The sequence below is a fragment of the Leisingera caerulea DSM 24564 genome, assembly GCF_000473325.1.
Taxonomy (GTDB): Bacteria; Pseudomonadota; Alphaproteobacteria; order Rhodobacterales; family Rhodobacteraceae; genus Leisingera; species Leisingera caerulea.
Window position 1 is genome coordinate 1 of the sequence record NZ_AXBI01000012.1, and the last position, 108530, is coordinate 108530.

Genomic DNA, 108530 nt, shown 5'->3' on the forward strand with positions numbered 1-108530 from the left:
CCTGTCTGCGGCCCGGCCGGCTTTGGGCCGGGCCATTGCTTTGCCGGTCCCGATCAGGCGACCGCCTTGCTGACGTTGTCCACCAAGGTCTTCACGGTTTTGATTGCCCCCATCAGTGTGGTTGCTTCCGAAGCAATCGACATCTTGTCCAGTTCCTTGAGTTTCTGGATCGTGGTCTGGTCGTCGATCTTCATGCCGTTGCCCTCCATCAGGGCCTGCATTTCCTCCAGAAAGGCCTCGCGGTCCTTCAGCTTGGCAGCCAGTTCACTGGCGGCGCGTTTCAGCGTCATGCATTCGGCGCCCAGCTTCACCCCCTCTTTCAGGGTCTTCGACGCGCGCACCTTCTTCATCAGCTTGTCCGCCGAAACGCCCAGGCTGTCGGTCTTGTTGCGCGTCTTGGTGGTATGCTCGCGGTAGGCTTTGCGGGCCTTCTCAGCGTCATTCACCTTGGCCGAGATCCCTTTGACCGTGGCATCCAGCAGGTTCTTGGCGATGGACTTGGCATCCTTGCCCTTGGTCACCTCATCCCCCATCGCCAGCGCCTTGGCGGTCAGCTTCTTGATCGCCTCAATCGGCTTCTTCACCGAAATGCCGGAGGTGTCGGTGATCCCCTGCCGCTCCGCCGCCTGCATCAGAACGGTGCCGCGCAGGGTGATATAGGCCTGGATCCCGGTATACAGGTCCTTGCGCAGCTTGGCCTCGTTCTTGAGCTGCTGATTAATCTCCATCCCCAGCTTCACAACCTCGACCACGATCGTTTTGTAAGAGGTCACATCCGCGCCGGAGGTCGCCACCAGCTTGGCCACGGAGCCTGCGATCTTGATCGTGCCCAGCCCCACCTTGAGCGTGGTCTTGACGCGCGCCTCCTTCAGCAGCTTGTCGCCCTGGGCTTCTTTCTTAAGCCGCGCTTCGATGGCTTTCTGGGCGGCACCTTCCGCCGAATCCATCGCGTTCTTGATCGAGGCGTTGGTCGCCTGGATCATCTTTTCCGCTTCTTTCTGCGCCGCCGCCCCGGGCGTCTCCATCAGCTTGCCGACCTTGGCGTCCAGCTTCACCGCCTCTTCGGTGATCACCTTCTCATAGCGCTCCAGCTCGGCCATGCCGGCTTCTTCCAGGCGCTTCAGTTTGGTCGACGGCGCCGGATCCGGCTTTTTCAGCGTGCCCTTGGTGGTGACTTCAAGCTCCACATCAACCCGGTATTTCGGGATCTCGATGTAATTCAGCTTGGGTTTGGACCGCACCAGATCGACGACATAAAACTTGTGCTTAACGGTTGTTGTCTTGGCCATCAGGTCTCTCCCTTGTGACTCTTTAATTTAAATACGGGTGCCGGCTGCCCGGCACCGCGTCACTCGAATGAATATGAAAACTCACCGCCGGTGACGCCGATCTCGACCTTCTTGACCTCCGTGCCCGCCATCAGGCGGCGCAGGAACTCGTTGGAGATATCCGGCAGCATCGAATTGGTAACGATGGCGTCGATCATCCGGCCGCCGGACTCCAGCTCCTGGCAGCGCTCGACAATCTTGTCGACCACAGCGTCCGAATAGGTCACCGGCACCGAATGCGCCTCCTCGACCCGCTTCTGGATGCGGCCCAGCTGCAGCTTGGTGATCTCCGCGATCATGCCGGGCGAAAGCGGGTAATAGGGGATCGTCACCAGACGCCCCAGCAGCGCCGGCGGGAACACCTTCAACAGCGGGTCGCGCAGGGCTTTCGCCATCCCCTCCGGCTCCGGCATCAGGTCGGGATCGGAGCACAGGTCCATGATCGTCTCGGTGCCCACATTCGACGTGAGCAGGATCAGCGTGTTCTTGAAGTCGATGATGCGGCCTTCGCCGTCTTCCATCACGCCCTTGTCGAACACCTGGAAAAAGATCTCATGCACATCCGGATGCGCCTTCTCAACTTCATCCAGCAGCACCACGGAATAGGGTTTGCGCCGCACCGCCTCGGTCAGCACCCCGCCCTCGCCATAGCCGACATAGCCCGGAGGCGCCCCTTTCAGCGAGCTGACGGTATGGGCCTCCTGATATTCGGACATGTTGATGGTGATGACGTTCTGTTCGCCGCCATAGAGCACCTCGGCCAGCGCCAGCGCGGTCTCGGTCTTGCCGACGCCGGAGGTGCCGGCCAGCAGGAATACCCCGATCGGCTTGTTCGGATTGTCGAGGCCTGCGCGGCTGGTCTGGATGCGCTTGGCGATCATTTTCATCGCGTGGTCCTGGCCGATCACCCGTTTCGCCAGATGCTCCTCCAGGTTCAGAATGGTTTCGATCTCATCCTTGACCATGCGGCCCACCGGAATGCCGGTCCAGTCGCCCACCACCGACGCCACCGCCTGGTGGTCCACAATCGGCAGGATCAGCGCGCTGTCGCCCTGCAGCGCCTCCAGCTCAGCGTTCTTGTCCTTCAGCTGCTGCATCAGCTTGGCGCGTTCATCCTCCGTCAGCGGGCTGCCGGCGGCGCCCTCCGCCGCGTCGTCCCCGGCATCCCCGGCAGCATCCACGGGCGCGGCCCCCTCCCGGAGCTTGGCGCGCAGGTCCAGAATGCCTTCGACCACCGCCTTTTCCTTGTCCCAGCGCTCGGTCAGCCCGGCCAGCCGTTCCTCCTCGGCGGCCTTGGCGGCCTCCACCGCCTCGCGCCGGTCGGCGACCTCATAGCCTGCGGTCTCGTCGCGGCCGATGATCTCCAGCTCGGTGGTCAGCGCCTCGATCCGGCGCTGGCTGTCATCGACCTCAGCCGGAACCGCGTGCTGGCTCACCGCCACGCGGGCGCAGGCGGTGTCCAAAAGGCTCACCGATTTGTCGGGCAGCTGCCGCGCCGGGATATAGCGGGCCGAGAGGCTGACGGCGGCCTCGATCCCCTCATCCAATACCTGCACCCGGTGGTGCTGCTCCAGCATTGAGGCGATGCCGCGCATCATCAGCACCGCCTTTGGGATATCCGGCTCATCGACCTTGACCACCTGGAAGCGGCGGGTCAGCGCCGGGTCTTTCTCGATGTATTTCTTGTACTCGGCCCAGGTGGTGGCGCCGATGGTGCGCAGGGTGCCGCGCGCCAGCGCCGGTTTCAGCAGGTTGGCCGCGTCGCCGGTGCCGGCCGCGCCCCCTGCCCCCACCAGCGTGTGGGTTTCATCGACAAACATCACAATCGGCACCGGGCTCGCCTGCACCTCGTCAATCACCTGGCGCAGGCGGTTCTCAAACTCGCCCTTCATGCTGGCCCCGGCCTGCAGCAGCCCCACGTCCAGCACCAGCAGCCGCACATCATGCAGGGCCGGCGGCACATCACCGCGCGCGATCCGCAGGGCAAAGCCTTCGACCACTGCGGTTTTGCCGACACCCGCCTCGCCGGTCAGGATCGGGTTGTTCTGCCGCCGACGCATCAGGATATCGACGATCTGGCGGATTTCCTCGTCCCGGCCCACGATCGGGTCGATCTCGCCGTTGCGGGCCTGCTCGGTCAGGTCGGTGCAGAACTGCTCCAGCGCCTCGCCCTTGCCCATCGCGCCCGGCGCCATCGAACCGGACGCCTCGCCCGGCTCCGCGCCGCCGCCGGTCACGTTGGAGCCGTCCTGCGCCCCCAGCGTTTCCTCGGGCGAGCCATCGGTGGCGTCATGGAAATTATCCGCCAGATCATCAGCGCCGATCTTCGCCAGCTCCGGCGACATGGCCGACAGGATGTTGCGCAGCGCCGGCGTCTTCAGCATCCCCAACAGCAGATGGCCGCTGCGCACCTGGCCCGAGGAATACAACAGCGAGCCCCAGACCCAGCCGCGCTCCATCGCATCCATCAGATGATCGGAGAGGTCGGAGATGGTCGAGGCCCCGCGCGGCAGCATGTCCAGCGCGCGGGTGAGTTCGGTGGCGATCTTGCCCGCATCCAGATCGTAATGCTGGATGATCCGGTGCAGGTCGCTGTCCTGCTGCGCCAGCAGCTGATGCATCCAATGCACCAGCTCGACATAGGGATTGCCCCGCATCTTGCAGAACACGGTTGCGCTTTCAACGGCCTGGTACCCCAGCTTGTTCAGCTTGCCAAACAGCGCCACGCGGCTGATCTCGGTCATCTCAAATCCCTCCCTCTACTCGCTCTTCAGCCCCGGCGCCAAATCCCGGGTACAGGTACAAATCATTCACGTCCGGCTGGTCCGCATCCGGATCGGGGCGCGAGCGGATCCAGCTGGTGTGCCCCAGCCGGGTGGTACCGCCCAAGCTTGCCCGCGGAACCTCATCGCCCGCGAGCACCAGGTTCACATCCCAGTCCAGCACATCGCCGGCATATGAGCGCACAATGGCGCGCAGCCGCTTCAATGCCTCCCCGCCTGGCAGCAGCCGCTCGTAATCTTTCAGCGTCAGCGGCCCGATGCGGATGCGGAACTTGGCGGTGCGGCTCCACACCTTGTTGCCGATGCTGGTGCTGTGCCCCAGCCCGCCATAACCCAAGCCCCAGCGGTCGTCCGGCTCCAGCTCCAGCCAGCTGCCGACAAATTCCTCCAAGGAGACCGGCACCTCGAAAAACGCCGCCAGGATCGACACCAGCCCTTCCGGGTTTTTCGCGCCGCGGGCCAGGTGGCCGGCAAAATGCAGCTTGGCCAGGTCCGGCATTTCGTCCCGGCCGGCGAACTTGAAGCCGTTATAGCCGATCAGCGACGCCACCTTGCGCGCCATCGGGTCATCGGCCCGGTCAAAACTGACCGCGGGCGAGCCCTGCGTCCAGGCGCGGTACAGCAGGCTCATCAGCCGGTGCGTCAGCATGTCGGCAAAGGCCACCATCGTCGGGTCGCGGTGGTTGCGTTTGCGGTCTCGGGCGTATTCCGTCAGGTGCAGCGGCAAGGGGCCTTGCGGCCCGAACAGGCCGAAAAAGCGGTTGGTCAGCACCGCGGGCTTGTCCCCTTCGGCAGGTTTGAAAGCGGCAATGGTCGAGGGCGGAAACGCCAGTTCCGCCTCCTGCCCCAGCCGCAGCTTGTCCTCGCGCGGGCGGCGGCTTTCGCCAAGGCGGGGGGCGTCGCCGAAATGCGCCTCCAATACCCTCAGGGCCTGAAAAACGTGGTGTTTCTCAGGCTCCATGGCCAGCTGGCCGTAGTGGCTCAGATCATCCGGCCAAGGCCCTTTTCCGGTCGCCATCTGGCAATTTCCCCGCGTTTTTCGGTTTTCAGGACGGTCTCCGTGAACGAATTGATGCTGGCATAGCCGCGGAAGAACCGCTCCAGCACGGCCCCCAGCGCATAGATGTTGCTGCCCTCGAAAAAGCTCTCGTCAAAGCCCAGCGTGATCTCCAGTCCGCGCACTGCGGTCGACAGAATCTCATCGCTCATCCGCCGCACGATGGGCCGCGCGCCGACCGACAGGATGCCCTCCAGCTGCTTTTCGGTCACCCGGTCGCCCAAAGGCGCATAAAGCCCCACCAGCTCGCGCAGCGCCTCCGCCGACTGGCCCTTGCCGGTTTCGGCAATCGACACGTAATTCAGGCTGAGGTGGGAAATCAGCCGCCAGGCGGTATCCCCCTGCGCCAGCGTCGGATGCGGGCGGGTCGGCGACACCGGCAGCGTCACCTTCTTAACCGGCCCGCCTTCGGGCAGGTGGAAGACATCGTCATTGCCGGTGGCCAGCAGCATCGGCAGGTCGCGGTTGGTGCACAGCGCAGTGACCGCCAGCTGCTCCAGCCCGGGCGAATAGGGCACCTGCGACCGGTCCACCAGCGTCAGAAACACCTCCGACCCCAGATAAGAGCTGCGCACTCCGCGCAAACGCTCCTTTTCCGAACGCTGCCGCATCCGCCGCTTGACCGTGTAATAGGCCGGGTGGCTTTCGCCCGCAGCGGTGAAATCATTGGCGGAATAGAACGGGCGGAACACCACATCGTCCTCCCCCTCGCCGCTGATCCCGACCACGCTTTGCAGGGCGTAAACCTCAAAATCCAGACCGGCGGTGCGGTTCGGGATCACGTGGTGCTCCGTATCTATCGGCGCAATCCGCACCCGGTCGCAGCGTTTTTCGAACAGGTTCACCGCGGGCACCGCGTTCAGCTGGAACACTTCCGGGACCACAATCGGGGCAACTTCGGACATGCCCTCGCGCAGCAGGATATAAAGATCCACCTCATTGCCGGCGGATTTCTCCAGCCCTGCCCGCAGCCCCTGCAGCTCAACAAAGCGGAACCGCTCCGGCATCGCGAAATATTCCTGCAGCAGGCGGTAGCCGTCATAGACCCGGCGCGGCAGCGGCAGCAGCGCCTCCTCCGGGCTGAACCCCTTCTGCACAACCTTGGCGCCGCGCAGCGGCAGCTGCCAGTCCGCCCGCCGGTCGGTGGAGCGCGCCACGATGCCCTGCACCTGGGTGCACAAAAGCTCCAGCAGCGGCCAGCTGTTGCCCGCCGCGCCGGACAGGTACAGCGACAGCTTGTCCATCTCCAGCTTGCTGATCGGGTCGCCGTCGATCCGCTTGATGCGCAGCCGGATGCCCGCCCGCGCGTCATAGCCGGTGGCCACGCCCGCCGCGACCAGCTCGCCACGCCCGTCGATATACTGCGCCTCGGTGATCCCGATCGGCCACATGGTCAGATCGGCAGCAGTGCGGAACTCGCAGGGCGTCTGCTCGCCTTCGGTCAGCCGCGACCGCAAAGTGGAGCCGCGCGGCAGCACATAGCCGCTTTTCACCGCAGAGTTCGCCGCATCCGGCTCAAACGCCGCGATCATCATCGACGGAGTCGGCGCCAGGTAATGCGGATAGATGATCTCCAACAGGTTCGAGGTGAAATTCGGATACTGCAGCTCCAGCTCCAGCTGCACCCGCGCGGTCAGAAAGGCGGCGCCCTCCAGCAGCCGCTCCACGTAAGGGTCAAGAACCTCAACCCCTTCCATCCCCAGCCGCGCGGCGATCTTGGGATAGGCGGCGGCAAATTCCGCGCCCATGTCGCGCAGATAATTCAGCTCGTTTTCGTAATGGGTCAGCAGCCGTGTATCCATCACATGGCCCTTTCCATCTCGACTTCGCCGGTGGTCAGATCGACCTTGCTGCGCAAGTACAGCTCCAGCGGCATCGGCTGCGCCCACATGTCGGCGCGGATCTCCAGCCCCACGGTCATTTCGGTGGCGTCGGTGCCCTCCTGCAGCCGCACATCGACCGACCCGTCGATGATCCGCGGCTCATACGCGGCAATCGCCTGCTTGATCGACCGCCGGATCGCCTCCGCCTTCTCAGAGGTCGAGGCCTCACCCGCCACTTCCACCAGCCCGTAGTTCAGCACCGACGCCGACACCGACGGGTATTTCTCCGCATCGAAATGGCTTTCGACATTCTGGGTGTTCAACAGCCAGGACAGATCGCGCTGAATGATTTCCCGCAGCCGCACCAGGTCGATCACCCGGCTCTCGCGGGTTTCCTTCAGATCGCCAGGTGCATTGTCGGTCAGCCGGTCCAGCAGCGACGGCTGCAGGCGCTCGGCCAGTGTCTTGTCAGCCATTTTCTACGCCGTGCCCATCCATCCGGAGTGTGCGCACATCCATGATGGCAATATCCTCTTCCCCGATTGTCAGCAGCCGCTGGCCCAGACCGGTATAGGTTTCCGCGCCGGCATCCTCCCACACGGTGGCGCGCGCCAGCATCGACAGCCCATCGGCCTTCTCGCTGCCCGGGTAGCGGGTCGGGATCATCGCCGCCACAGCGCCGCCGCCTGCCAGCGTCAGCGTGCCGGCGGTCCAGACAGCGTCGCGCAGGTCGCTTGGCTCCTCCGCCTCGAACGAGACGATCTGCGCAAACGGCAGCCAGTAGTATTTGCCGTTAACAATTGTCTCCAGCACCGGGCCCAGCCGCATGTCGGCATCCGCGATCCATTCGAACCGCTTGCCGTTGATCTCGCCCGGGCTGGCAGGTGCGGCCTCAAACGCCTTGGCGCGCAGCTCTGCGGCTTCCTTGGGATTGCCCTGCGCCAGCAGTTTCTGCGCCTCGATCAGATGCGCCAGCCATTCCTCCGGCTCGCCCAGGATCAGCGGCGACTTCTCTCCCGCAAACACCTTCTCGCGGTAGACCTCGCAGATGATTGCCTCGCGGTAGGCCTGCGCCATCACCGTGGCGCCTTCATCCAGCCCCGCCGCCGCCTTCAGCTGGGCAATTGCCCGGTTCCAGTCGCCCAGCACGCACAGCAGCTGAAACAGGAACACCCGCAGTTTCGGATTGCTGGCGTCCGCCCTGATCTTGGCCTGCAGCGCCTCCAGCGCCGCCCTGGGATCACCGGCTTTCAGATGCTCTTCGGGTGTCATGGGGCTCTACTCCGCAACTAGGACTGGATGCTGGAAATACGTCAGAAAAAACGGACCCCGGGCGCAAACACGCCCGGGGCCAGCCAAAGGAGTTACTCGACCTTGCCGGTCTGCACATTCCACTTGAAGGTGCCCTCGGTGGTGAGTTTACCGGTTTTCTGGTTGGTCGACTTGTACTCATGCTCCAGCGAGGCATAGGCCAGCGACCAGGTTTCTTCCGGAATGCCGTCTTCGCTGGCGGAGATGGAATAGCTGTCCACCACCACATCCTTGAACTTCCAGATCGAATAGACCAGCAGGCCCTGGCTGGCGCTGTCACCCGAACGGCACCAGTGCATGGTGATTTCCGGGCGCACGGTGCCATTGGCAACCGACAGCGCCAGATCGTTGGACGCCTTGCCCATCTGCGACGTCAGCTCGACTTTGCCGAAGTTGGAATTTGCGTGCATCCGCTGGGTCGAGCCCAGGTCGGTCATTTCAACAGCGCGTTCAACATTCCAGCTCGCGGACTGGACGACGATCCATTTCTTGTGCTGTTCCTCGGTCGCGTCGCCTTCGATGTCCGAGATGTGTACGAACATATTTGCAGCCATTTTTCTATCCTTTCAAAAACTAAGAACTCTACTGCAGTATGATGGGTTTGAGGCTGGGGAGTGGGAAATCAGCCTCCTTTTTCCGAGGGCAGTTTCGATACCAGCCGCAGCGAGACGGAAAGCCCCTCAAGCTGGTAATGCGGGCGCAGGAAAAATTTCGAGGAGTAATACCCCGGATTGCCCTCGACCTCTTCCACAACCACTTCGGCTGCGGCCAAAGGCTTGCGCGCCTTCTCGTTCTCCGAGGAGATATCCGCGTTGAAGTCAACATAGTTGTTGATCCAGTCCTGCAGCCAGGACTCCATGTCCTGACGGCTTTTGAACGAGCCGACCTTGTCCCGCACCATGCACTTCAGATAGTGCGCGAACCGGCATGTGGCGAACAGATACGGCAGCCGCGCGCCCAGATTGGCGTTGGCGGTGGCGTCCGGATCGTCATATTCGGCCGGCTTGTGCAGCGATTGCGCCCCCATGAAGGTGGCGACATCGGTGTTCTTGCGGTGGATCAGCGGCATCATGCCATTCTTCGCCAGCTCCGCCTCGCGCCGGTCGTCGATGGCAATCTCGGTCGGGCATTTCTGATCGACGCCGCCATCGGTGGTCGGGAAGGTATGGCTGGGCAGGTTCTCCAGCGTGCCGCCGCTTTCCACCCCGCGGATGCGCGAGCACCAGCCGTACATCTTGAACGAACGGGTGATGTTCACCGCCATGCCGTAGGCCGCGTTGACCCAGCCGTATTTCTCGCTTCCGGCTCCCGCGGTGTCTTCCTCAAAGGCAAATTCCTCAACCGGGTCGGTCTTGGAGCCATAGGGCAGACGGCCCAGGAAACGCGGCATCGCAAGACCCACGTATTTCGCGTCTTCGCTGTCCCGCAGGGACCGCCACGCGGCATATTCCGGGGTCTGGAAGATCTTGGTCAGATCGCGCGGGTTCGACAGTTCCGCCCAGCTGTCCATCTGGAACAGCGTCGGCTTGGCGCCGGTGATCAGCGGCGCATGCGCGGCGGCGGCGATCTTGGACATCTCGCCCAGCAGCTCGATATCCGGCGGCGAATGGTCGAAGTGGTAGTCGGCCACCAAGGAGCCATAGGGTTCGCCGCCCAGCTGGCTGAATTCTTCTGTATAGATCTTCTTGAAGATCGGCGACTGGTCCCATGCCGTGCCCTTGAACTTCTTCAGGGTCTTCGACATCTCCTTCTTGGTGATCGGCATCACCCGGATCTTCAGCTGTTCGTCCGTTTCGGTGTTGTTGACCAGGTAATGCAGCCCGCGCCAGGCGCTTTCCAGCTGCTGGAATTCCTCGTTGTGCAGGATCATGTTCACCTGCTCGGTCAGCTTCTTGTCGATCTCCGACACGATGCTCTCGATCGAGCGCAGCGCGTCGTCGGAAATCAGCGCAGAATTTGCCAGCGCCTGTTCAGCCAGGGTCTTGACCGCGCTTTCGACGGCGGTCTTGGCCTGGTCCGACTTGGGGCGGAATTCCTTCTGCAGCAGGTTGGCGAATTCGGCAGAGCCAAAGGCGGCTTCACCGGCAGCGGCTTCCGCCTGGAGTTCTTCTTCAGCCATCTTTGTCCTCCCCTTTTATTCTTCGCTCTCGGCGTCACCGCCGGGTTTCGGCTGCGCGGCCAGGGTTTTCAGCAGGCTCGGATCCTGAATGATCTTGGAGATCAGATCCTCGGCGCCGGTCTTACCGTCCATGTATGTCATCAGGTTCGAAAGCTGGGTGCGCGCTTCCAGCAGCTCGCGCAGCGGCTCCACCTTGGCGGCAATCGCGGCGGGCTTGAAATCGTCCATGCTCTCGAACGTGATATCAACCGCCAGGTTGCCCTCGCCGGTCAGCGTGTTGGGCACGGTGAAGGCGGCACGCGGCGCCATCGACTTCATCCGGTCATCGAAGTTGTCCACGTCGATTTCCAGGAACTTGCGGTCGGCAACCGCGGGCTGCTCCACTTCGGATTTGCCCACCAGGTCGCTCATCACCCCCATCACAAAGGGCAGCTGCACCTTCTTCTCGGCGCCATACAGCTCCACGTCGTATTCGATCTGGACCCTGGGGGCCCGGTTGCGTGCAATGAATTTCTGTGAACTTCCGGCCATCTAGGTCTCCTTACTCGTCTTGCTGTCACAGGCTCCGCGGCCGGACCGGCCGCAGCATGCCCCGTGTCCGTCAGTCGTCGTCGTCTTCGATGCCGCCAATGAGGTTGACGTTGTCCACCCCCTGCGGCGCCATGTCGTTCATGATGGTGAGGAAGTCGGCCCCCACCAGCCGCTTGGCCCGCTCCAGCAGGATCGGCAGCGGGCTGGAGGGTTCCGCCCGCCGGTAATAGCCGATGATCCGGTCCAGCGCGTTGGAGACATCCGCGGGCGAGTTGATCGCCCCCGGCGCCGCCGGCGCTGCGCGCCCGCCTGCAGCAGCCGGGGCAGCCGCCGTTCCGGCCTCCTCCGCCGCGCCGCCGCCGGCCGCGTCTTCTTCTTCGGCGCCGCCGTCCGCGGCACCCACATTGCCATAGGCGCGGATGCGCTTGGCGATCTGCTGCAGCAGCTTGATCAGCGCGCTCAGGTCCGGCCCCTGCCCCGGTGTCTGCTCGTCAAACACCGCGGAAATTGCCCGGACATTTTCCTCCGCCGTCTCAATGGCCGACAGCCGTTCCGCCAGGACCTCTTCGCCGCTGTCCTGAAAGGCGGCGCCGATGGTGGCTGTGTCCGGGATATGCTCCATGTCCGCGGGCGCCATCATCACGCCCTCGGCAATCTCGATATCCCGCAGCGAAAACCGCCCGAAGCCGCGGCTTTCGGTCAGCGGCGCCCGGCGCAAGGACCGGTACAAGGGCGACGGCCCCGCCATTCCGTCCGGCTGGCCGCACAGGTCCTGAATGGCGTTGATCCGCATTGTCGGATCACCGTCATCCTCATCCAGTTCGGGATGGCAGGTTTTCCAGAAGTCCTCCAGGCAGCCGCGGATATAGGCCGTGACACCGGCAAACCCGGTCAGCCCCTCGGAATGCAGCAGCGCATCCCCCAGAAACACTGCCGCGCGCAGGTCATGGCTGCGCTCCAGCACCTCCAGCGCTTTCTTCTGAACTTCGCGGTAATCCGGATCCGTGGCCTCGATCGTCTCATTGCCCACCACGGATTCTTCCCCGGGCTGCGCAGCCAGCTCCATCTCGGTGAAGGCCGGATCGTATTCGAGGTTCTCGCCGCTGGGAGCATCGTCCCCTTTGGACTGCAGCAATACTGCCGGATCCATCTAATCGCCCCCCCCCGCTGTTCTTCCGGTTTTGCGGCCTAATTAACGTAACGTCAAGCAGCCCCCCGCCCTTTTCAGAACTGGCGGTTAAGGATGTCCTAATCTCAAACTAAAACTTGACCCTAAGTGAGCCTTATCGGCATCTTAAAGTCAAATGTTTTGATACCTTTTTGCGGCGGGTGAATGATGAGTATTGAGCGCATTTCCGGCAAGGAAGTCAAAGCGATGGTTCGCGAGGGCGCGAAGAAGCGGATGAGCTTTGCGTTCTGCCTGGACCAAAGCAAAGACCCGCTTCTGATGATCCAGCCGGGCAAAAAACCGGAGACCCTGAAGAACCCGATGAAGAAGGAAGGCGGCGGGCCGCCGATGGCCTGGGGCACCTATGTGGTGCGCTCCGGCGCAATGGAAATGATCTGCGAAACCGCCCCGCAGCGCATGGTCACCGAGCTCAAGAAATTCCTCAAGCGCAACAAGCCCAAGGTCAACGTGCTGTTCTACGACGACGGCGGCAACCTGCTGGACAGCCTCAAACCGGAAAAACCCGAAGGCCAGGTGACAGAGGAGACCGCCACCGGCATTTCCGCTCCCGGCATCGACAAGAAGGCCGTCGCGCCGCTGAAACGCCGGCTCAAGCGCATTCAGCCGCGCATCGGCCTCGCCCCCGGCCCGCTGGAGCTGAAGCTCAAGCGCGCCTTGGCTAAATCCGTCAGCCTGATCAATCAGGGCCGCCTGCAGGAGGCGGAGACGATGATCCTGGTGATCGAACGCGCCGTCGCCCGCATCGGCAAGGACCGCGAGGATGAGGGCAAGGCGATGAAACGCGGCCAGCGCGAAATGGATCAGCGCAGCCTGGGCGCGCAGGTCAAGCGCGCCCAGTCGCTGCAGGCCAATGTCGCCCGCGCCCCCGGCGAGGTCCGCGGCCGCCTGGCCCGCGCCCTGCATGTTGCCGCCCGCCACCTGAAACGCCGCGACCTCGACTCCGCCCGCGATGCCATGGACCGCATCGAAAAGGCGCTGACAGCCCTGGTCTGACCCCGAACAACAGCCCGGCCCGCAGCGGTTGCGGGCTGGGCATCCCACCGGACCCCGGAGACAGTGATGCCCCTGACCCGCCTGCTGACTGCCCTCGCCCTGATCTGCCTGCCGCTCGCCGCCACGGCGGAACCCGGCGCCTTGCAGGTCGAGCTGAACAAGACCGAAGAGATCGAGAGCGGCGGCTGCCGCGCCTTTTTCCTGTTCCGCAACCAGACCGGCAAAAGCTTCGAAGGCTTCGAGATGTCGCTCGCCATTCTCGACGGCAACGGGGTGATCGACCGCCTCCTGTCAATCGACGCCGCGCCGCTGCCGGTCCAGCGCACCACCCTGAAACTGTTCGAGATCCCGGAAATCGCCTGCAGCAACATCTCCGAAATCCTGCTGCATGACATCACCTCCTGCCAGCCCCAGAACGAGGATCAGATGGATTGCTTCCCGATCCTGGAGCTCGGCTCCCGCGCTGCCGCGCCGCTGGTGAAGTAAGCCATGAGCGGCACCTGGGAAATGCTCGGCACCGGCGGCCCGGTGATTGCGCTTCTGGCGCTGATGTCTCTGCTGTCGGTCACCGTGATCGCGGTGAAACTGATCCAGCTCTGGCCGGTGCGCTCCGGCGCGGCGTCCCGCGAGCAGGCATTGGATCTGTGGAAGGACGGCGACCGCACACGCGCTCAGCTAAGCATCGAGACCGACAAATCCCCCGCTGGCCGGGTAATGGGTTACGCCATGCAGGCCCTGCAGGAGGGACTGCGCGGCCCGCTGCTGCAGGACGAGCTGCAGCGCCGCGGCAATGAGGAGGTCAGCCGGATGAACTCCCTGATCCGGCTTTTGGAGCTGATCGCCATGGTCGCCCCGCTGCTGGGCCTGCTCGGCACCGTGCTGGGCATGATTCAGTCCTTTCAAGAGCTGGAACTGGCACAGGGTGCGGCCAATGCCTCCGTCCTTGCCGGCGGCATCTGGCAGGCGCTGCTGACCACCGCCGCGGGCCTGATGGTCGCCATCCCTGCCGCTGTCGCCGCCGGTCTGTTTGCCGCCCGCATCGACGCCGCCGCCCAAGCCATCGAAAGCGCCGCCGGCCGCCTGCTGCTGATCGACGGGTCGCGCTGAACAATGCGCAGCCTTAGCATCATAAACCCCCAGGTCCGCCTGCCGGCTGTTTCACGCTCAGCCAGGCTATTGCACCCCGCCCCCATGGGGCGGCGCGATTGCGGCCCCCCGCGGGTCTCTGCGCCCCTTCGCGCTCCGTTGGCTCTGGATGGCGCCGCAGGATCGCCATGACCCTCAACCGCCCCATACGCCCCCGCGGCCTGATCTCGCTGGTGCCGATGATCGACGTCATGCTGATCCTCCTGGTGTTCTTCATGGTCACCTCCACCTATCTGAACCTCGACATGATCCCGGCGGTGGAACCCTCCGAAGGGGCAGCGGGACGCCCCCAATCCCCGGCAGGCACACTGATGATCCGCCTCGGTGCCGACGGCGTGCCGGTGCTGCGCGGCACCGCCCTGGATCAGGACACCCTCCGTGCCACTCTCGCTTCTGCCATTGTTGAGGAACCGCTCACCCAAGTGGTAATCCTGCCCTCCGGCGCCGCCCAAACCCAGGCACTGATCGCCGTGATGGACAGCGCCGCGCTGGTCGGCGTCACCCGCCTGCGCGTTCTGCGGCTGGAGGCGGCGCAATGAAGCTCAACCGCCCGGCCCGCAACCCGCACTCGGAAACCATCATCGCCCTGATCGACGTGGTGTTTTTCCTGCTGGTGTTCTTTATGCTGATCGGCCGGATGGACGCCACCGCCCCGTTCGACGTCCGCCCCGCCACCGCCGTCACCGGCCGCGACATGCCCGCAGGCGGCATTACCTTGGCGGTCTCCGCCCAAGGCGCCCTTGCACTCGACGGCGAGGAACTCTCCCGCGAGGCCCTCTCCTCTGCCCTCTCTGCCCGGCTGACAGAGGATCCGGAGCTGCGCCTGCGCATCAACGCCCACCGCGCGGCGGAGCTGCGCAATGTGCTGCCGCTGGTGGCTCAGGGCGAGGCGCTGGGATTCCGGGACGTGGTGCTGGTGGTCACCCCGGAAACAGACGGGTGATGCGCGCCACGGCCATATGGACGCTGGGGCTTGCGGCCTCCGCCCTGGTCCACGCTGGCGGCGCCGCCGCGCTGCTGATCTCGCTCACCCCCGATCCGCTGCCGCAGCAGCCCGCGCCGGAAAGCAGCCTCAACCTGCAAGCCCACCGCATCCCCCGGTCCGAGGCCGTTCCGCAGGCACCGCAAGGCGAGCAAGCCCCTGAAACCCAAGCACAAAGCCAGGGCCTTGCCGCAGGCAGCATCCCTCAGTCCGAGGCAGCGGTAAGAGACCCTGCAGCAGACCGCCTCGCCTCCGCGGCCCCAACGGCTGCCCACCTTGGCCCCGCTGCTGCACAGGTCCCGGCGGCACCCGCTGCGCAAGTCCTGCCGAACACGCTTGCCAGCACTACCGCACCTGCCGCAAACCTGCCTGACGTCCAACCGGCTGTTGCGCGGGCCCAGGTGGCGGAGCCGCAATCAGCCCAAGCGGCTCAGGCCCAGGCCGCCTTCCAGCAGGCAGCCCCGGCAGCGGCAGCCGTGCCCCCTGCCGCTGCCGCCACTGCTGCCCCAGTGCTGCTGGCCGCGGCGCAGAAGCCTTTAATGGCGCTGGCAAACACAGATGCTCCGCTGACCGCCGCCGCAACGGCCCAGCCAAACACGGCAGCCCTGCCGCAGACCCCTCCCGCCAGCCAGCCCGGTGCCGAGGCACAGCCCGTAGCCGCACCGCTGGCGGATACCATTCCGCCTTCCCGGCAAACGCCATCCGTCCTCCCGGACGCCCCCCGCATCAAGGCCGCGCTGGCGTTCCAGGGCGGATCGGGCGACATCGACCCGGTCTCCCTCGCCGCGTTTCAGGCCTTCATGCAGCCCGGCGATGCGGTGGCCAAAGGCGATCCCTTGCGCGATGGCGTCTCCGGCATCCTCGCCGCCGTCCCCTGCTCCCGCCTGCAGGCCGCCTTTGTCCCGGAAACCGCCACGCTGGAGATCCGCGGCCACCTGCCCGAGGACGGGCTGCGCAGCCCGGTCCTTGCGGCGCTGCAAGCCCAGATGGGCGCCGACATCACCGTCTCCGACCAGATGCGCCTGCTGCCCCGCCCGCAATGCGGCGCGCTGGCCGGGATTTCCAGCGTCGGCCTGCCGCAAAGCACCGACCAGATCACCAATCCGCTGCTGGTCGGCAACGACGCCCACGCCCGGGTGCTCGACTATTCCGGCGGTGACCGGCTGTTCTTCGACCTCACTGCGCCGGACTACCCCGCTTACGTTTATGTTGATTACTTCGACGCTGGCGGCGCGGTGCTGCACCTCAGCCCGAACGAGCTGGTGCCGCTGACAGAGGCCGCCCCCGAAAGCGCCCTGCGCGTCGGCGCCAAAGAGGCCGGAGACCCGGGTCTGCAAATCTCCGTCGGCCCGCCCTACGGCCAGGAAATCGCCGTCGCCTTCGCCGCCTCGCACCCGTTGTATGACGGCACCCGCCCGCTCAGCGAGCCCGCAGCGCCTTATCTTGATTTCCTGCGTACCCAGGTGGCAGCGGCCCGCACAGAACACCCTGATTTCAAAGGCGAATGGGTCTATTTCCTGATAACCACCCACGCGCCGTAACACCCAGTCCGCACCAGGAGTGCTCCCGCGCCCGCAGGCCCGCGGCTGGTGCCGCCGGACCTTGGCGGCCTTGGGCCCGGCGCTGCGCTGACGCGCAGCGCCCTCGCCCGCCCATTTCCGGGTCAGGGGCCGCGCCAGCAGCCGCGCGGCACGCGCGGTTCCCCCTTGACGCGGAAAAGGTCGGATCACCCTCGGAGCGGCGCCTTCAGGGCAAGCCTGACCTTAAGCGTTTCTCAGCAAACGGAAATCAAGTTCCGAGCTGGCAGTCCGGCAGCTCCTGGAACGCCCCGCGCTGTGCGCAGCACAGCGCCACGCCCAACCGGGACGGTGCATTTTTCAAATGCTCCTGCACGGGCGGGAGCTCTCCCCTGCCCGGCTGGATCAAACCCCGCAAATCTACTGGCAGCCGCCCGCGGCCCAGCTCTTCAGCGCCTGTTTCAGCGCGCCGCCAAAGGGGTGCTGCTTGCCCAGCGAGCGCTGCATGTTGAGGCTCAGGTAGGTGTTTCCCTGCGTGCACAACCGCTCCCGCGTCCATTGGTGGCAGCTGCTGCAGGACTGGTCCTTCCAATAGCTTTCCGGCAGGCCTTCCACCGGCGGGAACGAAGGCGACCGGGTCACTGCCTCGGCCAGGGTCAGGCCGGAAATCGCCGCCGCGTCGGTGTCCAGCGGGCTGGCATAGGTGATTGGCCCGCTTTCCGCCAGCGCCACCGCAGCCGGCGCGGGTTCGGCGGCAGCCGCCGGAGCCTCCGCGCCCGCCTGCGGGTCCTGGCCTGCGCCGGCGGCCAGAGCCGCAACCTCAGCGGCGGCCATCTCGGCAAACCGGCCCTCAGGGTACGCCATCAGATAGGCCTCATAGGCGGCCTTGCTGCCGTCGCCTTGTGCGGCCTGGAACATGGCCGTCTCGGGATCCGCCGCTGCGGCCGCAGGTGCAGGCGCAGGCTCCGCCGGAGCAACCGCAACCGCGGCCCCCGTGCCGCCGTGCAGCTCTTCCTCCATCAGGCTGGCCAGCAGCGCACGCGCCTCGCCGGCGTATTTGCCGTCGCCATAGCCGCGCAGGAACAGCATAATCTGCATTGCATCGCGCGACGCCTTGACCGAGCGCCAGATCTGCGCCTCCTCGATCTCCGCCGCGCTCATCACCGCCTCCGGCTCCGCCGCGGCAAAGGTGAAGTCACTCACCAGCGAGGACGTGTCCCAGGGCGTCTGGCTGCCGCCGCTCTGCTCCAGCACCGCCCGGCGCACCTGTTTGAAGACTTGCTCCACCGGCGCCCCCGGCACCACGATCTCGCGCGCCAGCGCCTCGGTGAACGGGCTGTTCTCGCCCTCCCCGTCCAGCGCCACATCGCCCGGCGCGGTGGCATAGGCCAGGAAGGTTCCGGTCGGCGCCTTCATCTCCGCCAGGCCGCTTTCGTTCAGATCGGCAACCGCCTTGAACGGGTTGTTGCGGCAGGCATCCAGGATCACGATATTGGTGCGGTTGCGGGCCGACGCCATCTGCCGCAGAACCGACTGCGCCTCCACCGCCATCAGGTCGAGATCGGCAGCATCCGCCAGCGCCACATCGACCGGCAGCAGGTAGTTGCTGCCAAAGCTCTGCACCCCGTGGCCGGCATAGTAGAACAGGCCGGTCGCGTCCTCCCCTGCCCCGCGCAGCTTGCGCCCGAACCGGCCGATGGCGCGCTTCATCTCGATCTGCCGCGCATCCACCGCCAGGGTGACGTCAAAGCCCAGCCGCTCCAGCGTCTGCGCCATCAGCCGGGCATCGCGCCCCGGGTTGTCCAGCGGCTGCACCGACCCATAGGCCGAATTGCCGATCACCAGCGCCAGCCGCTCCTCCGCCCAGGCAGCCCTGGCGAGGCCCAGCACCGCGGCGGCCAGCACAGCCAGCCGGATCCACATCCCGAAAATTCGCACGCTCCTGCTCCACTTCTTTGCCCCCGGCGACCGCGGCCGGGGCAGCTTCCCAATTATTAAGGGTATTTGGTTACCAAACTATCGCGTCCCTTGCGCCCGGCAGCAACCCTGCTGTTAGACTGGAAGGGTACCGTCCGTCCCCGCCCGCGGGCCGGGAAATCATGTCCGTCAACTCGAATGGATCGCGCATGCTCCGCTTAACCATCTCTATCTTAACAGTTTTATTTCTTTTTCTCCGCCCGGCTCTGGCCGCTGGCCCGTTTGAGCACGGCTGGCAGCTGAACGCCGGATCCTCCGCTATCCGGTTTATATCGATTAAAAAGGGCAGCATTGCGGAATCGAGCCGCTTTGCCGCCTTCTCCGGCAGCATTTCTGAACAGGGCGATGCCAAAATCCACATCGCGCTGGATTCCGTCGATACCTCCATCGACCTGCGCAACGTGCGGATGCGGTTCCTGTTCTTTGAGACCTTCACCTATCCCGAGGCCACCATCACCGCCCGCATCGACCCGGATCAGATCGCCGACCTCGCTGCAGTGCAGCGTAAGCAGGTCGAGCTGCCGGTCACCCTGTCGCTGCACGGGGTCGAGGCCCAGCTGACCGCGCCGGTAGCGGTAACACTGCTGGGCAAAGACCGGGTCGCCGTGGCCACCGTGCAGCCGATTATCCTCAAGCTGGAGGATTTCGCGCTGAACCCCGGCCGCGAAAAGCTGGAGGAAGCCGCAGGTGTCACCATCACCCCTGTCGGCCTGGTGAGCCTGGATCTTCTGTTTGACCGCACTGCCCCCGGCAGCGCCGCTGTCCCCGCGGGGACAGTGACCGCTGGCGCCGCCGCCGCGCTGGAGGCCAGCGGCGATTTCAGCCGGGAGGCCTGCACCGGCCGTTTCGAAATCCTGTCGCGCAGCCGCAGCGTCAACTTCGCCCCCTCCACCGCCCGGCTGGATGCCAATTCCCGCGGCTTTCTTGACAGCCTGTCGGACATCATCCGCCGCTGCCCCGGCATGATCGTCGAGGTCGGCGGCCATACCGACAGCCAGGGCAAGGCGGCCTGGAACATGGCACTAAGCGAAAAGCGTGCGGCGGCGGTCAACAGCTATCTGCGCGAAACGGGCATCCCGGCAGAGCGCCTGGTGTCCGTCGGCTATGGCGAGACCACGCCGCTGGTGCCGAACAACACGGTGCAGAACCGGGCCAAAAACCGGCGGATCGAGTTCAAGGTTCTGAACTGACCGGCGCGCAATCCCCGGACCACCGCGCGCTGTCCCCGCGGGGACAGCAGCTGAAAACACATCCGGACCCGGCCATCGCGCCGGGTCTTTTCCTGCGGATCGCTCCCCTCCGGCAGGTGATGTTGTCTCCTGTCCCCGCGGGGACAGGCTGATGTTTTTCACACTCTTTGACGGTTAAAGGCTGGTGTTCCCGCGGAGGCACGCAGGCCTGCCGGGAATGTGCGGAGGTAAAACTGCCTTCCATGCCGGGGCACTGCCAAACCTGGGGCCGGCGGTTCCGCCCGCTGTCAGCGGAAACCACTCTCTGTCCCCGCGGGGACAGGCTGATGAAACCACAGACGGCGCGTACCGGCACCGCGGCCCGGGAGCACGTCTCCCGATGCGGAGGGGGTTAGCGGCAAGGACACTGGGCACAGCGTCGATCCACTTTGGTCTGCCGTGTTGTCCCCGCGGGGACAGGTGTTTCAACCAGCTCGCCAAGGTGGAAGACACGCCGCAGTGCTGGGACCGGCGCCCGGCCTTTGGGTATTTGATTGTACCCATCATCTCCGGAAACGGACTGGGTGTCCCCGCGGGGACACCTGCAAAAAGCGGACCCAAACCCGCCTGTCAGGCAAGAAAAAGGCCCGGCATTCCTGCCGGGCCCTTGCTGTTTTCTGCTCCTGTCCCCGCGGGGACAGCGGGTCAGTCTTGTTCTTCCAAGGCGGCAAAGAAAGCCGCAATGGCGTCTTCCAGCTTGTGCCGGTCGATCTCCGAGAAGTCGCGCTCCATCGCCATCTCGATCTTGCCGTCGCGCGCCTGGCAGCGGACTGTCCCCGCGGGGACAGTGCAGCGCAGGGTGGTCTTGGCGATGCCTGCGCGCGGTGCTGCGGCGCTGCGGGGCGCGGGCTTGCGCTTGCCCTCAGCGAAACCGCGCAGCACGGTCAGCTCCGCCTCTTCCGTTTCGGCGCGCGCCTGCGTCAGCGCCTCCCGCAGCTCCGGAATGCTGGCCGCGTCAGTCTCCAGCCGTTTCCGCAGCTCCAGACCCAGCGCGCGCGGGATCGCCTCCGGGAACTTCAGCAGATCACCCACCGCGCCCAGCAGCTGGGCGAAATGGCGGATATAGATCTTCTTCTGACGGCCCGCAGAGGCGTAAAGGTCGCTGACCGCATCCTCCAGTGACTTCGCCCCGGTGCCCTCGTCCTGCGTATAGCTCAGCGCCAGCTGGGCCATTTCGGCGAATGAAATGTCGCGGCGCACCAGGTTCTCGTCCACCATCCGGCGGTACAGGCTCTGCAGCGAGTCGCCCTTGGCCACCAGCCCCGCGGGGATATGCTCATAAGCCTCATCCTCTGTTTCCCGGAGCAACTCCACATAGGCGCGCAGACGGCGGTAGCCCTGGATCAGCTCATAGGTGCCGTCTTCGTTTTCCTCGACCCGGATCGGGTTCGACAGGCCGATGGATTTGATCGAGGCCTTCAGTTCGTCCAGGTCCGGATCACGCCCCTCGCGCCGGTCGCGGATCAGCTTGGTCGCGCCAATCCGTCCAACGGGGATCCGGTCGACCACCAGGCCCAGCTTCTTCAGCCGCACGAATTCATGCGCCAGCCGGTCGTTTTCATCGCGGATTTTCTTCTCGGCCTCAGCCCGGCTGCGCAACGCATCGGCGTTCTCGGAGATCGCGGTGGCCATCGGCCCGCGGCGCGCTTCAGACGGTTTGCGCATCCGTTGGTCCGGCTTCTGGACGGCGGTCTCCGCGAGGGGCATCTTTGGTTCGGAGGGGTCGTTTGGTTCAGTCGGGAAGTCGATGTCGAAGACTCTGCGTTTGCTCATGCCTCATCCTCCAGATTTTCCCAGGCTTCCAGCGCGTATGCCTTGAATTCATCATAGGCCTGATCAAACGACGCCCGCGCACGGCGCCAGGTTTCGCGTGTCATGTCCCGGTAATCGATTTCATAGATAGAACTCAGGAAGCGGCCCGATTGCTCGACTGCGCGGGTCATCTCGATCGGGTGCTCGGTCATTCTACCCTCGAACACCTTCATAAATGCCGAACGCATCGCACGGTGCAAATCGTTACCGCTTTCGTAACGGGTCAGGAGGAAGCGGACGTCCTGGAACACCTTGGGCAGGGCAAATGTCCCCGCGGGGACAACGCCGTTAAAGGCCGACAAATCTTCCAGCGCCTCAGACAGCTGGCCGATGAAGGACGTAGTGGAGTCATATTCCCAGTAGCCGGGGCCGGAAGGGATATAGAGCATGTCGGCGGCAAACACCGCGTTCATCGACTGGTAGCCAATGGCGGGCGGGCAGTCGAAAATCATCAGGTCGTAGTCCTCGGCCGGCAGCTGGTCGAGATAGCGGGACACGGCGGCGAAGAACGACCATTCCGGGTTCAGGTGCCGGTATTGGGCGGAGGCGAATTCCACAAAGGCCGCGTTGGCGCAGGAAGGAATGATGTCGATGGTCGGCCAGCTGGTCGGCTTGACGAAATCGCTGACCCGCAGATCCTGGAGCCCCATGCCGGTGATCGCGTCGGGCAGCTGGCGCTGGGGCAGGGCGGTGCCGGACTCGGCGCCCTGCGTGACCGCGTTCATCCGCTCCGTCTCGCGCACCAGGTCGCGGGCCATGATGCCCCAGACGGTGTAATCCTCGGTCACGTCGCTGAGGCCCATGGAGTGGGACAGCGTCGCCTGCGGGTCGAAGTCGACGCACAGCACCCGGTAGCCGTCCAGCGCCGCGGCATGGGCGAAATGCAGGGCAACGGTGGATTTGCCGGCGCCGCCCTTGAAGTTGGAGATCGCCACCCGCAGCGCCCGTTTCCCCGCGGGGCGCTTGGGCAGCAGGGATTTGCGGTTGATCTTGATGCGGCGGCGCAGCTCGTTGATCTCCTCCAGCGAATACCAGCGCTGGCGGCCGTCCTCCTCAACATGGCCCTGGGGCAGGGAAGGATCCGCCGACAGCCGTCCCCGCAGGGTCGACTGGTTGACGCGGAAGATCAGCTCCGCCACTTCCCAGGAGGAGAACCGGCGCAGGGTCTTTTCCATTTCGGGGGAGAAGGTCTGCTGGCGGATCCAGCTTTGCATCTTCAGGGATTGGGCCTGCATCTTGGACAGGTCTTCGTGTGTAAACATCACTGCTCCTTAGCCTCACACGGTGTTGTTTTTGACAGCGTCCCTTTTCGCGGACGCTAATTCAGCCTCAATATCCATTTACGCCGAATTTGCAAAAAACGCAAAAGCTAATATGGTCACAAAGAGCGTCCTGTCCCCGCGGGGACACATTTGCGGAAGGCCCCAAGAAATAAGGGCCGGGGCGATTCGGAAGGCTGACGCCAAGCGATTCGTTTCACTGGTTTTTTCTGGGGTTCTGACGCCAGATTTAGGGGGACACCCTAGAGCCGGATACAGCAGATTGGGGGACATTTCTGCTCGAATAGGGGTCACCTTGGATGTCCCCCAATACCATTGATACCAATTTTTCTTTCGAAAAAGGGATTAGGGTTGAATTCAATTCCCGCCAGCGCTTGACAGAATCGGAATTCCGGACGCAAATCGGGTACAACAAACGAATAGCGTTGAGTTTGGAGCTAAACCGGCCAACGCATTTCTCAGCAAACGGGCTGGGAACACTTGAGGCAGCATATCCCGGCCAAGAGGCCAGGGAGGGAGAAACGGGGGCAGCAATGCTTGCCAAACGGCCTGCGGGGCGCAACGCCTCTGCGCTGAAGTACGATATCCTCACGGCGATGGGGGCTTATGCGCTTGGCCAGGGCAAGGGGGCGCAGAAGCTGGTGCTGCGGTTCATGACACTGATGACCGCGCGCTACAACTGGCAGCGCGATGAGCTGGCGGTGGGCCAGCGCGAGATTGCCCGGCTGTGGGATGTCGATGAGCGCACGGTGAAGCGCGAGATGGCCAAGCTGCGCGGCATGGGCTGGCTGGTGGTGAAACGCCAGGGCGCCCGCGGGCGGGTCACCGAATACGGCATTGATCTGGAGCGGCTGCTGGCGGACACCCAGGAGCGCTGGGGGGCGGTGGGCCCGGACTTTGAGCACCGGATGCAAGGCGCGGACGAACCTGCGCCGAACGTGGTGCCCTTGCGCCCCGGGGCTGCGGCGCCAGCGCCGGATGTCTCGGACGGCAGCGAGTGGAGTCTGGCCAAGGCGGTGCTGCATGCGGAGGACCCGGCGAATTATGCGTCCTGGGTGCAGGGGCTGGAGCGGGCCGGCCGGGCCGGCGGCCGTCTGGTGCTGAAGGCGCCAAGCCGGTTTCATGCGAATTATGTCATGTCGCATCTGATGCCGCGGCTGCTGGCCGCCTGCCGCGACGTGGACGGCGCGGTCTCCGCGATTGTTGTGGAGGCGTGAGGCCGAAACTTTGCCCATATGGTTGAACCCCTTGGGGGCAGGGGCTTATGTGGGCGGGCAGGGGGCTCGGCTTGAACAGTCCCGCGGAACAAGGAGCAGCCCGGAATGAGCGGCGCGCAGGACAGGATCTGTATCATCGGCCTTGGCTATGTGGGGCTGCCGCTGGCGGCGGCGTTCGGGCAGCACCGGGAGGTCATCGGGTTTGACATAGATCCGGGCCGCATCGCGGAGCTGCGCCGGGGCGAGGACCGCACCCGCGAGCTGGAGCCGCAAGAGCTGGCGGCGGCGGAATTTCTCAAGTTCACGTCGGACCCGGCGGAGATTGCCGGTTGTTCGATCTATATCGTCACCGTGCCGACGCCGGTGGACGCCAGCCACCGCCCGGATCTGAGCCCGCTGCTGGCGGCCTCGGCCATCGTAGGCGGGGTGCTGAAACCGGGCGATCTGGTGATCTATGAATCCACCGTCTATCCCGGTGCCACCGAGGAAGACTGCGTGCCGGTGCTGGAGGCGCGGTCGGGGCTGACCTTCAACACGGATTTCTTTGCCGGCTACAGCCCGGAGCGGATCAACCCCGGCGACAAGCAACGGCGGCTGAAGGATGTGGTGAAGGTGACCTCCGGCTCCACGCCAGAGGTCGCGGAGCGGGTCGATGCTCTCTACCGCGAGGTGGTGGCCGCAGGCACCCACAAGGCCGCCAGCATCCGGGTGGCGGAGGCCGCCAAGGTGATCGAGAACAGCCAGCGGGACATCAACATCGCGCTGGTGAATGAGCTGGCCAAGATTTTCAACAAGATGGGGATCGACACCCAGGCGGTTCTGGAAGCTGCTGGCACCAAATGGAATTTCCTGCCGTTCCGCCCCGGTCTGGTCGGCGGGCATTGCATCGGGGTGGACCCTTATTACCTGACTCACAAGGCGGAGCAGCTGGGCTATCACCCGGAGATCCTGCTGGCGGGCCGCCGCCTGAATGACGGCATGGGCGCCTATGTTGCGGGCGAAATGGTCAAGGCGATGCTGAAACGCGGGTTGCCGGTGGCGGGTGCAAGGGTGTTGGTGATGGGGCTGACCTTCAAGGAGAACTGCCCGGACCTGCGCAACACGCGGGTGATCGACGTGGTGCGCGAGTTGCAGCAGTACGGGGCCTTGGTCGATGTCTATGACCCCCATGCCGATCCGGAGGAAGCGCGGGAGGAATACGGCATTCCGCTGGTGCCGGCGCCGGGGCAGGGCGCCTATGCGGGGATTGTGCTGGCGGTGGCGCATTCGGAGTTCCGGGAGATGGGGGCCGCGGCGATCCGTGCCTTGGGGGCCGAAGGCGCGGTGGTCTATGACCTGAAGTACGTGCTGGCGCCGGAGGAGGCGGACTTGCGGCTCTAACCGGGAAGGCTGCCGCACAGGCCCGAATTGCTGTATCTTCTCCGTGCCGCTGAGGAGGTTCGTCATGAGCGATGTTCTGGAAGGGCGCTGCCTGTGCGGCGCTGTGAAAATCCGTGTTGAGGGCGCGCATGATCCGCGCCCCGGGGCATGCCACTGCCGCATGTGCCAGCGCTGGAGCGGCGGGCTGTTCCTGTGTTTCGAGGCCGATGCGGAGGCGGTGACGGTCGAGGGGCCGGTGGCGCGCTATCAATCCTCTGCTTTTGCTGAGCGGGCGTTTTGCAGCACTTGCGGATCGCATCTGTGGATGCGGGACGTGGATGAGGAAGGCAGCCCCTTTGACTTGATGCCGGGGCTGTTTGATGAGGCACAGGACTGGCCGCTGCGGTCAGAGATCTATGCTGACAGGGCGATGGCGTCGGTGCGTCTTGAAGGGGATCACACGCGAACCACTCGGGACGAGTATGAGGCGCAGAACCCGTTCATTGACGGGGACGTCTGAGGACACGGGGCAGGGGGGTCAGCCCCCCACCCGCGGCAGTTTCGGGCCGCTCCAGTAGGCGCCGCTGTCCTGGCGCAGGGCGTCATAGGCCTCGATCCTTCGCCGGGCGTCTTCGCCGCCTGCCGCGATCAGATGGGTGAGCAGGCATTCCAGCACCGCCATCGCGCCGCCGATGGCGCCGAAGGGGTGCAGCGAGTTGGCCGCCACCGCCAGCACGTGATCGGTGCGGATGCCGGGGGCAATCACCTCGCTGTCGGAGATCAGGATCACCGATGCGCCGCGCTCGCCCGCCAGCCGCAGCGCCTGGATGGTGCCGGCGGAGTAGGGGGCGAAAGTGACGGCGATCAGGCAGTCCTCTGGTCCGATGTCCAGCAGGTCATCGAGAGCGGCGCCCATGTGGCGCGGCACCAGCTCCAGCCCCGGCAGGGCCATGCGGCCGACGTAATGGAAGTAGTAGGCCAGCGCGTAGGAGGAGCGGGTGGCGGTGACATAGCTGCGGCGGGCGGAAGTGAGCGTGTCCACGATGGCTTGCGTCCGCTCGGCGGTCATCAGCCGCAGGGAGCGGGAGGTGATGTTGATCTGGTTGCGCGCTGCCGCTGCCTGCAGCGCGCCAGCGGGGCTTTCGGTGCTCATGCGGTCGAGCCAGTCCTGGCCAAGATCCGCCTCGTGCGTGGTTGTCAGCGCAGCGCGGAAAGGGGCGCGGAAGGCCTCAAACGTGTCATAGCCCAAATGCTGCGCAAGGCGGACAAAGCCATTGGCGCTAATGCCGGTTTTCCTGGCCGAGGTGCGGACGGTGTCGAGGCCGAAGTCGCCGGGGTTGTCGATCACGTATTTCGCTGCCGTTTTCAACTTGGGCGGCAGGGTGTCCATCCGGTCCTTCAGATGCTGGATCAGCCGGGCGGTTTTCCGGGGGTCGAGATGCGGGTCCATGCGCCGCATCAGAGCATATGTGCGGAAAATGGCAAGGGCAGAACGGGTGTTATTCCGAGAGGAACGCCATCAGATCCTGGCGGGCATGCAGGATGCGTATGATATCGGGGCGGCCTGCTTCCACCCGGTAGATCACCAGATGCGCGCCGGTGGGGTGGATGCGGACCGGAGGCGTGAATTCGGGGCGTTCGCGGGCCATTTCGGGGAAATCCGCCAGCAGGTCGAACAGGGCAAACAGGTTGTCGGCATAGGCGTCCGCCTGTGTCTCGCCCCAGGTTTCCAGCCCATAGCGCCAGATTGCGGCAAGGTCGGCGCGGGCGGCGGGGCGGATCCGCCAGCGCGGCTCAGCCATTGCGGCGCATGGCGGCCTTGAAGTCCTGCGCGCTCAGCGCCTCAGCCGGGCCGCTGGTAAGGCCCGCGTCGATGGCGGATTGCAGCTCTGCGATGGCCGCCGCGCGGGCCTGATCGCGGCGGATCAGGTCGCGGACATAGTCGCTGGAATTGGCATAGGTGCCGGTGCGGGCCTGTTCCTCGACCCAGTCCTTCATCTGGTCCGGCAGGGAGACGTTCATTGTGGCCATGGGCGGGTTCCTTTCGCTGGGACAGGATATGGCAATCTTTGCCAAGAGCGCAAGGGGAGGGGACATGGCGGGGAGATCGCCCGCCCTACGCAAAAAGCCCGCAGCCAAATGCTGCGGGCCTTTGTTTGTTGTTCCTGTCCCGCTGGATCAGGCGGAAACCACCTTGAGGCCTTTTTCCTCAAGCGGCTGGATGGTGCCGTCTTCGCTGACGGTCACCTGCTCGCCGTGGCTCAGGCTGTCGAGACCCTTGCAGGCAACCAGCATCAGCACGTCTTTTTCGCGGGCGACGATGGCCATGTGGCTGAGCCAGCCGCCGACCTCGGACAGCACTGCGCCGGAACGCTGGACGTAGGGCAGCCAGGCCGGGTTGACCATGCGGCAGACCAGGATGTCGCCGTCCTGGAAGTCGGCAAAGGCCGCGGGGTCGATGCAGCTGTCGTCCTCCATCCAGAACACCCGGGCGGTGGCGCTGCCGCTGCCCGCGACGCAAGTGCCGCCCATGGTGCCATCGCCCGCCTGGGCCTGGGCGCCGAGCGACAGCAGTTCGCAGTCGCGCAGGGTGAGTGTGACGTCCGTCGGCGCGGATTTCTTGCGCAGCTCCTCCTTGGCGGCGCGGGCTTCTGCCAGCGCGCGCAGCTGTGCAGGTGCGGACCAGTCGCCGGACAGCAGCTCATCAAACGTGAGGCTGAACACCAGATCCTCCAGCCCGCTGTTCTGGCCCAGTGCCAGCAGAGCGCGGCGCAGTTCGGCGACGACGCGCAGGGCCTCGTGCTTGGCCTGTTCCTTGAGGTCCTGGTAGGCGATGGCGATGCCGATGGTGTCGTCCAGCTCATCCGGCAGGTTGGCCGGGACCGGAACGGACCCGATCGGCTCCACCGAACTGCCGAGCAGGGAGTTCAGTAATGCCGGCGCCTCCCTGTAGCGGGGCGAGGACAGCTCGTAATCGAAGATCGAGCGGTGGCCCATCAGGTGCAGGGCGCGGGCCTGGGCATCCTTGCCCGTGCAAGAGGCCAGCAGGCTGGAGGGTGCATTGGGCAGTTCCGCGTGCATGAGGTGCGCGCGCAGGGCCGGGTCGCCGGCCGCTGCCGTGCCGGCCTCGCCCATGGTGAATCCTGCCAGGATGTTGATCTTCTCCGCCTCAAGGTAGACTTCGCGGATGAACATGTCCTTGAGGGTGGAAATCGCCTCCAAGAGCTTGTCCTGGGGCAGGGCGGCGTAATCCACCGCCTGCCAGATCGCCAGCTTGTTCTTCAGCTCCGGCATCACCTCGCCGCGGAAGCGGGTGATCATCGGATGCGCCTGCTTGCGCAGCTGCTTGGCCTTGGCAGCGCTGAGTTTCAGGGTCATGCCCTGTTTCAGCGCCACATCGACGTAGGTCTTGCCGAACAGGTTGACCAGATGGCCGTCGCGGCCTTCGGGCAGGCCATAGGGCACGCCCAGCTCGCGGCAGGCCAGGTCAACGCTGCCGCCCGGCGCCCACAGCTCGCTCATCAGCGAGAAGGAGAGCGGGGTGGGGCGGGGCAGGACCTCGGACATTTCGTCCTGTTCCAGAATGGCCTGATCCGGGTCTGCGTCTGCGTAGCGGTCCAAGAGATCGCGCCATTCGGCCAGACGGGTCTGCTCCTGCTCGGTGCCAAGCGACAGCGTGGTGATGTCGCGGCTTTGCACGATCTGGAACTGGCCGTTGGCATAGGCCCATTCCACGTCCTGCGGGCAGCCGAAGGTGTCCTCGATCTGTTTGCCAAGCGCCAGCAGCGGCGCCATGTCCAGGGTCTGGTCCTGATCTGCATCCGCGGGCAGTCCGGTGTAGCGGCCAAAGCGCAGGGAGGTCGGGGTGACGCGGCCCGACACCAGATCCTCGCCGCAGCCCTCGACCCATTCGATCATGGCCATGCCGGGGGCCATCGGGTCCTGGGTGAACAGGACGCCGGCGTATTCCGCCTGCACCATTTCCTGCACCACGATGTTGCCCTGATCGGTGCTGTCGCCCTCGCCGGAGTAGCTGGCGGCGCGTTCAGACGAGAAGCTGGTCACAACTTCGTCCAGCGCGGCCCGCATGGTGTCTGCGGTCACGTCGAGCACCGACTCAAAGACGCCGGCAAAGCTCTGGTCATGGCCGTCCTCGTTGCTGGCGGAGGAACGCACGGCAACCGGCTTGCCGCCTGCTAGGGCAAAGACCTTGGCCGCGAAGGCGTCTTTCTTGGCGTCGGACATTTCGCGGTAGTCGTGGATCGCGTCAGAGCGCACGATTACACCGCCCGGGACCGGCAGGCCTGCGTTGCGCAGGATCGACAGGCGCAGGGCCTTGTTGCCGGCGTGCTCCAGCTCCTCGGTGTAGCCCATCGGGATCACGCCGCGCGGCAGCTTGGCAAGGCGGCGCTTGTGGGCGCGCAGGGCAAAGGCTTCGCCCAGTTTTCGGTGCATGCCGGTGACATAGGCGCGCTGCACCAGCAGCAGCGTCAGGCTGAAGCAGAGATAGGCATTGGCCGCCGCTGTCAGCGTGAAGACCATAGCAAAGAGCGCAGGCATGCCCAGCATCATCCACAGGAGTTTCTGGCGCTTGGTCTTGGCCACGGCCCACAGCAGATAGACGGCGGCGAGCGCACAGAACAGCACCGGCAGGATGAACAGCGGATCGGGCGCGCCAAGGTCGGCCATCCACAAGAACGGGGTTTGCAGGCTGGCGCTGGCCTCTTGTGCGGCGGAGACACCCAGCATCATCACCGGCAGGAACAGAAGCGCGGTGAGGTTCTTCATCGGGGTCAGGCCCTTGTCGGCATAGAACGCCTGCACTGCGCGCGCCTTGCGCACCGGGTCGTGCGCCAGTTTTGCCTTCAGCGCCTTCATCTCATCCGCGGTCTCATTGGTGATGATCTGATCGCGTTCGGACTTCAGCGCCACCGGCAGCACCAGGATGCGGGTCAAGACCGACAGCGCCAAGAGGCCCAGCAGGATATGGCTGCGCTCATGCACCCACAGCAGGGCGGCTGCCAGCGCCGAAATTGCCTTGTCCCACAGGCCGGTCTGCTGGTCGGCCAGCCACGCCTGCACATGCGGCTTCGGCTTGGGCGCGACGAAGTATTCCCACGGCAGGGTATAGCGGCCGCGGAAGTCGATGCCCTGCTGCGACAGCTCCAGCCCCAGCACCTGGCTCATGAAGCAGCTGCGGCGGTCGTAGCAGGCGGCGATGGTGGGTTTGTTGGGGTCAAGTTCCGCGATGCGCGCCATCAGGTCCGCGGTGGTCATCTTGCGGATCGGGATGTTGACGGCGCCGGGCAGGTGGCCGGATGCGAAGTCGCCCGGGTAGCGGGTGTCGACGATCTGCAGGTCCTCGGTGGTCAGCAGCTGCTCAAAGTCGGCGGTGCTCAGCAGCACGTCCTTGCCCGGGTATTCCGGGATTGCGCGCAGGTCGGAGAGGGATTGCACGTCCTTGTCTGAGAACTCGCGGCCCTCGACGATCCACTTCTCGATGCCGCCGGCGATGAAGCTGCAGTCGATGCCCATGGCTGCCAGCTTGGCGCAGGTTTCCGAGGAGCGGTTGCCGTTGTGGCAGAACAGCACAACCTTCTGGCCCGGCTGCACCGGGCGCGTCTCCAAAAAGTCCGGGAAGCGGATATGGGTGGCGCCGGGCAGGGTACCCATGGCGTTCTCGCCGGTTTCACGGATGTCGTAGAACAGGGTGGAGCCGTCCTCCAGCGCCGCGGCGGCATCGGTTGTGCTCATCGCCAGCGGGTGATCCTCCTGCTTAGAGAAGCTGGTCTCCTTGAGGGTCGCGTCCTTGATGGTGGTGCCGTCAAACTGCGCCGGCCGGGTCAGGGTGGCCTGCAGTCTTGCCAGTTCCGCCTGCGCATGCGAGGAATACTGCCAGTAGTTACCAGCCGCCAGCGCCATGGCCGCCAGAACCAGCACGGAAATCAGCTTGACCGGGTATCGCCGCGGAGAACCGCCCGGCTTGGGGGTAAAACCCAGTTTTGCCGCAACAACAGCGCCGAGGCCGGATATCATGGCAATTCCAACAGCCAGAACCTGCGATAGCGAAGACACCGAGCCAATCACCAGCTCTGGCGAGGGGATGGCCAGGGCAGCAACCGGGGCTGACGAGAAAAGTGCAGCTAGCACAGTAATTTGCACTGAGCGTTGGCGGAACCCTGAGGTTGTGTGGGGCAAAGTGGTATTCTTCACGGCGTTTCCTGTTAAGCCAGTTCGAGCGGGCATTCTAAATTGTGGCGAATTTGCCTAAAAGATTACGAAAACCTTACTGAACCGTTAATATAGTGGACGGAGAATAAAAGAACCGCAAAATTTTTCCACGAATTGGACGTGCGTTAACATTGTATTCTTAACCATGTGGCATGTAACGAAGGGAAAAGGCCCGCCCGCTGTGCCAGCCGATGTCAGTCAGGAGGCTAAAGCCGTGAAGTTGTTTGAGTGGACCATTGGTATCATTAAGCTTTTCCTGAGGCAGCTCCGGGCGGCGGCACCGGCCGCTGCCCTGTCCGCGTGCCTTGCGGCTGGGTTTCCGGGGCCGGGTCAGGCCGGGATTGAACTGGTTTTTGGCACTTATGCGGCGGATAAACCTACTGCAACGGTTAAAAAGTACCAGCCGTTCCTGTCCTTCCTGTCCGGCCGTATGAGCGAAGAGCTGGGCGAGCCGGTGTCGATCCGGCTGAAGATCGCCAAGGAGTACGGCGAGGGGATCCGCCAGCTGGCCAGCGGCGAGGTGGATTTCGCCCGTTTCGGCCCGGCGTCTTATGTGCATGTGATGAGGGAAAACCCCGGCGTCCGGATCGTCGCGATGGAATCCAAGAACGGCGGCAAGCGGTTCAAGGGGGTGATCGTGGTGCACCAGGACAGCAGCGTGCAGACGGTGGAGGACCTGGCCGGCCTCAGCTTTGCTTTCGGTGATGAGCTGTCGACCATCGGCCGCTACCTGGCTCAGGAATATCTGCTGGATGCCGGCATCAGCAGCGCCGATTTGTATGAGTTCGCTTATCTCGGCCGCCACGATCTGGTGGGCGAGGCCGTGGGCGCGGGCAGATACTCCGCAGGGGCCCTCAAGGAAAGCACATATAAAAAACTGGTCGCCAAGGGGGTGCCGATTCGGGTGCTGGCCTCGTTTGACAATGTAACCAAGCCCTGGCTGGCGTCATCGCAGATGCCGGAGAACGTGCTGCAGGCGATGCGCAGTGTGATGCTGTCCTCGGAAAACGAGGAAATTGTCCGCCGGATTTCAAAGAACGGGTTCCTGCTGGGGGCCGATCAGGATTATGACATTATCCGCCGGGCCATGGAGCGCAGCCTGGCATTCTAAAGGCGCCGCATAAAAGACATGAAACGAACGGGCATCCTTTTTCAGATCGTGCTGTCGCTGCTGCTGGCCGCCTCGGCGGTTGGCTTTGCGGTCGGCAACCTGGCACAGCGCCAGGAGGTGCAGCGGCTGGAACAGCAGCTCACCGAGCAGGCGGACCTGACGGTGTCGCTGCTGAGCGGGCTGATGCTGGAAGCGATCATCGTGGAGGATGTGCCGGTGCTGGAAACCGGCCTTCACGAGGCAGTGGCCCGCAAGCCTCAGATCGTTTCGATCCAGATCCGCAGCCCGGCGGGCAAGCTGCTGGCTTCGGCGCAGGCGCCCGGCGCGCCGCAAGACGACAACCATGTGATTTATGAGCGGCCGATCGAGCTGGAGGGGGCCTCCTTCGGCACCATGCTGGTGAAGTGGTCGACGCGCGACGGTCAGGCGCTGGTGCAGCAAAAAGTGCGCCAGATCATTATCTGGACCGTGGTGCCGGTGCTGGCGCTGTCGCTGCTGGTGCTGCTGCTGGTGCATGTGCTGGCGCTGCGCCCGCTGCAGATGATCCACAAGCGGATGTCGGATGCGATCGCCGGACTGCGCAGCCCGCTGCAACCGCTGCCGTGGTATGCCTCGCGCGAGTTCCGGGCGCTGGATTTCTCTGTCGGAGTGCTGGAGGAAACCTTTGCCGAGCGGGATGAGCGCGAGTTTGCGATGGAGCAGGCGCGCGAGGCCGCGGATATCGCAAACCGCGCCAAATCGGAATTCCTCGCCAATATGAGCCACGAGATCCGCACCCCGATGAACGGGGTGATCGGCATGGCGGAGCTGCTGCAGGAAACCAAGCTGGACGACGACCAGCGGATGTATGCGGAAACCATCGGCAAATCCGGTTCGGCGCTGCTGACGATTATCAACGACATCCTCAACTTCTCCAAGATCGAGGCCGGCAAGCTGGAACTCAGCTGCGCGCCGTTCAATCTGCAGACCGCGGTCGAGGATGTGGTGACCCTGCTCTCGCCCAAGGCGGCAGAGAAGGGGGTGGAGGTCACCCTGCGCTATGATCCGGCGCTGCCGGAATTGTTCGAGGGCGACGCCGGGCGGATCCGCCAGGTGATCACCAACGTTGCGGGCAATGCGGTCAAGTTCACTGGCGAAGGCTATGTCTATATCGAAGTGACCGGCCGGCGGCAGCCGGACGGCAGCCATATGGTGACGCTGAAGGTCTGCGATACCGGGATCGGCATCGAGCAGGACCGGATCGGCCGGATCTTCCGCGCCTTCGAGCAGGCCGACAATGCGGCCACCCGAAATTTCGAAGGCACCGGCCTGGGGCTGGCGATCTCGGCGCGGCTGCTGGAGCTGATGGGCGGCTCGGTGGAGGTGCAGTCGGACCCGGGCAAGGGCTCCGTCTTCACCATCCGGATCCCGCTGCGGGCTTCTGACAAGACCGTGCCGGGGCAGGACAGCAGCGGGCGCAGCTTTGCCGGGCTCAGCGTGCTGCTGGTCGATGACCTGGAGTTGAACCGGGTGATCCTGTCGGAGCGGCTGAACACCTGGGGTGTCACCTGCACGCAGGCGGCGTCGGCGCATGAAGGGCTGGAAGTCCTGTCGGACGCGCAGCTGGACGGGCGGCGGTTCGATGTGATTTTGCTGGATTACCAGATGCCTGGAATGGACGGGCATGAGCTGGCGGCCAGAATTCGGGCGATGCCGGGCTTTGAAACCGTGCCGCTGATCATCCTCTCTTCGGTTGAAAACGCCCTGTGCCGGGCTGACTGCGAGACCCTTGGCGCCTGCGAGTTTGCGCTCAAGCCGGTGCGGGCGGTGCAGCTGCGCCAGGTGATGGGCAGGCTGCTGAGCAGGCCGGCGCAAAAACCGGCGGAAGCCGCCGGGGCAGACGCGGAACTGCGGCCGGAAGGACGGCTGCTGAAGGTGCTGCTGGCGGAGGACAACCGCACCAACCAGATGGTTGTCACCAAGATGCTGAAAGATGCGCCGCTGGAGATCAGCATTGCCGGCAACGGCGCCGAGGCGGTTGACCGCTTCCGGGCCGAACGGCCGGATATCGTGCTGATGGACATGATGATGCCGGAAATGGACGGGATCGAAGCCACTGCCGAAATGCGCCGGATCGAGGCAGAGACCGGCAGCCGCAAATGCCCGATCGTGGCGCTGACGGCCAATGCGCTGCAGACCCACCGGGAGAAATGCCTGCAGGCGGGGATGGACGACTTTCTGAGCAAGCCGATCAACAAGAAGGCGCTGACCGAGGCCATCAGCAAATGGGCAGGCACCCCGGATCTGCAGCAGACCGGCAGCTGACCCGGCCGCGGCCTGTCTGACAGGCGGCGGCGTTCTCTTTCAGCAGGGCAAGTGCTGACGGTGCCGGCGGTGTCAGCCCCGCCGGTGCTGCAGCAGCAGTCCGGCCAGGCTGGAGGCGGCAAACAGCGCTGCGGCCAGGCAGACAATGCTGGGTCCGGCGGGTGTGTCCAGCGCAAATGCCAGCTGCAGGCCGCCGACGGCTGCAAGCATGCCCAGCAGCGCGGCAATTGCGGCCATCCGCTCTGGCGTCGCGGCAAAGGGGCGGGCGGCCGCAGCCGGGATCAGCAGCATCGCCGCAATCAGCAGCACCCCCACCACCTTGATCGCCACCGCAACCACCAGCGCCAGCGCAATGGTCAGCACCATCTGCTCGCGCCGCGGATCAATGCCGGCGGCATGGGCCAGGTCCGGGTTCAGCGTCGCGGTCAGCAAGGCCGACCAGCGCCACCACAACAGCCCCAGCACAAGTGCGGCGCCCCCCCAGATCACGGCCAGGTCCGCGCGGCCCACCGCCAGGATGTCCCCGAACAGATAGGCCATCAGGTCGATCCGCACCCCTTGCAGAAAGGAGACGGCGACCAGGCCGAAGGCGAGGGAGGAATGCGCCAAAACCCCCAGCAGCGTGTCCATCGCATATCCGCGCCCGGCCAGCGCCGAAACGGTTGTGGCCATCGCCAGCGCCGTGGCCAGAACCCCGGCGAACACCGAGACATCAAAGCTGAGCGCCAGCGCCACGCCCAGGATCGAGGCATGGGCGGTGGCGTCGCCGAAGTAGGCCATCCGCCGCCAGACCACGAAACAGCCCAAAGGCGCGGCAGCCAGGGCAACACCGATGCCCGCCAGCGCGGCGCGGATCAGGAAATCGTCAAGCAGGGTCATTCGGCCGCCTCGTGATGATGCCCGTCATCATGATTGCGGGTGCAGTCGTGATCGTGGCTGTGGTTGTGCTCATGCCGGTAGAGTGCCAGCGCGCCTTGGGTGCCGGTGCCGAACAGGGCGCGGTATTCCGGGGCGGTGGCGACATGCTCCGGCGCGCCTTCGCAGCAGACATGGCCGTTGAGGCAGATCACCCGGTCGGAGGCCGCCATCACCACATGCAGCTCATGGCTGACCATCAGCACCGCGCAGCCGAGCTCCTGGCGGACCTTTTCGATCCGCTGGTAAAAGGCGGCAGAGCCGGGCTGGTCAAGACCTTGCGTGGCCTCATCCAGGATCAGCAATTGCGGAGTGCTGAGCAGCGCGCGCGCCAGCAGCACCCGCTGAAACTGTCCGCCCGACAGGCCGGCCATCTGCCGCGCCGCCAGAGTGCCGGCGCCGGCCTGCTCCAGCGCCTCTGCGGCGCGGGCATCGGACACCCGCTGGGGCAGGCTGAGGAAGCGGCGCACCGTCAGCGGCAGGGTCAGGTCGATATGCAGCTTTTGCGGCACATAGCCGATGCGCAGCCCGGGTGCGCGCCGGATGGTGCCGCGCGACGGTTTCTGGGCGCCGATGACGCTGCGCAGCAGGGTGGATTTGCCGGAGCCGTTGGGGCCGACCACGGTGACGATCTCGCCCGGCTCGATGCTCAGGCTGACGCCGGACAGGACCGTATTGCCGCCGTGCCGGACCGACAGGTTATCGAGAGCAATCAGGCTCATGCGGCGGCGGCCTTCTGGCACTTGGGACACAGGCCCTCTGCCTCGATCACTGCGCGTTCGATCACAAAACCGGCCTCGCGGGCGGCCTGGCCCAGCTGGCCCTGGGTGGGTTCCCGCTGTGCCTCGGCCACCGCATCGCAGGCGCGGCAGATCAGGAAAGCGGGCGCGTGCGTCTCGCCCGGGCGGGTGCAGGCGACAAAGGCGTTCAGCCGCTCGATCTTGTGGGCAAAGCCGTTTTTCACCAGGAAATCCAAGGCCCTGTAGGCCACCGGCGGTTGTGAGCCGAGGCCCTCTTCGCGCAGGCGGTCGAGGATTTCGTAAGCCCCCAGCGCGCGGTGCTCTTGCAGCAGGATTTCCAGAACCCGGCGGCGCACGGGGGTGAACTGCAGCCCCTCGGCCCGGCAATGGGCGTCCACCGCCGCGATGCAGTCCTGGATGCAGCTGCTGTGGTCATGCGGCTCAAAACCGATGGAGTCCATTTTGACAGGTCCTTTGAGGAGCGGGTGATTTGTCTCTTGATATGTTATGTTATGACGTTTATCAACCGGCGTGATGTTATAAGATTACATGGGGCGCAATATGCGGATTTCTAGCATGTGGAAGAATGGTGCGGCGGCAGTGGCCTTGCTGGCCGGGGCAGGCGAAGCTTGGGCAGAAGTGCCGCAAGTGGCGGCGGATATCACACCTGTCCACGGGCTGGTGGCGCGGGTGATGCAGGGGCTGGGCGAGCCTGCGCTTGTGGTGCCGCCCGGCGCTTCGCCGCATGGTTATGCGATGCGCCCCTCCGAGGCGCGGGCGCTGGATCAGGCGGATCTGGTTTTCTGGATGGGCGGGGCGCTGACCCCTTGGCTGGAAGGCCCGCTGGAAGAGCTGGCAGGCGATGCGCACCGGGTGGAGCTGCTGGAAGCGGAAGGCACCGAGGTGCTGGCGTTCCGCAAAGGGGCCCGGTTTGAGGTGCATACGCATGACGAGGATCACGGCAGACATGAGGATCACGATGATCACGCCGGCCATGAGGATCATGCAGACCACCAAGGTCACGAGGATCATGGCGGCCATGGTCATGAAGGCGACGCGGAAGGCCACGATGGCCATGCGGATCACGGCGACGCGCATTCCGGCCATGATCACGAAGGCGCCGATCCGCACGCATGGCTGCTGCCGGCCAATGCGCAGGCCTGGCTGGACGTGATTGCAATGGAGCTGGCAGAGCACGACCCGGACAATGCTGCAGCCTACAAGGCCAATGCAGAGGCCGGCAAACAAGAGATAGCAGAAACTGTCGCCAGTATTTCGGCTTCGCTGGAGCCGTTCCGGGCCAAGCAGTTCATCGTCTTCCACGACGCCTACCAGTATTTCGAGCGCGGCTTTGGCCTGAACGCGGCCGGCGCAATTTCGCTGGGGGATGCGGTCAAGCCGAGCCCGGCGCGGATTGCCGAAGTGCGCGGTGTGGTGGCGGATCTCAAAGTGTCCTGCGTGTTTTCGGAGCCGCAGTTCAATCCGGGCGTGGTCGCCACGGTGCTGGACGGCACCGGCGCAGGCACCGCGCTGCTGGACCCGCTGGGCGCCAAGCTGGAGCCGGGGCCGCAGTTCTACCCCGCGCTGCTGCGGGAGATCGGCAACGCGATTGCCGGCTGCGAGTGAGTGAGGGGCGGGCCAGGGCGGCCCGCCTGTTTCAGCGGTCGCTGATCAGATGGGTGAGCGTGGCGCCGGTTTCGTAATAGGCGCTGCGCAGGCCGGCAAAGGGGATCGCGTGATCCTGCGCGGGCGGCACCGGCAGGCGGGATTGGCCGCCGCTCAGCAGCGCCTCGGCCATGGCCGTGCCGAACAGGGTGCCGGGCCCGATGCCGCGGCCGGAATAGCCGAAACAGGCAAACCCGCCGTGCAGATCCAGGATCTTGGGCAGGTGCTCGGTGGTCATGGCGATACGGCCGTGCCAGTGGCTTTTCAGCTCAGTTTCCTTCAGGTCCGGGTAAAGCGCGGCCATTTTGCGGGGCAGCCAGCTGCGGTGCAGGGTGCTGCCGAAGTGGTTGAGCGCGCCCATGCCGCCGATCACCAGCCGCCCGGCCTGATCCAGCCGCCACGACGACATCACCAGCGCAGTGTCCCAGCAGCCTTCCTTGCCCGGCAGGATTTTGTCCAGCAGGGGGGCGGGCAGCGGGTCGGTGGCGGCCTGGAAATAATGCACCGGGATCACCTGCGGGGCGTCATAGCCGGTGATGCCGCGGGCATAGGCGTTGGTGGCCATGATCAGATGCCGGGCGCGGAGGCTGCCCTTGGGGGTGGCTACCTGCCAGCCGCTGCCGCTGCGGCTGATGCCGGTGGCAGGCGTGCCGCTGTGCAGCTGCGCCCCGGCGGAGGCCGCAGCGCGGGCGAGACCGCGGACATAGGCCAGCGGCTGTATCGTTCCGGCGCGCGGGTCGAACAGGGCGCCGTGCACGGCCTCGGAACCGGTGCGCTGTATGGCTTCTTCGCGCGGCAGCAGCTCCACCGGCGCGCCGATGGCACGCAGCTGGGCGTGGCGGCGCTGCAGGTCTTTCAACCCGCCGGGCGCATGGGCGCAGTGCAGGGTGCCGCTGCGCTCCGGCTCGCATTGGATGGCGTGTTTTTCGATCAGCGAAAACACCATCGCGGGCGCGCCTGCCAGCAGTTCGGACAGGCGGCTGCCGGTTTCTGGCCCCAGCGCAGCGTTGATGTCTTCGGGCGGCAGCCACAGGCCTGCGTTGGCCAGGCCCACATTGCGGCCCGAACCGCCGCAGCCAATCGCGTCCGCCTCAATCAGGCGGACCGAGGCCCCCAATTCCGCGGCCTTCAAAGCCGCCGCGCAGCCGGTATAGCCGCCGCCGATCACGACCAGATCAGCCTGAGCCTCCCCGGTGAGTTCAGGGAAGGCTGGATTTTCCTGGCAGGTTTGGTGCCAGAGGCAGGACGCCAGATCAGATGTCAAACTTGATCCCCTGAGCAAGCGGCAGCTCGCGTGAGTAGTTCACGGTGTTGGTCTGCCGGCGCATGTACCCTTTCCAGGCGTCGGAGCCGCTTTCACGGCCGCCGCCCGTCTCCTTCTCGCCCCCGAAAGCGCCGCCGATTTCAGCGCCGGAGGGGCCGATGTTCACGTTGGCAATACCGCAGTCGGAGCCCGCTGCCGAGAGGAAATATTCGGTTTCGCGCACGTCGGTGGAGAAGATGCAGGAGCTGAGGCCCTGGGGCACTTCGTTCTGCATTTCAATGGCTTGGTCCAGATCTGAGTATTTCACCACATACAGGATCGGCGCAAAGGTTTCGGTGTGCATTATGGCGGTCTGCGCGGGCATCTCGGCAATCGCCGGGTGCACATAGGCGGCGTCGGCGTGGCTGTCCGCCAGCGCCCGGGTGCCGCCGTGCACGGTGCCGCCTTCGGCCTGCGCACGCTCAAGCGCGCTGGTCATCGCGTCCAGCGCGGCGCCGTCGATCAGCGGGCCGACCAATGTGCCATCGGCCAGCGGATCGCCGATGGGCAGGCCCTCATATGCCTTGATCAGGCGCGGGATCAGCTGGTCATAGATATCCTCATGAACGATCAGACGGCGCAGGGAGGTGCAGCGCTGGCCAGCGGTGCCGACGGCGGAGAACACGATGGCGCGCAGGGCCATCTCCAGGTCGGCCGATGGCGCGACGATCATCGCGTTGTTGCCGCCCAGTTCCAGAATGGTGCGGCCAAGGCGTTTCGACATGTCGGCGGCCACTGCCTTGCCCATCGGCACAGAGCCGGTGGCGGAGATGATGGCGACGTCCTTGGACGCCGTCAGCGCCTCGCCCAGATCGCGCTCGCCGATCAGCACCTGGATCAGGCCCTCGGGCGCGTCATCGCCAAAGGCCGCCATGGCGCGCTCGCAGATCTTTTGCACGGCGAGGGCAGTGAGCGGGGTTTTCTCCGACGGTTTCCAGATCACCGGATCGCCGCAGACCAGCGCCAGCGCCGCGTTCCAGCACCAGGGAGCGACGGGGAAGTTGAAGGCAGTGATGATCCCGCAGGTGCCCATCGGGTGCCAGCTCTCGCGCATCGCGTGGCCGGGGCGTTCGGAGGCGATGGTGAGGCCATAGAGCTGGCGTGAGAGGCCGACGGCAAAGTCGCAGATGTCGATCATCTCCTGCACTTCACCGAGGCCCTCCTGGTAGATCTTGCCGCATTCCAGGGTGACGAGGCGGCCCAGGTTTTCCTTCTCCTTGCGCAACTCGTCGCCCAGCAGGCGCACCAGCTCGCCGCGGCGCGGGGCCGGGACAAGGCGCCAGGATTTGAAGGCGGACTTGGCGGCGGCGATCTGCGCTTCGGCCTCAGCCGTGCTGTGTGTTTTCAGGCGGGCAATTTCGCTGCCGTCCACCGGCGTGGTGACAGTCAGGCTGCCGCCGGTCAGCTCGGCTTGGGTCAGGCCGGCAGCGGCGAGGATGTCGGAATGGGGCATGTCAGCGTCCTTTCGGTGCGAGAGCGGGCATGAGGAAAACTTTAGGCTGGTTTCCCGCGAAGTCCCGCCGGGCAGAGGTCTGATATAGAAATTGCACCTTGCGGGCCGGATTGCTAATGAAAGTAAATCCTGCAGCCATGAGTTATGATCATATGATTGCGCCGCGCCGTTTCCTGCCCTCGATCCCCTCGCTGCTGGCCTTGGAGGCGGTGGACCGGCTTGGCAGTGCCTCGGCCGCGGCTGCGGATCTGTCGCTGACGCAAAGCGCCATCAGCCGCCAGCTGAAACAGCTGGAGGAGCAGATGGGGGTGGACCTTATTGCCCGCGACCAGATGCGGATGCAGCTGACCCCGGCGGGGACGGGTTTCGCCAAGGAGGCACGTGCGATCCTGACCCGGCTGGCGCAGGCCTCGGTCAAGCTGCGGGCCAATCCGGACGGCGGCAGTTTCACCTTGTCGATCCTGCCGTCCTTTGGCCTCCATTGGCTGGCGCCGCGGCTGAGGGAGTTTGCCGCGGCGCATCCCGGCATCACGGTGAACCTGCACACCCACAATCTGCCGTTCAGCTTTGACGCGGGCACCGCGCAGGCGGCGATCCACTACGGCATCCGGGACTGGCCGGGGGTGGAGTATCTGCCCCTGATGCCAAAACATGTGCTGCCGGTCTGCGCGCCGGGGCTGATGGATGGGCCGGTTTCCAGCCCGGCGGAGCTGCTGGACTATCCGCTGCTGCATCTGGAGACGCACCCGGACTGCTGGGAGCAGTGGTTTCATCTCCACGATGTGCCTGCGGCGAAGCTCAGGGGGATGCTGTTTGACCAATCGTCCGCCATGACGCAGGGCGCGGTGCATGGGCTGGGGGTGGCGCTGCTGCCGGATTTCCTGGCAGAGAACGAGATTGCGCAGGGCCGGCTGGCACTGGCGATGGAGGGGGCTGCGGTGAGCCTGGGCGAGTATTTCCTGGTGTGGCCTGCGGACCATGCGGAGGAGTATCCGCTGATCAAGTTCCGCGAATGGCTGCTGATGCAGCTGGAGGAGGATTGAGATGCGCCTGCCAAGCCTGACCCATCTGCGGTGTTTCGAAAGCGCCGCGCGGCACCAGAGCTTTACCGCTGCGGGGGAGGAGCTGGGCCTCACGCAAAGCGCGGTCAGCAAGAAGGTGAAGGAGCTGGAGGCGGACCTGGGGTTCGACCTGTTCCAGCGGGCCGGGCGCGGCGTGGTGCTGACCCCTGCGGGGAAGGGGCTGGCGGCCGATCTGGAGCTGGATCTAGCGGGGCTGCGCGCGACCATGCAAAAGGCGGCGGCCGCCGGCGCAGGGCGCTCGGCCTTGCGGATTGCGGTGCTGCCGGCCTTTGCCAACCTGTGGCTGATCCCGCGGCTGCCGGATTTCTTTGAGCGTCATACAGACGTGGAGCTGAGCTTCTCCACCCGGCTGGAGCCTTTTGATTTTGCCCGCGAGACCTTTGATCTGGCGGTGCATTACGGGCTGGATAATTGGCCCGGCACCCATATGGCGCCCTTGTTCGGCGAGGAAATGGTGCCGGTCTGCGCGCCGGGGTTCTATGGCGGGCATAAGCTGGAACAACCGGTCAATCTGGCGCAAGCGCCGCTGCTGCATCTGGAGAGCCGCGCAGGGGCCTGGGCTGAGTGGTTTGAGCGCGCAGGCCTTGCGGGGGCGCCGCGGCAGGACGGGCGGTATTTCGACCAGCACTCGATGGTGATTGCAGCCGCCGCGGCGGGGCTGGGGGCGGCCATTGTGCCCTATGACATGGTGGCGCGGGAGATTGCGGCTGGGGATCTGGTGCGGATTCCGGGGCCCGCGCTGGAGTCGCGCAAGCGCTACTACCTGGTGCGCCCGCACGGGCCGGTGCCGGAGGCAGTGCAGAAGCTGGAGGGGTGGATGCGCAAGCAGCTGCGGACCAGGCCGGATTGAGGCGGCCCGGCCCGCGCTGGACTTGGGGGATTATGCCTGCGCCATGGACGGCTGGCGCCGGCTCCTGGCAGTTGTCCAGGCTTGCACCAGCTGGCGCTGAAGCGCAGCGGCGGCGAGGCCCAGGGCGATGCCGCCGAAGATCGCCAGCGCATCGTTCAGCGGGCTGCGGCCCTCCAGTCCGATCATCGGCATCAGCAATTCCGGCACGAAGCGGTGCAGCAGGTAGATCGGGAAGGCTGCCTGCGCCAGGCGCATCAGCGGACGGGCGGCAAACCGCGGCACCGGCAGGCGGGTGATGAACAGCAGCCCGGCGATCAGTGCCAGCAGCCACATGTATTTGATCCAGCCGCCGTACCAGTTGCCGCCCAGATAGGCGGCGGCGGGCATGATCACGCAGGCCGCAGCCAGCACCAGCAGCCGCTGTCCCAGTGAATTGGCCGCGGTGATGCACCAGCCCAGGGCAAACAGATAGAACACCCACGGCACGGTGAACTGCGCGCGCCCGCCGATCTGCCAGACCTCCGGCGCGATCAGGCGGATGGCAACGGCAAACGCCAGAAAACAGAGGCCTGCGCGAAAGGCGCCCTGGCGCACCAGCCAGCGCCGCACCGGCGGCAGGGCAAAGGGCAGCGCCACCAGCAGGGTCATCTGCAGATAGGCCTCGATGAACCAATAGAGATACGGCAGCATCAGATGGGTTTCGGGCGTGGTCAAAGCAAAGTTTCCGGCCAGGAGGACAGACACCCAGGGCACCTGTTCCCAGGCCACGGCATAACCGGCGAGGATCAGGTAATAGGGGATCAGAACCGCCGCCACGGGCTTGAAGAAACTGCGCATGTCGCCGGACTTCAAGGCCTCCCAACGGAAGCCTGCAACGCTCATCCCCATCAGGATCACCATCGCGGCAGCTCCGCCGAAGACCGGCCAGAAGGTCTGATGCGCCACAACCACGGCGAGGATCGCAACCACCCGGGCGGTCAGATCGAAGGGCAGGCTGGCGGCGGGTGCCGGGGCGGCCTGCTCCAGATCCTTGACCGGCATCTCTTCCCAGCCGGCGGGGGCACCGCCCAAAGCCTCGTCCAACGCCAGCGACAGCTCCACATGACGCAGGGAGTCGCCGCCCAGCGAGGCGAAACTGTCGTTGCGGCCCACGGTCTGCGGCGCAAAGGCGGCCTGATAGGCGGCGAGCACACCCTTGGCCGCTTCCGGCCTGGCGGATTGCGCCTTCAGCGCCGGGTAGTCGATCTTGCCGTTGGCGCGGCGCGGCAGGGAGGTGCGCGGGATCACGGTGAAATGCTGCTGGCCGACGCCGGTCAGCTTGGCGGCCAGCGCGGCGATGCCGTCCTCCGGTCCGCAGATGGCGATGGCGATGCGGGTGTCGTCGCCCCAGACCGCAGCCTCGTGCCCTTGGGCGGCCAGGGCGCGCTCGATGGCGTCGTGGCCGATGCGCAGCCCGGCGATCTTGGACATCCGCGACAGCCGCCCGGTGATGTGATAGAGCCCGTTTGCATCGCGCCGGGCCAGGTCGCCGGTGGCCAGTTCGCTGAGGTCCGCACCCTTGGCCAGATCAGCGTGGTTTTCGGCATAGCCCATCATCACGTTCGGGCCCTGGTAGATCAGCTCGCCTTCACCCTCGGGCGCGGTGATTTCCGTGCCGCCGGCATCGCGCAGCAGCAGGCGGCCGCCGGGGATGGCCCGGCCTGCGGCGCCGGGATTTGCCAAAGCCTCTTCCGGTGGCAGGTAGCTGATCCGGGCGGTGGCTTCGGTCTGGCCGTACATGACAAAGAACCGCCCGGCGCGGGCCTGCATCCGGCTGGCCCAGGCGCTGACTTGATCCGGCTCCATGGCACCGCCTGCCACGGTCAGGGTCTTGATGCTTTCCGGCAGGGCGTGGGATAGGCCTGCGCTCTCCAGCAGGCGGAAGTGATGCGGCACGCCCGCCAGGCTGGTGGCGCCGGAGGCCTCCAAAGCCGCGGCGAAACCGGCCTCCAGCACCGAGCCGGGTGCGAGCCAGAGGCAGGCGCCGGCCGCCAGATGCGAGTGCAGCACCGACAGGCCATAGGAGTAATGCAGCGGCAGGATCAGCGCGGCGCGGTCCTCGGGCCGGATTTCCAGATAGTCAGCTATGGCGCGGGCGTTCGCGTCCACGGCGGTGCCGGACAGACGCACGCCGCGGCCATGGCCGGTGCTGCCGGAGGTTTGCAGCAGCAGCGCAAGCTCCGGATGGATGACGGCGGGCTCATGCGCATGGGCCAGCAGCTGCCAGGCGCCGTCAAGGCGGCGGTAGCTGGCGGCGGGCCGGAAGCGTTCCTCCAGCCGGGCGGCGGTTGCGTCATCCCCGGCGGGCAGCGGCATCACGGCGTGGCCCGCGGCCAAGGCGCCAAGATAGGCAGTGATGGCCTCGGGATCGGCGGCGGCCTCGACCGCGATCAGCTGACGGTCCTGCGGCAGCAGGGCGGCAAACTGCGCTGCGGCATCGGCCAGCCCGGCGTAGGACAGCCTGGTTCCGTCCGCCGTCTTCAGACAGGGCCGGGGGCCGAAAGCGCGCAAATTCTCAAGGTCAAAAAACATCCGCAACTCCTTCGAGCGCGGCGGGTAAGATAATTTACTAATTTTGTCAATTATTGATGCGGGCTGACTGCGCCGTGCCTTCGCGCGTCTCCGCGCAAACTAAGGTACAGTGTGTAATCAACATTATGGTAAAAATGGTTCGTGCCGGGACAGCAGTGCAAGACAGCCTCCACGGGATCAAATGCAATCACCCCCGCCGGTTTCCCGGCAGGAGTGAAGGGCGTGCGACGGTAAGCGTTCAGATCAGGCGTCCTGACCGGAGCGGTCGCCCAGGGTCACGTCCAGCGTGAGCTCCTTGCCCTGGCGCAGCACCTCAATCTGTGCCGCCTCGCCCGGGGAATTCATCGCCACTGCCGCGGTCAGGTCGCGCAGCTCGTCAATTTCAGCACCGCCGAAGCGCAGCACCACATCGCCGGGTTTGAGGCCCGCCTTGGCAGCGGGGCTGTCCGCCTCAACGCCTTCGATCACCACGCCCTTGCCGGCCTCGCGGCCCAGCACGTTGGCGGCGTCCTCCGACAGCGGCTTGATCTGCACGCCCAGCCAGCCGCGGGTGATCTCCCCGTCATCCTCCAGATCGGCGACGATCTTCTGCACCATGTCCGAGGGCACCGCAAAGCCGATCCCGACGGAGCCGCCGCCCGGCGAATAGATCGCGGTGTTGACCCCCACGACCTCGCCTTCGGCATTGAACAGCGGCCCGCCGGAGTTGCCCCGGTTGATCGCCGCGTCGGTCTGGATGAAGTCGTCGAACGGGCCGGAGTTGATATTGCGCGAGGTGGCCGAGACGATCCCCGAAGTCACCGTGCCCGACAGGCCGAACGGGCTGCCCACGGCGATGACCTCATCGCCCACCCGCAGCTCCTCGGAGGAGCCGAATTCGACCACCGGCAGCGGCATGTCCGCGTCTACCTTAAGCAGGGCGATATCGGTCAGCGGGTCGGTGCCGACTACGGTGGCGTCATGCTTGCTGCCGTCGGCCAGGGTCACGGTTACCGTCTGGGCGTTGTCGATCACGTGGTTGTTGGTGACGATCAGCCCCTCCTCGGCGATGACAAAACCGGAGCCTGCGCCCTTCATCGGGCGGCTTTCCGGCTGCTGCGGCAGACGGCCGCCGAAGCGGCGCATGAAGTCCTCCATGAACTGGTCATTTGGCATCGCTTGCCGGTCCGACACGGGCTGCGCCTTGCCGGTCACCTCGACATAGACAACGGCGGGCGCGACGGTTTCGACCAGGTCGGCATAGCCGCCGGCAGGCACCGCCAGCGCAGGTACCGGGGCCAGCGCCAGCATCGCGGCGGCAGAGGCGGCGGCGGTCAGGCCAAAGGCAAATCTCTTGGGGGCGGTGGCAGGATTGGACATCTTCGTCTCCTTGCGTTGAAGTGATGCAAGCCAGATGGAGGGCTTGGATTTCAACCGCCTGACGCGTTCTATACAGATCTGTAATGTGCGCGGAGCCGCGTTCGGGTGTATCACCGGGCCGGTTGAAACACGGGGGGATACGCCTTGAAAATCCTGGTGATCGAAGATGACGCCACCACGGGTCCTTATGTTCAGGCGGGCCTGCGCGAGGAAGGGCATTCCGCCGATCTCGTCACCGACGGGCGCGAGGGGCTGCTGCAGGCCACGGCGGCAGACTATGACGTGCTGATCATCGACCGGATGCTGCCAAGCCTCGACGGGCTGAGCCTGATCAAGACCTTGCGCGGTGCCGGCGTGCGCACGCCCGCCATCATGCTGACGGCGCTGAGCGGCGTGAACGACCGGATCGACGGGCTGGAGGCCGGGGCGGATGATTATCTGGTGAAACCCTTCGCCTTTGGCGAGCTGGCCGCCCGCGTTGCCGCGCTGGCGCGCCGCCCGGGCCTGCAGGAGCAGGAGACGGTGCTGCGGGCGGGGGATCTGGAGATGGATCTGGTGCGCCGCAAGGTGACCCGCGCGGGCCAGGAGATCGAGCTGCTGCCCCGCGAATTCCGCCTGCTGGAGCACCTGCTGCGCCGCAAGGGCCGGGTGCAGACCCGCACGATGCTGCTGGAGGCGGTCTGGGACATCAGTTTCGACCCGCAGACCAATGTGGTGGAGACGCATATCTCGCGCCTGCGGGCCAAGGTCGACAAGCCCTTTGACAGCGAACTGATCGAAACCGTGCGCGGTGCGGGGTACCGGATTGCCGGCTGACCTCCTTGACCGGGCGCGGGTGCTGCTGCGCTCCTCGCCGATGCGGCAGTCGCTGTGGCTGTCGCTGCTGTTCGTTGCGGCCAGCTCGATCAGCCTTGGCATCACTTATTACGTGGCCCACGGCGCCCAGCGGCAGGCGATCGAGGAAAGTCTCACACAGGATATGGCGGGTTACCGCGCCACGCCCTCTGCCGCGGCGCTGGCGGCGCTGGTCAATGCTGAAACGCGTGAGACCGACCCGCAGCGGCGCCTGCTCAGCTACCGCCGCCCCGGCGGGCGGGTGGTGGCCGGCAATGCGGCGATCATGCAGCAGCAGGCGGGGTTCCGGGTGGTGGCGCTGGGGCGGGAGCCAGTGGAGATCTCCGGCCGCTTCATCTCGCTCAGCGAATACATCCACGGCGGGCTGCTGACCGTGGCGCAGAGCGCCAAGCCGCTGGATGACCTGCGCCAGACGTTTCTTTGGGTGTTCCTGTTCAGCCTGCTGCCGGCCACTGCCCTGGCGGTTCTGGGCGGCGTGCTGCTGGCGCGCCGGTCAGCCCGTTCCCTGCGCGGGATCGAGAGCACACTGTCGGCGCTGACTTCCGGAGAGCTTGGCGCGCGGGTGCCGGAGAGCGGGCAGACGCATGGCGATCTGACCCGCATCGGCCACAGTGTGAACCGCATGGCACAGGCGCAGCAGCAGGCGACGGAGGCGCTGCGGCAGGTCTCGGCAGACATCGCGCACGATCTGAAAACCCCGATCCAGCGGGTGGCGGTGCAGCTCGCCCGGCTGCAGGACGTGCCGGACCTGCCGGAAGAGGCGCAGGCGCTTGCGGACAAGGCGCTGGAGGAGACCCGCGGTATCACCAGCACCTTCCAGGCGCTGCTGCAAATCGCTCAGCTGGAGGACGGCGCGCCCCGGTCGCGGTTCGAGCCGGTGGATCTGTGCGAAGTGGCCGCCACCTTTGCCGAGATCTATGAGCCCGCGGCAGAGGAGCAGAACCGTACTCTCAGCCTCGGCCTGCCGGATGCGCCTGTCACGGTGACAGGCGACCGCGCCCTGCTGGGGCAGCTGCTGGCCAACCTCATTGAAAACGCGCTGCGCCATACCCCCGAAGGCACCGGTATCAGCCTGTCACTGCGCCGCGACGGGGCGGCAGCGGTCCTGTCAGTGCGCGACCGCGGCCCCGGCATACCAGAGGCGGAACACCAAAAGGTGCTGCGCCGCCTCTACCGGCTGGAGCGGAGCCGGACCACGCCAGGCAGCGGTTTGGGGCTGAGCCTGGTTGCGGCGATTGCCAGTCTGCATGGGGCCGAGCTGCGCCTGTCGGACGCAGAACCCGGCCTGCGGGCCGAGGTGTTATTCGCCCCCTGACCCGCCACGGCGGTTCTTGACCGTTCCGGCTCTATGCCGCCGGTTTCATCGGCTGGCCGGCCACATAGGTCTGCGCGATGGAGCGGTCGTCGCCCAGGGTCTGCAGGATGAACAGCTCTTCGGACAGTGTTCCGGCGCGTTGCATCCGCAGCTCCATTGCGTGGGTGGCGCGGGAATCCAGCACCACGATATCAGCCTCGGTTCCGGCCTCCAGCGTGCCCACCTTATCCTCCAGCCCCAGCGCCACGGCGTTGCCGCGGGTGATCCAGTGGAAGGCGCGCAGCGGGTGCAGCTTCTGGTTCTGCAGCTGCAGGACCTTGTAGCCCTCATTCAGGGTCTGCAGCATCGAATAGCTGGTGCCCGCGCCGATGTCGGTGGCAATCGCATTGGTGATGCCGCGGCTGCGCAGGCCCGCATCGTCGAACAATCCGCTGCCCAGGAAAAGGTTGGAGGTGGGGCAGAACACCGGCTTGGCCTTGGTCTCCGCCAGCGCGTCGATCTCGCGCGGCTGCAGGTGGATCGAGTGGCCCAGCAGCATTTTCGGCGTCAGCAGACCGTAGGACTGGTAGACGTCCAGATAGTCGCGCGCCTGCGGATACAGCTCGGCGGTAAAGGCGATCTCGTCGTGGTTCTCCGACAGGTGGGTCTGCACGTAGCAATCCGGATGCTCCTTCACCAGCGCGCCCGCCATTTCCATCTGATCCGGGGTGGAGGTGATGGCAAACCGCGGGGTGATCGCATAAAGCCCTCGGCCCTTGCCGTGGTATTTCGCAACCAGCTCCTTGGTGTCGTCATAGCCGCTGACCGGCGTGTCCAGCAGGCCCTCGGGTGCGTTGCGGTCCATCAGGACCTTGCCGCCGATCATCCGCATGTTGCGGCGCGCGGCCTCATCGAAATAAGCCTCGGCCGAGGTCTTGTGGACCGAGCAGTAGGCCACCGCAGTGGTGGTGCCATGCGCGGTCAGCAGGTCAAAGAGATGCCCGGCCATCTCAGCACTGTGGCCTGCGTCGGCAAAACGGGTCTCCTCCGGGAAGGTATAGTTGTTCAGCCACTCCAGCAGCTGCGAGCCCCAGGAGGCGATCACCTGCACCTGCGGGAAATGCAGGTGGGTGTCGATGAAGCCGGCCATCAGGATGTTCGGGCGGTGGTCGATCACCTCAGCCTCCGCGGCCTGCTGTGCGAGGTCGCCATAGCTGCCCTTGGCCAGGATCATGCCGTCTGCGACCAGCAGCGCGCCGTCCTCGATGAACTCATAGGCGCTGGTGTCGTCAGCGCCTTGCGGCTCGGCGGTGAAGGAAAGCACCCGCCCGCGCAGCAGCGTCTGTTTCGATGTCATGTCTTTGATATCCTTGGTTCGCAGGCAGGGGGCACGCGGCCCCCTGCCCATTGTTATTTGGGTGTCGTTTGGGATTATTCGCCGGCCGGCAGGTGCGGTACGTGGGGTTTCACACCGTCTTCCTCGGTTTCCTCATGCTCATCCGCCTTGTGGAAGATTGGGTAGATGAACAGGAAGGCCGCAGCGATCAGGTAGCCCATCGCAACACCGCTGAACTCCGGCCAATGCAGGCTGGCTGAGTGGATGATGCCGACCAGCGACATCACCGCCGCTGCCAGGGCAAAGCCACCCGCGTTGCGGAAATCGCCGTCGATCACGCTGGCCACGATAGCGCCCCAGATCAGGCCGGTCAGGATGGCACCCTGGCTCAGCGCCAGATGGCCTTCGTAATGCGCGCCCTGCTGCAGCAGCGCGGCGGTCAGCTCAGCATCGCCCAGCTGCGCCATGCCGGTGGCGCCCAGTGCGCCCAAGGCACCGGCCAATGCGCCCCATTTGATTACCAGGAAGGCCGAGACATGCGGCATCATCGCGATGGTTACGGCGGCGATGTGGTCGGTCTTCACCGAATGCGCGGTATTGGTCACCAGGCTGAGCGCCACGAACACCAGCACCGGCGCGGCAGCGGCCACGGGGATCAGGTTGTTGAGGAACGCCAGGAGGCCAAAGAAGGCGGCAAAGGGGATCACCAGGCCAACGCCGATGATATAGCCGGAGCGCGCGCCCATCCGCTTATACGCCGGGTGGCCGATGTAGGCGGTGGTCGGGAACGGCGAGCCGAAGACCGCGCCGATCATGGTGCCAACGCCATCGGTCACTTGGCACAGGCCAACTGGGTAATGGTCGCCCGCCGCTTCGGCGCTTTCCACGTTGTTCATGGTTTCGATGAAGTTGTAGATCTGCACCGGCACCAGAACCAGGAACAGCTCCGGGTTGGCAAACAGATGCTGGATACCGGCGATGAGGTCACCGAAATACGGGATCGGCAGGTAGACGCCCACGCCCTCGAAGGAGACCGAGGCCTCGCCCATGCCAAGCGCCACAACGGTGCCGACGATCAGCGCCAGCAGGCCCGCGGGAATGTTGAACGGCAGCCGGTGACGGCCGACCAGGCCCCACAGGATGATGATCATCGAGGCAAAGCCGATAAAGGGGTTTTCAAAGATCGTCGCCAGCGGCACGGTGCCGATGAACACCAGCGCGATACCGCAGAGCGTGCCCAGCATACCGGCGCGCGGGGTCACCCGCTTGAGCCAGGGGCCGACGATCGCGCCCATCGCGGCCACGATGCCGCCCATAAAGCCCGCGCCGATCCCCACTTGCCAGGCCAGCATGGCGTCATTGGTGGACCAGTAGATCGGTCCGATCACCCCGAACAGATAGACGAACATCACCGGGGTCGAGATGCCATAAGGCAGCGCGGTCACGTCGCGGCCCTCTTTCTCGGCGGTGTGCTTGGCCAGCCAGGTGTAGACCGCGATACCGGCCAGGATCGCCACGGCGGCGCCGGGCACGATGCGGCCGAACACGATATCGGCAGGCATGTTGAAGACAAACTGACAGATGCCCGAAAGCACGATCAGGTTGATCAGGTTGTCGGTGAACAGCGCCCAGAATGCACTGAAGTCATTCCGCGCGAACAGTTTGTACGTATAGCTCCGCCCTGTGGTCATGGCGGCCTCCTCCTATCAGAGGACGCAGTCCTTAACGGCCGGTCACTCCAGCCGTGTCTCCCTCTGCGTCCGGTTGCTTGCCCGTTTGGGGCAATTCCATGCTCCGTGCTGGAGCGGACGCGGCAGTTTCAGAGGTCAAATCAGCGATCACTTCCGCCGCCACGAAGGCCGCGATGACGCTGGGCCGCTTGTCGCGGCTGCCGCCTGCCCCGATGGGGCAGATGAGACGGTCGGTTCCCAGACCGTCGCAATGATCCCGGCACCAGCGGCGGAACTTCTCCCGCTTGGTGGCCGATCCGATCAGGCCGACATAGCCCGCATCGCCGCGCTGCAGGGCAGCAGAGGCAAGCAGGAAGTCGAGCGCGTGATCATGGGTGAGAACGATAAAGGCGCTGCCCGCAGGAGCGGCGGCAATGTCGATCTCGGGAATGGCGCTTTGGCGGATCTCCACATCCGCTTGGGCTAAGGCCAGTTCTTCGGCGCGCTGGTCAATCAGAATGCAGCGCACCGGCATATGCTGGAACAGATCCGCCAGCGCCCGGCCCACGTGGCCTGCGCCCATCACATAGACATGCGGCAGCGCCTGGTCTTCGGCCTGCTGCCGGGCAATGGCGTCCTCACGGTCGGCCTGGCGCATCTGCGCCAGCGAGATTTCCACCCGGCCGCCGCAGCACTGACCGATCTCCGGGCCCAAAGGCACGTCGAGCGTTTCACACAGTGCTGAGGGCAGCGCCTGACCCTGGGTGGGTGCGTTAGCGCCCTCCCGTGGGGAGGGTCGGGCGCTGCCCGGCCTGTCGGCCGGGCGATTCAGGTTCTTGACAGAGCGCAAACCGTGACCCTGCTTCAGCATCCGCCGGGCATGATCAATGGCGATATATTCCAGCTGGCCACCGCCAATGGTCCCCCACAGGCCCTCCGCCGCCACAAACATGCAGGTGCCGGTTTCGCGCGGGGAGGACCCGCGGACGCGGGTCAGCACGACCTGCACCACATGTTTGCGGCTGGCCAGAAAGTCCTGGAGGGAAAGGCGGCGGGTCATGGTTCAGCCCTGCCGTTTGAGGGTTTCAATCGCCATCAGCACCCGCTCCGGCGTGGCGGGCGCATCCAGGCGCGGGCAGACCTTGTAATCCGCGGTGCTGGCAACCGCCATCGACAGCGCCTCGAACACCGAGATGCCCAGCATGAACGGCGGCTCGCCCACGGCCTTGGACCGCTTGATGGTGCGCTTCTTGTTGACCGACCACTGGGCCAGCTGGGTGTTGAAGATGCGCGGCCGGTCGGAGGCCAGCGGGATCTTGTAGGTCGAGGGCGCATGGGTGCGCAGGCGGCCCTCGCCGTCCCACCACAGCTCCTCGGTGGTGAGCCAGCCCATGCCCTGGATGAACGCGCCCTCCACCTGGCCCTTGTCCAGAACCGGGTTCAGCGAGCGGCCCACGTCATGCAGAATATCGGTGCGCTCGACCCGGTATTCGCCGGTCAGCGTGTCGACGGAGACTTCAGAGCAGGATGCGCCATAAGCGTAGTAGAAGAACGGCTGCCCCTTGCCCGCCGCGCGGTCCCAGTGGATTTCCGGCGTCTTGTAGAAGCCCGCCGCCGACAGGTGGACGCGGGCCATATAGGCCTCCTTCACCAGCGTATCAAAGGGGATCTCCTCGCTGCCAACGCGCACGCGGTTGGGCAGGAACTCGACTTCCGCCTCGGACACGCCATGCTTCTCAGCCGCGAACTTGGTCAGCCGGGCAATGATCTGCTCCGCCGCATCCAGCGCCGCCATGCCATTGAGGTCCGACCCCGAAGACGCCGCGGTGGCGGAGGTGTTCGGCACCTTCTCGGTGGTGGTCTTGGTGATCTTGATGCGCTCGAAATCCACCTGGAAGGCATCGGCCACAACCTGCGCCACCTTGGTGTTGAGGCCCTGCCCCATCTCGGTGCCGCCGTGGTTCAGGTGGATCGAGCCGTCATTGTAGACGTGGATCAGCGAGCCCGCCTGATTGTACCAGGTCGCCGTGAAGGAAATGCCGAATTTCACCGGCGTCAGGGCAATGCCCTTCTTGATGATCTTCGACTCCTTGTTGAAGGCGATGATCTCTTCCCGGCGCTTGCGGTATTCGGCGTTCTCTTCCAGCTCCCCGATCAACCGGTCGAGGATGTTGTCCTCCACCTTCTGATGATAGGGCGTCAGATCGCGGCCATCTTCGCCATAGAAGTTGGCCTTGCGCACATCCAGCGGGTCCTTGCCGAGGGCATAGGCGATCTCTTCGATCATCCGCTCCGCCGCGACCACACCCTGCGGCCCGCCAAAGCCGCGGAAGGCGGTGTTGGAGACGGTGTTGGTCTTCATCGGGCGGCTTTTCAGCAGCACATTCGGGTAGAAATATGCGTTATCCGCATGGAACAGCGCACGGTCGGTGACCGGCCCCGACAGGTCCGAGGAATAGCCGCAGCGCGCGGCAAAGCCGCCCTCGACCGCCTGAATGCGGCCCGCGTCGTCAAAGGCCACGTCATAGTCGATCACGAAGTCATGGCGCTTGCCGGTTGCGGTCATGTCCTGATCGCGGTCCGGGCGGATCTTGACCGGGCGGTTATGCTTCTTCGCGGCAATTGCAGCCACCGCGCAGAACAGGTTCATCTGGCTTTCCTTGCCGCCAAAACCGCCGCCCATCCGGCGCACGTTGACGGTGACCGCGTTGTTCGACACGCCCAGAACATGCGCAACCATATGCTGCGCCTCGCTCGGGTGCTGGGTGGAGCAATGCACGGTCACGTCCTCGTCCTCGCCGGGAATGGCAAAGGCGATGTGGCCTTCCAGATACATGTGGTCCTGGCCGCCGACGGTCATCTGCGCCTGGATGCGGTGGGGGGCGTCCTTGCGCCCGGCCTCAACGTCGCCGCGCTCCAGCTTCAGCGGGTCGGTGATCATCGGATAACCGGCCTCCTGCGCCTGGACCGGGTCCAGCGCGTGCGGCAGCACCTCGTAATCCACCTGTGCCAGCTCAGCCGCACGGCGCGCGGCGTCGCGGGTTTCGGCAATCACCGCAAACATCGGCTGGCCGTGGAATTCGACCTTCTCGGTCGGGAATACCGGCTCGTCATGCTTGCCGGTGGGGCTGATGTCGTTGACGCCGGGAATATCATCCGCGGTCAGCACATCCACCACGCCCGGCGCGGCGCGCACGGCAGACAGGTCGATACCTTTGATGTTGGCATGCGCCACGGTGGACACACCCAGATAGGCATGCAGCGTGCCATAGGGTTCGGCGATATCGTCGGTGTATTCGGCGCGGCCCGTCACATGCTTGATTGCGCTGTCGTGCTGGCGGTCATGATGCACTGCGCCGCTGATGGTCTGATGGTCTTTCATCTCAAATCCTCCTCAGGCGACGGCCAGCCGGACGGCACCGGCGGTTCCCGCATCATGTTCCAGGTAGAAGCGGCGCAGCAGGTTGCTGGCCGTAAGCGCGCGGTACCCCGCAGAGGCACGCCAGTCGCTCAAGGGGGTGAAGTCCTGCTTCACCGCTTCGGCTGCAGCGTCAAACGCGGCCTCGCCCCAGGGCTGGCCAACCAGCGCGGCCTCGGCACCGGCAGCGCGCTTGGGCGTTGCCGCCATGCCGCCGAATGCAATGCGCGCGCCAGTGATCGTGCCGTCCTTCACGGTGACGCTGACCCCGGCGGCAACCGAGGAAATATCCTCGTCCCGGCGCTTGGAGATCTTGTAGGCGGCATCAATCTGCCCGTCCCGGCGCAGCGGGATGCGGATCGAGGCAACAAAGTCACCGGGCTCGCGGTCCTGCTTGCCGTAGTCGGTAAAGAAATCTTCCAGCGGCAGGGTGCGCGAGCCGCCCTTCTTCTGCAGCGTCACCTCGGCGCCCAGCGAAATCAGAACCGGCGGAGTGTCCCCGATGGGGGAGCCGTTGGCGATATTGCCGCCGATGGTGCCCATATTGCGCACCTGCCAGCCGGCGATGCGGTCCCAGTAGGCGCTCAGATGCGGGAAAGCATCGCGGATCGCTTCTTCGCTTTCAGTATAGGTGACGCCGGCACCGATGGTCAGCGCCTCATCGGTCAGCTCAACCGCCTTCAGCTCCTCAAGGTGGGCGACAAACACCACCGGCGAGATCGGCTTCATGAACTTGGTGACCCACAGGCCCACATCGGTGGAGCCGGCCACGATGGTCGCCCTGGGGTTCTCCGCCAGCACCTCTGCAAGGTCGGCCGCGTCCAGCGGCAGGATGGCGCGGTCGTCCTCGGGGCCGGTCACAACGCGGGCCTCGGGCTGGATCGCCTTCAGCTTGGCGGTCAGGCTGTCGCGTTCGGCGGTCAGGTAATCATTGGCCGGGGTGCCGTACTGGTTCACCGCCAGCGCGGCCTTCACAATCGGCTCATAGCCGGTGCAGCGGCAGAGGTTGCCCTGTACGGCAGTTTCCACCTCAGCCTCATTCGGCTGCGGGTTTTCCATCCACAGCGCGTACAGCGACATCACGAAACCGGGGGTGCAGAAGCCGCACTGGCTGCCGTGGTATTCGACCATCGCCTGCTGCACCGGGTGCAGGCGGCCCCCCGGGCCGGACAGATGTTCGACCGTCACCACGTGGCAGCCATTGAGCGAGGCCAGGAAACGGATGCAGGCGTTCACCGCCTCATAGCGCAGGGCGCCATTATGCAGACGTCCCACCAGCACCGTGCAGGCGCCGCAGTCGCCCTCGGCGCAGCCTTCTTTGGTGCCGGTCAGGCGCTGTTCCAGGCGCAGGAAATCCAACAGGGTGGTGGTCGCCTTCACGTCCTCCAGCACAATGTCCTTGCCGTTCAGAAGAAAGCGTATGCCGGTTTGATGTGCCATGGGGCCTCCCGAATGTCTCATGGGCCGTGCTGGCCCGCTTATGCTATTTTTACCTTGTCTGACTGCCACGGTTAACGGCCGCAATCGCGAAAGGCTTTCAACGCCCTGTTGAAAATGGTTAGGCTAATAGGTGCCGGAACCGGCGTGTTAGCCGCCTGCCGTGGAAAAGGGCAAGCGGCAGATGCGCCCCGTAAAGGTCTGTGAGTCATGTCTTATCTGGAATCCCTGCGCGTCTTTACCCGAGTCGTCGAACTGGGCAGCATCACCTCTGGCGGGCGGGATCTGCGGCTGACTCCGGCGGTGGCAAGCAAGCGGATCAAGGAGCTTGAAAAGCACCTTGGCGTCCGGCTGTTCAACCGCACCACGAGATCGCTGACCCCGACCGAGGCCGGGCAGCTGTTTTATACCGAAGCCAAGAAGGTTCTCGAATCGATTGAGGACGCCGAGGCGGTGGTTTCGCAGTTCTCTGCAGCGCCCCGCGGGGTGATCCGGGTGACCGCGCCGCTGGGTGTCGGCCGCCGCATCATCGCGCCGCTGGTGCCGGGATTTGTCGAGGACTATCCTGCCACTGAAATCCGGATGCGGATGTCGGACCGCAAGGTCGATATCCTGGCGGATGGTCTGGATGTGGCGTTCTTCATCGGCACACCGCACGATTCCACCCTGAAGATGCGCAAGATCGCCGATTGCGCCCGGGTTCTGTGCGCCGCGCCGGAGTATCTGGAGCGCCACGGCACCCCGCAGGTGCCGGAGGATCTGCTGACCGGCCACAATTGCCTGCTGCTGCGCTATCCGCGCTCGCCTGAGTATTATTGGACGCTGGAAACACCCGAGGGGCCGCGCAAGCTGGAGGTGTCAGGGAAATACGACGCGGACGACAGCGACGTGCTGACCAATTGGGCGCTGGACGGGCGCGGTATCGTCAACAAGCCGCGGTTTGACGTGGCCGCGCACCTGCGCAGCGGCGCGCTGGTCGAAGTGCTGCCGGACACCCCGCCGGAGCCGACCATTTTCGGCTGCCTTTACCCGCACCGGAAGTTGCAGGATCCCAAGATCCGCCTGTTTGTGGATTACGCGGTGAAGCATGGATTGGCCGCTTTCCGCCATAGTGAGACCGGCAAGTAGGCATTGCCCAATAGAAAAGGCGGGCACTGCTGGCCCGCCTGACAAGAAAAAATGACTCCCGCCTTAGCAGCGGTGTGGGTTTTCCTCGCAGTACAGCAGGTTCGCAGCGGCCCCGACAGCGGCCCCCGCGGCCACGTTCCCGTCCAGAACCGCCGCGCCGGCGGCGCCTGCGCCTGCGCCGTAAACCAGCCGCTCACCAGTCGTGTCACCGCAAGCAGCAAGGGTGGTGCAGACTGCAAATCCGATCGCAATAGTTTTCTTCAGCATTACTTTTCCTCCTTCAACGCCCAAACCCCGCAGTTTTGCCGCGGTCCCAAACGGCCAATTCCCGGCTGTTGCCGCCGGGAAAGGGTGCCCGAGAGGGAATGGCGCTGTGGCTGATCAGGCCGGCAAGCCCCGGTAACCGGCGCAATTGGGCAAACCCTATAGCAGTATAACACACGGCGGGGCTGTTTGGTTCCATGCTCTTGCTGCACGGGGGTGCACAGGTGGTGCACGCCCGGTGCCGGACGAAAATCGGCCCCGCCAGGGTGCGGGGCCATTCGAATTTTCAGGCAGTCCTGCGTCAGTTCGCAGCCAGTGTGAAGGGCAGATCCTTGGAAGCGCTGCCGTACCAGCGGCGGATCAGGGCGCGCTCCTCGTCCTCCATATAGGTGACGTTGGCGGGCGGCATCGCGTGGGTGGCGCCCGCCTGGAGGTAGATCTCCTTGGCATATTTCGCCACATCCGCGGGGGTCTCCAGCAGCACGTTCTTTGGCGCGCGGCGGATGCCGTCATAGTAGGGCTCCCGCGCGTGGCACATGGCGCAGCGGCCCGGCACCACATTCATCACGTCCTCGAAGTGCTGGTTGCTGGCAAACACCTGCTCGGATTTGGTCAGCTCCCGTGCTTCGGATTCTTCATAGGTGTCCTGCTGCAGCGGAGCCTGGCTCAGGATCATGATGCCGATGAACAGGATCGCGGTCACCGGCCAGGTCCAGGTCGGGTTGCTGGTGCCCGCGTGGTTGCTGTTGAAGTAATGGCGGATTGTCACGCCCATCAGGAACACCAGCGCCGCGATCAGCCAGTTGTACTCAGTCGCAAAGGCCAGCGGATAGTGGTTGGACAGCATCAGGAACACAACCGGCAGCGTCAGGTAGTTGTTATGGGTCGAGCGCAGCTTGGCGATCTTGCCGTATTTGGCGTCCGGCGTGCGGCCTTCCTGCAGGTCCTTCACCACGATGCGCTGGTTCGGCATGATGATGAAAAAGACGTTTGCGGTCATGATAGTAGCCGTAAAGGCCCCCAGATGCAGCATAACCGCGCGGCCGGTGAAGATCTGGTTGTAACCCCAGCCCATGGCGACCAGCAGCACGAACAGCAGCACCATCAGGAAGGTCGGCTTGTCCCCCAGCGGCGACTTGCACAGGTAGTCATAGACCAGCCAGCCGATGCTGAGCGATGCGCCGGAAATCAGGATGCCCTGCCACAGGGCCAGATCGGCCTTGGTCGAGTCGATCAGGTACAGCTCCCCGCCCGCCCAGTAGACGATCATCAAGAGGCCAGCCCCCGACAGCCAGGTCGCGTAGCTTTCCCATTTGAACCAGATCAGATGGTCCGGCATGTTCTCCGGCGCCACCAGGTATTTCTGGATGTGATAGAAACCGCCGCCGTGGACCTGCCATTCCTCGCCATGCGCGCCGACCGGCAGATGCGGAACTTTCCGCAGGCCAAGGTCCAGCGCGACGAAGTAGAAGGACGATCCGATCCAGGCAATGGCGGTGATGACATGAAGCCAGCGGACCGCAAAGCCCAGCCAGTCCCACATGATCACAAGCTCTTCCATTGTTCTCTCCTCATAAGCTTTGACCCAAGACTAGAGCATGCCGTTATTTTCATGTATTAGGTAAAAAATCCAAGCTGTTTCAAAATAACACAAAGAATACGTGAATGGCCTATCTCGACAATATCCGCACCTTCGTCCGGGTCTATGAACTTGGCAACATGTCCGCCGCCGCGCGCGACATGCGGATTTCGGCGGCGGTAGCGTCGTCGCGGATTTCTCAGCTGGAAGAACACCTTAACGTGCGGCTGTTCCAGCGGACCACGCGGCTTTTGAACCCGACGGAGCAGGGCAACCTGTTCTACCGCGGCGCGGTCAAGATCCTGGAAGCAGTGGATGAGGCCGAGGCCGACATCAGCAGCGTCACGCAGACGCCGCGCGGCACGCTCTATTTGGCGGCGCCCCTGGGGCTGGGGCAGCGGCTGATTGCGCCGGCGGTGCCGAAGTTCAAGGAAGCCTATCCGCTGATCTCGATCCGGCTGCGGCTGTCGGACCGCAAGCTGGATCTGGCGGCAGAGGGGCTGGACGCGGCGTTTTTCCTTGGTGTGCCGGAGGACTCAAACCTGCGCATACGCAAGATCGCCGATTGCCCGCGGGTGCTGTGCGCGGCGCCGGAGTACATCAAGCAGCGCGGCCAGCCGAAAAACAGCGAGGAGCTGAAGACGGATGCGCATGACTGCCTGAACCTGCGCTATCCCGGCGCGCCGGAGTTCCAATGGCCGCTGCGCAGCCAGGACGGGGTCAAGCGGGTGACAGTGACCGGGCCGTTTGAATCGGACCACGGCGACGTGCTGACCAGCTGGGCGCTGGACGGGCATGGCATCATCCTCAAGCCGGTGTTCGAGATTTCGGAGCATCTGGCCTCGGGCCGGCTGGTGCCGGTGCTGGCAGAGGAGCCGCCGATCCCGATCCAGATGGCCTGCCTGTACGTCCACCGCCGCCACCAGGACCCCAAGGTGCGGCTGTTCATGGATTTCATGGTGGATCACATCCAGGCGTCCCTCCCCCAGGAATGAAAAAGCCCGCCCCAGTTGCCTGGGACGGGAACCGCCGGCGGATGCCAAGCGGGAGGAGAGGTAACTTAGGGAGTCGGCTCAGCTGCCGCGGTAGGTGGAATAGCCGTAGGGCGACAGCAAGAGCGGCACGTGATAGTGGCTGTCAGCCTCGCTCATGCCAAAGCGCAGCGGCACTTCGTCCAGGAACAGCGGGTCGGCGCCCGCCTGGCCGGTTGCGCGCAGGTATCCGCCGGCGTGGAACACCAGTTCATAGGTGCCGGTGGCGAATTCGCCTGCGGGCAGGATCTGCTCATCGGTGCGCCCGTCGTCATTGGTGGTCAGGCTGCGCAGGTGAATGCGCTCCTTGCCTTCGATCCGGTACAGGTCGATCTTCAGCCCTTCCGCCGGGCAGCCGCGGGCGGTGTCCAGCACATGGGTGGTCAGAAATCCGGCCATGCCAGCCTCCTTTCAATTCCGTTTCCCTAGGTATGCGCGCATCAGGCCAATGCATACAGAAGGAAGAGTCAAAAAGTTCTTTCAAAAATATACTGAAAGCCGAAGCGGATTATCTGTTCTATACATAATAAAAAGACAGGAGACCTGACGTGACGCGCTATCCTCGTGACTTGCGCGGGTACGGTGCTGAGGCACCTGACCCGCAGTGGCCCAATGGGGCCAAAGCTGCCGTGCAATTTGTCCTCAACTACGAAGAAGGCGGCGAGAACTGCATCCTGCACGGGGATGCGGCCTCTGAGGCGTTCCTGTCGGACATTCCCGGCGCCGCGCAATGGCCCGGCCAGCGCCACTGGAACATGGAGTCGGTCTATGAATACGGCAGCCGCGCCGGGTTCTGGCGGCTGCACCGGTTGTTCACCGGCGCCGGCATCCCGCTGACCATCTATGGCGTCGCCACCGCGCTGGCCCGCAGCCCTGAGCAGGTGCAGGCGATGAAGGACGCGGATTGGGAAATCGCCAGCCACGGCCTGAAATGGGTTGAGCACAAGGACATGGCTGAGGACGAAGAGCGCGCCGCAATTGCCGAGGCCGTGCGCCTGCACACCGAGGTGACCGGAGAGCGCCCGCGCGGCTGGTACACCGGGCGCTGCAGCGCCAACACCGTGCGGCTGGTGGCTGAGGAAGGCGGGTTCGACTACATCTCCGACACCTACGACGACGATTTGCCCTATTGGCTGGAAACCGGCGGGCGCGATCAGCTGATCATCCCCTACACGCTGGAAGCCAACGATATGCGGTTCGCCAATTCGCCGGGCTGGATCACGGGCGAGCATTTCTTCCAGTATCTGAAGGATGCCTTTGACGTGATCTATGCCGAGGGCGGGGCCGGCGCGCCGAAAATGATGACCATCGGCCTGCATTGCCGTCTGGTCGGGCGTCCGGGCAAGATTGCCGGTCTCAAGCGTTTCATCGAGTATATCCAAGGGTTTGAGGGCGTCTGGTGCCCGCGCCGGGTCGACATTGCCGAGCATTGGACAGAAACACATCCGCCGGTCAAACGCGAACGCCCCAGCCAAATGGAGCGGGAAGATTTTGTCGCCAAGTTCGGCTCGATCTTCGAGCATTCGCCCTGGATCGCCGACCGCGCCTATGACCTGGAGCTGGGCCCGGCGCATGACTGCGCGGCGGGCGTCCACAATGCGCTGTGCCGGATCTTCCGCACCGCCAGTGAGGATGAGCGCTTGGGCGTGCTGACTGCGCACCCGGATCTGGCGGGCAAGCTGGCGGCTGCGGGCCGTCTGACGGCAGAAAGCACATCCGAACAGTCCAGCGCCGGGCTGGACATGCTGACCGATGAGGAGCGCGAGACTTTCCAACGGCTCAACACCGAATATGTGGAAAAGCACGGCTTCCCCTTCATCATCGCGGTGCGTGACCACAACAAGGCGTCGATCATGGAGGCGTTCCACCGCCGTATCCACAACGACCGGGCCACCGAGTTCGATGAGGCCTGCCACCAGGTGGAGCGCATTGCCCAGTTCCGCCTGCAGGACCTGCTGCCGTGAGCGGGCGGCTGACAGCAAAGCCGCTGACCGCAGCGGCTTTTGTGCCCTATGGCGATGTGATCGAGGTTGCGGGCGCGCCGGACAAGATCATCAATCAGGGCATGTGCGGCCGCCACCACGACCGCGCGGCCCTGGACTTCGGCCCCGACGGACGGGCCGGCATCAGCCTGTTTGACGCCAAGGCCCGCCACCTGCCGCACAAGGTGGACATGGTGGAGCGCCACCCCGAGGGCAGCCAGGCCTTTGTGCCGGTCAGCGGCGTGCCGATGCTGGTGGTTGTGGCGGATGACGACGGCGGCGTGCCGGCCGACCTGCAGGCCTTCATCAGCCAGCCGGGCCAGTCCATCAACCTGCATCGCGGCGTCTGGCACGGGGTGCTCGCGCCCCTCGGCGCGCCCGGCCAATACATCGTTGTCGACCGGATCGGCACCTCCCCCAACCTCGAAGAACACTGGTTCAAGGAGCCTTTCACAGTGGTCGCGGACTGACCACTGCCCCGAAGCCGCCAATAAAAACAAGAAGCGGCAAGATCCCCATGACCAACAGGAGAATCCCTTCATGGCTGACACTTCCATTGGGACGCCGGCGCAGCTGCGCGACCCCAATTACACCCCGCCCCTGCACAAGGCGGTGCCGCTGGGCATCCAGCATGTGCTGGCGATGTTCGTCTCAAACGTGACACCTGCCATTATCGTGGCAGGGGCCGCAGGTTTCGGCTTCGGCTCCAACTCGCCCGATTTCCCAGAGCTGCTCTATCTGATCCAGATGTCGATGCTGTTTGCAGGCATCGCCACCCTGCTGCAGACCATCACGCTGGGGCCGGTCGGCGCGGCGCTGCCGATTGTGCAGGGCACGTCGTTTGCCTTTCTGCCGATCATGATCCCGCTGGTTGCGGGCAAGGGCGTGGACGGGCTGGCCGCCCTGTTCACAGGCGTCATTGTTGGCGGCATCTTCCACGGGCTGCTCGGCACAGTGATCGGCAAAATCCGGTTTGCCCTGCCGCCGCTGGTCACCGGTCTGGTGGTCACCATGATCGGCCTGGCGCTGGTCAAGGTCGGCATCCAGTATGCCGCAGGCGGGGTTCCGGCCATCGGAACGCCGGAGTACGGCTCGCTTTTGAACTGGTCGGCGGCGCTGGTGGTGATCTTTGTCACCCTCGGCCTCAAGTTCTTTACCAAGGGGATGCTGTCGGTCTCAGCCGTGCTGCTGGGGCTGATTGTCGGCTACATCTATGCGCTGATGACGGGCATGCTGACGTTTGAGGCGGTCTCCGGCTCCTGGGAGCGGGCCGCAGCCTTTGCCCTGCCACAGCCGTTTAAATACGGGGTCGAGTTCTCGGCCGCGGCCATCATAGGCTTCTGCCTGATGAGCTTTGTCTCAGCGGTGGAAACCGTCGGCGACGTCTCTGGTGTGACCAAGGGCGGCGCGGGCCGCGAGGCCACCGAGGAGGAGATCGCCGGCGCCACCTACGCCGATGGTATCGGTACTGCCATCGCGGGCTTCTTTGGTGCCTTCCCCAATACGTCGTTTTCCCAGAACGTCGGCCTGATTGCGATGACCGGTGTGATGAGCCGCCACGTGGTGACCTGCGGCGCCATCTTCCTGATTGTCTGCGGGCTGATCCCCAAGGTGGGCGCGGTGATCCGAACCGTGCCGATCGAGGTGCTGGGCGGCGGTGTGATCGTGATGTTCGGCATGGTGGTTGCGGCCGGCGTGTCGATGCTGTCGGACGTGGACTGGAACCGCCGCAACATGGTGATCTTTGCGATTTCCTTGTCCATCGGCCTGGGCCTGCAGCTGGAGCCGGGCGCGCTGCAGCATATGCCCGACACCGCGCGCATCCTGCTGACCAGCGGCCTGCTGCCGGCCGCACTGATCGCCATCGTGCTGAACCTGGTGCTGCCGCAGGATCTGGCGGGGGAGGCCACGGAGGAGGTCTCTGGCGGCCTGAGCGGTCACGGCAAAGGCTCGCTGCCGCGTGAGGACCGGGCCTGACAAAGTCACGCCTCCGGAACAAAAAAGGGCGCCCTTGCGGCGCCCTTCTTTTTTGCTGGTTTTACTGTCGTTCAGAAATCGACCTCAATCGCGACGCCTTTTTCGACCGCCACGTCCACAACCGAGGCCGCAACGGCCAGATCCTGCAGGCCGACGCCGGTGCCGTCGAACAGGGTGATCTGATCGTCCGAGGTGCGGCCCGGATTGGTGCCATTGATCACCGCGCCGATCTGGGCGACGTCTGCTTCCTGGATCAGACCCTGCGTCACCGCGTGCTGCGCCTCGCCGATGGAAATGGACTGGGCGACCTCATCGGTGAACACATCTGCCTTGACCAGCAGCTGGGGGTCCACCTCCTGCTTGCCCTTGGTGTCGGTGCCCATGCAGGCGATGTGGGTGCCGGGGCTGACCTGATCCGCTTTCAGGATCGCGTCGAAGGACGAAGTGATCGAGATGATCACATCCGCCTCGCGCATGCCGTCCAGCTCGACCGCTTCAAAGGGCAGCCCTGCCTCGTCCGCCACCTCTTGCAGGTTCGGCAGCATTTCGGGGTGCAGGTTCCAGCCGATGACCTTCTCAAACTCTCGCTGCTCCAGCGCTGCGCGCAGCTGGAATTTGGCCTGGTGGCCTGCGCCGATCATGCCGATCACCTTTGCGTCCTGGCGGGCCAGATGCTTGATCGACACAGAGGACGCAGCGGCAGTACGCAGCGCGGTCAGCAGGTTGCCGCCCACCATTGCTTTCACCTTGCCGGTGTCGGGGTCGAACAGGAATACAGTGGACTGGTGGTTGATCAGCCCGCGCTTTTCCAGGTTGTTCGGCCAGTAGCCGCCGGCCTTAAGGCCCAGCGTCAGGCCTGCGCGGTCAAAACCGCCCTTGAACCCGTATAGCGCGTCTTCGTGGCCGATTGCCTCGCGCACCACGGGGAAATTGCAGGCATCGCCTGCGGCCATGGCGGCAAAGACCTTCTCGACCGCATCGAACGAGGCTTCGCGGGTCACAAGATCCGCAATCGCCTTTTCCGGAACGATATACATGTCTGTTTCTCCTTACTTTTCTATAGGGCCGGCAAAGCACTTGCGAAGGGCAGCGCCCGACCCTGGGAGGAAGCGAAAGCGCCCTCCCGTGGGGAGGGTCGGGCGCTGCCCGGGCTTTCCGCCCGAGCGGATTTAGCCAACCGTCTGCCCAAAAAGCCGGCGGAGGGCGGCATGCGCACCTCCGCCAGTTCGGGGATCGTTTGCTTAGTAGGCTTTGCCGCGGGCCGAGACGGGCCAGACGGTTTCGACCTTGCCGTTCCGGACACCGACGTACCAGTCATGCACGTTGGCGGTCGGGTCGCAGTGGCCGGGCACCAGGCGCAGCTTGTCGCCCACCTTTAGCGCGCCGTTCGGGTCGGAGACCACACCGTGCTCGTCCGAGCATTTGATGTATTCCACGTCGTCGCGGCCGAAGATGAAGGGCAACCCGCTGTCCACCGATTGCGCCTTGAGGCCCGCGTCCACGATGGCCTTGTCGGCCTTGGCGTGGCTCATCACCTGGGTCAGCAGGAAGAAGGCGTTTTCCCATTCGCCCTGGTCGATCCGGTTGCCGTCCTTGTCCAGAATGCGGCCATAGTCCGCGTCCATGAAAGCGTAGGAGCCGCACTGCAACTCGTTGTAAACGCCCGAGTTCGACTCAAAGTAGTAGGAGCCAGTGCCACCGCCGGAAACCAGCTCGCACGCGATACCTTCCTTCTTCAGGCCCTCAACTGCATCGGCAACCTGCGCGATGGCAATGTCCAGCTTGGCCTTGCGGTCCTCATAGCTGTCCATGTGCTGCATCGCGCCCTGATAGGCCTGGATGCCGGAGAACTTGAGGTTATCTGCCGCGTTCACCGCCTTGGCAATCTCGACCACCGCTTCGGTGGTCGTCACGCCGCAGCGGCCTGCGCCGCAGTCGATCTCGACAAAGACTTCCAACTCGGTGCCGTGCTTCTGCGCCGCTGCCGACAGGTCGGCCACGTTGTCCAGATCATCGACGCAAACGATGGTGCGCGCGCCGAGCTTGGGCAGGCGGGCCAGACGGTCGATCTTCTGCGGGTCGCGCACCTGGTTGGAGACCAGGATGTCCTTGATGCCGCCGCGGGCAAAGACCTCAGCCTCTGACACCTTCTGGCAGCAGACGCCAACCGCGCCGCCGAGTTCTTCCTGCAGCTTGGCCACATCCACCGATTTGTGCATCTTGCCGTGGACACGGTGGCGCATGCCATGCGCCTTGGCGTAATCACCCATCTTCTTGATGTTGCGCTCCAGCGCGTCTAGGTCGAGGACCAGCGCCGGGGTCTGGATGTCAGCCTCGTCCATGCCCGGGATTGCCGGAACGTCATAGCCGACTTCGAGCTGATCAAAATTTGTCTGTGCGTTCATAGTGATATTCCCCAGTTTAGCTGTTCATCCAGGGCAGCTTGTCGAGGTCGACATTGCCGCCGGTGACGATCAGGCCCACGCGTTTGCCCGCGAAGGCGTCCTTGTTTTTCAGAATGATGGCGAGCGGCACCGCGGAGGACGGCTCCATCACGATGCGCAGGTGCTTCCAGATCAGTTTCATCGCGTCGATGATCTCCGCATCGGACGCGGTGTAGATCTCGCTGACGTGGTTGCTGACGAAGTGCCAGGTCAGGTCCTTGAGCGGGACCAGCAGCCCGTCGGCGATGGTCTTGGGCGCATCATCGGCGATGATGTAGCCCGCCTTGAAGCTGCGGTAGGCGTCGTCTGCCTGCTCCGGCTCCGCGGCAATCACCTGGGTTTCCGGCGCCAGCGTCGACAGCGTCAGGCAGGTGCCCGAGATCATGCCGCCGCCGCCGATCGGCGCGACAACCATGTCGAGGCCATCGGTCTGCTCCACGAATTCCTTGGCGCAGGTGCCCTGCCCAGCAATCACGCGCGGGTCATTATACGGATGCACGAAATCGCCGCCAGTCTCGGCTTGCACCTTGGCAAAGGTCTCCTCACGCGAGCTGGTCGAGGGCTCGCATTCGGTGATCCTGCCGCCATAGCGGCGCACGGTGTCTTTCTTGGCCTGCGGCGCGGTGCGCGGCATCACCACGTTGCACGGGATGCCGCGCAGCATGGCTGCGTAGGACAGGCAGGAGGCATGGTTGCCCGAAGAATGCGTCGCCACGCCCTTCTTCGCCTGTTCCTCATCCAGCCCGAACACCGCGTTGCTCGCGCCGCGCACCTTAAAGGCGCCCGGCTCCTGGAAGTTCTCGCACTTGAAGAACAGCTCCGCCCCGGTCAGCTCATTCAGATAATCCGAGGTGCGCACCGGCGTGCGGCGGATATGGGGCTGGATGCGCTCATGCGCAGCCAGCATGTCCTCGTAGGTCGGGATATACATAGCGGTATCCTTCATCAGGCGGCAGCCTTGGCGCTGGAGGCGGTGTTGCCGCGGTAGTAGTCCTGCGCCGCCGCCACGCCAGAGCCCAGCGGGATGTCGAGGCCCAGGTCGGCCATGACCATTTCGGCGGTGGCAATGCCCGAAAGCGCCATCACGTCGGTCAGGCTGCCCAGGTGGCCGATGCGGAAAACCTTGCCCGCGACCTCGCCCAGGCCGGTGCCGAATGCGACGCCGTATTTCTCGGCCGCCAGGCTCACGAACTTGTTGGCGTCAAAGCCGTCCGGCGTGCGGATTGCGCTGACGCTGTCGGAGTAGACATCCGGCGACACGGCGCACAGCTCCAGCCCCCAGGCACGGACCGCAGCGCGAACGCCCTCGGCAATCCGGTGGTGGCGGGCAAAGACGCGCTCCAGCCCTTCGTCCAGCAGCATACCACAAGCCATGTTCAGACCGTTTAGCAGACCGACAGAGGGCGTGTAGGGATAGGCGCTGTTGGCATAGCCGTTGGCCATGTCCTTGATATCAAAGAAGGTGCGCGGCAGGGTCGCGGTCTCTGCCGCCTTCATTGCCTTGGGCGAGAAGCCGACAATGGCCAGCCCCGGCGGCAGCATGAAACCCTTCTGCGAGCCGGTGACGGCAATATCGACACCCCATTCATCCATCCGGAAGTCCATCGAGGCGATGGAGGACACGCCATCAACGAACAGCAGCGCCGGGTGGCCTGCGGCGTCCAGCGCGCGGCGGACGGCGGCGATGTCGGATTTGACGCCGGTAGCGGTCTCGTTGTGGGTCGCCAGAACCACCTTGATCTGGTGCGATGTGTCGGCGGTCAGGATTTCCTCGTAACGGTCGGCAGGCAGGCCCTCACCCCAAGGGGTTTCGACGACCTGAACATCCAGCCCGTGGCGCTGGCACATGTCGATCCAGCGGTGGCTGAACATGCCGTTGCGGGCGGCCAGGATCTTGTCGCCTGCGTTCAGCGTGTTGGTGATCGCGGTTTCCCAGCCGCCGGTGCCGGTCGACGGAAACACAAAGATCTCAGCAGTCTCGCTTTTCAGAACCTTCTTCACCCCGGCCAGCGCCGGATGCAGGATCTGGCCGAACAGCGGCGAGCGGTGGTCCAGCGTCGGCATATCCACTGCCTTGCGCAGCGCTTCGGGCATATTGGTCGGACCGGGGATGAAAACCGGATTTTGAAAGCTCATGTCGTGCCCTCCTGTGGCGATTTCCTTCACTTTAAGGGGGCACTCCGCGCAGGTAAATTTTTTTGAAAAAAGCTTTCAGAAACGCAGGAAGGCGCAGATTTTCTCATAAATTCAGGCACTTTAGTTTTTTCACTGTACAGAAGTGATTTTCAGTTTTATCCATAAGCTGCTTATTGAATTGCCTCGGGAGGCCAGAAAATGCCGCCATCACCGCGCCGCAAGGGCCGCCCAAAAAGCTTTGATTCCGCGAGCCAGCCGCCCACGATTCAATCGCTCGACCGGGCGCTCGACGTGCTGGATGCGCTGGCGGGCGCCAGCGGCATGACGCTGACGGAACTGTCCACGGCGCTGGATCAGTCGGCGGCCACCATGTACCGGGTGCTGGCCACGCTGGAGGCGCGCCAGATCGTCGAGATGGAGCCGCAGTCCCAGACCTGGCACATTGGTGCGATGGCGTTCCGGCTTGGCTCCGCCTTCCTGCGCCGTTCCAGCGTGATCGAACGGGCGCGGCCGGTGATGCGGGAACTGATGGAGGCAACGGGCGAGACCTCGAACCTCGGCATCGAGCGCGGCGGCGACGTGATGTTTGTGAGCCAGGTGGAAACCCATGAATCGATCCGCGCCTTCTTTCCGCCCGGCACCACCTCACCGATGCACGCGTCGGGCATCGGCAAGGCGCTGCTCAGCTGTTTCGGTGAGGATCAGCTGACCCGCTTCCTGCGCGGCCGGACGCTGGAGCAATTCACGGATAAAACCCTGACCTCCGCCGACACCTTGCGCGAAGACCTGGCGCAGATCCGCAGCCGGGGCTGGTCCTTCGACGATGAGGAAAAGGCCCCGGGCATGCGCTGCGTGGCGGCGCCTGTGTTCGGAATGCAGGGTGAGGTGCTGGCGGGGATCTCTGTCTCGGGCCCCGCCGCCCGGATGCCCGACGCGCGCATCAACGACATCGGCGCCCTGGTCAGGGGCGCCGCAGAGAAACTGTCCTATGGATTGGGTGCGCCGCCGGCAGAGCAGTCTCCGCCCGGCTGACAAGCCGGGCAGCGCCCGGGCACATTTTCAGGCCAGGCGCTCCCCCCGCTGTCAGCGCAGCGGTGCCAGCGGCATATGCCGGTTCACGTCCTTGTACAGCAGATAGCGGAACTTGCCCGGCCCGCCCGCGTAACAGGCCTGCGGGCAGAAGGCGCGCAGCCACATGTAGTCGCCGGCCTCAACCTCGACCCAGTCCTGGTTCAGCCGGTAGACCGCCTTGCCCTCCAGCACATACAGGCCGTGCTCCATCACATGCGTTTCGGCAAAGGGGATCACCGCGCCGGGCTCAAAGGTGACGATGGTCACATGCATGTCGTGGCGCAGGTCGACGGGGTCCACGAAACGCGTAGTAGCCCATTTGCCCTCGGTCCCCGGCATCGGAGTCGGATCGACGCGGTTTTCGTTGGTGACAAAGGCCTCCGGCGCGTCGAGGCCTGCAACCGCCTGATAGGCCTTGCGGATCCAGTGAAAGCGCACCGGCGCATCGCCGTTGTTGCGCAGACTCCAGCCGGCATCGGGCGGCAGGAAGGCATAACCGCCCTCCTCCATTTCATGCGCGGTGCCGTCGATGGTCAGCGTCATGGCCCCTTGGACGACGAACAGAACCGCCTCGGTCCCCGGTTCGGTCTCAGGGCGGTCACTGCCGCCGCCGGGCTGCACCTCGGCGATGTACTGGGAAAACGTCTCGGCAAAGCCCGACAGGGGCCGCGACAGCACCCAGAACCGCGCCTTGTCCCAGAACGGCAGCAGGCTCGCCACAATATCGCTCATCGTGCCCTTGGGAATGACCGCATAGGCCTCGGTGAACATCGCCCGGTCGGTGAGCAGCTGGGTCTGCGGCGGCAGCCCGCCTTCCGGTGCGTAATAGGATCGTTTGGTCATGGGCTGCCTTTCCTGCTGAACTGCTGCCCCTATTGATACCCGCGCTGCGCGCGCAACCGAACTTATTTCCGTATCAAGATTACCTGAAGGATTATTGCGGAAAATTTGAAAGCAAGGGCCTCCGCCCTATCCGGCCCCGCCAATATCCTCCGGCGCGATGGAGACGGTTTTAACCACGGCAAAGCAGTCCGCCCCGGCCTCCAGCTCCAGCGCCTGCGCCGAGCGCCGCGTGACCCGGGCCAGCACCCGCCCTGCCGGCGTCCGCAGCGAGACCATGGCGCCGGGACCGCTGCCGGTGCGGACATGCTCAACCGTGCCCGGCAGGATGTTGAGCGCTGACAGGCCTTCGGGGCGCTGGCGCGACAGGATCACCTCATGCGCCGAGATCCGCACCCGCACCTGGCTGCCCGGTGCTTTGGTAATTTGCGGCAGGAACAGCGGCACGCCGCCCGCTTCCAGTTCTGTCAGCCCGTCCGCGTGGTGGAGGGCCACCCGTGCCTCCAGCAGGGCGCCGGCCGCGCGCACGCCCGCAGGCATGACAGCCGGATCGCCCAGCACCTCTGCCGCGCTGCCCTGGCGTTGCACTTTGCCGTCCTGCAGCACCACAACCGTTGTCGCCAGCCGGGCCACTTCAGCGGCGGAATGGCTGACATAGAGCATCGGGATGCCAATCTCGTCCCGCAGCCGCTCGAAATAGGGCAGGATCTCCGCCTTGCGAGCCTCATCCAGCGCTGACAGCGGCTCATCCGCCAGGATCATCCGCGGTGCCGACAGGAGGGCCCGGCCAATCGCCACCCGCTGTTTCTCACCGCCCGACAGCCGCCCGGGCCGCCGCTGCAGCAGCGGGCCGATGCCCAGCAGATCCACCACCCGGTCCAGGCTCTCACGTTTGGCGCCGCGGGGCGCAAACCATTGCCCGAACAGCAGATTTTGCCGCACGGTCAGATGCGGAAACAGCCGCCCCTCCTGAAACACATAGCCCATTCGGCGCTTGTGCGGCGGCAGCCAATGCCGCTGGGAGGTGTCAAACAGCACCTCGCCATTCAGCATCACCCGCCCCTGGTCGGGCCGCAACAGGCCGGCAACCGCCTGAATCACCGTGGTTTTGCCGGTGCCGGACCGCCCGAACAGCACGGTGACGCCCGGCGGTGCCTCGAACTGCACATCCAGCCCGAACCCCGTCAGCGAATGTTGCAGAGAAACCGTCAGCATCAGCGCCCCCCGGTCCGGTCAGCCGCCCGCCGCGCCAGGATCTCAGAGAGCAGCAGCGCGCTGAGGGCAATGGCAATCGACACCAGTGTCAGCCGCAACGCTGCCGCCTCCCCGCCTGGCACCTGCAGGAACGTGTAGATCGCCGAGGGCAGCGTCTGCGTCTGCCCCGGAATGCTGGAGACAAAGGTGATGGTTGCCCCGAACTCCCCCATCGCCTTGGCAAAGCCCAGCACGGTGCCGGCAATCAGCCCCGGCAGAATCATCGGCAGGGTGACGGTGGCAAAGCACAGCAGCCGCGATGCGCCCAGGGTTGCGGCGGCCTGCTCCAGCTTCGGATCCACCGCCTCCACCGACAGCCGGATCGCCCGCACCATCAGCGGAAACGCCATGATCCCGGCCGCCAGCGCCGCCCCGGTCCAGCGGAAGGCAAAGACAATGCCGATTTGCTGCAACGCTCCGCCGACCGGCCCCTTGGTGCCAAACACCATCAGCAGCAGGTAGCCGGTCACCACCGGCGGCAGGATCAGCGGCAGGTGCACCAGGCTGTTGACGATCTGCTTGCCGGGAAACTGCCAGCGCGCCAGCGCATAGGCCACGAAAACGGCCAGCGGCAGCGCCGCCAGCGTCGCCCAGAGAGAGACCCGCAGCGACAGCATCACCGCCTGCCACTCCTGCGGCCCCAGCCATGCCGTCTCAGCGCTCACTCCGCCAGCACCCCGAAGCCGTGGCGCAGGAAAATGTCCCGCGCGCCGGGGCTGCGCAGATAGTCCAGAAATTCCCCAGCCCCGGCGGCGTTGCCGCCCGCGACCACGGCTGCTGGATAAACGATGGGCGGGTGGCTTGCCTCCGGAAACACCGCGATGACCGAGACCCTGCTGTCCGCGCGGGCATCGGTCGCGTAGACCACGCCCATCGGTGCCTCGCCGGAGGCCACCAGCGCCAGCGCAGCACGCGCATTGGCGGCCTGCGCCACCTTGGGCGCGACGGTTGGCCAGTGCCCCAACGCAGACAGGGCCGCCTTGCCGTAGATGCCCGCAGGCACCGCATCGGTCAGCGCCATGGCCAGCCGCCCCTCGCCCAGCAGCCCGCCCAGATCAGCGGCTGACAGGTCCAGCGGCGTGGCGTCTTTTCCGTGCGCGATCAGCACCAGGCGGTTGGCCAGCAGGTCCAGGCGCGAGGCCGGATCCACCAGCCCCTCCTGCTGCAAAACGTCCATCCAGCCGGGATTGGCGGAGAGGAACACATCCGCGGGCGCGCCCAGCTGGATCTGCCGTGCCAGCGCCGGGGAGCCGGCGTAGGAAATCGTGACGGGCTGCGCGGTCTCAGACTGGTAGGCGGCGGCGGCCTCATCCAGCGCTGTTTTGGTGCTGGCGGCAGCGAAGACCGTGATCCGGGCCTGCGCCATCGCCGCCATGCCGCATGTCAGCAGCACAGCCGCTGCCAGGCCCCGCCGGAGGCCCGGCAAGATCCGGTAAAGCGATGAGGAAGCCCGGTTTGTTCTCATAACCCCTAAGGGACTACCCGCGCCGGGCAGCGCGGGCAAACGGTATTTGCGTCCGCCCGGTCAGCACCGGGCAGGGCTGTGGTCTGCTCTTGCCGTGCAAGCCCGTCAGAACAGGGTGACAGCGCCTGCGCCGCCTGCCGCCGGCGCCGGTGCCGGAGCCGGGCGTGTTGCGGCGCGCTGCTCCAGTTCGCCGAGCTTGCGGTCGTCCTGCACATGGGTCTGCTGGGCCGCGCCGGAACAGGCGTGGAACCGCACCCTGCGGGCGGAGGTGCCGCCAACACTGGAAGAGATGCAGGGAATGCCCTCGTCGCGCAGGAACCGCTGCACAAAGTCTGCATTGGATGCGCCGATATCCGACAGGTTGGCTGACATCTTGGCGCCGCCAAAGACCTTGGCCTTCAGGTTGGAGCGCGCAGCACCCTTCTTCATAATGCCGTTGATCAGCAGTTCCATCGCGTGAATGCCGTAACGGGCGTTGGCCGCACCGCCCTGGCGGGCATTCGCCAGCAGGAAATGGTTCATTCCGCCGACACCGTTCTCCGGATCGTAAATACACGCCGCGATACACGAGCCAAGCACCGTGGAGAACACGATTTTCGGATCGGTGGTCACCCGGTACTCCCCCTGAAGAACCGTTACGGATTTCGAGTTGGCGAAAACAGTGGTCAAGGCTTTGGTCCCTTCCTGCGGTGTGTTCAGGCTTTGCTGGCCTGTAGTAGTGTGCTGGCCATCCGGACCAGCGGCACCTGCTGCTGCGCGGCGCCGATATCCCAGGCCACTCTGGGCATTCCGTATACGACCGAGGACTTTTCATCCTGGGCAAAGGTCTTGGCACCGGCCTTGCGCAGGTCCAGAAGCCCCCGGGCGCCGTCCTGGCCCATGCCGGTCAGGATGGTGGCAACAACGTCCTTTCCATATGGCACGGCAGAGGTGAACAGAGCGTCAACAGACGGCGTGTGACCGGAAATATCCGGGCCTTCCTTCATCCGCAGCCGCAGCGGCTTGCGGCTGCTCAGCCCCATGTGGCGGCGCTGGCCGGCGGCGATGTAGACATGGCCCGGCTCCAGCGCGATGCCGTCCTCAGCCGCCCGCACCCGCGCCGGGCAGATGCGGTCCAGCAGCGATACCAGGCCGGACCCGAAATTCTTGCCGGTATGCTGCACGATCAGGGTCGGCGGGCAGTCGAAGGGGAAGCCGACCAGAATGCTGCGCAGGGCTTCCACCCCGCCGGTCGAGGATCCGATCAGGATCAGCTTGCGGCTGCCGCCCGCGGCCGGTGCCGGGCGGCTGGCGGTTGCGCGGGCCGCGGCCCGGGGGCTGCGGCGCGGCGCGTTGACCATCATGTCGAAGTACTGGGCGAACTGGCTGGGATGATCGGCCTTAGTCAGCTCGAAGATACCCGCACCGACATCCAGCAGCGGTGAGGATTTGCGCGCCGGAGTGGCGCCCTGGGTGTCCATGACCGAGACCCAGCGGGTATCCATCGCCGAAAACAGCGCCATCATCATCTCGAATTCCGGCAGCTTGGTGAACCCGTCTTCCACAAAGGCAAAAACCGGCTGCGCCGCTTCTGCCTGGTTGTAGGCCATCATCAGGTTGTTCGCCAAATACACCCGCATGCCCGGGTAGGCGGATTCCATGTAGCTTTGCAGGTTTCGGGCAAAGCTGCGGTCGGTGGTAATGATCAATAAGTTTTTTGAAGACAATGGGTTCCCCAGTCAATGTTCGGTGCCATCAGAGTTTCAGGCACAGGTTGCCATGGCCTGAAGGCGCCGCTGACCGGGCAGCGGCGCCTCCGGTGATTTTTTCAGAAGTCCTGCCAGAGATCGCGGGCGGCATTGCCGCTTGCGGCGGCGGATGCCACGGCAGGCGCCGCACTGGCCTCGATCTCCCAATCTTCTTCGCCATGCGCCGAGGGCGCAGGCTTTGCCGCCGGAGCCGCCGGGGCCGCTGCAGGGGCAGGACGGGCCGCAGGGCTGCCGCCTGTCACCCGGAAGCGGGCGACCAGTTCGGCCAGCTTGCTGGCATCCGTGTTCAGCATGTGGCCGGCCGCAGTGGCCTCTTCGACCATTGCCGCGTTCTGCTGAGTCACCTGGTCAAGCTGGGTGACGCCGGTGTTGATCTCATTCAGGCCGGTCGACTGCTCGGCTGCGCCTTCGGCAATGCCGGAGACCAGCTGCGAGATATGGGTGACCCGTTCGACGATGCTTTGCAGCGCCTCGCCGGCCTTGCCGACCAGATCGACGCCGCGCTCCACTTGCTTGGAGCTGTCGCTGATCAGCGTCTTGATCTCCATCGCCGCGTCCGAGGAGCGCTGCGCCAGGGCCCGCACCTCGCTGGCGACCACGGCAAAGCCTTTGCCGGCCTCGCCCGCGCGCGCCGCCTCGACGCCTGCGTTCAGCGCCAGCAGGTTGGTCTGGAAGGCAATGTCGTCGATCACAGAGATGATCTGGCTGATGTGGTTCGAGCTCTGCTCGATCTCGGTCATGGCCGACACCGCGCTTTGCACCACTTCGCGGTTGTTCTCCGCTTCGGTCCGCGCTTCTGCCATGGTTGCTTCGACGCTGCGGGCGCCTTCGGCGGCGGATTTCACCGACGCGGTCAGCTCGTCCAGCGCCGCGGCGGTTTCTTCCAGCGTGGCGGCCTGGCTCTCCGTACGGTGCGACAGGTCATCGGAGGCCTGGCTGATCTCGGCGGCGCCGTTGCGGATACTGCCGGAGGCGTCGATCACCTGCTGCACGGTGCCGCTCAGGTTCGTGACCGTGCTGTTGAAGTTCTCCCGCAGCTGTTCGTATTCCTGCGGGAACGGGCCCCTGATCTCATGCGAGAAATCGCCGTCGGCCAGCTGCACCAGGCCGGTGCTCAGGCTTTCGACCACCTCCTGCTGCTGACGCTGCATCTCGGCGCGCTCCTCTTCCGCGGCGCGGGCCAGTTTCAAGTCGTCCTGCATCGAGACCAGCGTTTTGCCGATCTTGCCGATTTCATCCGAACGGCCGGCCGCGGCGACCTCTGTGTCGAGATTGCCGGAGGATACGGCCTCCATGTCCGTGCAGATCCTGTTGATCGGCTTGGTGATGGAGCGGGCGAAGAGCCAGCCGAGGAACGACATGGCGGCTGCGCAGGCGGCCGAGGCCAGAAGCAGCATGTTGCGCTTCTTTTCCGCCGGGGCCATCAGCTCGGCCAAGTCCTGCTCGGCGATGATCGCCCAATCTGCAAAGGCCAGCGGAAGCGGTTCCGAATAGGCCAGCACGGGATGCCCGTCGAGGCCGGGAACATTTGTCTGGACATGCGATTTACCGTCAAAGGCTTCCACCACCTGCTTGGTTGAGGGGAGCTGCGAGAGCACTTTGAAACCCTCTTCGAATCGCGAATTCGTGCGGGCCTGCATATCCGAACCAACCAAGTAGACTTGGGTGGTTTCGCCCATCCCCTGCTCATTGTTAACGATCGACCCGATCAGGCTGACCGGAATCTGCACCGCCAGCACACCCACGGTGAGATTGGCGTCATTCACAACCGGCGCCGCGGCAAAGCCTGCTGCCTTACCCCCGCTTGCGGCGTAAGGCTCCAAATCGGCAAAGAACACGTCGCCGCGGCTGCCTTCGAGCGCTTCACGGTAGACTTTGGCAAGGCCGGAATCCTTGAACGGTCCCGTCATCATATTGGTGCCGAAATCGTTTTCCTTGAACACCGAATAAACGATGTCGCCAGCCAGGTTGATCAGGAAGGCATCATAGTACCCCTTGCTTTCGATCAGCGTTCTGTAGGCGGGATGAAAGCTCTCGTGATGCATATGATAGGGGGAGTCGCCCTCGGCACGCGCCAGCAGGTGCTTTTCTCCGGCCGGGTGGGGGTTGTTCTCCATATAGGCCTGGCGCAGAATTTCGCCCGGATTTCCCTCCAGGTCGTTCCACGTCATCGTCAGCCATTCAATGGCGGTTGCCGTCGACGGCACAGAGGCCAGCGTCTGGACATCCGCATGTATCCCGTCCAACAAGGTCTGCACCGACAGCTTGCGGTCCGCCACCATGGAGCTCAGCTGGTCCTCGGCATTTGTTTCTGCGCTGCGCTGGAAGCTGAGCGTGCTGATGGTGACGAGAATCGCCGTCACAAGCACAACCAATCCAACAACAAACAACGGCAGCTTATGTGCCAGTTTAAGCGATTTCAGGGCTTTCATTCCGTCCTCCTAAGAGCATCGCGGTCTAGGCCACCGCTAATGATGATGCCGCTCAGGATGCCGCACATACGTTAATTTGCGGCTTACGGCGGGGAAGCCGGACCGCTGTCAACCGCAAAAATGAGCCGGAATCCGCAGCGCATCGGCGTCACTCCGTAAAGGTCCGGTAAACATACAGCCGCTGGCTGTGCGCAACCCGCTGAACACAGCCGAAAACGCGGCCAGGTGATTCCCCGGCCCGGCCGGCCACTGTTAAAAATTGACGGGAATTTCCGCGCGGAATTGCCGTGCGTCTCCTTATGAATCCCCTGCTGAGCGCGCGCGGCGGCAATCAAATGTTAAGGCCCCGCGCCTATGAATTGCTTCATCGAACTCGAATTGATCGCCGACAACGGGGGTGCGAATCGCCGAAAATGACCACGGAAACGCAAAAGCACATTCTGGATCTGCCGAATGCCTTCGCGGAACTGGATCCGCTGATCGCCTTCCTGCAAGGGGCCCGCTCCCGGGCGGTCGAAATCGACTGCAGCAGCGTCGCTCTGATGCCTTCGCGCTGCCTGCAGATTCTGCTCGGAGCAGAGCAGCAGTGGCGGTCCGAGGGGGTAGGCTTCTCAGTCACCAACATCACCGAATCCTGCCGCAAGTCCCTGACGCTTCTGGGGCTGGAGCCCAACCGTTTTGAAGACGAGGAAACAGCATGAAGACCAAAGTTCTGGCAATCGACGATTCCCGCACGATCCGGAATCTTCTGGCCGCAACCCTGGAAGAGGCCGGGTTTGAATACCACTGCGCGGTCGATGGCCGCGAAGGCGTGGACATGTATCCCGATGTCGATCCCGACGTCGTGATCACGGATATCAACATGCCCAACCTCGACGGCTTCGGCGTGATTGAGGAGCTGCGCGGCGCCGGCATCAATTCCAAGGTGCCGATCCTGGTGCTGACCACCGAAAGCGCCCCTGAACTCAAGGCCCGCGCCCGCGGCGCCGGCGCCACCGGCTGGATCACCAAGCCGTTCGACGACGCTTCGCTGATCTTCGCGCTCAAGCGTGTGACTGGAGCTGCGGCCTGAGATGTCGGGGTCGATTCAGGATACCTTCTTTGAGGAGTGCGAAGAGCTCCTTGAAGCAACGGATGAGGGGCTGACCGCTATCGAAGGAGGCGATCAGGACCCCGAGGTTGTCAATGCGATCTTCCGCGCCGTGCACTCGATCAAGGGCGGCGCCGGAGCCTTTGGGCTGGACGACCTGGTGGCCTTTGCCCACCGGTTCGAGACCGTGTTTGACGAAGTGCGCTCCAACCGGCTGGATCTGGACGAGAAACTGATCCAGCTGCTGCTGCGCTCCAGCGACCATCTGTCGGCGCTGGTCGAGGCCGCCCGCGACGGCGGCCAGATCGACGAGGCGCATCACGACACCCTGCTGGCAGCGCTGGACGAATACATCCCCGAAGAGGAGGAGGACCTCACCTTCGAGCCGATGGGGCTTGGCGCTGCCGCTCCGGTCGGCGGCCTGGATATCGCGCCCGCCGCGCCGGCGGTGCCGCAGGAGGAGACCTACCGGATCCGCTTCCAGCCGCTGAAGGAGATGTACGGAACCGGCAACGAACCGTTCTTCCTGTTCCAGGCGCTCAAGGACATGGGCGAGCTGACGGTGGAGCTCGACGAGAATGAGCTGCCCGGCTTCGACTCCATGGACATGGACGAAAGCTATCTGGCGTGGGACCTGGTTCTGGTGACCAAGGAACCCCGGTCGGTGGTCGAGGCGGTCTTCGAGTTTGTCGAAGGCCTGTGCGAGCTGTCTATTGCCGGGGATGGCGATGCTGAGGCGGAGGCAAATGCCCTGGCCGCACTGGACGCAATGTTCAGCGCCCCGCCTGCGCCGCCTGCCGCGGACAGTGCAGACGGCGAGGCCTCTGCCGCCCCTTTTGAACCGCCGGTCCCCGCACCTGAACCCGAAGCCAAGCCGGCAGCTGCCGAAGAAAAGGCATCGGCCCCGAAAGCCGAGAGCGGCAAGCAGGAGCAGCGCGGCGGTCCCAAGCCCACGCTCCGCGTCGAGCTCGAGCGGGTGGACCGGCTGATCAACGCTGTCGGGGAGCTTATCATCAACCATTCGATGCTCGCGCAGCAGATCGCCAATCTCAATGTTTCGGATACCCGGGATGTCGAGACTGAGCTGGAAGGCTTCAAGAACCTGGCGCGCGACATCCAGGAAGGTGTCATGGCCATCCGCGCGCAGCCGGTGAAGCCGCTGTTCCAGCGCATGGCCCGGATCGTGCGCGAGGCGTCGGCCGCCACCGGCAAGACCTGCAAGCTGGTGACCGAGGGCGAAAACACCGAGGTCGACAAGACGGTGATCGAACGGCTGTCCGATCCGCTGACGCATATCCTGCGCAACGCGGTCGACCATGGCGTCGAAAAGCCCGAGGACCGGGAAGCGGCCGGAAAGCAGACCACCGGCGAAATCCGCCTGTCTGCCTCGCACCGCTCCGGCAGCGTCTGCATCGAGATCAAGGACGACGGTGCCGGCGTGAACCGGCCGCGGGTCAAGCAGATCGCCATCGAAAAGGGCCTGATCCCGGAAAATGCCGAGCTGACAGACAGCGAGATCGACAATCTTCTGTTCGCGCCCGGCTTTTCCACCGCCAAGGAGGTGTCCAACCTTTCGGGCCGCGGTGTCGGTATGGATGTGGTGAAGAATGCGGTGACCGGCCTTGGCGGCCGCATCAACATCTCCTCGACCCCGGGCAAGGGTTCGACGTTCACGATCATCCTGCCGCTGACGCTGGCGGTGATGGACGGCATGGTGGTGTCGGTTGCCGATCAGACCATGGTGGTTCCGATCACCTCGATCGTCGAAACCATGCGCGGCAGCGACGACATGATCAACAACCTCGGCGCCGACGGCACCTTGCTGTCGATCCGCGGCAACTTCGTGCCGATCTGCGATGTGGCCGGCGGCCTGGGCCTGTACCGCGAAAGCGACCAGCAGGCCGGCGTCTACCTGCTGGTGGAGACCGAAACCGGCCAGCGCTGTGCCCTGGCGGTGGATGACATCCACGACCAGCGCCAGGTGGTGATCAAAAGCCTGGACGGCGTCTGCGGGGAAATACCCGGCGTCGCCGCCGCAACCATCCTGGGCGATGGCAAGATTGCCATGATCCTGGACCCTGAAAGCATCATTGCGGCTTCGCCCACGGCGGCCGCCTTTGACACCGAGCGGAGATTGAGCAATGCAAGCTGAAGTGAAGCAAACCGATCAGGAAGTGAAGCACGCTGAACACAGCGAGTTCGTCAGCTTCACCGTGGCAGGCCAGGCCTTTTGCCTGAAGATCACCCAGATCCGCGAGATCCGGCGCTGGTCGCCGGTGACCATCCTGCCGCATGCTCCGGCCGATGTGCTGGGGGTGATGAACCTCCGCGGCGCAGTGATCCCGATCTACGACCTGTCGGCACGCTTCGGCTTGCAGCAGACCGAAGCGAGCGAGCGCAATGTGGTCATCGTGGTCTCAGTGCATGGCAAGCCGGTCGGGCTGCTGGCGGAATCGGTCTCGGAGATCATTTCGATCAACCCGGATGACATCCAGGACACCCCGCCGGTCGACAGCCGCAACACGATGGAATACATCCAGGGCATCATCTCGCATGATGACACCATGGTGCGCATCATCAATCTGGATGCGGTGATCTCGGCTCCGGAGCAGGTGATGCCGTGAGCGCAGAAGGTTCCATCACTCCCGCAACTGAAAGCTTCTCGCTCTCGGACCAGGAATTCGAAGCCATTGCGCAGTTTGCGCATAAGCATTTCGGCCTGGCTCTGGCGGCAAGCAAGAAGCCGCTGGTGTCCTCGCGGCTGGCGCGGAAGCTGCGCCAGCGCAATTTCACCAGTTTCAAAGAGTATCTGGCTTGCCTGGACGGCCCCAACGCCGAACAGGAGCGCAGCGGCCTGCTGTCGCTGCTGACCACCAACGTGACCCATTTCTTCCGGGAACCGCACCATTTCGAAACCCTGCGCAACGATGTGCTGCCGCCGCTGATCGAGCAGGCGCGGCGCGGCGGGCGGGTTCGGCTGTGGTCGGCGGGCTGCTCCAACGGGCAGGAACCCTATTCGATTGCCATGACCGTTCTGGACCTGTGCCCGGACGCGGCCAAGCTGGATTTCAAGATCCTGGGCACCGATATCGATCCGGTTGTGGTGCGTCACGCCCAGGCGGCGAAATACCCCGAGGACGAGTTGGCCCAGATCGACGCGAAATACCGGAACCTGGTGCCCGCCCGGGACGCTGAGGGGCGGCTGCCGGACAGCCTGCGCAAGCTGATCACCTTCGGGGTGCTGAACCTGATCGAGCCGTTTCCGTTCCGGGGCAAGTTCGACGCCATCTTTTGCCGCAACGTGGCGATCTATTTCGACAACCCGACCCAGCAGAAGGTTTGGCAGGCCTTCCAGAATGCCCTGAACCCGGGCGGTTATCTCTTCATCGGGCACTCCGAGCGCATGTCCGGCCCGGCAGCGCAGCACCTGAAGACGGCCGGGATCACAACCTATGTCAACTCACCCGCTGGCAGGACTTCCTGACCACGGCTGCAAGCAGAGCAGAAGGAAAGAAAAATGAGCTTGAAAGACTCTCTCCGCGTTATGGTCGTTGACGATATGTCAACCAGCCGGGGGATCATCACACAGAGCCTGGATGAGATCGGCATCAAGAACTATATGGTCGAAAACTCCGGCGAGGGCGCCTACAAGAAACTGGTTCAGACGCCGGTTCACATGGTGCTGTCGGATTACAACATGCCGGGCATGGACGGCCTGGGCCTGCTGAAAGCCCTGCGCAGCCATCAGGTCACGCAGCGGGTCGGTTTCATTCTGGTGACCGGCAAGCCGACGCCGGAGATGATCCAGGTCGGCAAGCAGATCGGTCTGAACAACATTGTCCGCAAGCCGTTCACGGTGGCAACGATGAAGCAGGCCATCGAACAGGTCGTCGGGCGGCTGTAACCATGGAGCGTCCCGGCAAAGCCCTGAGCGAACTTTGCGCCGCCTCGGCGTGGGAAATGGAGCAGCTGCGCGGTCAGATGCAGGCGCTGGAAGACGTCGTGCTCGACGTGCTGGAACGGGGCACGCCCCCGACCAGCCAGGAACTGCGTTCCCTGCAGGACTTTGATCTGGTGATTCAGACCCTGGCCGGGCTCTCCGGCTTCTACAAGCGTGTGCAGGCGCAAGTTGACGAGTCCGGCCCTGCCGACCTGCCAGCCGCAGCGGCAGGGGTCACCCTCGAAAAACTGCGCGAACGGCTGCGCTCTGCCAGCAGCCTGGCAAGCACCTGACATTCCCCGCCCCGCCCTGACCAGGGCGGGGCCGCCTTTGCGGCGCCCCGCTGCAGCGAATTTTCTTTTTAATTGCTGCCGCCGCGGATTACATTGGGCATAGCTGTAACCGCCAGCCCGGGTATCCGTATGTCTTTTCTTTTCAAACCGTTGATTTTCACCGCCTGCCTTCTGATGGCGGCAGGGGCGCAGGCTGCAAGCGACCGTATCGCCCTGGTCATCGGGGTGGCAGAATACCAGTACCTGCCGCCCCTGGAAAACACACGCAACGATGCCGCCGCAATGGCCGGCACGCTGGAAGGCATCGGCTTTGACGTCAGCCTGGCGCTGGATCCGGGCACCGCGGAAATGGAGCAGCTGCTGGATGATTTCGCCTTCCGCTCCGAAGTTGCCGATCTGGCGCTGATTTATTTCGCAGGCCACGGGATTGAGGTTCAAGGCGAGAATTTCCTGATCCCGGCCGACGCCAAGGTGGCCGGCAACCGGGATGTGCAGCGCCAGTCGCTGTCGCTGAAACAGCTGCTGGCGGCGGTGGACCGGGCCCGCAAGATGCGCATCGTGATCCTCGACAGCTGCCGTGACAACCCGCTGGGCGATGACATCGCGCTGGAGCAAAGCGGCAGCCAGACCGCTGACAGCACAGCCGCCACCCGCGGCAGCGGCGGCATGGCGCCGGCCGATCCGGACCGCGGCACGCTGGTGGCCTTTGCCGCCAAGGACGGCCAGGTGGCGCTGGACGGCAGCGGCAGCAATTCCCCCTACGCAACGGCGCTGATGGAGAAAATGGTGCAGCCGGGGCTGGAAATCAGCCTGATGTTCCGCCAGGTGCGCGACCGGGTGCTGGAAACCACCGCCAACCTGCAGGAGCCCCATACCTATGGCTCGCTGACCGGCGTGCCCTTTTATCTGGCCGGCCCGGGCGAAAATGATGCCCCGGTTTCGGTGGCCGATGCCTCTGCCGCCTGGGCCGCGCTGAAACCCGACCAGGAGGAGCAGCTGCTGGCGCTGGCCGATCTTGGCGATACCCGCTCGATGCTGGGGCTGGCCTATATCCGGCTCAACCCGAATGAGGGCCGGTTCGACCCCAAGGCGGCCGTGGATTTCCTGCAGCGCGCCGCGGACGCGGGCTCCCCTGAGGCGCAGTTCGAACTGGCCAAGCTTTACGAGCGCGGCACCGGCGTGGACGCCGATCCGGCCAAGGCATTGGAGCTGTATCAGGCGGCGGCAGCCCAGGATTTTGCCGATGCGATCAACGATCTGGGCTTTTTGCATTACCAGGGCGGACTTGGCCTGCGCGCCAACCCGAAGAAAGCGCTGACCTTCTTTGAGCGCGCTGCGGACCTGCGCCACCCGCAGGCCCAGTTCAATTTCGCCGCACTGATTGATGACGGGCTGATCCCGTCAAAAGGCCCCGAAGACTCGGCGCATTACCTTTACGCGGCGCTGCGCAGCGGCAGTTCCGATGTGCTCAATCTGCTGAGCGAACGCCCGAAAATGTTCACCGCAGAAACCCGGCGCGCGCTGCAGCGGAAGCTGAAAAACAACAACTTCTATGCAGGCGCGATTGACGGCGATTTCGGTCCGGGAACGCAAAGGGGCATCCGTCAGGCCTATGGACTGGAGGGGTAAGCGCCCTACTTCAAGCGGATGTTGTTACATCGTGCTGTGTTCCTCGTTCTGCTCACCTGTTTCCTGAATGGCCCCTTGGACAGCCAAGCCGGCGGCTATGGCGGCGGCACCGGTGGTGCCGGCGGTGACGGCGGCAGTGGTGACGGCGGCAGCGGCGACGGCGGCAGTGGTGACGGCGGCAGCGGCGACGGCGGCAGCGGTGATGGCGGCAGCGGTGATGGCGGCAGCGGCGACGGCGGCAGCGGCGACGGTGGCAGCGGTGACGGCGGCAGTGGCGATGGCGGCAGCGGTGACGGCGGCAGCGGCGATGGCGGCAGCGGTGACGGCGGCAGCGGCGATGGCGGCAGCGGCGATGGCGGCAGCGGTGATGGTGACGGCGGTGCTGGCGATGTGAGCTCGCGCGGCGGCAGTGGCGGCGACGGCGAAGGCAGCACTTTTGGAGGGCCGTCCGGAAACGGCCGCTTCTTCGGCAACCGTATACGCTCAGCTGACGACGTGGTGGACCGTATCGCCGGCTTCCGGAACCTGTGCGGAATCGTGGGGCCGTATTTAATCGATTGCCTGGCTGAGCGTTTCGAAGCTTTGGAAAAGGATCTGGCAGGCCTGCCCGGCCATGAGCCGCTGCGGGAGATCCTGCAGGAAACGGCTCAGGATCTGCGGCAGATCGCGCGCGAGAACCGTGACCCTTCAAAACCGCGGGGAAAGGCCCGATCCCTGAACAGCGCCGAACGGTCGTATCGCCCTATCGTCGCTGTGGCGCCGGAACGGCAGGCCGCGGCAACAACCAAGGCCCTTGCGGTGCTCGAGGAAACGCAGACAAAATTGCTGCGCTCCGCGGAAAACTCACCCGCGCGGTCCATCGTGCGCTACCAGCGGATTGCGGCGGCCATCGACTCCAGCAAGGTTCTGCTGCGCTCTGCCTGAGGCTGTTTGTTACAGCAGCCCGTCGGCCAGCCATTGGTCCAGCTGGCGGCGGCTGATTTCAAAATGCATGCTGTCCTCGCGACGGAAGCCCGCGCCCCAGACCCAGCCCTGATCGTAGAAGAAATCAGCCATGATGGTCAGCCCCAGCTGGGTTTTGCCATCGGTGAAATTGTCCAGCTTGCCGTCGATGTTCAGATCGACTGCCAAGCCATAGCTGTGGGTGGAGAGCGCGCTCAGCGTGCCGCGGATCCGGCGCACGCACAGCGCCCCGGCCGTGTTGATGCGGGCATAAAGGTCGGGATCCGCCTGGCGGATGTTCTCGAACACCACCTTCAGGCTTTCAATGGCCGGGCGCAGCATGCTGACCCGGATCGGGCCGACCTGCTCTGTCACCAGCTTTTCCTTCAGGTCCGGGTTGGTCATCGGCTGGCAGGTATCGTTCAGCTCCTCCCGCGGGCGGCCCAGCTTTTCTGTCAAGTAGCGGCCGCCTGTCACCTTCAGCCCGCGGTTCACGTTCAGCCGGTCGGCGATCAGCACCACCTGCGCATAATCGAGATCCGCGCCGCCGGTCTGGTTCCAGATCGCGGCCTCGCCGGCCGCGTCATCGGTGAAAGGGGTTCCGGTGCCTGCCCCTCCCGCGGGCAGGCTGGCAACCTCGTTTTGCAGGTCGGTCATCCGGGCCTGCAGATCCTCGACCTGCTGGCGCAGCATCTCGATCTCGATCCGCGCGGTGGAATCCACCCCGCCGGCCCCCTGGTAATCCTCTTCGCTCAGCAGCCAGCTGAGCCCGAACCAGACCGCCGGGGCCAGAACCAGGCCAACGGCAATTATGACTGCTGGCAGAACCCGCATGTTTCCTCCCGGCTCTTCTGCGCCTATTTCAATCCTTCACCGCGCGGCAGTAAACCCCCTGATTACAACTTGCCGGAAACACCGTGTTTTTTTCCGCGGCGGACCTCTGCCCGCCATTGGCACACCGCAGGTGCTGGTATAAGCTGCCAGCGATGTTGAAACGGTAGGGGAGGGCGTCGAGCATGATCCGCCTGAAAGGTATTTTCGCAAGTGTTTTGGGGGCAAGCCTCATCTTTGCACCGCTGGCGCAGGCGCAATCGAACGGCGATGAACTGTCGGTCGAGGAAATCACCGAAGCCTTCAAGAAGCAGAAGACCCGCGGCCTGGTGATCGTGCCCAGCAGCACGGACCAGACCCAGGACACCGCGCAGGAAACCGCAACCGTGGCGGCCGCGGCCGAGGAATACAACCCGGTGGACCAGCAGGCCCAGATCAATGTCCAGATCTCCTTTGATTTCGACAGCGCCGCGCTGCGGGCCGACCAGGCGCCGAAGCTGGCCAATATGTGCGAGTCGATGAAGCTGATGGACGGCACCGTGTTCCAGATCATCGGCCATACCGACAGCTCCGGCTCCGCCGCCTATAATGAGCGGCTGTCGCTGCTGCGCGCGCAGGAAGTGCGCCGCCACCTGATCAGCTCCTGCGGCGTGCCCGAAGATATGCTCAAGGCAATCGGCATGGGCGAGACCGCGCCTTTCAATCAGGACAACCCGCGTGCGGATGAAAACCGCCGCGTCGAATTCCAGGCTCTGGGCTGAGCCCGGCTTGGGCGCGCGGCGGGCTGCAGGCCAGGGAGAACCACATGCTTGAATCGCGCCCTGGCGACCTGTTCCAGCCGGGTGATCTGCTGAACAACACCTACAGGATCGAAGGCCTGCTGGGGCGTGGCGGCACCTCGGACGTTTACAAGGCGCGCTCGGAAATCTCCGGCAACCTGGTGGCCCTGAAGGTGCTGAAGCAGGAGCTTGCCGCCAACGAGGACTTTACCGTCCTGATGGCGCGCGAGGAGAATATCCGCGAAATCCGCCATGCCGCGGTGGTGCGCTACTCGGAAAACCACCGCACGCCGGACGGGCATATCTATCTGCTAATGGACTACATCGACGGCCCCGGCCTCGACAAGCGCCTGAAACAGGGACCGATGGCGGCCGAAGACCTGCTGGTGATCTGCCGCCGCGTGGCGGAAGGGCTGCAGGCGGCGCATGCCCGCAATATCGTGCACCGCGACCTCAGCCCGGACAATATCATCCTGCGGGGCGGCGACCCGGCAGAGGCGGTGATTATCGACTTCGGCATTGCCAAGGACACCAATCCCGGGGCCCAGACCATTGTCGGCAACGAATTTGCGGGCAAATATTCCTATGCCGCGCCGGAGCAGATGAGCGGCCAGACGGACGCCCGGTCTGACATCTATTCGCTGGGGGCGCTGCTGCTGGCCAACTTCCGCGGCGAAGCGCCCAAGCTGGGTGCCAACCCGATGGAAGTGGTTGAGAACAAGCAGAAGCCCCTGGACACCAGCGGTGTGCCGGAACCGCTCAGGTCGTTGATCGAACGGATGTGCGCGCCGGACCCGGATGACCGGTTCCAAACTGCAGCCGAGGTGCTGGCATTTCTCGACAATCCCGACGGCGGCAGCCTGGCGGATGTGCTGGACGGACCCGCAGCCGAAGATGCCACCATCATCGTGCCGCAAACCCGCCAGCCGGCACCGCCTCCGCCGCTGGAACCGGCAGCGGAGAAGACCCCGGAGAAGAAAAGCCGCGGCGGCCTGTGGGCAGCGCTGGCGGTTCTGTTGCTGCTCAGCGGCGGTGCGGGGGCCTATTTTTCTGGCATGCTCGACAGCTTCATGGGGCCGTCTTACCCGATTGTCCGCCCCTATTCGCTGATCGCCGAAAAACCGGCTGACGGGCCGGTGCAGATCGTTGGCAACGTGCCTTCGGAAGCCACCCGCGACGCACTTCTGGCGCTGGCGGAGGACGCGGACTTGACCCTGGCCTCCGGCGAAATCGCCGAGACCTGGGGCGTTGATGTGCTGGATACGGTGCAGCCGCTTGAGGGCCTGCGCGAATGGCGGCTGGTGGTCAGCAACAACAAGGCCCGCCTGACGGGCGCGACCAGCGACACAAATGTTGCCGAAATGCTGAACGAACGCTTCCGCAACGGCCTGCCCGGAGCGCTGGAAGGCAAGGCGGAGATCCGGTTTGAACTGCCGATGCTGCCGGTGGCAGAGGTCAAGGCGGTGATGGAGGCCTTTGCCGATTGCGGCCCGCTGGTGCGCGACGGGAACGGCCATTATGACGGCTATGCGCCAACCGATCCGATCCTGATCAGCGGCCGGGTCGCCAGCACCGCCACCCGGCTGGAACTGTTCGACGCGCTGCGCGCGCTGGCCCATGAGCGCCAGGTGGTGCTGGATGTCGAGGTGCTGAACGACTCGCTGTGTGTGGTGGAGCAGCACCTGCCCAAAGCCCCCTCCGGCGGCGCCGAAGTGGAATTTGCGGTGGGCGGCTCAACTGTGGAGCCCAACCCCTCGGGCCGGTTCTTTGTCGGGGAAAACCCGGTGATCGATGTGGTGCTGCCGGGGGATGTGACCGACGGCTACCTGACCGTTTCGGTCCTGGATGTCTCCGGCAATGTGTTCCACCTGCTGCCCAATATCGCACGGCCGGACAATGCGGTGGCCAGCCTGCGCGACGGTGCTGCAGGCGATGTGCCGGTGCGGGTTGCCTACAGCCTGGAGGAATCCTCTTCCGGCGGCGGCATCGCCTTTAAGGTGGATGACAGCACTCTCGGCAAAAGCAAGGTGCTGGTGCTGCATTCGTCAGAGCCGCTGTTTGACGGGATGCGTCCGACCTCGGAAAGCGCCGTGGGGTTTGCCGAAGCGCTTCAGGCCAGTTACGAGGCGGATTCCAGCCGCATCCGCTCGCTGGACAGCCGCATTCTGGTTACCGCCAAACCCTGACCGGGGAACCGGATTCCGTGCTGGAAAGCGGCTTGTCTACGTCACATCAATCACAATGGCGGTGATGTTGTCGGCGCCGCCTCCGTCCAGCGCGATCTGGATCAGCCGGTCGCCAACGGTTTCCAGCGGTGTGCCGCCCAGCACATCCGCGAGGATCGCGAAGGTTGCGTATTTCGTCAGCCCGTCAGAGCAGATCAGAAAACGGTCGCCCGGCTCCGTGTCGCCGCGGACCTTGTCGATCTCCAGGTCCTCCCCGACCCCGACGGCGCGGGTGATCGCATTGGACTGCGGGTGCTGGTCGGCCTCGTCCCAGGTCATCTTGCCCGCCAGCACGTATTCCGCCACCGCCGAGTGATCCTCAGTCAGCATCTCGATCCGGCCGTTGCGCAGCCGGTAAATGCGGCTGTCCCCGGCCCAAAGGCCGACGAAATGCTGGTTGGCCATAATCAGCGCCGCCACGGTTGACCCGATGGTGCCGCCCCCGCGTGAGACGGCCTCGGCCCGGATTGCCTGGTGCGCGGTCTGGATCGCATCCCGCAGCGCATGCATCCGCGCCGCCGGGTCCAGTCCCTGCGGGATCGTCGCCGCCGCATCGGCAATCAGGCGGCTGGCGAAATCCCCCGCGGCATGGCCGCCCATGCCATCAGCCACCAGCCAGATGTCATGTTCCGGCAGCGCCAGAACGGCATCTTCGTTGACTTTGCGCTTCAGCCCCACATGGGTTTGCGCGGTGTAGCGGTATTTGCGCATCGGGTTCATCATGTAACCCCGGCCCCCGCCCAGACCGGCGCGGCAAGGTCAAACAGTCCCAGCGCCGCGGGGCCTTGCGGCAGCCCGCTGCACGCCAGCGTCCGCGGCGCCCCGTCCAGAACCGCCGTCCACAGGCTGCAGCCCGCCAGACGGGCGCCGTCCGATACGGCCGACAGCCTCTCCGTGCCCTCGGGACCGGCCAGAACCACCGCCATACCCTGTGCGTCCACGGCGCCGGCAGCCCGTGCCTCCGGCACCGGAATGTTTGCGAGTGTTTCCGCCAGCCGGTCCTTGGTCATCGTGTCCTCCAATGCATCCAGCGCCACATCCTCCAGCCGTTCAAATAACGCGGCCTCGCCGAAATGGTACAGGCCCGCCGCCGCCTGCCCCGGCAATCCCGCCATAAGCGTCAGCGGAAACCGGCGCCCGACGCGGTCGACCGAGGGCATCATGACGCCCATGACCTTGCCCGCGCCGGCCATGCCGGCAGGCAGGGTGAACCGCCAGATCGGCGCGGTCATGTAGTGCGCGTCAAAGCCCGCGCCATAAGCCGCCCTGCCGTCCAGCATAACCTGCTGCAGCCAGGCATCCCACACCCGCACAAACCCGCCAGGGGTGTTCAGCCGGAAGAAATCCCCGGCTGACGGCATCTTACCAAAGGCGCCGAACCCCGCCATCACATCGACTTCGGGCAGCTGAATTTCGCCATCGCTGGCAGGGCAAAAGGATTGATGACCGACCCGGACTGCAGCTCAAACAGGGCCAGCCGGCCGCCCACGCGGAAGTTCACCCGGCGCCGGTCCGAGACATTGGTTCGGCGCACCTCTGCCGCGTCCAGCAGCCGGAACCAGGCCCACGGCCCGTCCCGGGACATCACGTTTTCGGCGTCGCGCTTTTTCGGCAGCAGGGTGATCCGCGCCAGCCCCACCGGGCCCGGCCAGGTCACCGCCACAGGCGTCGGCGCGCCGGAGCGGTGGTTATAGGCGACCTTGGTGCCGTCGATCTCCAGCAGAACCTCCTTGGCCTTGGGATCCAGCGCGTTGACGGTGATCTGGAACTGCACCGCGGGCTGCGCGCCGCCGGCAAAGAACGCCTCCTTGATCTCGGAGGCGTATTGCATCTGCTGCAGCACCGCCTGGCTGATGCCCAGATCCACGTCATTCACCCGTTTCCAGGTCCAGGGGCGGCTGCGGGTGTCGACATATTTCAAGAGTTGGTCATTAAAGAAGCCGTCGATCAGCCCGCCCGGCGCAAACAGCTTGGCAAAATCCGCCATTGCCACGTCGGCCCGGGCCGAGCGGTTGAACGGATACCGGTTGGCCAGCGCCTTTTCGCAGAACGGCAGAACGGTGGACTGCCAGCGCGCGTTGATCGACGCCCGCGTGCCTTCGGAGGTGATTCCGGAGGAACCCGCCGAAATCTGTGTCGCCCAGCGGGGTAGCGGCCCGCCCATGCGGCTGGCAGTCTGCTGAAACTGCAACAGCGCCTGGCCGGTCTGCCCGCCTGTCGCCACGCCGGAGAAGGACATTTTGTTCAGCTCCTGATAGACAAGCTGCAGCTGTCCCATCAGGTCATCCAGCTGCGAGGGCTGGCCTTCGGGCCGGTTGACCAGGTCATAAAGCCACTGGAACCGCTCCTGCACATAGGCCCCCGGCGGCTTGGCCGCCTGACCAGGCGCATTTTCGGCAGAGCCGACCAGCGCCTCCAGCAGGATCTGACCCTGGATCGACAGATTAGAGCGCGCCTCGATCGCCGCCACGTTCTGGGCGCCCGCGGCGAGAGTGCCCGCATCCAGAAGCGATTTGTCCTCATTCAGGCGGGTTTCGTTGCTGACTTCCGTCAGGATGTTGACGATGGGCGAGGTCGGCCCGGACAGCACGTTGGTGACTTCTACTGCATGTGACAGCGATTCCAGCGGCACGATGTCGATATCGCCAAGGATCTGATCATAGCGGCTGATGTAGTCGTTGTAATAAAGGTCCAGAACATCGCGGCTGAGCTTCAGCAGAACCGCCTCATTCTGGGCTGCCTCGCTCTGTTCGCCCAGCACCCAGGCCTCGCGGTGGACCCGTTCGGCAACGCTGACCGCCTCCGGCAGGAACACGTTGTGAAAGCCGTCATAGGTAAATATGCCCTCGATCCCGTCATTCAGCGGCTTGCCGGAGCTGCGCACCAGCACCCGTTTGACCGACGGGCCGCCAACATCGGTGATCCGCCATTTCGGCAGGCTGGTGGCCTTTTGCGAGTTGAGGATGCCGTTATAGACGCGCTGCGCCAGCGGCATTTCCGACAGGATGTTCTGCGCCTGGGCAACCAGCGGCCCGTTCAGCGCGATCTCCTCCATCGGCTGCGACAGCAGCGCCGTCAAATGATCCATCAGGTCGGAACGCAGCTGGGTGCGGGCGATGCCGGGATAGGCGATGTTTTCCCAATCCAGCCGCATCCACTCCTTAACCAGATCCGGGTTCATCGGCCCCTGCAGGCCCAGCATCAGGTAGATCTTCAGTGCCTCATAGAGCGTGTCGGGGTTGTTGATGTTGCCCTCGATCTGCTGCTCCAGCCGCACCAGCAACCGCGGCAACAGGCGCTGGTTCAGCGCCGCGCGGTAGGTCTGAGCAGCCTGGGTGCCGATCACCTCGCCCTGATACAGCCCATAGGTCATCGCGCGCTCAGGGTCCGGATCCGACAGCACCGGATTGCCCGGCATGTCGCGCAGGTTGTTCAGCGCCGCCACCACCGGCACCAGATCGGTATCGCCCACCGGGCTGGGCGGCAGCTGGGCCGCCGCGGCCTGGTAGGCCGACACCTGGCCCTCGGCCTGGGCAATCAGATCGGTGTTCTTGAGATAGGACCGCACCCACAGCGTGCCCATCGCAATGGCCACCAGCACGGTCGCCGCAATCGCAATCCGCCGCGTCCAGCGGTAGCGGCGCTCCACCTTGTCATCCGCTGACACCAGGCCCGCCTCGGGGAACATCACGCCTTCGAACAGCCGGGTCAGGAAGAACGAGCGCCCGGTCCCCTGCCCTGAGCCAATCGCCTGCCGCCCGATGCCGAACGTTTGCGCCATGCCCAGCATCAGCCGGTCAATCGGGGTGCCTTCCTGGGTGCCGGAAGTGAAATAGACCCCGCGCAGCATCTGCCGCTGCGCATAGCGGTTGTCCTGGAACACCTCCATCAGGAAGTCGCGGGCAACGCCGCGCATCGACGCCACCTGCGCCGGGAAGCCGGCAATCAGCGCCCGGCGCTGATGGTCGGTCTCGGTCTGCATCTTCTCCAAGAGCTGCGCATTGATCTGCCCCAGCAGCAGGCCGAACTCCTCGTCAAACGCGGCAATCGGCGGCTCTTCCTTCTTGCCCTTGGGCAGCGGCAGGGTGAAGCCCCAGACCTGTTCGCGGTCCTCCTTGCCAAGCGAGTCATGGAATTCCTGGAACCCGGCGATCAGGTCCGCCTTGGTGAACAGCACATAGACCGGAAAGCGCACGCCCAGCTTCTCGCGCAGCTCAGCCAGTCGGTGGCGCACCGCGGCGGCATGGCTTTTCTGGGTGATTTCATCCTGCAACGACAGGTCCGACAGCGAAATCGCGACGATGGCGCCATTGATCGGCTGCCGCTTGCGGTATCTCTTGAGCAACCCCAGGAAGCCCAGCCAGGCGGCATTGTCCGCATCCGCATCGCTTTCCTGGGTGGTATAGCGCCCGGCGGTGTCGATCAGCACCGCGTCATTGGTGAACCACCAGTCGCAGTTGCGGGTGCCGCCAACGCCGCCAATCGCGGCCTTGCCCAGTTTCTCGGCCAGCGGGAACTGCAGGCCGGAATTCACAATTGCGGTCGTCTTGCCTGCGCCCGGCGGGCCGATCATGATGTACCAGGGCAGATCGTTCAGATGGCGCCGCCCGCCCTTGGACTTGCGCAGCTCCTTGATCGCGTCCTTGAACTTGCCGCGCAGCTCGCCGATTTCCTCGGACAAGACATCATCTTCCGAGGTGTCGGCCGCCTCGGCCATCTCCTCGGTCATCTCCTTGTCCTTGCGGCGCCGCCGCCAGAAGATGAGGCCGATGGTGAGAAAATACAGCAGGAAGATCACCCCGATGGTGATCAGCCGTGACATCACACTGTCAAACGGGCGCCAGTCGGCGCTGCCGATAAACGGTGCAAAGAACCACACGCAGGCCGACAGCACCAATGCCAGGATCAGCAGGATGGTGTAGATCGACCGGAACAGGGGGAAGATATAGCGGCGGATCATCCTTCAACCTCCTGAACCAGCAGGATTTCGATCCTGCGGTTCTTGGCCCGCCCGGCGCGGGTGCCGTTGTCTGCAATCGGTTCTTTATCGGCGCGGCCCTCGGCCGACAGCCGGTCCGGATTGGTCATCACCTTGGCCATGCCCGCCATCACCGATTTCGCGCGCGCCAGCGACAGCGCCATGTTGGACGGGAAGCGCGACGAGCGGATCGGCACGTTGTCGGAATGCCCTGCCACGATAATCCTGCCCTTTTCATCATTCAGCGCCTCAGCCACCCGGTTCACCGGGTTGCGGAAGGCCTTGCTCAGCTGGTCAGAGCCGGAGCCGAACATGCCCGACCCAGCCAGCCGGATAATCAGCGTGTTGCCTTTCTGGAAGACCTGCACGATGCCTTCCTTGATCTCCGGCTCCAGGAAGCCCGCGACCTTGGCGACCTGCTCCTCCGTGGTCGGTGCCAGCGGCGGCGGCGGCGGCGGCGGCGCGCGCCGTTCCAGTTCCACCTTGGGGCCGGAGTCGACGATGGACAGCTGCCCCACCACATTTTCCGTCTTGTTCGACAGCAACCAGCTAAGGCCGATGAACTGCAGCGCCAGCACCGCAGCAGTGGCCGCCAGCGTGATCCACACCAGCCGCCACACCGACAGCGCCTTGAAGGGTTTGACCACCCCTTCCCAATGCGGCGACAGATCGCGCTCAACAGGCCCGCGCTGATTGCGGATGATCCGGGCCAGCGCGCCGCGGATCTGCAGGTGTTTCTCGGACCCGCCCTGCTCTACCCGCAGACGGCCCTCGAACCCCAGCGACAGGCACATGTACAGGAACTCAAGCATGTCGATATTGGCGCCCGGCTCCTTCTCCAGCCGCGCCAGCAGGTCATAAAACCGGTCGCCGCCCACCACCTCGCGGTGGAATGTCGCGACCATCGACTGCAGCCCCCAGGAGGACTGCCCGCCCCAGGGCGTGTTCAGCACCACGTCGTCCAGTGTCGCGCACAGGGCATAGCGGGCGATCTTCACGGTCTGCGCGGCGATACCCGCCTGCAGGGCGCGGTTTTCAAACGCGCGCACCTCTGCCACCACGCTTTTGCGCAGCGCGTCCGGGTCCATGTGCTGGGCCCGGTTGCGGATGCGGGAAATCAGCGCAAACAGGGTCGAGGCGCAGGCGGTCAGCTGGTTCATTCCTGTCAGCGCCATCTTCGGCGCTTTCTGGCCGCCCGCAGCGGCCTGCGGCCTCGGCGCCGCTGCCTGCGGCACACCATAGGCATCCAGATCGGGATCTGCCGCCTGTTCCGGCACCGGCTGGGCCTGCGGCGACGCATCCGGCTGCTGCATCGGGGTGGCTGTGCGCCGCCCCCCCGGGTTCGGCTTGATCACCGTCTTGTCGGTATCCCCCGGTTCGGCAAAGGGATCGTCATAATCAGCCATCTCAGCGCCTTCCCTTATGCGTTACGGATTGCCCAAAGCTCCATCTTGAGCCCCGGATACTGTCCCGACACATGCACCGCGATCCCGCCCGACGTGGTCATCTTGCGCCAATAGGGGCTGTCCGCATCCATCTCGAAGTAGACCACACCCGAATGATAGGGGATCTGCCGCGGCGCCACCGGCAGGGGGCGGAGCGTGATCCCCGGCAGCGCCGAGTTCACCAGCTGGCGGATTTCCTCGACGGGTCCGATCTTGGCCTGGCCTGAGAAATGCTTGCGCACGTCCTCGGCCGGGATATCGGCGCTGACCGCCAGCACAAAACCGGCATTGCCCAGCAATTTGCGGTCGGCAATCACCCCCACCGAGATACCGTATTTACGCGCCTCCAGCTTGATCGGGATTGCAGTCTGTTCCAGCACCGAGCTCAGGTACTGGCGCAGCACCCGGATCACTGGCGCAAAGCATTCGGCCAAGTTGCCGTGGGTATAGGGCGGAAACTCCGGCGCCTGTTTTTCCGTGGACATGAACACCGACAGCTCCCCCGCCAGCCCGGCGCACAGGGTGAACAGGCGTTCGGGGTGCAGGTTCTCGATGTTGCGCAGATGGCGCACCTGCGGCAGCAGCCGGTTCACCACCGTCAGCAGCATGAAATCCGACACATCCGCCACCCCGCGGGCGCCGCCTGCCTCCGACAGGCGGCCCGCCAGCGCCTCCATCCGGTGCGCCAGCAGCCCCTCCAGCTCCCGCAGGAAACCGTTCAGCGCAGGCGCCGCGCGCACATCCAGGCAGGAAGGGATAAAGGCCTGATCCAGCACGATCTCCTTGTCCGGGCGCACCTCGATGATGCGCGCCACCGGGATCGCCAGCAGGTCGGCCAGATCATCCACCTCCAGAGCGAACTGCAGGCGCATCTTGCCCACATCCAGCTCCACCGGCTTGCGCTCGGTCGAGGTCACATCGGTCACTTCCTGCTTGTCCGGGCGCAGGCGGCTGGCTGAGCGTTCGGCGCCGCTCAGATCGACCTCCACCGCGCCCTGGCGCCGCTGCGGCACGGTCAGGTAGACGATGCAGTCCTTGACCGTGGAGGGCACCTCCATCGCGGGCGGATGCGGATCCGCCATCGGCACCCGGAACACCGTGCCGTCATGGGTCAGCCCCTCGCAGGACTTGACCGCAAACTGGCCGATCTTCAGCGCCTCGTGGTCAATTTCCAGCCCGTTCACGCCCCAGGCATAGGGGCTGAGCCGCCGCGCCAGCCCGGCCACCAGCGCCTCGTTGTAACGGTCGGATTGCTGGAAGTGATGCGGCTGCAGAAACAGCCCCTCCGTCCAAAGTACCTTGCTGTCCCAGGACACCGGGATCTCCTCTTCCTTGCAGGCACGCGCCGGCGGCGCGGCGCTTATCCGTCCTTCAGCCTGTCCAGCTGCTGCTTGTAGGCCCGCGCAAATTCGCGGCTGAACAGGTCGTGAAAATCATTCTCAGCCTGGTCGGAAATCTCCGCATAAAGCTGCTCGTAAACGTCCCAGTACCGCGCTTTCTTGCCGCGCAAGAGGCCGGTAAAGCCGCCCTTGTCCTCGATCTGCGCCTCCAGCGCCTTGGGGTCGAGGCGCTTCAGCACGCCTTTCAGCGCCGCCTCCATTCCGGTGACCATCGCCACCTCATGCGCCTTGATGTCCCTCAGCGCCTCTTCGGCGGCGGTTTCGGGGCTGAGATAGCCCTTGGTCGCCGGGCGCACCATCGCCTCGACCGCCTGCTCCGGCGTGATCGAGAACTTCAGCGGATTGTTTCCGCCGGCCGAGATCATCGTCTGCTCAATGCGGAATTCCGACTTGATAGAGGTCCGCGTCATCAGGATTTCGCGCAAGCCCGTGACCAGCGTCCGCATCACCCGGCCCATGCGCGCCATGGTGCTGGCATGATCCTCCGGGGCTATGCTGATCTCGGCGCCGGCGCCATTCATAAAGGCCTCAAGCGCGTCCTGCGTTCCGGCAGGCGGCGCCGGTCGCGCACCCGCCTCATGGTAGGGCGGAATCTCGGGCGGTGCAGAGGGCGGGGCCTCCTGCGGCGGCCCAGGCGGTGTTTCCTGGGGCGGTCCCGGAGGGGCTTCCTGCGGCGGACCCGACGGCGGCACTTCCTGCGGCGGCGGCGGCACCTCGCGCGGCGGCTCGGGTTTCGGCTCGGGTTCCTCCGGCCCGCCGATGCCGGACAGGAACTCATCGTCCCAATCGTCCGGAATCATGTTCGATTGCGCCGCTGACGCGGCAAACCCGTCCGAGGCAGTGGGGTTGTGGTTGGCCAGGCTGGCCCCCTCCCCTTCGCGCCCGTCACTGGCCTTCTGGAAGAACGGATCCTCCTCCTCACCCAGCGGCGGCAGCAGCTCGTCAATCGGGTCGACCGGGTTCAGCTGCGCAGGCCCCTTCGGCCCCTCGCCCAAAAGATCGTCCAGGAAATCGCCGCCCGGACCGGCATCTTCCAGCAATTGCAGCGGGTCGGGCGCGTTGGCGGCATTGCCAGGCGAAACGGGCGCCTGCGCCGCGGGCGCTGCGATCAGGTCGCCCACATCCATCAGATCGTCGCGGATCTCCACCACCAGCTCATAGTTGCCGATGCACAGCACGTCGCCGTTATTAAGCGGCGTCGGCGTCCGGCCCAGCGGGATCTTGGAATAGTTCAGAAAGGTGCCGTTGGAGCTGAGGTCCACCACCACCACATTGCCGTTGTGATCCTCGATCACACAGTGGTTGCGCGACAGCATCTGGTCCGGGTCGGGCAGCACCAGGTCGCAGCTGGCGCCGCGCCCCACTGTCAGGCTCGGCCCGCGCATCGGAACGGGGGCCGCATCGCCGGGCATCGCGCCCGAGCTTTGAAACTTCAGCGTCACTCCCATGATTGGGCCTAACCTCCCACCAGCACGGTGAATTCACCCTTGACGACCATGCCGCCGCAGGCGGTGTTGTCCAGGATCCGCGCGGCCGGCATATTGTTGATCAGCACCGTCGCGGAGCCCTTGATGATCGGGTGCGGCGACGGCGCCGCGGTGCACATGTCACCCAGGCGCGCGGCCGGCAGGTTTGCAACCAGCACAGTCACCGCGCAAGGCGGCAGGATCGGCGTCGGCACCGGCAGGACCGGCGGCGGCGGGGTGGAGGGCAGCATGCAGGCATGCAGATCCGTCACCCGGGCCTGTGGCATTCCCATCTGTTACATCCTCCCTGTCAGCCCTGCGCCGCGTGCTGGGGAACTTCGATCACCTGCCCCTTGCCCCCGCGCGCGATATCCAGCGCGCGCTCCACCAGAACGCCGCCGTGTTCTTCAAACTTATCAGACAATTGACCCAAGGCCACCATATTCATGGCAAAGGCCGCCGCCTCCGAGGCGCCTGCAGGGGCAGGATATTGATTCAATTCTCCGGGTCCCAGCGTTCCGGCGGCATAGAGCACCGCCAGCGCGCAATTCACCGTGTCATCATCGACATAGGCATGATCCAGAGTGATCCGCGCCTTGTCGCGGTTTTCCTCGCTGGGCTCGAACACCCAGGCCTCGGACGCGGTCAGCGAAGCCGGGTCCTTGTCCGACCGCGGCCCGATATAGTCGCGCGCGGCCAGGCAGGCCCACCACACCCGTTCCCGCGGGGGCAGCAGCACCGCCAGCACCCGCAAGAGATCGACCAGCGCGCCCTTGCGGTCCAGTTCCTCCAGCACCGCCCCGGCCTGCGCCGTCGGCGGCGCCTCCAGCGGCGTCTTCAGGATCACATTGGCCCGCGACAGCAGCTTGGCCACCGGATCGGCGGGCATTTTGACCAGCTTTTCAAATCTTCCCGGCATCTGCACCACCTAGTTGATCATCGTGAGGCCGCCCTTCAGGGTCAGCATGGCCTCGCCTTTCACGGTGGTCATCGGTGCCTTTGCCTCGACCATGCCGGTGCCTTCGATCTTGATCATCGGCCCCTTGATGGTCACACCGGAATTGTCGATCTTCACCTCCGAGGCGCCCACGGTCAGCTTGATCTCCTGGCCCGCGCTCATCGCGATCTTGCCCGCGGTCACATCGACGGTCAGGTTGCCCAGCGACACGGTCTCCGTGTGGTCGCCCTGCGCAATGGTTTCGGTCAGGTTGCCGGTATCCACATCAAGCGTCATGTTGCCGGTCTGGATGTTTTCCGACTTGTCCCCGGTCTCCACCACCTCAGTGCGGTCGCCCTGATGCACGGTTTCCGTCATGTGCTGCTGGACCGTGAACACATAGCTCTTTTCATCGGCAGAGGTGACCTCCGGGTCGGGCGCATCCAGGCCGACTGTCACCGTCGAGCGGTCCTTGACCAGCATCTGGTGATCCTTCTGCGCCTGCACCCGCATCAATTCGCTGTCTTTCTTGTCGTCGAACATCAGCTCGTTATAGCCGCCGCCCCCCTTGGAGGAGTTGGTCTTGATCCCCAGCTGGGTCTGATCGTCCGGATAGGTATAGGGCGGCATCGTTTCGGCATTGTAAAGCATGCCGGTGCAGATCGGCCGGTCCGGGTTGCCGTCCTCGAACTGGATCACCACCTCCTGGCCCATCCGCGGGATCGCCACCATGCCCCAGTTCTTGCCCGACCAGGGCGTCATCACCCGCACAAAGCAGGAGGAGGTCTCGTTACTCTCGCCTTCGCGGTCCCAGTGGAACTGGATCTTGATCCGGCCGTGCTCATCAGTCCAGATCTCCTCGCCGCTCTTGCCGACCACGGTGGCGGTCTGCAGACCCTGCACCTCCGGCCAAGGGGTGACCAGCGGTGCCCGGAACTGATCGGACTTCAGGATCGCCCCGAAGGTGGCCGCGTAGACGTCGTGCTCCATCTCCTTGGGGTAGTCCATGTTGCGGGCCTTCACGTCATGGCGCATCTCGCCCGAGGTGGCGACCTTGGTGGTGCGGCTCTCGCGCTCGCCGTAATCCCAGGCCAGCTTGATGTGATGCTCGGCGTCGGTGACCAGATACTCCTTGTTGTTCTCATTCACCGGGTGATCCTTCAGGGTGAAGGTGTAGCCGGTGCCCAGGGTCGCCACGCTGGAGGCGCCGCGCCAGCGCTTGTGCCTGATCGCCTGCGCCTCCATCTGAACCCGCGTCAGCTTGTTGCCCAGGCCGGAATTCTTGCGGTAATGCCCCTGATAGTCGTAAACCTCGTGATCCTTGTGGGAATGCTTGCCCTTGGCAATCGCCGAGGCGGCCTTGAGGTCCGCTGACGGGGTCAGAAAGTCGAAATCGTTCAGGGTGACCTTGCCGCGGGTCAGGATTTCCTCCTTGGCCCATTCGGAAATATGCTCTTCGCGCCGCCGGTCCCGGTCGTCGCGGGCGTGGAATTCGATCTCTGCACCCCCCATGACCGGGGAGTGCCCGCTGACGCCGTCACACAGCACCAGCTTTTCGGGGCTGCCGGGGCTGGTTGTGCTGTCGAAGTAGAAATAGATCCCCTCCTCCTCCATCAGCCGGCACAGGAAGGCATAATCGCTTTCGCGGTACTGCAAACAATACTCGCGCGCCTCATAGCTGTCGCTCAGCTTGTCAGTGTAATCGCTGAAGCCGTATTCGCTGAACAGCTGCTTGATGATCTCGACCGTGGACTTTTCCTGAAACACCCGCAGATCGCTGGTCCGCGTCAGCAGCCAGAACCAGGGGCGCACCTCCGCGACATACATCTCATAGCCGTTGCGGAACCCCAGGTATTCGACTGAAATGCACAGGCCTGAGAACTGCTGCTCCGTGTCCGGGTTGCGCATCACATGCACGTTCATCGTCTTGCCGACCAGGTCCTCCAGCTTGGGCTGGGCCTTGGTGGCGGCAAATTCGATGGTGGTTTCGGTCAGCTTGCTCAAGCCCTCGCGCACAATTGCGCGGCTCAGCATCAGCCCATCGGTGCTGTAGCTCCCCGACATCCAGGCGAGGTCGTTTTCATGGCCCTTGCTTACAACCATGGTTCCTCCTTTCCGCGAAGGGAACCGGGCCGGAAATCACCGGCAGTGTTCTCAAACATTCGCATCACAAATCATCCAAAAGCGCGGCGAGTTCAGCATCCATTTCCTCGTCGCCGTCATCGTCATCCTCGTCGTCGTCATCCCCGAACGACGCCAGAAGATCATCGAGCCCCCCGTCATCGGCGTCGAAGTCCAATTCCCCCAGGTCCAGGTCGTCCTCGCCGTCTCCTCCGAGATCCAGATCGTCCAGGTTCAGATCGTCCAGGCCTGAATCGTCCCCGTCATCACCGCCCAGATCCAGATCGTCTTCATCCCCGCCGCCCGCAGGGGACGCCGGTTTCGGCAGGCCGCGCGGATCCGGCGGCGAGGGCTCTGGCGCCGGCAACCCGGTCCAGGGCCCCAGGATCTCGCTGCCTTTCAAGGAATTGAAAGAGGTCAGCCGCACCTCATCCCGCCCCTTGACCGCGCTCACCGCCATAAAGCCGCGCTCTTGCGCCAGCGCGATCTTGCCGAGGTCGACATTGCGCTCCGTGCAGGGCAGCGCCACCTGGTCGCCGAACCTGTCGTTCACGTAATGATAGGGCATCCCCCCCAAAGACATAATCCTGCCCAGCTGCAGCGACGGGCCGTTCTCCTTGAACGACCGCGCCAGAAGGATCGCCACCAGCACCACCGGATTGGCCCAGAGCATGCCTTTCAGGCCTTCCGTTTCGGTGAACTCCTCGAAATCAAATTCGTAACAGGGCTCGGTTTTCTCGCCATAGGGACGGCGCAGCAGGAACCGCGGGCTGACCAGTCCCAGATGCCCGGCCTCCGCCATGCCCTGCAGCGTGTCCCAGGCCTCCGCCACCACCTTGGGCCGCTCCGCCTTGGGCGTCTTTAGAAACTCGGGTGAGATCGACCCAAAGAACGGTGCATCCACATGCGCCGCCACCCGCGCGATGCGGCCCAGCAGTTCCGCATGCGGCGGGGTTTCCTCGAACTGATACATGCCGATCAGCGCCGAATAACCGCCGCGGCCGTTCTCCTCGTCCAGCGGCTCCTCGGTCAGCAGGCGCACAAAGCCGGTCTTCGACAGATCCTCTTCGGCGGCCAGATCCGCCGCCAGCTCCTCTGCCGAGATGTCATAGAGCATCACATCCAGCGTATCGTCCGCCTCGATCGAACGCGCCATCAGATCCAGCGAGCGCCACTGCGCCTCCACCGACTGGAACTCCGGATGATGCAGCACCAGCCGCATCGCATCCGACAGCGCCTCATCCACCGCCTTCTGCATCGCCGCCACGTCCGGATCCGGCAGCGCCCGGATATGCGGACCCACAACCCGCGCCAGCAGCTCCTCCACCGGTGTCGCCGGGCGCGGTGTGATACCGGTGTCCTTGATCAGCTGCTGAAAGGCGCTGAGCCGCTTGTCCGCAGGCACCGCATTACCGGCCGAGGTCCGCTTGGGCGCCCGCGCCCGGGTGCCGTATTTCTCTGCCCAGGCCCTCAGCGTCTTGGCCGCGTGATCCGCCGTCGCGCCGCTCTGCAGCTGCTTGCGCAGACCCGCCAGCTCCGTGAACAGTTCGACGTTCTCGTAAAGCTCATCCGGATGCAGCCCGTCCAGATCCTCCAGCTTCACGGCAATCCCGGCGCCCTCCTTGCCGATCGGCAGCACCAGCTCGGTGGCAAAGCGCTCGATCACATCCTCAACCGTATCCGGGTCCAGCAGGATCGCCTTGCGCGCCGCCAGCGCGTCTCCGGTCTCCAGTTGCCCCTTGGCCGCTCTCCCTGAGAAATCCCCCAGCACTGCCAGCCGGAACCGCTTGCGCTCCAGTTTCTGCGGTTCGGGCCGGTCCGCGCTCATAGTGCCATAGGCGAACTCCGGTTCTTCCGAAGCTTCCACCGCAGCCGCAGCCTCCGCTGCGCCGCCGCCGTCATCCAGATCCCCCAGCAGCGCATCCAGATCGTCGCCGCCGGCGTCCTCCGCCGCCTCATCATCACCGCCCAGATCCCCCAGCAGGTCGTCGAGATCCATGTCGCCATCATCGCCCATCAGGCTGTCCAGATCGGCGTCCGCATCCCCCAGGCCATCCAGCAGCGCGTCCAAGTCTTCCTCGCCGCTTTCCGCGTCAGCCGCGTCCTCAGCTTCGGCCTCCTCTCCGAGCCCGGCCAGCAAATCGTCGAGATCGCCATCATCCTCCTCACCGCCGCCCAGATCGCCCAAAAGATCGTCCAGGCTGAGGTCTTCAGCCTCCCCGGCATCCTCCGCGTCGAGTTCCCCAAGCAGCGAGTCCAGGTCATCATCGCCGGCCGCTTCAGGTCCGGTTTCTTCCCCGCTATCCAGATCGCCAAGCAGATCATCCAAACCGCTGTCCGCTAACTCCTCCGAAGCCTCATCTCCGGGCTCCTCCAGATCGCCCAGCAAGTCATCTAGATTTTCCAAGCCGCCGGCGTCTTCTGTGTCCTCATCGTTTGGCGGCAGCGCAGCGGAACTATCGGCCTCAGCTGCGTCAGCTTCGGCATCTTCGCCGGCTTCCAGATCACCAAGCAAATCATCCAGACCGCTGTCCCCGGCGCCCGCTTCCTCCTCCGCGCCGCTCAGAAGCGCATCCAGATCATCATCATCCGAGGCGTCCGCCTCCTCGGTCAGATCGCCGAGCAAGCTGTCGAGGTCATCCTCCCCGGCGGTGGCCTCAGCCTCGTCTCCGCTGTCGAGCAAGGCGTCCAGATCCAAATCCAGTCCGCCGCCCTCCGCGTCGTCCAGGCTTTCCTCTTCCGCGGTCAGAACCTCGGGCACATCGGCGTCATCCTCCGCCGCCGCCTCTTCGACGCTGTCACCGCCAAGGTCGCCGAGGTCGCCAAGCAGATCATCCAGCCCGCTGTCATCAGCGTCTTCCTCCGCAGGCGCGTCCAGCGTGTCCAGCGCGGCACTCAGGTCATCGCTATCATCCGCTTCCTCGGGCGCATCCAGCCCGTCGAGGATCGAGCCCAGGACGCTGTCCTCTTCCTCAGTTTCCTCCGTCAGGCCATCGGTAAGCCCGGCCAGCACATCGCCGGAAGTCTCCCCGGCATCCGCCGCCTCCGGTGCTTCAAGGCCCTCCAGAACCGCGTTCAGATCCTCGTCCGTACCCTCTGCCTCATTCAGACCGCCCTCCAGCAGTCCTTCCAGAACGTCATCGGACCCGTCATCGTCCGCTTCCTCCACGTCAACAGAGACAAGGCTCTCCAGCGCGTCTTCGGCCTCGCTTCCGGCGTCTTCTTCTGCAGGCGTATCTTCCAGCAGACCGCCAAGCACATCGTCCAGGCCGTCGTCTTCCTCAGCCTCCGAAAGCTCTGCATCCGCCAGGCTGTCCAGCGCTGCAGCGGCCTTCGCGCCCTCCTCGTCTGCCTCTGGCTCAACATCCGCGAGGTTACTCAGAACGCCGGAGATATCCTCGTCATCCTCCACAGCTTCCGCCACAGGCTCAAGACTGCCCAAAGCCGCCTCCGCAGCATCATCCGCTTCGGCCTCTTCAGGCTCCAGATCTGCCAGCCCTTCCAAAATGTCCGCGTGATCTTCAGCTTCCGGCGCCTCAATCTCAGCCGCGGCCAGGCTTTCCAGCGCCGTCCCGGCAGCGTCTTCGTCTTCTTCCTGAACGTCGATTGAGGCCAGCTCATACAGAACCGAAGACGCCTCCTCAGTGTCTTCAGCCTCCGGCACTTCGGCCGCCGCGAGGCTCTCCAGGGCCGCGCCCGCAGCGTCGTCTTCCACGGTCTCTACGGGCGCCTGCTCCGCAAGCCCGCCAAGAACGCCGCTGTGATCCTCCTCTGCCTGCTCCTCGACCTCCACAGCCGCCAGGCTCTCCAGCGCAGCCTCCGCGGCGGTATCCTCCGGCTCTTCCACTCCGATATCCGCAAGGGCATCCAGCACGCCGGAAGGATCCTCCGCTTCCGCCTCGGCCACCTCAAGCGCAGCAAGGCTCTCAAGCGCGGCAGAGGCAGTGTCTTCCGTCTCCTCCAGAATATCCGCCTGGGCCAGACCTTCCAGAACAGACCCCGTCTGATCGTCTTCCTCAGCGTCCGGGACCTCCGCCGCCGCCAGCGACGCAAGCACCTCTCCGGCCGCGTCGCCCTGGTCGTCCTCCTGCAGCGCAGCAGCACTCAGGCCAGCCAGCACATCTGCCGAACCGTCCCCGATCTCCGATTCATCAGGCTCCACAGCCCGCAGTTCGTCAAGAACGCTGCCAGAGGCATCCTCAGCTTCGGTCTCTTCCGGCGCTTCAGCCGCAAGCCCCGCCAGCACATCTGCCGATGCGTCTTCCGTTTCAGCCTCCTCCGGCGCGTCAGAGCGCAATCCCTCCAACACCCCAGCCGAAGCATCCTCTGCCGCCTGATCCTCCGGCGCCGCCTGCCGCAGCGCATCTAGAACCCCGCCGGAGGGCTCTTCAGGCTCTGCCTTCTCCGGTGCCTGTGCGGCAAGGCCTGCCAGCACGTCGCCGCTGGTGTCCGCCTCTTCCTCCGGCAGCCCAAGTTTGCGCAGGCTGTCCAAAGCCGCAGCGCTGTCTGTGTCCGCCACTGGCGCCGACACCGCCTGCAGCAGCGACGGATCGTTCAGGATCGTCTCGATCAGCATCTCGGCGCCGGTCTTGCCGTCCATATAGGCCATCAGATTCTGCAGCTGGGTGCGGGCCTCCAGCAAGGGCCGCAGCGCATCCACCTTGGCGGCAATCGCACCGGGCGAGAAATCCGCCATGCTCTCAAACGTCAGATCGACCGCCAGGTTGCCCTCGCCGGTCAGCGTGTTGGGCACAGTGAAGGCGGCGCGCGGCGCCAGCCCCTTCATCCGCTCATCGAAATTGTCGACGTCGATTTCCAGGAACTTGCGGTCTGCCACCGCGGGCTGCTCCACCTTGGATTTCCCGGCCAGGTCGCTCATCACGCCCATCACAAAGGGCAGCTGCACCTTCTTCTCGGCGCCATAGAGCTCCACGTCATATTCTATCTGGACCCTTGGCGCCCGGTTGCGGGCAATGAATTTTTGCGAGCTGTCAGCCATTGCCCTGCCCTTTCAGCTCCGCGATTTCCGTCCGCAGCGCCTTGATCTCCTCATGCAGCTCCCGCACATGCGCGTCGACCACATCGGTTTCGGACCTCACCAGATCCCGCAGCTTTTCGAATTCTGCCTCGGCTTCCGCCTCCACCGCCGACTGCATGGTGTTGACCAGAAGACCGATGAACAGGTTCAGCACCGAAAAGGCGGTGATCACGATGAAGGGCACAAAGAACGACCAGGCAAAGGGGAATTCCTCCATCACCGGGCGCACAATCCCCATCGACCAGCTTTCCAGTGTCATGATCTGGAACAGCGAATACAGCGACCGGCCCAGGGTGCCGAACCATTCGTCAAATGCAGCGCCGTACATCATCGTCGCCATCACGCCGAAGACGTAGAACACGATGGAGATCATCACAATCACCGCGCCCATGCCGGGCAGCGCATCCAGCAGCGCCTGCACAACCGCACGCATCTGCGGAATGACCGACAGCAGGCGCAGGGCGCGCACCACCCGCAGACCGCGCAAGGCCGACAGGCCCTGGCTGTCCGGCAGCAGCCCGAAAGAGACCACAACCAGGTCGAAGATATTCCAGGCTGAGGAGAAAAACCGCAGCCCGTAGGCAAACAGCTTAAGCGCCAGCTCCAGCACAAAGATGGCCAGGACCGTGGTGTCGATCACATCCAGCAGCCCCCCGGCATGCGCCCGCACCGCGGCAGAGGTGCCAAGGCCCAGCGTAATGGCGTTGAAGATGATGATGCCAAGAATGGTTTTCGTCACCCAGGGGCGCTCGACGAATTCGCGGGCGCGGTCCCGAAGCGTCATTCCGGTGCTGGCCTGGGTTTCCACTGGTCTTCTC

The 108530-nt window shown here is 64.8% G+C and carries 91 protein-coding genes and 1 pseudogene; 35 read left to right on the plus strand and 57 right to left on the minus strand.

Annotated elements, in window-relative coordinates; translation table 11 throughout:
- Window positions 1-53 precede the first annotated feature (53 nt).
- The 10 genes from CAER_RS0101745 to tssA all read right to left on the minus strand — a co-directional run bounded on the left by CAER_RS0101745 (window position 54) and on the right by tssA (window position 12102).
- Entirely contained in the window at window positions 54-1289 is a 1236-nt protein-coding gene (locus CAER_RS0101745; protein ID WP_027233785.1) for a hypothetical protein, read from the minus strand.
- Window positions 1290-1348: 59 nt separating this feature from the next.
- A complete protein-coding gene (gene tssH, locus CAER_RS0101750; protein WP_027233786.1) occupies window positions 1349-4072 on the minus strand; it encodes a type VI secretion system ATPase TssH in 2724 nt (907 codons plus the stop codon).
- 1 nt (window position 4073) lies between these two features.
- Complete coding sequence (gene tssG / locus CAER_RS0101755) at window positions 4074-5129, minus strand: type VI secretion system baseplate subunit TssG (RefSeq protein WP_027233787.1); 1056 nt, start codon at window positions 5127-5129, stop codon at window positions 4074-4076.
- Complete coding sequence (gene tssF, locus CAER_RS0101760; RefSeq protein WP_027233788.1) at window positions 5093-6970, minus strand: type VI secretion system baseplate subunit TssF; 1878 nt, start codon at window positions 6968-6970, stop codon at window positions 5093-5095. The genes tssG and tssF overlap by 37 nt, the downstream gene beginning before the upstream one ends.
- Window positions 6970-7467: a type VI secretion system baseplate subunit TssE gene (gene tssE, locus CAER_RS0101765; protein WP_027233789.1), complete on the minus strand. Its 498-nt coding sequence runs from the start codon at window positions 7465-7467 to the stop codon at window positions 6970-6972. The genes tssF and tssE overlap by 1 nt, the downstream gene beginning before the upstream one ends.
- Window positions 7460-8263, minus strand: coding sequence for a type VI secretion system accessory protein TagJ (locus CAER_RS0101770; protein ID WP_027233790.1), 804 nt, complete (start codon window positions 8261-8263; stop codon window positions 7460-7462). The genes tssE and CAER_RS0101770 overlap by 8 nt, the downstream gene beginning before the upstream one ends.
- A 92-nt stretch (window positions 8264-8355) precedes the next feature.
- Window positions 8356-8856, minus strand: coding sequence for an Hcp family type VI secretion system effector (locus CAER_RS0101775; protein WP_027233791.1), 501 nt, complete (start codon window positions 8854-8856; stop codon window positions 8356-8358).
- A 68-nt stretch (window positions 8857-8924) separates the two neighbouring features.
- Complete coding sequence (gene tssC / locus CAER_RS0101780) at window positions 8925-10421, minus strand: type VI secretion system contractile sheath large subunit (RefSeq protein WP_027233792.1); 1497 nt, start codon at window positions 10419-10421, stop codon at window positions 8925-8927.
- A 15-nt stretch (window positions 10422-10436) separates the two neighbouring features.
- Entirely contained in the window at window positions 10437-10952 is a 516-nt protein-coding gene (gene tssB / locus CAER_RS0101785) for a type VI secretion system contractile sheath small subunit (protein ID WP_027233793.1), read from the minus strand.
- 70 nt (window positions 10953-11022) lie between these two features.
- Window positions 11023-12102: a type VI secretion system protein TssA gene (tssA, locus tag CAER_RS0101790; RefSeq protein WP_027233794.1), complete on the minus strand. Its 1080-nt coding sequence runs from the start codon at window positions 12100-12102 to the stop codon at window positions 11023-11025.
- 183 nt (window positions 12103-12285) lie between these two features.
- Between tssA and CAER_RS0101795 the strand changes: the two genes are divergently transcribed.
- The 6 genes from CAER_RS0101795 (at window position 12286) to CAER_RS0101820 (ending at window position 16803) form a co-directional block, all read left to right on the plus strand.
- Complete coding sequence (locus CAER_RS0101795; RefSeq protein WP_245597316.1) at window positions 12286-13134, plus strand: hypothetical protein; 849 nt, start codon at window positions 12286-12288, stop codon at window positions 13132-13134.
- A gap of 66 nt (window positions 13135-13200) precedes the next feature.
- Window positions 13201-13620, plus strand: coding sequence for a hypothetical protein (locus CAER_RS0101800; protein ID WP_027233796.1), 420 nt, complete (start codon window positions 13201-13203; stop codon window positions 13618-13620).
- 3 nt (window positions 13621-13623) lie between these two features.
- Window positions 13624-14241, plus strand: a complete 618-nt coding sequence (locus CAER_RS0101805; protein ID WP_027233797.1) for a MotA/TolQ/ExbB proton channel family protein — start codon at window positions 13624-13626, stop codon at window positions 14239-14241.
- Window positions 14242-14408: 167 nt separating this feature from the next.
- Window positions 14409-14819: an ExbD/TolR family protein gene (locus CAER_RS0101810; RefSeq protein WP_027233798.1), complete on the plus strand. Its 411-nt coding sequence runs from the start codon at window positions 14409-14411 to the stop codon at window positions 14817-14819.
- The gene (locus CAER_RS0101815) at window positions 14816-15223 is read left to right on the plus strand and encodes an ExbD/TolR family protein (protein WP_027233799.1); all 408 of its coding nucleotides are present in this window, start codon (window positions 14816-14818) and stop codon (window positions 15221-15223) included. Before CAER_RS0101810 ends, CAER_RS0101815 begins: the two co-directional genes overlap by 4 nt.
- On the plus strand, window positions 15223-16803 hold the full coding sequence (locus CAER_RS0101820; RefSeq protein ID WP_027233800.1) for a DUF4384 domain-containing protein: 1581 nt from the start codon (window positions 15223-15225) through the stop codon (window positions 16801-16803). The genes CAER_RS0101815 and CAER_RS0101820 overlap by 1 nt, the downstream gene beginning before the upstream one ends.
- A gap of 396 nt (window positions 16804-17199) precedes the next feature.
- On the opposite strand, the gene CAER_RS0101825 is transcribed toward CAER_RS0101820, so the two are convergent.
- Window positions 17200-18702 carry a caspase family protein gene (locus CAER_RS0101825; protein WP_027233801.1) on the minus strand — a complete coding sequence of 501 codons (1503 nt, stop codon included), beginning with the start codon at window positions 18700-18702 and terminating at the stop codon, window positions 17200-17202.
- Window positions 18703-18905: 203 nt separating this feature from the next.
- On the opposite strand from CAER_RS0101825, the gene CAER_RS0101830 reads away from it, so the two are divergent.
- Window positions 18906-19946, plus strand: a complete 1041-nt coding sequence (locus tag CAER_RS0101830) for an OmpA family protein (RefSeq protein WP_027233802.1) — start codon at window positions 18906-18908, stop codon at window positions 19944-19946.
- 684 nt (window positions 19947-20630) lie between these two features.
- Here CAER_RS0101830 and CAER_RS0101835 read toward each other — a convergent pair.
- On the minus strand, window positions 20631-21758 hold the full coding sequence (locus tag CAER_RS0101835) for a ParB/RepB/Spo0J family partition protein (RefSeq protein ID WP_027233803.1): 1128 nt from the start codon (window positions 21756-21758) through the stop codon (window positions 20631-20633).
- A complete protein-coding gene (locus CAER_RS0101840) occupies window positions 21755-23059 on the minus strand; it encodes an AAA family ATPase (protein WP_027233804.1) in 1305 nt (434 codons plus the stop codon). Before CAER_RS0101840 ends, CAER_RS0101835 begins: the two co-directional genes overlap by 4 nt.
- Window positions 23060-23610: 551 nt before the next feature.
- Here CAER_RS0101840 and CAER_RS0101845 point away from each other — a divergent pair.
- From CAER_RS0101845 to CAER_RS0101855, 3 genes are all read left to right on the plus strand, one after another.
- On the plus strand, window positions 23611-24294 hold the full coding sequence (locus CAER_RS0101845) for a DnaA N-terminal domain-containing protein (RefSeq protein ID WP_027233805.1): 684 nt from the start codon (window positions 23611-23613) through the stop codon (window positions 24292-24294).
- A 105-nt stretch (window positions 24295-24399) separates the two neighbouring features.
- On the plus strand, window positions 24400-25674 hold the full coding sequence (tviB, locus tag CAER_RS0101850) for a Vi polysaccharide biosynthesis UDP-N-acetylglucosamine C-6 dehydrogenase TviB (protein ID WP_027233806.1): 1275 nt from the start codon (window positions 24400-24402) through the stop codon (window positions 25672-25674).
- A gap of 64 nt (window positions 25675-25738) precedes the next feature.
- Window positions 25739-26173, plus strand: a complete 435-nt coding sequence (locus tag CAER_RS0101855) for a GFA family protein (RefSeq protein WP_027233807.1) — start codon at window positions 25739-25741, stop codon at window positions 26171-26173.
- A gap of 18 nt (window positions 26174-26191) precedes the next feature.
- Here CAER_RS0101855 and CAER_RS0101860 read toward each other — a convergent pair whose 3' ends face one another.
- The 4 genes from CAER_RS0101860 to CAER_RS0101875 form a co-directional block, all read right to left on the minus strand.
- Entirely contained in the window at window positions 26192-27103 is a 912-nt protein-coding gene (locus tag CAER_RS0101860) for a MurR/RpiR family transcriptional regulator (protein WP_027233808.1), read from the minus strand.
- Between the two features lie 49 nt (window positions 27104-27152).
- Complete coding sequence (locus CAER_RS0101865; protein WP_027233809.1) at window positions 27153-27455, minus strand: type II toxin-antitoxin system RelE/ParE family toxin; 303 nt, start codon at window positions 27453-27455, stop codon at window positions 27153-27155.
- Window positions 27448-27684, minus strand: coding sequence for a type II toxin-antitoxin system ParD family antitoxin (locus CAER_RS0101870; protein WP_027233810.1), 237 nt, complete (start codon window positions 27682-27684; stop codon window positions 27448-27450). Before CAER_RS0101870 ends, CAER_RS0101865 begins: the two co-directional genes overlap by 8 nt.
- A 147-nt stretch (window positions 27685-27831) precedes the next feature.
- A complete protein-coding gene (locus CAER_RS0101875; protein WP_409359720.1) occupies window positions 27832-31899 on the minus strand; it encodes a PEP/pyruvate-binding domain-containing protein in 4068 nt (1355 codons plus the stop codon).
- 199 nt (window positions 31900-32098) lie between these two features.
- Here CAER_RS0101875 and CAER_RS0101880 point away from each other — a divergent pair, with 199 nt between their 5' ends.
- Window positions 32099-32995, plus strand: coding sequence for a PhnD/SsuA/transferrin family substrate-binding protein (locus tag CAER_RS0101880; RefSeq protein WP_027233812.1), 897 nt, complete (start codon window positions 32099-32101; stop codon window positions 32993-32995).
- A gap of 18 nt (window positions 32996-33013) precedes the next feature.
- Window positions 33014-35299: a response regulator gene (locus CAER_RS0101885; RefSeq protein WP_027233813.1), complete on the plus strand. Its 2286-nt coding sequence runs from the start codon at window positions 33014-33016 to the stop codon at window positions 35297-35299.
- A gap of 72 nt (window positions 35300-35371) precedes the next feature.
- On the opposite strand, the gene CAER_RS0101890 is transcribed toward CAER_RS0101885, so the two are convergent.
- Genes CAER_RS0101890 through CAER_RS0101900 form a run of 3 tightly spaced genes read right to left on the minus strand, consistent with a single transcriptional unit; the run spans window position 35372 to window position 37415 of the window.
- Window positions 35372-36178: a metal ABC transporter permease gene (locus CAER_RS0101890; protein ID WP_027233814.1), complete on the minus strand. Its 807-nt coding sequence runs from the start codon at window positions 36176-36178 to the stop codon at window positions 35372-35374.
- Window positions 36175-36936, minus strand: a complete 762-nt coding sequence (znuC, locus tag CAER_RS0101895; protein WP_027233815.1) for a zinc ABC transporter ATP-binding protein ZnuC — start codon at window positions 36934-36936, stop codon at window positions 36175-36177. The genes CAER_RS0101890 and znuC overlap by 4 nt, the downstream gene beginning before the upstream one ends.
- The gene (locus tag CAER_RS0101900; RefSeq protein WP_027233816.1) at window positions 36933-37415 is read right to left on the minus strand and encodes a Fur family transcriptional regulator; all 483 of its coding nucleotides are present in this window, start codon (window positions 37413-37415) and stop codon (window positions 36933-36935) included. Before CAER_RS0101900 ends, znuC begins: the two co-directional genes overlap by 4 nt.
- 100 nt (window positions 37416-37515) lie before the next feature.
- Between CAER_RS0101900 and CAER_RS0101905 the strand changes: the two genes are divergently transcribed.
- Complete coding sequence (locus tag CAER_RS0101905) at window positions 37516-38580, plus strand: zinc ABC transporter substrate-binding protein (protein ID WP_409359721.1); 1065 nt, start codon at window positions 37516-37518, stop codon at window positions 38578-38580.
- A 31-nt stretch (window positions 38581-38611) separates the two neighbouring features.
- Here the strand turns inward: CAER_RS0101905 and CAER_RS0101910 are convergent, their stop codons facing one another.
- On the minus strand, window positions 38612-39883 hold the full coding sequence (locus CAER_RS0101910) for an NAD(P)/FAD-dependent oxidoreductase (protein ID WP_027233818.1): 1272 nt from the start codon (window positions 39881-39883) through the stop codon (window positions 38612-38614).
- Entirely contained in the window at window positions 39873-41375 is a 1503-nt protein-coding gene (gene amaB, locus CAER_RS0101915) for an L-piperidine-6-carboxylate dehydrogenase (RefSeq protein WP_027233819.1), read from the minus strand. Before amaB ends, CAER_RS0101910 begins: the two co-directional genes overlap by 11 nt.
- 137 nt (window positions 41376-41512) lie before the next feature.
- Between amaB and CAER_RS0101920 the strand changes: the two genes are divergently transcribed.
- Window positions 41513-42418: a LysR substrate-binding domain-containing protein gene (locus tag CAER_RS0101920; RefSeq protein ID WP_027233820.1), complete on the plus strand. Its 906-nt coding sequence runs from the start codon at window positions 41513-41515 to the stop codon at window positions 42416-42418.
- Window position 42419: 1 nt separating this feature from the next.
- Window positions 42420-43307 (plus strand): LysR substrate-binding domain-containing protein, encoded by an 888-nt coding sequence (locus CAER_RS27225; protein WP_036796778.1) that lies wholly within the window; start codon window positions 42420-42422, stop codon window positions 43305-43307.
- Window positions 43308-43337: 30 nt separating this feature from the next.
- Here CAER_RS27225 and CAER_RS0101930 read toward each other — a convergent pair whose 3' ends face one another.
- Together CAER_RS0101930 and CAER_RS0101935 are read right to left on the minus strand one after the other, a co-directional pair.
- Entirely contained in the window at window positions 43338-45878 is a 2541-nt protein-coding gene (locus CAER_RS0101930; RefSeq protein ID WP_027233821.1) for an AMP-binding protein, read from the minus strand.
- Between the two features lie 243 nt (window positions 45879-46121).
- Window positions 46122-47237: a Do family serine endopeptidase gene (locus CAER_RS0101935; protein WP_027233822.1), complete on the minus strand. Its 1116-nt coding sequence runs from the start codon at window positions 47235-47237 to the stop codon at window positions 46122-46124.
- A 144-nt stretch (window positions 47238-47381) separates the two neighbouring features.
- Between CAER_RS0101935 and CAER_RS0101940 the strand changes: the two genes are divergently transcribed.
- Window positions 47382-48053: a winged helix-turn-helix domain-containing protein gene (locus CAER_RS0101940; RefSeq protein WP_027233823.1), complete on the plus strand. Its 672-nt coding sequence runs from the start codon at window positions 47382-47384 to the stop codon at window positions 48051-48053.
- The gene (locus CAER_RS0101945) at window positions 48043-49407 is read left to right on the plus strand and encodes a sensor histidine kinase (protein ID WP_027233824.1); all 1365 of its coding nucleotides are present in this window, start codon (window positions 48043-48045) and stop codon (window positions 49405-49407) included. Before CAER_RS0101940 ends, CAER_RS0101945 begins: the two co-directional genes overlap by 11 nt.
- Before the next feature lie 31 nt (window positions 49408-49438).
- Here CAER_RS0101945 and guaD read toward each other — a convergent pair whose 3' ends face one another.
- The 5 genes from guaD to xdhA all read right to left on the minus strand — a co-directional run bounded on the left by guaD (window position 49439) and on the right by xdhA (window position 57250).
- On the minus strand, window positions 49439-50743 hold the full coding sequence (guaD, locus tag CAER_RS0101950; protein ID WP_027233825.1) for a guanine deaminase: 1305 nt from the start codon (window positions 50741-50743) through the stop codon (window positions 49439-49441).
- A 74-nt stretch (window positions 50744-50817) separates the two neighbouring features.
- Window positions 50818-52413, minus strand: a complete 1596-nt coding sequence (locus tag CAER_RS0101955) for a xanthine/uracil/vitamin C permease (protein ID WP_027233826.1) — start codon at window positions 52411-52413, stop codon at window positions 50818-50820.
- A 31-nt stretch (window positions 52414-52444) separates the two neighbouring features.
- Window positions 52445-53452: a xanthine dehydrogenase accessory protein XdhC gene (gene xdhC / locus CAER_RS0101960; RefSeq protein ID WP_027233827.1), complete on the minus strand. Its 1008-nt coding sequence runs from the start codon at window positions 53450-53452 to the stop codon at window positions 52445-52447.
- 3 nt (window positions 53453-53455) lie between these two features.
- Entirely contained in the window at window positions 53456-55774 is a 2319-nt protein-coding gene (gene xdhB / locus CAER_RS0101965) for a xanthine dehydrogenase molybdopterin binding subunit (RefSeq protein ID WP_027233828.1), read from the minus strand.
- A gap of 12 nt (window positions 55775-55786) precedes the next feature.
- Window positions 55787-57250: a xanthine dehydrogenase small subunit gene (gene xdhA / locus CAER_RS0101970; protein ID WP_027233829.1), complete on the minus strand. Its 1464-nt coding sequence runs from the start codon at window positions 57248-57250 to the stop codon at window positions 55787-55789.
- A 207-nt stretch (window positions 57251-57457) separates the two neighbouring features.
- Here xdhA and CAER_RS0101975 point away from each other — a divergent pair, with 207 nt between their 5' ends.
- The gene (locus tag CAER_RS0101975; RefSeq protein WP_027233830.1) at window positions 57458-58375 is read left to right on the plus strand and encodes a LysR family transcriptional regulator; all 918 of its coding nucleotides are present in this window, start codon (window positions 57458-57460) and stop codon (window positions 58373-58375) included.
- A gap of 63 nt (window positions 58376-58438) precedes the next feature.
- Here CAER_RS0101975 and CAER_RS0101980 read toward each other — a convergent pair whose 3' ends face one another.
- Window positions 58439-58642 carry a hypothetical protein gene (locus CAER_RS0101980; protein ID WP_027233831.1) on the minus strand — a complete coding sequence of 68 codons (204 nt, stop codon included), beginning with the start codon at window positions 58640-58642 and terminating at the stop codon, window positions 58439-58441.
- A gap of 298 nt (window positions 58643-58940) precedes the next feature.
- A complete protein-coding gene (locus CAER_RS0101985) occupies window positions 58941-60200 on the minus strand; it encodes a urate hydroxylase PuuD (protein ID WP_027233832.1) in 1260 nt (419 codons plus the stop codon).
- Window positions 60201-60304: 104 nt separating this feature from the next.
- Between CAER_RS0101985 and CAER_RS0101990 the strand changes: the two genes are divergently transcribed.
- A complete protein-coding gene (locus CAER_RS0101990) occupies window positions 60305-61213 on the plus strand; it encodes a LysR family transcriptional regulator (protein ID WP_027233833.1) in 909 nt (302 codons plus the stop codon).
- 78 nt (window positions 61214-61291) lie between these two features.
- On the opposite strand, the gene uraH is transcribed toward CAER_RS0101990, so the two are convergent.
- The gene (gene uraH, locus CAER_RS0101995; protein ID WP_027233834.1) at window positions 61292-61648 is read right to left on the minus strand and encodes a hydroxyisourate hydrolase; all 357 of its coding nucleotides are present in this window, start codon (window positions 61646-61648) and stop codon (window positions 61292-61294) included.
- 149 nt (window positions 61649-61797) lie between these two features.
- Between uraH and puuE the strand changes: the two genes are divergently transcribed.
- The 3 genes from puuE to CAER_RS0102010 all read left to right on the plus strand — a co-directional run bounded on the left by puuE (window position 61798) and on the right by CAER_RS0102010 (window position 65208).
- Window positions 61798-63213, plus strand: coding sequence for an allantoinase PuuE (gene puuE, locus CAER_RS0102000; protein WP_027233835.1), 1416 nt, complete (start codon window positions 61798-61800; stop codon window positions 63211-63213).
- The gene (locus CAER_RS0102005; RefSeq protein WP_027233836.1) at window positions 63210-63701 is read left to right on the plus strand and encodes an ureidoglycolate lyase; all 492 of its coding nucleotides are present in this window, start codon (window positions 63210-63212) and stop codon (window positions 63699-63701) included. The genes puuE and CAER_RS0102005 overlap by 4 nt, the downstream gene beginning before the upstream one ends.
- A gap of 70 nt (window positions 63702-63771) precedes the next feature.
- Window positions 63772-65208 (plus strand): uracil-xanthine permease family protein, encoded by a 1437-nt coding sequence (locus CAER_RS0102010; RefSeq protein WP_027233837.1) that lies wholly within the window; start codon window positions 63772-63774, stop codon window positions 65206-65208.
- 71 nt (window positions 65209-65279) lie between these two features.
- Here the strand turns inward: CAER_RS0102010 and bhcD are convergent, their stop codons facing one another.
- The 4 genes from bhcD to bhcA all read right to left on the minus strand — a co-directional run bounded on the left by bhcD (window position 65280) and on the right by bhcA (window position 69788).
- Window positions 65280-66245 (minus strand): iminosuccinate reductase BhcD, encoded by a 966-nt coding sequence (gene bhcD / locus CAER_RS0102015; RefSeq protein ID WP_027233838.1) that lies wholly within the window; start codon window positions 66243-66245, stop codon window positions 65280-65282.
- 204 nt (window positions 66246-66449) lie between these two features.
- Window positions 66450-67613 carry a 3-hydroxy-D-aspartate aldolase BhcC gene (gene bhcC / locus CAER_RS0102020; RefSeq protein ID WP_027233839.1) on the minus strand — a complete coding sequence of 388 codons (1164 nt, stop codon included), beginning with the start codon at window positions 67611-67613 and terminating at the stop codon, window positions 66450-66452.
- Between the two features lie 16 nt (window positions 67614-67629).
- Window positions 67630-68598: a beta-hydroxyaspartate dehydratase BhcB gene (bhcB, locus tag CAER_RS0102025; RefSeq protein ID WP_027233840.1), complete on the minus strand. Its 969-nt coding sequence runs from the start codon at window positions 68596-68598 to the stop codon at window positions 67630-67632.
- The gene (bhcA, locus tag CAER_RS0102030; protein ID WP_027233841.1) at window positions 68598-69788 is read right to left on the minus strand and encodes an L-aspartate--glyoxylate aminotransferase BhcA; all 1191 of its coding nucleotides are present in this window, start codon (window positions 69786-69788) and stop codon (window positions 68598-68600) included. The genes bhcB and bhcA overlap by 1 nt, the downstream gene beginning before the upstream one ends.
- Window positions 69789-69986: 198 nt before the next feature.
- Between bhcA and bhcR the strand changes: the two genes are divergently transcribed.
- Window positions 69987-70820 (plus strand): HTH-type transcriptional regulator BhcR, encoded by an 834-nt coding sequence (bhcR, locus tag CAER_RS0102035; protein ID WP_027233842.1) that lies wholly within the window; start codon window positions 69987-69989, stop codon window positions 70818-70820.
- A 51-nt stretch (window positions 70821-70871) separates the two neighbouring features.
- Here the strand turns inward: bhcR and CAER_RS0102040 are convergent, their stop codons facing one another.
- The 7 genes from CAER_RS0102040 to CAER_RS0102070 form a co-directional block, all read right to left on the minus strand.
- On the minus strand, window positions 70872-71702 hold the full coding sequence (locus tag CAER_RS0102040) for a bifunctional allantoicase/(S)-ureidoglycine aminohydrolase (RefSeq protein WP_027233843.1): 831 nt from the start codon (window positions 71700-71702) through the stop codon (window positions 70872-70874).
- A gap of 126 nt (window positions 71703-71828) precedes the next feature.
- Window positions 71829-72914 (minus strand): molybdenum ABC transporter ATP-binding protein, encoded by a 1086-nt coding sequence (gene modC, locus CAER_RS0102045; protein WP_027233844.1) that lies wholly within the window; start codon window positions 72912-72914, stop codon window positions 71829-71831.
- Window positions 72914-73618, minus strand: coding sequence for a molybdate ABC transporter permease subunit (gene modB, locus CAER_RS0102050; protein ID WP_027233845.1), 705 nt, complete (start codon window positions 73616-73618; stop codon window positions 72914-72916). The genes modC and modB overlap by 1 nt, the downstream gene beginning before the upstream one ends.
- Window positions 73615-74328, minus strand: a complete 714-nt coding sequence (gene modA, locus CAER_RS0102055) for a molybdate ABC transporter substrate-binding protein (RefSeq protein ID WP_051357646.1) — start codon at window positions 74326-74328, stop codon at window positions 73615-73617. The genes modB and modA overlap by 4 nt, the downstream gene beginning before the upstream one ends.
- A gap of 195 nt (window positions 74329-74523) precedes the next feature.
- Complete coding sequence (locus CAER_RS0102060) at window positions 74524-75087, minus strand: chemotaxis protein CheD (RefSeq protein ID WP_027233847.1); 564 nt, start codon at window positions 75085-75087, stop codon at window positions 74524-74526.
- A gap of 26 nt (window positions 75088-75113) precedes the next feature.
- Complete coding sequence (locus tag CAER_RS0102065) at window positions 75114-76058, minus strand: CheB methylesterase domain-containing protein (protein WP_051357647.1); 945 nt, start codon at window positions 76056-76058, stop codon at window positions 75114-75116.
- Between the two features lie 167 nt (window positions 76059-76225).
- Entirely contained in the window at window positions 76226-78598 is a 2373-nt protein-coding gene (locus CAER_RS0102070; RefSeq protein ID WP_027233849.1) for a methyl-accepting chemotaxis protein, read from the minus strand.
- A 413-nt stretch (window positions 78599-79011) separates the two neighbouring features.
- Between CAER_RS0102070 and CAER_RS0102075 the strand changes: the two genes are divergently transcribed.
- The 10 genes from CAER_RS0102075 to CAER_RS29115 all read left to right on the plus strand — a co-directional run bounded on the left by CAER_RS0102075 (window position 79012) and on the right by CAER_RS29115 (window position 86474).
- Window positions 79012-79299: an STAS domain-containing protein gene (locus CAER_RS0102075; protein WP_008558454.1), complete on the plus strand. Its 288-nt coding sequence runs from the start codon at window positions 79012-79014 to the stop codon at window positions 79297-79299.
- Window positions 79296-79670 (plus strand): response regulator, encoded by a 375-nt coding sequence (locus CAER_RS0102080; RefSeq protein ID WP_027233850.1) that lies wholly within the window; start codon window positions 79296-79298, stop codon window positions 79668-79670. The genes CAER_RS0102075 and CAER_RS0102080 overlap by 4 nt, the downstream gene beginning before the upstream one ends.
- A 1-nt stretch (window position 79671) precedes the next feature.
- The gene (locus tag CAER_RS0102085) at window positions 79672-81840 is read left to right on the plus strand and encodes a chemotaxis protein CheA (protein WP_027233851.1); all 2169 of its coding nucleotides are present in this window, start codon (window positions 79672-79674) and stop codon (window positions 81838-81840) included.
- Window positions 81830-82312 (plus strand): chemotaxis protein CheW, encoded by a 483-nt coding sequence (locus CAER_RS0102090; protein ID WP_019297432.1) that lies wholly within the window; start codon window positions 81830-81832, stop codon window positions 82310-82312. Before CAER_RS0102085 ends, CAER_RS0102090 begins: the two co-directional genes overlap by 11 nt.
- Complete coding sequence (locus CAER_RS0102095) at window positions 82309-83172, plus strand: CheR family methyltransferase (RefSeq protein ID WP_027233852.1); 864 nt, start codon at window positions 82309-82311, stop codon at window positions 83170-83172. Before CAER_RS0102090 ends, CAER_RS0102095 begins: the two co-directional genes overlap by 4 nt.
- Before the next feature lie 33 nt (window positions 83173-83205).
- Complete coding sequence (locus CAER_RS0102100; RefSeq protein ID WP_027233853.1) at window positions 83206-83592, plus strand: response regulator; 387 nt, start codon at window positions 83206-83208, stop codon at window positions 83590-83592.
- A gap of 2 nt (window positions 83593-83594) precedes the next feature.
- A complete protein-coding gene (locus CAER_RS0102105) occupies window positions 83595-83921 on the plus strand; it encodes a hypothetical protein (RefSeq protein ID WP_027233854.1) in 327 nt (108 codons plus the stop codon).
- Between the two features lie 129 nt (window positions 83922-84050).
- Complete coding sequence (locus CAER_RS0102110) at window positions 84051-85550, plus strand: caspase family protein (RefSeq protein WP_027233855.1); 1500 nt, start codon at window positions 84051-84053, stop codon at window positions 85548-85550.
- Window positions 85551-85617: 67 nt separating this feature from the next.
- The gene (locus tag CAER_RS29500) at window positions 85618-85944 is read left to right on the plus strand and encodes a hypothetical protein (RefSeq protein WP_154667621.1); all 327 of its coding nucleotides are present in this window, start codon (window positions 85618-85620) and stop codon (window positions 85942-85944) included.
- Complete coding sequence (locus CAER_RS29115; RefSeq protein WP_154667622.1) at window positions 85941-86474, plus strand: hypothetical protein; 534 nt, start codon at window positions 85941-85943, stop codon at window positions 86472-86474. The genes CAER_RS29500 and CAER_RS29115 overlap by 4 nt, the downstream gene beginning before the upstream one ends.
- A gap of 9 nt (window positions 86475-86483) precedes the next feature.
- On the opposite strand, the gene CAER_RS0102120 is transcribed toward CAER_RS29115, so the two are convergent.
- Window positions 86484-87326: a M15 family metallopeptidase gene (locus CAER_RS0102120; protein WP_027233856.1), complete on the minus strand. Its 843-nt coding sequence runs from the start codon at window positions 87324-87326 to the stop codon at window positions 86484-86486.
- A 28-nt stretch (window positions 87327-87354) separates the two neighbouring features.
- Complete coding sequence (locus tag CAER_RS29505) at window positions 87355-87510, minus strand: hypothetical protein (RefSeq protein ID WP_154667623.1); 156 nt, start codon at window positions 87508-87510, stop codon at window positions 87355-87357.
- Between CAER_RS29505 and CAER_RS0102125 the strand changes: the two genes are divergently transcribed.
- Entirely contained in the window at window positions 87509-88084 is a 576-nt protein-coding gene (locus CAER_RS0102125) for an OmpA family protein (RefSeq protein WP_027233857.1), read from the plus strand. The two genes, CAER_RS29505 and CAER_RS0102125, sit on opposite strands and share 2 nt — an antisense overlap.
- 44 nt (window positions 88085-88128) lie before the next feature.
- Window positions 88129-90288: a serine/threonine protein kinase gene (locus CAER_RS0102130; protein ID WP_027233858.1), complete on the plus strand. Its 2160-nt coding sequence runs from the start codon at window positions 88129-88131 to the stop codon at window positions 90286-90288.
- Between the two features lie 36 nt (window positions 90289-90324).
- On the opposite strand, the gene CAER_RS0102135 is transcribed toward CAER_RS0102130, so the two are convergent.
- The 12 genes and pseudogenes from CAER_RS0102135 to CAER_RS0102190 all read right to left on the minus strand — a co-directional run bounded on the left by CAER_RS0102135 (window position 90325) and on the right by CAER_RS0102190 (window position 108496).
- A complete protein-coding gene (locus tag CAER_RS0102135; protein WP_051357648.1) occupies window positions 90325-91047 on the minus strand; it encodes a PP2C family protein-serine/threonine phosphatase in 723 nt (240 codons plus the stop codon).
- Window positions 91047-91715 (minus strand): type VI secretion system-associated protein TagF, encoded by a 669-nt coding sequence (tagF, locus tag CAER_RS0102140; RefSeq protein WP_027233860.1) that lies wholly within the window; start codon window positions 91713-91715, stop codon window positions 91047-91049. The genes CAER_RS0102135 and tagF overlap by 1 nt, the downstream gene beginning before the upstream one ends.
- Window positions 91715-95287, minus strand: coding sequence for a type VI secretion system membrane subunit TssM (tssM, locus tag CAER_RS0102145; protein ID WP_027233861.1), 3573 nt, complete (start codon window positions 95285-95287; stop codon window positions 91715-91717). Before tssM ends, tagF begins: the two co-directional genes overlap by 1 nt.
- Window positions 95284-96711 (minus strand): type VI secretion system protein TssL, long form, encoded by a 1428-nt coding sequence (tssL, locus tag CAER_RS0102150; protein ID WP_027233862.1) that lies wholly within the window; start codon window positions 96709-96711, stop codon window positions 95284-95286. Before tssL ends, tssM begins: the two co-directional genes overlap by 4 nt.
- Window positions 96712-96725: 14 nt before the next feature.
- Complete coding sequence (gene tssK / locus CAER_RS0102155; RefSeq protein ID WP_027233863.1) at window positions 96726-98066, minus strand: type VI secretion system baseplate subunit TssK; 1341 nt, start codon at window positions 98064-98066, stop codon at window positions 96726-96728.
- 44 nt (window positions 98067-98110) lie between these two features.
- Window positions 98111-99598: a type VI secretion system-associated FHA domain protein TagH gene (tagH, locus tag CAER_RS0102160; RefSeq protein WP_027233864.1), complete on the minus strand. Its 1488-nt coding sequence runs from the start codon at window positions 99596-99598 to the stop codon at window positions 98111-98113.
- An 8-nt stretch (window positions 99599-99606) separates the two neighbouring features.
- The gene (locus tag CAER_RS0102165; RefSeq protein ID WP_027233865.1) at window positions 99607-99909 is read right to left on the minus strand and encodes a PAAR domain-containing protein; all 303 of its coding nucleotides are present in this window, start codon (window positions 99907-99909) and stop codon (window positions 99607-99609) included.
- 17 nt (window positions 99910-99926) lie between these two features.
- Window positions 99927-100535, minus strand: coding sequence for a DUF6931 family protein (locus tag CAER_RS0102170; protein WP_027233866.1), 609 nt, complete (start codon window positions 100533-100535; stop codon window positions 99927-99929).
- 9 nt (window positions 100536-100544) lie between these two features.
- Window positions 100545-102656 (minus strand): type VI secretion system Vgr family protein, encoded by a 2112-nt coding sequence (locus CAER_RS0102175; RefSeq protein WP_027233867.1) that lies wholly within the window; start codon window positions 102654-102656, stop codon window positions 100545-100547.
- 64 nt (window positions 102657-102720) lie between these two features.
- The gene (locus CAER_RS30445; protein ID WP_322786329.1) at window positions 102721-104691 is read right to left on the minus strand and encodes a type VI secretion system contractile sheath domain-containing protein; all 1971 of its coding nucleotides are present in this window, start codon (window positions 104689-104691) and stop codon (window positions 102721-102723) included.
- Between the two features lie 2484 nt (window positions 104692-107175).
- A pseudogene (gene tssB, locus CAER_RS30450) lies at window positions 107176-107673 on the minus strand (type VI secretion system contractile sheath small subunit); the annotation flags it as partial.
- Window positions 107666-108496 (minus strand): ion transporter, encoded by an 831-nt coding sequence (locus CAER_RS0102190; protein WP_036796792.1) that lies wholly within the window; start codon window positions 108494-108496, stop codon window positions 107666-107668. The gene CAER_RS0102190 and the pseudogene tssB (CAER_RS30450), both read right to left, overlap by 8 nt.
- Window positions 108497-108530 lie beyond the last annotated feature (34 nt).

Bases quoted from the DNA above. Each gene is read 5' to 3' on its own strand.
- CAER_RS0101745 (WP_027233785.1), bottom strand. From the start codon at position 1,289: ATGGCCAAGACAACAACCGTTAAGCACAAGTTTTATGTCGTCGATCTG.
- tssH (WP_027233786.1), bottom strand. From the start codon at position 4,072: ATGACCGAGATCAGCCGCGTGGCGCTGTTTGGCAAGCTGAACAAGCTG.
- tssG (WP_027233787.1), bottom strand. From the start codon at position 5,129: ATGGCGACCGGAAAAGGGCCTTGGCCGGATGATCTGAGCCACTACGGC.
- tssF (WP_027233788.1), bottom strand. From the start codon at position 6,970: ATGGATACACGGCTGCTGACCCATTACGAAAACGAGCTGAATTATCTG.
- tssE (WP_027233789.1), bottom strand. From the start codon at position 7,467: ATGGCTGACAAGACACTGGCCGAGCGCCTGCAGCCGTCGCTGCTGGAC.
- CAER_RS0101770 (WP_027233790.1), bottom strand. From the start codon at position 8,263: ATGACACCCGAAGAGCATCTGAAAGCCGGTGATCCCAGGGCGGCGCTG.
- CAER_RS0101775 (WP_027233791.1), bottom strand. From the start codon at position 8,856: ATGGCTGCAAATATGTTCGTACACATCTCGGACATCGAAGGCGACGCG.
- tssC (WP_027233792.1), bottom strand. From the start codon at position 10,421: ATGGCTGAAGAAGAACTCCAGGCGGAAGCCGCTGCCGGTGAAGCCGCC.
- tssB (WP_027233793.1), bottom strand. From the start codon at position 10,952: ATGGCCGGAAGTTCACAGAAATTCATTGCACGCAACCGGGCCCCCAGG.
- tssA (WP_027233794.1), bottom strand. From the start codon at position 12,102: ATGGATCCGGCAGTATTGCTGCAGTCCAAAGGGGACGATGCTCCCAGC.
- CAER_RS0101795 (WP_245597316.1), top strand. From the start codon at position 12,286: ATGATGAGTATTGAGCGCATTTCCGGCAAGGAAGTCAAAGCGATGGTT.
- CAER_RS0101800 (WP_027233796.1), top strand. From the start codon at position 13,201: ATGCCCCTGACCCGCCTGCTGACTGCCCTCGCCCTGATCTGCCTGCCG.
- CAER_RS0101805 (WP_027233797.1), top strand. From the start codon at position 13,624: ATGAGCGGCACCTGGGAAATGCTCGGCACCGGCGGCCCGGTGATTGCG.
- CAER_RS0101810 (WP_027233798.1), top strand. From the start codon at position 14,409: ATGACCCTCAACCGCCCCATACGCCCCCGCGGCCTGATCTCGCTGGTG.
- CAER_RS0101815 (WP_027233799.1), top strand. From the start codon at position 14,816: ATGAAGCTCAACCGCCCGGCCCGCAACCCGCACTCGGAAACCATCATC.
- CAER_RS0101820 (WP_027233800.1), top strand. From the start codon at position 15,223: ATGCGCGCCACGGCCATATGGACGCTGGGGCTTGCGGCCTCCGCCCTG.
- CAER_RS0101825 (WP_027233801.1), bottom strand. From the start codon at position 18,702: ATGTGGATCCGGCTGGCTGTGCTGGCCGCCGCGGTGCTGGGCCTCGCC.
- CAER_RS0101830 (WP_027233802.1), top strand. From the start codon at position 18,906: ATGCTCCGCTTAACCATCTCTATCTTAACAGTTTTATTTCTTTTTCTC.
- CAER_RS0101835 (WP_027233803.1), bottom strand. From the start codon at position 21,758: ATGAGCAAACGCAGAGTCTTCGACATCGACTTCCCGACTGAACCAAAC.
- CAER_RS0101840 (WP_027233804.1), bottom strand. From the start codon at position 23,059: ATGTTTACACACGAAGACCTGTCCAAGATGCAGGCCCAATCCCTGAAG.
- CAER_RS0101845 (WP_027233805.1), top strand. From the start codon at position 23,611: ATGCTTGCCAAACGGCCTGCGGGGCGCAACGCCTCTGCGCTGAAGTAC.
- tviB (WP_027233806.1), top strand. From the start codon at position 24,400: ATGAGCGGCGCGCAGGACAGGATCTGTATCATCGGCCTTGGCTATGTG.
- CAER_RS0101855 (WP_027233807.1), top strand. From the start codon at position 25,739: ATGAGCGATGTTCTGGAAGGGCGCTGCCTGTGCGGCGCTGTGAAAATC.
- CAER_RS0101860 (WP_027233808.1), bottom strand. From the start codon at position 27,103: ATGGACCCGCATCTCGACCCCCGGAAAACCGCCCGGCTGATCCAGCAT.
- CAER_RS0101865 (WP_027233809.1), bottom strand. From the start codon at position 27,455: ATGGCTGAGCCGCGCTGGCGGATCCGCCCCGCCGCCCGCGCCGACCTT.
- CAER_RS0101870 (WP_027233810.1), bottom strand. From the start codon at position 27,684: ATGGCCACAATGAACGTCTCCCTGCCGGACCAGATGAAGGACTGGGTC.
- CAER_RS0101875 (WP_409359720.1), bottom strand. From the start codon at position 31,899: ATGCCCGCTCGAACTGGCTTAACAGGAAACGCCGTGAAGAATACCACT.
- CAER_RS0101885 (WP_027233813.1), top strand. From the start codon at position 33,014: ATGAAACGAACGGGCATCCTTTTTCAGATCGTGCTGTCGCTGCTGCTG.
- CAER_RS0101890 (WP_027233814.1), bottom strand. From the start codon at position 36,178: ATGACCCTGCTTGACGATTTCCTGATCCGCGCCGCGCTGGCGGGCATC.
- znuC (WP_027233815.1), bottom strand. From the start codon at position 36,936: ATGAGCCTGATTGCTCTCGATAACCTGTCGGTCCGGCACGGCGGCAAT.
- CAER_RS0101900 (WP_027233816.1), bottom strand. From the start codon at position 37,415: ATGGACTCCATCGGTTTTGAGCCGCATGACCACAGCAGCTGCATCCAG.
- CAER_RS0101905 (WP_409359721.1), top strand. From the start codon at position 37,516: ATGCGGATTTCTAGCATGTGGAAGAATGGTGCGGCGGCAGTGGCCTTG.
- amaB (WP_027233819.1), bottom strand. From the start codon at position 41,375: ATGCCCCATTCCGACATCCTCGCCGCTGCCGGCCTGACCCAAGCCGAG.
- CAER_RS0101920 (WP_027233820.1), top strand. From the start codon at position 41,513: ATGAGTTATGATCATATGATTGCGCCGCGCCGTTTCCTGCCCTCGATC.
- CAER_RS27225 (WP_036796778.1), top strand. From the start codon at position 42,420: ATGCGCCTGCCAAGCCTGACCCATCTGCGGTGTTTCGAAAGCGCCGCG.
- CAER_RS0101930 (WP_027233821.1), bottom strand. From the start codon at position 45,878: ATGTTTTTTGACCTTGAGAATTTGCGCGCTTTCGGCCCCCGGCCCTGT.
- CAER_RS0101935 (WP_027233822.1), bottom strand. From the start codon at position 47,237: ATGTCCAATCCTGCCACCGCCCCCAAGAGATTTGCCTTTGGCCTGACC.
- guaD (WP_027233825.1), bottom strand. From the start codon at position 50,743: ATGACATCGAAACAGACGCTGCTGCGCGGGCGGGTGCTTTCCTTCACC.
- CAER_RS0101955 (WP_027233826.1), bottom strand. From the start codon at position 52,413: ATGACCACAGGGCGGAGCTATACGTACAAACTGTTCGCGCGGAATGAC.
- xdhC (WP_027233827.1), bottom strand. From the start codon at position 53,452: ATGACCCGCCGCCTTTCCCTCCAGGACTTTCTGGCCAGCCGCAAACAT.
- xdhB (WP_027233828.1), bottom strand. From the start codon at position 55,774: ATGAAAGACCATCAGACCATCAGCGGCGCAGTGCATCATGACCGCCAG.
- xdhA (WP_027233829.1), bottom strand. From the start codon at position 57,250: ATGGCACATCAAACCGGCATACGCTTTCTTCTGAACGGCAAGGACATT.
- CAER_RS0101975 (WP_027233830.1), top strand. From the start codon at position 57,458: ATGTCTTATCTGGAATCCCTGCGCGTCTTTACCCGAGTCGTCGAACTG.
- CAER_RS0101980 (WP_027233831.1), bottom strand. From the start codon at position 58,642: ATGCTGAAGAAAACTATTGCGATCGGATTTGCAGTCTGCACCACCCTT.
- CAER_RS0101985 (WP_027233832.1), bottom strand. From the start codon at position 60,200: ATGGAAGAGCTTGTGATCATGTGGGACTGGCTGGGCTTTGCGGTCCGC.
- CAER_RS0101990 (WP_027233833.1), top strand. From the start codon at position 60,305: ATGGCCTATCTCGACAATATCCGCACCTTCGTCCGGGTCTATGAACTT.
- uraH (WP_027233834.1), bottom strand. From the start codon at position 61,648: ATGGCCGGATTTCTGACCACCCATGTGCTGGACACCGCCCGCGGCTGC.
- CAER_RS0102010 (WP_027233837.1), top strand. From the start codon at position 63,772: ATGGCTGACACTTCCATTGGGACGCCGGCGCAGCTGCGCGACCCCAAT.
- bhcD (WP_027233838.1), bottom strand. From the start codon at position 66,245: ATGTATATCGTTCCGGAAAAGGCGATTGCGGATCTTGTGACCCGCGAA.
- bhcC (WP_027233839.1), bottom strand. From the start codon at position 67,613: ATGAACGCACAGACAAATTTTGATCAGCTCGAAGTCGGCTATGACGTT.
- bhcB (WP_027233840.1), bottom strand. From the start codon at position 68,598: ATGAAGGATACCGCTATGTATATCCCGACCTACGAGGACATGCTGGCT.
- bhcA (WP_027233841.1), bottom strand. From the start codon at position 69,788: ATGAGCTTTCAAAATCCGGTTTTCATCCCCGGTCCGACCAATATGCCC.
- bhcR (WP_027233842.1), top strand. From the start codon at position 69,987: ATGCCGCCATCACCGCGCCGCAAGGGCCGCCCAAAAAGCTTTGATTCC.
- CAER_RS0102040 (WP_027233843.1), bottom strand. From the start codon at position 71,702: ATGACCAAACGATCCTATTACGCACCGGAAGGCGGGCTGCCGCCGCAG.
- modC (WP_027233844.1), bottom strand. From the start codon at position 72,914: ATGCTGACGGTTTCTCTGCAACATTCGCTGACGGGGTTCGGGCTGGAT.
- modA (WP_051357646.1), bottom strand. From the start codon at position 74,328: ATGGCGGCGATGGCGCAGGCCCGGATCACGGTCTTCGCTGCCGCCAGC.
- CAER_RS0102065 (WP_051357647.1), bottom strand. From the start codon at position 76,058: ATGGAATCCGCCTACCCGGGCATGCGGGTGTATTTGGCGAACAACCTG.
- CAER_RS0102070 (WP_027233849.1), bottom strand. From the start codon at position 78,598: ATGAAAGCCCTGAAATCGCTTAAACTGGCACATAAGCTGCCGTTGTTT.
- CAER_RS0102075 (WP_008558454.1), top strand. From the start codon at position 79,012: ATGACCACGGAAACGCAAAAGCACATTCTGGATCTGCCGAATGCCTTC.
- CAER_RS0102080 (WP_027233850.1), top strand. From the start codon at position 79,296: ATGAAGACCAAAGTTCTGGCAATCGACGATTCCCGCACGATCCGGAAT.
- CAER_RS0102085 (WP_027233851.1), top strand. From the start codon at position 79,672: ATGTCGGGGTCGATTCAGGATACCTTCTTTGAGGAGTGCGAAGAGCTC.
- CAER_RS0102090 (WP_019297432.1), top strand. From the start codon at position 81,830: ATGCAAGCTGAAGTGAAGCAAACCGATCAGGAAGTGAAGCACGCTGAA.
- CAER_RS0102100 (WP_027233853.1), top strand. From the start codon at position 83,206: ATGAGCTTGAAAGACTCTCTCCGCGTTATGGTCGTTGACGATATGTCA.
- CAER_RS0102105 (WP_027233854.1), top strand. From the start codon at position 83,595: ATGGAGCGTCCCGGCAAAGCCCTGAGCGAACTTTGCGCCGCCTCGGCG.
- CAER_RS0102110 (WP_027233855.1), top strand. From the start codon at position 84,051: ATGTCTTTTCTTTTCAAACCGTTGATTTTCACCGCCTGCCTTCTGATG.
- CAER_RS29500 (WP_154667621.1), top strand. From the start codon at position 85,618: ATGGCCCCTTGGACAGCCAAGCCGGCGGCTATGGCGGCGGCACCGGTG.
- CAER_RS0102120 (WP_027233856.1), bottom strand. From the start codon at position 87,326: ATGCGGGTTCTGCCAGCAGTCATAATTGCCGTTGGCCTGGTTCTGGCC.
- CAER_RS0102125 (WP_027233857.1), top strand. From the start codon at position 87,509: ATGATCCGCCTGAAAGGTATTTTCGCAAGTGTTTTGGGGGCAAGCCTC.
- CAER_RS29505 (WP_154667623.1), bottom strand. From the start codon at position 87,510: ATGCTCGACGCCCTCCCCTACCGTTTCAACATCGCTGGCAGCTTATAC.
- CAER_RS0102130 (WP_027233858.1), top strand. From the start codon at position 88,129: ATGCTTGAATCGCGCCCTGGCGACCTGTTCCAGCCGGGTGATCTGCTG.
- CAER_RS0102135 (WP_051357648.1), bottom strand. From the start codon at position 91,047: ATGAACCCGATGCGCAAATACCGCTACACCGCGCAAACCCATGTGGGG.
- tagF (WP_027233860.1), bottom strand. From the start codon at position 91,715: ATGGCGGGGTTCGGCGCCTTTGGTAAGATGCCGTCAGCCGGGGATTTC.
- tssM (WP_027233861.1), bottom strand. From the start codon at position 95,287: ATGATCCGCCGCTATATCTTCCCCCTGTTCCGGTCGATCTACACCATC.
- tssL (WP_027233862.1), bottom strand. From the start codon at position 96,711: ATGGCTGATTATGACGATCCCTTTGCCGAACCGGGGGATACCGACAAG.
- tagH (WP_027233864.1), bottom strand. From the start codon at position 99,598: ATGGGAGTGACGCTGAAGTTTCAAAGCTCGGGCGCGATGCCCGGCGAT.
- CAER_RS0102165 (WP_027233865.1), bottom strand. From the start codon at position 99,909: ATGGGAATGCCACAGGCCCGGGTGACGGATCTGCATGCCTGCATGCTG.
- CAER_RS0102170 (WP_027233866.1), bottom strand. From the start codon at position 100,535: ATGCCGGGAAGATTTGAAAAGCTGGTCAAAATGCCCGCCGATCCGGTG.
- CAER_RS0102175 (WP_027233867.1), bottom strand. From the start codon at position 102,656: ATGGTTGTAAGCAAGGGCCATGAAAACGACCTCGCCTGGATGTCGGGG.
- CAER_RS30445 (WP_322786329.1), bottom strand. From the start codon at position 104,691: ATGGGCGATGATGGCGACATGGATCTCGACGACCTGCTGGGGGATCTG.
- CAER_RS0102190 (WP_036796792.1), bottom strand. From the start codon at position 108,496: ATGACGCTTCGGGACCGCGCCCGCGAATTCGTCGAGCGCCCCTGGGTG.